This window comes from Xanthobacter flavus (assembly GCF_017875275.1).
Taxonomy (GTDB): domain Bacteria; phylum Pseudomonadota; class Alphaproteobacteria; order Rhizobiales; family Xanthobacteraceae; genus Xanthobacter; species Xanthobacter flavus_A.
In genome coordinates this window covers 1,665,428-1,775,282 of record NZ_JAGGML010000001.1, presented here as the reverse complement: position 1 = coordinate 1,775,282, position 109,855 = coordinate 1,665,428, and the positions used below count along the sequence as shown (strand labels likewise).

At 69.1% G+C, this 109,855-nt stretch carries 110 protein-coding genes and 1 riboswitch (2 of these 111 cut by a window edge); of the genes, 49 read left to right on the top strand and 61 right to left on the bottom strand.

Annotation, left to right across the window (positions count from 1 at the left end):
• A protein-coding gene (locus tag J2126_RS08625) for a branched-chain amino acid aminotransferase (protein ID WP_209485716.1) crosses the window boundary here: on the top strand, positions 1-606 show its 3' portion. The gene continues 288 nt to the left of window position 1, outside the view; only the last 606 of its 894 coding nucleotides appear in the window; the start codon falls outside the window, past its left edge; it ends in the stop codon at positions 604-606.
• Positions 607-711: 105 nt separating this feature from the next.
• A complete protein-coding gene (locus J2126_RS08620; protein WP_348634264.1) occupies positions 712-1,494 on the top strand; it encodes a phosphatase PAP2 family protein in 783 nt (260 codons plus the stop codon).
• A gap of 13 nt (positions 1,495-1,507) precedes the next feature.
• On the opposite strand, the gene J2126_RS08615 is transcribed toward J2126_RS08620, so the two are convergent.
• The 7 genes from J2126_RS08615 to lgt form a co-directional block, all read right to left on the bottom strand.
• The gene (locus tag J2126_RS08615) at positions 1,508-1,939 is read right to left on the bottom strand and encodes a hypothetical protein (protein ID WP_209485714.1); all 432 of its coding nucleotides are present in this window, start codon (positions 1,937-1,939) and stop codon (positions 1,508-1,510) included.
• 63 nt (positions 1,940-2,002) lie between these two features.
• Positions 2,003-2,956, bottom strand: coding sequence for a ribose-phosphate pyrophosphokinase (locus tag J2126_RS08610; protein ID WP_168457536.1), 954 nt, complete (start codon positions 2,954-2,956; stop codon positions 2,003-2,005).
• Positions 2,957-3,118: 162 nt separating this feature from the next.
• Positions 3,119-3,811: a hypothetical protein gene (locus J2126_RS08605; RefSeq protein WP_209485712.1), complete on the bottom strand. Its 693-nt coding sequence runs from the start codon at positions 3,809-3,811 to the stop codon at positions 3,119-3,121.
• Between the two features lie 159 nt (positions 3,812-3,970).
• On the bottom strand, positions 3,971-4,522 hold the full coding sequence (locus tag J2126_RS08600; RefSeq protein ID WP_209485710.1) for an RBBP9/YdeN family alpha/beta hydrolase: 552 nt from the start codon (positions 4,520-4,522) through the stop codon (positions 3,971-3,973).
• Positions 4,523-4,538: 16 nt separating this feature from the next.
• On the bottom strand, positions 4,539-5,306 hold the full coding sequence (gene pgeF / locus J2126_RS08595) for a peptidoglycan editing factor PgeF (RefSeq protein WP_209485708.1): 768 nt from the start codon (positions 5,304-5,306) through the stop codon (positions 4,539-4,541).
• Entirely contained in the window at positions 5,303-6,421 is a 1,119-nt protein-coding gene (locus J2126_RS08590; protein WP_348634263.1) for a class I SAM-dependent methyltransferase, read from the bottom strand. The genes pgeF and J2126_RS08590 overlap by 4 nt, the downstream gene beginning before the upstream one ends.
• Positions 6,418-7,236, bottom strand: a complete 819-nt coding sequence (lgt, locus tag J2126_RS08585; protein WP_209485706.1) for a prolipoprotein diacylglyceryl transferase — start codon at positions 7,234-7,236, stop codon at positions 6,418-6,420. The genes J2126_RS08590 and lgt overlap by 4 nt, the downstream gene beginning before the upstream one ends.
• 153 nt (positions 7,237-7,389) lie before the next feature.
• Here lgt and J2126_RS08580 point away from each other — a divergent pair, with 153 nt between their 5' ends.
• From J2126_RS08580 to J2126_RS08555, 6 genes are all read left to right on the top strand, one after another.
• The gene (locus J2126_RS08580) at positions 7,390-7,869 is read left to right on the top strand and encodes a DUF1579 domain-containing protein (protein WP_209485704.1); all 480 of its coding nucleotides are present in this window, start codon (positions 7,390-7,392) and stop codon (positions 7,867-7,869) included.
• 135 nt (positions 7,870-8,004) lie between these two features.
• Positions 8,005-8,316 (top strand): accessory factor UbiK family protein, encoded by a 312-nt coding sequence (locus J2126_RS08575; protein WP_209485702.1) that lies wholly within the window; start codon positions 8,005-8,007, stop codon positions 8,314-8,316.
• Between the two features lie 342 nt (positions 8,317-8,658).
• Entirely contained in the window at positions 8,659-9,159 is a 501-nt protein-coding gene (locus tag J2126_RS08570) for a YbjN domain-containing protein (RefSeq protein WP_209485700.1), read from the top strand.
• 179 nt (positions 9,160-9,338) lie between these two features.
• Positions 9,339-10,175, top strand: coding sequence for a pyrroline-5-carboxylate reductase (proC, locus tag J2126_RS08565; RefSeq protein WP_209485698.1), 837 nt, complete (start codon positions 9,339-9,341; stop codon positions 10,173-10,175).
• A gap of 29 nt (positions 10,176-10,204) precedes the next feature.
• The gene (locus J2126_RS08560) at positions 10,205-10,870 is read left to right on the top strand and encodes a TetR/AcrR family transcriptional regulator (RefSeq protein ID WP_245327254.1); all 666 of its coding nucleotides are present in this window, start codon (positions 10,205-10,207) and stop codon (positions 10,868-10,870) included.
• 50 nt (positions 10,871-10,920) lie between these two features.
• A complete protein-coding gene (locus J2126_RS08555) occupies positions 10,921-11,421 on the top strand; it encodes a YaiI/YqxD family protein (protein ID WP_209485696.1) in 501 nt (166 codons plus the stop codon).
• A gap of 3 nt (positions 11,422-11,424) precedes the next feature.
• Here the strand turns inward: J2126_RS08555 and cowN are convergent, their stop codons facing one another.
• Together cowN and J2126_RS08545 are read right to left on the bottom strand one after the other, a co-directional pair.
• Complete coding sequence (gene cowN / locus J2126_RS08550) at positions 11,425-11,754, bottom strand: N(2)-fixation sustaining protein CowN (RefSeq protein ID WP_209485694.1); 330 nt, start codon at positions 11,752-11,754, stop codon at positions 11,425-11,427.
• Positions 11,755-11,897: 143 nt separating this feature from the next.
• Positions 11,898-12,698: a LytTR family transcriptional regulator gene (locus tag J2126_RS08545; RefSeq protein WP_209485692.1), complete on the bottom strand. Its 801-nt coding sequence runs from the start codon at positions 12,696-12,698 to the stop codon at positions 11,898-11,900.
• Positions 12,699-12,914: 216 nt separating this feature from the next.
• Between J2126_RS08545 and J2126_RS08540 the strand changes: the two genes are divergently transcribed.
• From J2126_RS08540 to der, 3 genes are read left to right on the top strand one after another with little or no spacing between them, the layout of a single operon-like run.
• A complete protein-coding gene (locus J2126_RS08540) occupies positions 12,915-13,604 on the top strand; it encodes a tetratricopeptide repeat protein (protein ID WP_209485690.1) in 690 nt (229 codons plus the stop codon).
• A 50-nt stretch (positions 13,605-13,654) separates the two neighbouring features.
• Positions 13,655-13,915, top strand: coding sequence for a hypothetical protein (locus J2126_RS08535; protein ID WP_209485688.1), 261 nt, complete (start codon positions 13,655-13,657; stop codon positions 13,913-13,915).
• A 41-nt stretch (positions 13,916-13,956) separates the two neighbouring features.
• A complete protein-coding gene (gene der / locus J2126_RS08530) occupies positions 13,957-15,345 on the top strand; it encodes a ribosome biogenesis GTPase Der (protein WP_209485686.1) in 1,389 nt (462 codons plus the stop codon).
• Positions 15,346-15,422: 77 nt separating this feature from the next.
• Here the strand turns inward: der and J2126_RS08525 are convergent, their stop codons facing one another.
• Both J2126_RS08525 and J2126_RS08520 read right to left on the bottom strand, forming a co-directional pair.
• Complete coding sequence (locus tag J2126_RS08525; RefSeq protein WP_209485683.1) at positions 15,423-16,550, bottom strand: CmpA/NrtA family ABC transporter substrate-binding protein; 1,128 nt, start codon at positions 16,548-16,550, stop codon at positions 15,423-15,425.
• Positions 16,547-17,137, bottom strand: a complete 591-nt coding sequence (locus J2126_RS08520; protein WP_024277102.1) for an ANTAR domain-containing response regulator — start codon at positions 17,135-17,137, stop codon at positions 16,547-16,549. Before J2126_RS08520 ends, J2126_RS08525 begins: the two co-directional genes overlap by 4 nt.
• A 248-nt stretch (positions 17,138-17,385) precedes the next feature.
• On the opposite strand from J2126_RS08520, the gene J2126_RS08515 reads away from it, so the two are divergent.
• On the top strand, positions 17,386-18,300 hold the full coding sequence (locus J2126_RS08515; RefSeq protein WP_209485681.1) for a hypothetical protein: 915 nt from the start codon (positions 17,386-17,388) through the stop codon (positions 18,298-18,300).
• Between the two features lie 55 nt (positions 18,301-18,355).
• On the opposite strand, the gene rplS is transcribed toward J2126_RS08515, so the two are convergent.
• The 3 genes from rplS to rimM all read right to left on the bottom strand — a co-directional run bounded on the left by rplS (position 18,356) and on the right by rimM (position 20,196).
• Positions 18,356-18,775, bottom strand: coding sequence for a 50S ribosomal protein L19 (gene rplS, locus J2126_RS08510; RefSeq protein WP_209485679.1), 420 nt, complete (start codon positions 18,773-18,775; stop codon positions 18,356-18,358).
• A 104-nt stretch (positions 18,776-18,879) separates the two neighbouring features.
• Entirely contained in the window at positions 18,880-19,593 is a 714-nt protein-coding gene (trmD, locus tag J2126_RS08505) for a tRNA (guanosine(37)-N1)-methyltransferase TrmD (RefSeq protein ID WP_209485677.1), read from the bottom strand.
• A gap of 48 nt (positions 19,594-19,641) precedes the next feature.
• The gene (gene rimM / locus J2126_RS08500) at positions 19,642-20,196 is read right to left on the bottom strand and encodes a ribosome maturation factor RimM (RefSeq protein ID WP_209485675.1); all 555 of its coding nucleotides are present in this window, start codon (positions 20,194-20,196) and stop codon (positions 19,642-19,644) included.
• A gap of 172 nt (positions 20,197-20,368) precedes the next feature.
• Between rimM and J2126_RS08495 the strand changes: the two genes are divergently transcribed.
• Entirely contained in the window at positions 20,369-21,817 is a 1,449-nt protein-coding gene (locus J2126_RS08495; RefSeq protein WP_209485673.1) for an FAD-binding oxidoreductase, read from the top strand.
• A gap of 161 nt (positions 21,818-21,978) precedes the next feature.
• Here J2126_RS08495 and J2126_RS08490 read toward each other — a convergent pair whose 3' ends face one another.
• The 4 genes from J2126_RS08490 to J2126_RS08475 all read right to left on the bottom strand — a co-directional run bounded on the left by J2126_RS08490 (position 21,979) and on the right by J2126_RS08475 (position 27,049).
• Entirely contained in the window at positions 21,979-23,187 is a 1,209-nt protein-coding gene (locus tag J2126_RS08490) for an MFS transporter (RefSeq protein WP_209485671.1), read from the bottom strand.
• A 241-nt stretch (positions 23,188-23,428) separates the two neighbouring features.
• A complete protein-coding gene (locus tag J2126_RS08485) occupies positions 23,429-25,480 on the bottom strand; it encodes a SpoIIE family protein phosphatase (protein ID WP_209485669.1) in 2,052 nt (683 codons plus the stop codon).
• Positions 25,480-26,313, bottom strand: coding sequence for a hypothetical protein (locus J2126_RS08480; protein WP_209485667.1), 834 nt, complete (start codon positions 26,311-26,313; stop codon positions 25,480-25,482). The genes J2126_RS08485 and J2126_RS08480 overlap by 1 nt, the downstream gene beginning before the upstream one ends.
• Positions 26,303-27,049 carry a hypothetical protein gene (locus J2126_RS08475; protein ID WP_209485665.1) on the bottom strand — a complete coding sequence of 249 codons (747 nt, stop codon included), beginning with the start codon at positions 27,047-27,049 and terminating at the stop codon, positions 26,303-26,305. Before J2126_RS08475 ends, J2126_RS08480 begins: the two co-directional genes overlap by 11 nt.
• Positions 27,050-27,292: 243 nt before the next feature.
• Between J2126_RS08475 and J2126_RS08470 the strand changes: the two genes are divergently transcribed.
• From J2126_RS08470 to J2126_RS08430, 9 genes are all read left to right on the top strand, one after another.
• Positions 27,293-27,961, top strand: a complete 669-nt coding sequence (locus tag J2126_RS08470) for a hypothetical protein (RefSeq protein WP_209485663.1) — start codon at positions 27,293-27,295, stop codon at positions 27,959-27,961.
• Entirely contained in the window at positions 27,958-29,943 is a 1,986-nt protein-coding gene (locus J2126_RS08465; protein WP_209485661.1) for an MFS transporter, read from the top strand. The genes J2126_RS08470 and J2126_RS08465 overlap by 4 nt, the downstream gene beginning before the upstream one ends.
• A complete protein-coding gene (locus J2126_RS08460) occupies positions 29,943-31,016 on the top strand; it encodes an ABC transporter substrate-binding protein (protein ID WP_209485659.1) in 1,074 nt (357 codons plus the stop codon). Before J2126_RS08465 ends, J2126_RS08460 begins: the two co-directional genes overlap by 1 nt.
• On the top strand, positions 31,016-31,690 hold the full coding sequence (locus J2126_RS08455; RefSeq protein ID WP_209485657.1) for a hypothetical protein: 675 nt from the start codon (positions 31,016-31,018) through the stop codon (positions 31,688-31,690). Before J2126_RS08460 ends, J2126_RS08455 begins: the two co-directional genes overlap by 1 nt.
• Before the next feature lie 103 nt (positions 31,691-31,793).
• Positions 31,794-32,144, top strand: a complete 351-nt coding sequence (locus J2126_RS08450; protein WP_209485656.1) for an STAS domain-containing protein — start codon at positions 31,794-31,796, stop codon at positions 32,142-32,144.
• A gap of 11 nt (positions 32,145-32,155) precedes the next feature.
• Complete coding sequence (locus J2126_RS08445; protein ID WP_209485654.1) at positions 32,156-32,599, top strand: ATP-binding protein; 444 nt, start codon at positions 32,156-32,158, stop codon at positions 32,597-32,599.
• Positions 32,600-32,717: 118 nt separating this feature from the next.
• Positions 32,718-34,367 carry a Na/Pi symporter gene (locus J2126_RS08440; RefSeq protein WP_209485652.1) on the top strand — a complete coding sequence of 550 codons (1,650 nt, stop codon included), beginning with the start codon at positions 32,718-32,720 and terminating at the stop codon, positions 34,365-34,367.
• On the top strand, positions 34,351-34,653 hold the full coding sequence (locus J2126_RS08435) for an STAS domain-containing protein (protein WP_024277119.1): 303 nt from the start codon (positions 34,351-34,353) through the stop codon (positions 34,651-34,653). Before J2126_RS08440 ends, J2126_RS08435 begins: the two co-directional genes overlap by 17 nt.
• A gap of 11 nt (positions 34,654-34,664) precedes the next feature.
• Positions 34,665-34,829 carry a hypothetical protein gene (locus tag J2126_RS08430; protein WP_209485651.1) on the top strand — a complete coding sequence of 55 codons (165 nt, stop codon included), beginning with the start codon at positions 34,665-34,667 and terminating at the stop codon, positions 34,827-34,829.
• A 37-nt stretch (positions 34,830-34,866) separates the two neighbouring features.
• Here the strand turns inward: J2126_RS08430 and epmA are convergent, their stop codons facing one another.
• Positions 34,867-35,943, bottom strand: coding sequence for an EF-P lysine aminoacylase EpmA (gene epmA, locus J2126_RS08425; RefSeq protein ID WP_209485648.1), 1,077 nt, complete (start codon positions 35,941-35,943; stop codon positions 34,867-34,869).
• A gap of 188 nt (positions 35,944-36,131) precedes the next feature.
• On the opposite strand from epmA, the gene efp reads away from it, so the two are divergent.
• Together efp and J2126_RS08415 are read left to right on the top strand one after the other, a co-directional pair.
• The gene (efp, locus tag J2126_RS08420) at positions 36,132-36,701 is read left to right on the top strand and encodes an elongation factor P (RefSeq protein WP_209485646.1); all 570 of its coding nucleotides are present in this window, start codon (positions 36,132-36,134) and stop codon (positions 36,699-36,701) included.
• Positions 36,702-36,844: 143 nt separating this feature from the next.
• Complete coding sequence (locus tag J2126_RS08415) at positions 36,845-37,267, top strand: response regulator (protein WP_209485644.1); 423 nt, start codon at positions 36,845-36,847, stop codon at positions 37,265-37,267.
• Between the two features lie 30 nt (positions 37,268-37,297).
• Here J2126_RS08415 and grpE read toward each other — a convergent pair whose 3' ends face one another.
• Both grpE and hrcA read right to left on the bottom strand, forming a co-directional pair.
• Positions 37,298-37,945 (bottom strand): nucleotide exchange factor GrpE, encoded by a 648-nt coding sequence (gene grpE, locus J2126_RS08410; RefSeq protein ID WP_209485642.1) that lies wholly within the window; start codon positions 37,943-37,945, stop codon positions 37,298-37,300.
• Between the two features lie 119 nt (positions 37,946-38,064).
• Complete coding sequence (gene hrcA, locus J2126_RS08405) at positions 38,065-39,165, bottom strand: heat-inducible transcriptional repressor HrcA (protein WP_209489978.1); 1,101 nt, start codon at positions 39,163-39,165, stop codon at positions 38,065-38,067.
• A gap of 157 nt (positions 39,166-39,322) precedes the next feature.
• Here hrcA and rph point away from each other — a divergent pair, with 157 nt between their 5' ends.
• The 6 genes from rph to J2126_RS08375 all read left to right on the top strand — a co-directional run bounded on the left by rph (position 39,323) and on the right by J2126_RS08375 (position 43,718).
• On the top strand, positions 39,323-40,036 hold the full coding sequence (gene rph, locus J2126_RS08400; RefSeq protein WP_209489976.1) for a ribonuclease PH: 714 nt from the start codon (positions 39,323-39,325) through the stop codon (positions 40,034-40,036).
• The gene (gene rdgB / locus J2126_RS08395) at positions 40,036-40,668 is read left to right on the top strand and encodes an RdgB/HAM1 family non-canonical purine NTP pyrophosphatase (RefSeq protein ID WP_209485640.1); all 633 of its coding nucleotides are present in this window, start codon (positions 40,036-40,038) and stop codon (positions 40,666-40,668) included. Before rph ends, rdgB begins: the two co-directional genes overlap by 1 nt.
• 53 nt (positions 40,669-40,721) lie before the next feature.
• Entirely contained in the window at positions 40,722-41,894 is a 1,173-nt protein-coding gene (gene hemW, locus J2126_RS08390; RefSeq protein WP_209489973.1) for a radical SAM family heme chaperone HemW, read from the top strand.
• A 108-nt stretch (positions 41,895-42,002) separates the two neighbouring features.
• Positions 42,003-42,974 (top strand): signal peptide peptidase SppA, encoded by a 972-nt coding sequence (gene sppA / locus J2126_RS08385; RefSeq protein ID WP_209485638.1) that lies wholly within the window; start codon positions 42,003-42,005, stop codon positions 42,972-42,974.
• 132 nt (positions 42,975-43,106) lie between these two features.
• The gene (ihfB, locus tag J2126_RS08380; RefSeq protein ID WP_024277130.1) at positions 43,107-43,391 is read left to right on the top strand and encodes an integration host factor subunit beta; all 285 of its coding nucleotides are present in this window, start codon (positions 43,107-43,109) and stop codon (positions 43,389-43,391) included.
• Between the two features lie 6 nt (positions 43,392-43,397).
• Positions 43,398-43,718, top strand: a complete 321-nt coding sequence (locus J2126_RS08375) for a LapA family protein (RefSeq protein ID WP_209485636.1) — start codon at positions 43,398-43,400, stop codon at positions 43,716-43,718.
• A gap of 92 nt (positions 43,719-43,810) precedes the next feature.
• Here the strand turns inward: J2126_RS08375 and J2126_RS08370 are convergent, their stop codons facing one another.
• Positions 43,811-44,761, bottom strand: a complete 951-nt coding sequence (locus J2126_RS08370; protein ID WP_348634262.1) for a transporter substrate-binding domain-containing protein — start codon at positions 44,759-44,761, stop codon at positions 43,811-43,813.
• A gap of 61 nt (positions 44,762-44,822) precedes the next feature.
• On the opposite strand from J2126_RS08370, the gene J2126_RS08365 reads away from it, so the two are divergent.
• The gene (locus tag J2126_RS08365; RefSeq protein WP_209485632.1) at positions 44,823-46,799 is read left to right on the top strand and encodes a glycosyltransferase; all 1,977 of its coding nucleotides are present in this window, start codon (positions 44,823-44,825) and stop codon (positions 46,797-46,799) included.
• Here J2126_RS08365 and J2126_RS08360 read toward each other — a convergent pair.
• The 8 genes from J2126_RS08360 to gcvT all read right to left on the bottom strand — a co-directional run bounded on the left by J2126_RS08360 (position 46,744) and on the right by gcvT (position 53,173).
• Positions 46,744-47,340, bottom strand: a complete 597-nt coding sequence (locus J2126_RS08360) for an SCO family protein (RefSeq protein ID WP_209485630.1) — start codon at positions 47,338-47,340, stop codon at positions 46,744-46,746. The genes J2126_RS08365 and J2126_RS08360 overlap by 56 nt on opposite strands.
• A 33-nt stretch (positions 47,341-47,373) precedes the next feature.
• Positions 47,374-47,592 carry a hypothetical protein gene (locus tag J2126_RS08355; RefSeq protein ID WP_209490600.1) on the bottom strand — a complete coding sequence of 73 codons (219 nt, stop codon included), beginning with the start codon at positions 47,590-47,592 and terminating at the stop codon, positions 47,374-47,376.
• Positions 47,593-47,687: 95 nt separating this feature from the next.
• Positions 47,688-48,128, bottom strand: coding sequence for an NUDIX domain-containing protein (locus tag J2126_RS08350; protein WP_209485628.1), 441 nt, complete (start codon positions 48,126-48,128; stop codon positions 47,688-47,690).
• Positions 48,129-48,201: 73 nt separating this feature from the next.
• Positions 48,202-49,776 carry an aminomethyl-transferring glycine dehydrogenase subunit GcvPB gene (gene gcvPB, locus J2126_RS08345; protein WP_209485626.1) on the bottom strand — a complete coding sequence of 525 codons (1,575 nt, stop codon included), beginning with the start codon at positions 49,774-49,776 and terminating at the stop codon, positions 48,202-48,204.
• Positions 49,776-51,116, bottom strand: a complete 1,341-nt coding sequence (gene gcvPA, locus J2126_RS08340; protein WP_209485625.1) for an aminomethyl-transferring glycine dehydrogenase subunit GcvPA — start codon at positions 51,114-51,116, stop codon at positions 49,776-49,778. The genes gcvPB and gcvPA overlap by 1 nt, the downstream gene beginning before the upstream one ends.
• Positions 51,117-51,134: 18 nt before the next feature.
• Complete coding sequence (locus tag J2126_RS08335; RefSeq protein ID WP_209485623.1) at positions 51,135-51,611, bottom strand: OsmC family protein; 477 nt, start codon at positions 51,609-51,611, stop codon at positions 51,135-51,137.
• A gap of 21 nt (positions 51,612-51,632) precedes the next feature.
• Complete coding sequence (gene gcvH / locus J2126_RS08330) at positions 51,633-52,004, bottom strand: glycine cleavage system protein GcvH (protein WP_209485621.1); 372 nt, start codon at positions 52,002-52,004, stop codon at positions 51,633-51,635.
• A gap of 2 nt (positions 52,005-52,006) precedes the next feature.
• The gene (gene gcvT, locus J2126_RS08325; protein ID WP_209485619.1) at positions 52,007-53,173 is read right to left on the bottom strand and encodes a glycine cleavage system aminomethyltransferase GcvT; all 1,167 of its coding nucleotides are present in this window, start codon (positions 53,171-53,173) and stop codon (positions 52,007-52,009) included.
• A 198-nt stretch (positions 53,174-53,371) separates the two neighbouring features.
• A riboswitch (glycine riboswitch) is annotated at positions 53,372-53,474 on the bottom strand.
• Between the two features lie 157 nt (positions 53,475-53,631).
• Between gcvT and J2126_RS08320 the strand changes: the two genes are divergently transcribed.
• Positions 53,632-55,308, top strand: coding sequence for a lysine--tRNA ligase (locus J2126_RS08320; protein ID WP_209485617.1), 1,677 nt, complete (start codon positions 53,632-53,634; stop codon positions 55,306-55,308).
• Positions 55,309-55,837: 529 nt separating this feature from the next.
• On the opposite strand, the gene J2126_RS08315 is transcribed toward J2126_RS08320, so the two are convergent.
• The 4 genes from J2126_RS08315 to radA form a co-directional block, all read right to left on the bottom strand.
• On the bottom strand, positions 55,838-56,581 hold the full coding sequence (locus J2126_RS08315; protein WP_209485615.1) for an SDR family NAD(P)-dependent oxidoreductase: 744 nt from the start codon (positions 56,579-56,581) through the stop codon (positions 55,838-55,840).
• A gap of 54 nt (positions 56,582-56,635) precedes the next feature.
• Complete coding sequence (purF, locus tag J2126_RS08310; RefSeq protein ID WP_245327251.1) at positions 56,636-58,168, bottom strand: amidophosphoribosyltransferase; 1,533 nt, start codon at positions 58,166-58,168, stop codon at positions 56,636-56,638.
• Positions 58,169-58,317: 149 nt separating this feature from the next.
• A complete protein-coding gene (locus tag J2126_RS08305) occupies positions 58,318-58,893 on the bottom strand; it encodes a CvpA family protein (RefSeq protein WP_245327250.1) in 576 nt (191 codons plus the stop codon).
• A gap of 108 nt (positions 58,894-59,001) precedes the next feature.
• Positions 59,002-60,510: a DNA repair protein RadA gene (radA, locus tag J2126_RS08300; RefSeq protein ID WP_209489970.1), complete on the bottom strand. Its 1,509-nt coding sequence runs from the start codon at positions 60,508-60,510 to the stop codon at positions 59,002-59,004.
• A gap of 205 nt (positions 60,511-60,715) precedes the next feature.
• Here radA and J2126_RS08295 point away from each other — a divergent pair, with 205 nt between their 5' ends.
• Complete coding sequence (locus J2126_RS08295) at positions 60,716-61,927, top strand: aromatic ring-hydroxylating oxygenase subunit alpha (protein WP_209485613.1); 1,212 nt, start codon at positions 60,716-60,718, stop codon at positions 61,925-61,927.
• Here the strand turns inward: J2126_RS08295 and alr are convergent.
• A complete protein-coding gene (alr, locus tag J2126_RS08290; RefSeq protein WP_348634395.1) occupies positions 61,912-62,994 on the bottom strand; it encodes an alanine racemase in 1,083 nt (360 codons plus the stop codon). The two genes, J2126_RS08295 and alr, sit on opposite strands and share 16 nt — an antisense overlap.
• 74 nt (positions 62,995-63,068) lie before the next feature.
• Entirely contained in the window at positions 63,069-64,550 is a 1,482-nt protein-coding gene (locus tag J2126_RS08285; protein WP_209485611.1) for a replicative DNA helicase, read from the bottom strand.
• Between the two features lie 249 nt (positions 64,551-64,799).
• Here J2126_RS08285 and J2126_RS08280 point away from each other — a divergent pair, with 249 nt between their 5' ends.
• Positions 64,800-65,237, top strand: coding sequence for a hypothetical protein (locus tag J2126_RS08280; RefSeq protein WP_209485609.1), 438 nt, complete (start codon positions 64,800-64,802; stop codon positions 65,235-65,237).
• 30 nt (positions 65,238-65,267) lie between these two features.
• Positions 65,268-66,098, top strand: coding sequence for a hypothetical protein (locus tag J2126_RS08275; RefSeq protein WP_209485606.1), 831 nt, complete (start codon positions 65,268-65,270; stop codon positions 66,096-66,098).
• Here J2126_RS08275 and J2126_RS08270 read toward each other — a convergent pair.
• Complete coding sequence (locus tag J2126_RS08270; protein ID WP_245327249.1) at positions 66,095-67,021, bottom strand: diacylglycerol/lipid kinase family protein; 927 nt, start codon at positions 67,019-67,021, stop codon at positions 66,095-66,097. The genes J2126_RS08275 and J2126_RS08270 overlap by 4 nt on opposite strands.
• A 105-nt stretch (positions 67,022-67,126) precedes the next feature.
• On the opposite strand from J2126_RS08270, the gene J2126_RS08265 reads away from it, so the two are divergent.
• From J2126_RS08265 to J2126_RS08245, 5 genes are all read left to right on the top strand, one after another.
• Positions 67,127-67,528, top strand: a complete 402-nt coding sequence (locus J2126_RS08265; protein WP_209485602.1) for a hypothetical protein — start codon at positions 67,127-67,129, stop codon at positions 67,526-67,528.
• Between the two features lie 174 nt (positions 67,529-67,702).
• Positions 67,703-68,938: a GGDEF domain-containing protein gene (locus tag J2126_RS08260; RefSeq protein WP_209485600.1), complete on the top strand. Its 1,236-nt coding sequence runs from the start codon at positions 67,703-67,705 to the stop codon at positions 68,936-68,938.
• A 247-nt stretch (positions 68,939-69,185) separates the two neighbouring features.
• On the top strand, positions 69,186-69,722 hold the full coding sequence (locus tag J2126_RS08255; RefSeq protein WP_209485598.1) for a hypothetical protein: 537 nt from the start codon (positions 69,186-69,188) through the stop codon (positions 69,720-69,722).
• Positions 69,707-70,327, top strand: a complete 621-nt coding sequence (locus tag J2126_RS08250) for a hypothetical protein (RefSeq protein WP_209485596.1) — start codon at positions 69,707-69,709, stop codon at positions 70,325-70,327. The genes J2126_RS08255 and J2126_RS08250 overlap by 16 nt, the downstream gene beginning before the upstream one ends.
• A gap of 35 nt (positions 70,328-70,362) precedes the next feature.
• Positions 70,363-70,950: a YcgN family cysteine cluster protein gene (locus J2126_RS08245; RefSeq protein WP_209485594.1), complete on the top strand. Its 588-nt coding sequence runs from the start codon at positions 70,363-70,365 to the stop codon at positions 70,948-70,950.
• A 6-nt stretch (positions 70,951-70,956) separates the two neighbouring features.
• Here J2126_RS08245 and J2126_RS08240 read toward each other — a convergent pair whose 3' ends face one another.
• Both J2126_RS08240 and J2126_RS08235 read right to left on the bottom strand, forming a co-directional pair.
• Positions 70,957-73,833, bottom strand: coding sequence for an EAL domain-containing protein (locus J2126_RS08240; protein ID WP_245327784.1), 2,877 nt, complete (start codon positions 73,831-73,833; stop codon positions 70,957-70,959).
• 406 nt (positions 73,834-74,239) lie between these two features.
• Positions 74,240-74,809 carry a hypothetical protein gene (locus J2126_RS08235; protein WP_209485590.1) on the bottom strand — a complete coding sequence of 190 codons (570 nt, stop codon included), beginning with the start codon at positions 74,807-74,809 and terminating at the stop codon, positions 74,240-74,242.
• A gap of 281 nt (positions 74,810-75,090) precedes the next feature.
• On the opposite strand from J2126_RS08235, the gene J2126_RS08230 reads away from it, so the two are divergent.
• Positions 75,091-76,389 (top strand): NAD(P)/FAD-dependent oxidoreductase, encoded by a 1,299-nt coding sequence (locus J2126_RS08230; RefSeq protein ID WP_209489966.1) that lies wholly within the window; start codon positions 75,091-75,093, stop codon positions 76,387-76,389.
• 129 nt (positions 76,390-76,518) lie between these two features.
• Here the strand turns inward: J2126_RS08230 and J2126_RS08225 are convergent, their stop codons facing one another.
• The 4 genes from J2126_RS08225 to J2126_RS08210 all read right to left on the bottom strand — a co-directional run bounded on the left by J2126_RS08225 (position 76,519) and on the right by J2126_RS08210 (position 80,595).
• Entirely contained in the window at positions 76,519-78,141 is a 1,623-nt protein-coding gene (locus tag J2126_RS08225) for an ABC-F family ATP-binding cassette domain-containing protein (protein WP_209485588.1), read from the bottom strand.
• A 95-nt stretch (positions 78,142-78,236) separates the two neighbouring features.
• Positions 78,237-79,376 (bottom strand): NAD(P)/FAD-dependent oxidoreductase, encoded by a 1,140-nt coding sequence (locus tag J2126_RS08220; RefSeq protein WP_209485586.1) that lies wholly within the window; start codon positions 79,374-79,376, stop codon positions 78,237-78,239.
• A gap of 4 nt (positions 79,377-79,380) precedes the next feature.
• Complete coding sequence (locus tag J2126_RS08215; protein WP_209485584.1) at positions 79,381-80,004, bottom strand: YeeE/YedE thiosulfate transporter family protein; 624 nt, start codon at positions 80,002-80,004, stop codon at positions 79,381-79,383.
• A 27-nt stretch (positions 80,005-80,031) separates the two neighbouring features.
• A complete protein-coding gene (locus tag J2126_RS08210; protein WP_209485582.1) occupies positions 80,032-80,595 on the bottom strand; it encodes a YeeE/YedE thiosulfate transporter family protein in 564 nt (187 codons plus the stop codon).
• Between the two features lie 169 nt (positions 80,596-80,764).
• Here J2126_RS08210 and J2126_RS08205 point away from each other — a divergent pair, with 169 nt between their 5' ends.
• On the top strand, positions 80,765-82,063 hold the full coding sequence (locus tag J2126_RS08205) for an NAD(P)/FAD-dependent oxidoreductase (protein ID WP_209485580.1): 1,299 nt from the start codon (positions 80,765-80,767) through the stop codon (positions 82,061-82,063).
• Between the two features lie 115 nt (positions 82,064-82,178).
• Here J2126_RS08205 and cysN read toward each other — a convergent pair whose 3' ends face one another.
• From cysN to J2126_RS08150, 11 genes are all read right to left on the bottom strand, one after another.
• The gene (gene cysN, locus J2126_RS08200; protein ID WP_209485578.1) at positions 82,179-84,089 is read right to left on the bottom strand and encodes a sulfate adenylyltransferase subunit CysN; all 1,911 of its coding nucleotides are present in this window, start codon (positions 84,087-84,089) and stop codon (positions 82,179-82,181) included.
• A complete protein-coding gene (cysD, locus tag J2126_RS08195) occupies positions 84,089-84,988 on the bottom strand; it encodes a sulfate adenylyltransferase subunit CysD (RefSeq protein WP_209485576.1) in 900 nt (299 codons plus the stop codon). Before cysD ends, cysN begins: the two co-directional genes overlap by 1 nt.
• Before the next feature lie 454 nt (positions 84,989-85,442).
• Positions 85,443-86,042, bottom strand: coding sequence for a TetR/AcrR family transcriptional regulator (locus tag J2126_RS08190; protein WP_209485574.1), 600 nt, complete (start codon positions 86,040-86,042; stop codon positions 85,443-85,445).
• 120 nt (positions 86,043-86,162) lie between these two features.
• Positions 86,163-87,227 carry a polyphosphate kinase 2 gene (ppk2, locus tag J2126_RS08185; protein ID WP_432445349.1) on the bottom strand — a complete coding sequence of 355 codons (1,065 nt, stop codon included), beginning with the start codon at positions 87,225-87,227 and terminating at the stop codon, positions 86,163-86,165.
• Positions 87,228-87,619: 392 nt separating this feature from the next.
• Positions 87,620-88,858 (bottom strand): serine hydrolase domain-containing protein, encoded by a 1,239-nt coding sequence (locus J2126_RS08180; protein ID WP_209485570.1) that lies wholly within the window; start codon positions 88,856-88,858, stop codon positions 87,620-87,622.
• A 119-nt stretch (positions 88,859-88,977) separates the two neighbouring features.
• A complete protein-coding gene (gene serA, locus J2126_RS08175; RefSeq protein ID WP_209485568.1) occupies positions 88,978-90,297 on the bottom strand; it encodes a phosphoglycerate dehydrogenase in 1,320 nt (439 codons plus the stop codon).
• Positions 90,298-90,653: 356 nt separating this feature from the next.
• The gene (locus J2126_RS08170) at positions 90,654-91,157 is read right to left on the bottom strand and encodes a YqhA family protein (RefSeq protein ID WP_209485566.1); all 504 of its coding nucleotides are present in this window, start codon (positions 91,155-91,157) and stop codon (positions 90,654-90,656) included.
• Positions 91,158-91,175: 18 nt separating this feature from the next.
• Complete coding sequence (locus J2126_RS08165) at positions 91,176-92,639, bottom strand: GntP family permease (RefSeq protein WP_209485564.1); 1,464 nt, start codon at positions 92,637-92,639, stop codon at positions 91,176-91,178.
• Between the two features lie 2 nt (positions 92,640-92,641).
• On the bottom strand, positions 92,642-93,667 hold the full coding sequence (locus J2126_RS08160; protein ID WP_209485562.1) for a patatin-like phospholipase family protein: 1,026 nt from the start codon (positions 93,665-93,667) through the stop codon (positions 92,642-92,644).
• Between the two features lie 125 nt (positions 93,668-93,792).
• Positions 93,793-96,882, bottom strand: a complete 3,090-nt coding sequence (locus J2126_RS08155) for an efflux RND transporter permease subunit (protein ID WP_209485560.1) — start codon at positions 96,880-96,882, stop codon at positions 93,793-93,795.
• On the bottom strand, positions 96,879-97,973 hold the full coding sequence (locus J2126_RS08150) for an efflux RND transporter periplasmic adaptor subunit (protein WP_348634260.1): 1,095 nt from the start codon (positions 97,971-97,973) through the stop codon (positions 96,879-96,881). The genes J2126_RS08155 and J2126_RS08150 overlap by 4 nt, the downstream gene beginning before the upstream one ends.
• A gap of 192 nt (positions 97,974-98,165) precedes the next feature.
• Here J2126_RS08150 and J2126_RS08145 point away from each other — a divergent pair, with 192 nt between their 5' ends.
• Positions 98,166-98,870 (top strand): SDR family oxidoreductase, encoded by a 705-nt coding sequence (locus J2126_RS08145; protein ID WP_209485558.1) that lies wholly within the window; start codon positions 98,166-98,168, stop codon positions 98,868-98,870.
• Between the two features lie 136 nt (positions 98,871-99,006).
• The gene (locus J2126_RS08140) at positions 99,007-99,402 is read left to right on the top strand and encodes a DUF4189 domain-containing protein (RefSeq protein ID WP_169124659.1); all 396 of its coding nucleotides are present in this window, start codon (positions 99,007-99,009) and stop codon (positions 99,400-99,402) included.
• Between the two features lie 9 nt (positions 99,403-99,411).
• Here J2126_RS08140 and J2126_RS08135 read toward each other — a convergent pair whose 3' ends face one another.
• Positions 99,412-100,539: a site-2 protease family protein gene (locus J2126_RS08135; protein WP_209485557.1), complete on the bottom strand. Its 1,128-nt coding sequence runs from the start codon at positions 100,537-100,539 to the stop codon at positions 99,412-99,414.
• A gap of 117 nt (positions 100,540-100,656) precedes the next feature.
• On the opposite strand from J2126_RS08135, the gene J2126_RS08130 reads away from it, so the two are divergent.
• The 4 genes from J2126_RS08130 (at position 100,657) to J2126_RS08115 (ending at position 103,766) form a co-directional block, all read left to right on the top strand.
• On the top strand, positions 100,657-101,157 hold the full coding sequence (locus J2126_RS08130) for a MarR family winged helix-turn-helix transcriptional regulator (protein WP_209485555.1): 501 nt from the start codon (positions 100,657-100,659) through the stop codon (positions 101,155-101,157).
• Complete coding sequence (locus J2126_RS08125) at positions 101,154-102,497, top strand: multidrug effflux MFS transporter (RefSeq protein WP_209485553.1); 1,344 nt, start codon at positions 101,154-101,156, stop codon at positions 102,495-102,497. The genes J2126_RS08130 and J2126_RS08125 overlap by 4 nt, the downstream gene beginning before the upstream one ends.
• A gap of 208 nt (positions 102,498-102,705) precedes the next feature.
• Complete coding sequence (locus J2126_RS08120) at positions 102,706-103,146, top strand: hypothetical protein (protein ID WP_209485551.1); 441 nt, start codon at positions 102,706-102,708, stop codon at positions 103,144-103,146.
• A 14-nt stretch (positions 103,147-103,160) separates the two neighbouring features.
• Complete coding sequence (locus tag J2126_RS08115) at positions 103,161-103,766, top strand: OmpA family protein (protein ID WP_209485548.1); 606 nt, start codon at positions 103,161-103,163, stop codon at positions 103,764-103,766.
• Positions 103,767-103,863: 97 nt separating this feature from the next.
• On the opposite strand, the gene J2126_RS08110 is transcribed toward J2126_RS08115, so the two are convergent.
• The gene (locus tag J2126_RS08110) at positions 103,864-104,736 is read right to left on the bottom strand and encodes a hypothetical protein (RefSeq protein ID WP_209485546.1); all 873 of its coding nucleotides are present in this window, start codon (positions 104,734-104,736) and stop codon (positions 103,864-103,866) included.
• Between the two features lie 261 nt (positions 104,737-104,997).
• On the opposite strand from J2126_RS08110, the gene J2126_RS08105 reads away from it, so the two are divergent.
• Complete coding sequence (locus J2126_RS08105) at positions 104,998-105,456, top strand: hypothetical protein (RefSeq protein WP_209485545.1); 459 nt, start codon at positions 104,998-105,000, stop codon at positions 105,454-105,456.
• Between the two features lie 132 nt (positions 105,457-105,588).
• Here J2126_RS08105 and denD read toward each other — a convergent pair whose 3' ends face one another.
• The 5 genes from denD to J2126_RS08080 all read right to left on the bottom strand — a co-directional run.
• Positions 105,589-106,566 carry a D-erythronate dehydrogenase gene (gene denD, locus J2126_RS08100; RefSeq protein WP_209485543.1) on the bottom strand — a complete coding sequence of 326 codons (978 nt, stop codon included), beginning with the start codon at positions 106,564-106,566 and terminating at the stop codon, positions 105,589-105,591.
• A 19-nt stretch (positions 106,567-106,585) separates the two neighbouring features.
• Positions 106,586-107,332, bottom strand: coding sequence for an SDR family oxidoreductase (locus J2126_RS08095; protein WP_209485541.1), 747 nt, complete (start codon positions 107,330-107,332; stop codon positions 106,586-106,588).
• Between the two features lie 28 nt (positions 107,333-107,360).
• Positions 107,361-108,062, bottom strand: coding sequence for a GNAT family N-acetyltransferase (locus J2126_RS08090; protein WP_209485539.1), 702 nt, complete (start codon positions 108,060-108,062; stop codon positions 107,361-107,363).
• Complete coding sequence (locus J2126_RS08085; protein WP_209485537.1) at positions 108,062-108,892, bottom strand: isocitrate lyase/PEP mutase family protein; 831 nt, start codon at positions 108,890-108,892, stop codon at positions 108,062-108,064. Before J2126_RS08085 ends, J2126_RS08090 begins: the two co-directional genes overlap by 1 nt.
• A 97-nt stretch (positions 108,893-108,989) precedes the next feature.
• A protein-coding gene (locus J2126_RS08080; RefSeq protein ID WP_245327246.1) for an IlvD/Edd family dehydratase crosses the window boundary here: on the bottom strand, positions 108,990-109,855 show its end. The gene runs 985 nt beyond the window's last position; only the last 866 of its 1,851 coding nucleotides appear in the window; the start codon falls outside the window, past its right edge; its stop codon occupies positions 108,990-108,992.

Sequence of the window (109,855 nt, the reverse complement as noted above, 5' to 3'; positions counted from 1 at the left end):
GCCTACGTCCGTCCCGTCGCCTGGCGTGGCAGCGAGATGATGGGCGTCGCCGCCCAGAAGAACACCATCCACCTCGCCATCGGCGTGTGGGAGTGGCCGAGCTATTTCGATCCCGAGCAGCGCATCAAGGGCCTGCGCCTCGACCTGTCCGAGTGGCGTCGCCCCGACCCGGCGACGATCCCCTGCCGGGCCAAGGCTGCCGGCCTGTACATGATCTGCACCATCTCCAAGCACCGGGCCGAGCGTCGCGGCTACGCCGATGCGCTGATGCTGGACTATCGCGGCTTCGTGGCCGAGTGCACCGGCGCCAACGTGTTCTTCGTCAAGGACGGCGTGATCTACACCCCGACCCCGGACTGCTTCCTCGACGGCATCACCCGCCGCACGGTGATCGACATCGCCCGTCGCCACGGCATCGAGGTGATCGAGCGCCACATCAAGCCGGAAGAGCTGGCCGATTTCTCGGAATGCTTCATCACCGGCACGGCGGCCGAGGTGACCCCGGTCGGCGCCATCGCCGACTGGACCTTCGCCCCCTCGGGCATCACGCATCAGCTGATGGATTCTTATTCCGCCGAGGTGCGCCCAAAGCAGCAGGCGGCCTGAGCGGCCTGAGAGCTTGAATGTGACAAAGGGGCGGCGCTGGCATCGGCGCCGCCCTTTCCTTTAGGGGAGTTGACGCCCGCGCCCGCTCCGGCCAAACCTTGCCCGGTGAGCGACATAGCCCCACCCTCTTTGCTGAAGCGCGGCCTTCGGCGTCTCGAAGCCCTTCCCGTCGTCGGTCCGCTGCTCGCCTCGGTGAGCACCATGGAGCGGGCGACCCTGGTCGTGGTCGGCTTCATCGCCTTTGCCTTCTATCTGTTTCTCGTCGTCGCGGACGAGGTGACGGAAGGCCCGCCCGGCAGTCTCGACCGGGGCATCCTCATTGCGCTGCGCAATCCTGCCGATCCGTCCGATCCCCTCGGTCCGCCGTGGGTGGAGGAGATGATGCGGGACATCACCGCGATGGGCGGCACCAGCGTGCTCACTTTGCTGACGCTGGCGGTGATCTTTTTTCTCATCCTCACCCGCAAGCGCCATGCGGCGCTACTCGTCGCGGTGTCGGTTGCGGGCGGCACCCTGCTGTCGCAAGGCTTGAAATGGGGCTTCGACCGGCCGCGCCCCGACCTCGTGCCCCACGGCATGTCTGTCTATTCCCAGAGCTTTCCCTCCGGCCACGCCATGCTGGCAGCGGTGGTCTACCTGACCCTCGCCGCCCTCCTTGCCCGCACGCAGAAGCGCACGCGGGTGAAGCTGTTCCTGCTGGGCGGGGCGACCTTCGTCACCGTCATCGTCGGCATCAGCCGCATCTATCTCGGCGTGCACTGGCCCACCGACGTGGTCGGCGGCTGGGCGCTCGGGGCCGCCTGGGCCTCCACCTGCTGGCTCACGATGCTCTGGTTACAGCGCAAGGGCGAGGTTGAGGGCGAGACGAGCAGCGGCGGAGGCGCCTGACCCTCGCCAATCGTCAGTTACAGCGTACCGGTGCGACTTTGAGATAGCCGCCCGATTTTGCATTGGTGACAGGGACGGAATTGACCGGCGCCCCGATCACCATGACGCATTCGCCGCCGTTGAGAAGGCGGAAAACGGCGCTGGAGGCTGTGGGCTCGAGGCGCAGATTCACCTGATCTGCCGCCAGGAGGCGGTCGCCCGGATGCAGGTCGACATAGCCGCGCGGCCCGGTCCGCGTGAGATAGAGCCGGCCATCTTGATTGGTCACGCTGTCGTCCGTCCCCACCTCGTAATAGGCATAGACCGCTTGCTGCGTGTAGGCCGCCCAGCGGGCAAGCCCCGCCGCGACCACGCCGGGCGCGAGATACAACAAGGCGATATAGACGACCGTTGCGACGCCTATGATCTTCGCCGGCAGATCCAGAATCTTGAAAAGACGATCCATTCTGCCCCCAACGGTTCGGAGGGGCAAAATACAACTTTTGCGATCAGCTGAAAAGGATTCGCCTCAGTCGAACAGGCTGGAGACCGATTCCTCGTGCGCCGTGCGGGCGATGGCCTCGCCGATCAGGGTGGCGATGGAGACGACGCGGATATTGCGCGCCACCCGCACGGCCTCGGTCGGCAGGATGGAATCGGTGATCACCAGTTCCTTGAGCTTGGAGGCGGTAACGCGCGCCACGGCGCCGCCGGAGAGCACGCCATGGGTGATGTAGGCGGTGACTTCCTTGGCGCCGCGGGCGAGCAGTGCATCGGCGGCGTTCACCAGGGTTCCGCCCGAATCGACGATGTCGTCGACGAGGATGCAGGAGCGGCCTTCCACATTGCCGATGACGTTCATCACCTCGCTCTCGCCGGGGCGCTCGCGGCGCTTGTCGACGATGGCGAGCTGAGCGTCGATGCGCTTGGCGAGCGCGCGGGCGCGCACCACGCCGCCCACGTCCGGCGACACAACCATGACGTTGGAGGTGTCGAACCGTTCCTTGATGTCCCGCACCATCACCGGGGCGGAATAGAGGTTGTCGGTGGGGATATCGAAGAAGCCCTGGATCTGCCCGGCGTGCAGGTCCAGCGTCATCACGCGGTCGGCGCCGGCGTGGGTGATGAGGTTGGCCACCAGCTTCGCCGAGATGGGCGTGCGCGGGCCGGGTTTGCGATCCTGCCGGGCGTAGCCGAAATAGGGGAGCACCGCCGTGATGCGCTTGGCCGAGGCCCGGCGCAGCGCGTCGATGATGATCAGCAGCTCCATCAGGTGGTCGTTGGTCGGGAACGAGGTGGACTGCAGCACGAACACGTCCTGCCCGCGCACGTTCTCCTGGATCTCGACGAAAATCTCCATATCCGCGAAGCGGCGCACCACGGCCTTGGTCAGCGGCGTCGCCAGATACGCGGCGATGGCTTCCGCGAGCGCGCGGTTGGAATTGCCCGCGACGAGCTTCATGGGACCGTTCTCCGCTGACATTGGACGCTCCGCCCGGCACCGGGCCTGATCGAAGGGTCTGGAACAAGACTTGTTCCGGCTCTGATAGGCGGGCCGTCACAATGTTGTAAAGGGCCACGGCGCGGAGGAAGTCGGGGCCACGGTGCGTCCCGCGGGGCTGTTGCCGGGAAGTCGCGCCGCCGGTCAGTTCGCGGCGTAGCTGAGGGCCTGGCCCGGCGCTTGAAGCGCGGCAACCGGAACGCCGGCGGGATCGGGCCGGACGGCGGGCTCGGCCGGGGCCGGTTTCTCCTCCTGCGCGACGGGCGCGGCGGCAGCTGCCACTGCAGGGGCGGGCGCGGGCGCCGTTCCGCCGACGCCGAGGGTTTCGGCGAGGCTGGCCATGGACTTGTCGGCGATGCGGGCGAGCACCTTGTCGTCGCACGCGGCCCAGCCGTCCGAGACCTTGCCTTTCACCCGTCCGGCCGGCTCCTCGCCGGAAAGCCTGGCAACGCGGTTCTGGTTGCGGTCGTAGACATCCCAGGCATAGGCCACCGTGGCGGTGCCCTTCTGGACGTGCATGGCGAGATAGCCCTTCACCCGGTAGGCAGCGCCGCTGGACCGGGAGGCAACCGCCACCCGCCGGGTCTCGGCCTCGGAATTGAGCTGGCCCACCAGCTTCTCGAAGGTGGCCTGGGGCGGGCCATCGATGCTGTCGAAGGCGACCGCGCCGCCACCGCCCGCGCTGGCCATGCCCGAGCCATCAGTCTGGCAGGCGCCGAGGGCGAGGCACAAAGCGAGCCCGGCAAGGCGCAGCGGTGAGATGAAGCGGCGTTCGGCGCGGGAAACCTCCGCGCGTTCGGCTGCTGCGTCCGCGACCCCTGCCTCTGATACCCGCATGACGGTTCCCGGCGTTGAGCTTGTTGCCCAATGGGGTAGCGGGAAATGGCGGTCGGGTCCAGAAAAACGGTTAAGGTGCGGTTAACGGTTGCAGGAATTTGCGCGAGGCCAGGGCCGGGCGCACGGCGTGGTTGATGCCTCGTTAAACGCGCGTCCACCTCAATCCAGCGACTGGAGAAGGCCGAGCAGGCGCACCGAGCCCTCCGGCCACGGCCCATAGCCCGCCTCGGCATTGAGGTGCCCGGCGTCCCCCGCATCGACGATGGCCGCGCCCCAGTCGAGCGCGAAGCCTTCGGCCCGGCGGTAGTCGCAGTATGGGTCCGTGCGGCTCGCGATCAACACGGACGGGAAGGGAAGTGGCGCGGTCGGCACCGGGGCGAAGCCGGCGATGACGGGGGCGATATCCGCCCGATCGAGGTCGGGCGGAGCGACGAGGAAGGCCGCCCGCACCTTGCCGGCGGGCAGCAGTGGCACCGCGTGGACCAGCGTCGGCACGCCGAGGGAATGGGCGATGACCACCACCGGCTTCTCCGCCGCCGCCACCGCATCTGCGAGCCGCCGCGGCCACTCGACGGGATCGGGCCGGTCCCAGTCGGCCTGCATCACGCGCCGGGCGGCGGAGAGGCTGCGCTCCCACCGGCTCTGCCAATGGTCGGGACCGGAGCCCTGCCAGCCGGGGACGATGAGCAGAACGGCGTCGGAGGATTTCATCGGCATGTCCGAAACGTCAGGCGAGGGTGATCGCGGCCATCAGCCGGCCGTAGTCCGGTTCCTTGCGGTGGGTCGTGCGGCGATAGGAGTAGAATCGCTCCTCATCGGTATAGGTGTCGAGACCGAGGTCTTCCACTTGCCCCACGCCCGCCTGCTCCAGCCTGAGGCGGATGAAGCCCGGCAGGTCGAACAGCGAATGGTGGGCCCGGTCGGCGGGGGCGAAGAAACGGGCGAAGCCCTTGTCCTCGGCGAGGAAGCGTCCGACGAAGTCCTCGCCCACCTCGTAGCTCGGCTGGCGGATCAGCGGCCCGATGACGGCGCGGATGTCGGCGCGGCGGGCACCGAGTTCCTCCATGCGGGCGACGGTCGCGGCCACGATGCCGCCCACGGCTCCTTTCCAGCCGGAATGGGCGGCGGCCACCACCCGGGCGCCGGGATCGGCGAACAGGATCGGCCCGCAATCGGCGATGGAGACGGCAGCGGCGATGCTGGGCGTCGCGGTCACCACCGCATCGGCCTTGGGCGCCGTCTCGCGGGTCCACGGCGCGGTCGCCACCACGGCATCGGCGGAATGCACCTGCCAGCAGGCGAGGAAATGGGAGGGCGCGACGCCCAGCGTGTCCGCCATGCGCGCCCGGTTCTCCGCCACGGCGGCGGGAGCGTCATTGGAACCGGTGCCGCCGTTGAGGCTGGCATAGATGCCCTGCGAGACCCCACCCCGCCGGGTGAAGAAGGCATGGCGGATGCCGGGCAGGGCGCTGAGCAGGGGCGCCTCGATCTTCATCTCGTGAACTCCTCGGAGGGGTCGAACGCTGGCGGCGGTCCAAGCTGAGGATGGGCGAGCGCGAGCACCTTGAACAGCCGCCCCATCTCGCCATCCCCGGTTCCGGCAAGGCGGCGCGCCGCCGTGGCGATGGCGTCGGCGGCCTCCGGCGCGGCGTCGCGCATCAGCCGCTCGGCGCGGGCGGCGAGGCCGAGGCGCGCGAGGAAATCGCCCTGCTGCAGCGGTCCGAACGCCGTCAGCCCGGCTTCCCGCCCAAGCAAGGCGAGGCGGGCGAAATCCACATGGGCGGTGAGGTCGGCCGCGCCGGGATCGGCGAGGGGATCGGCGAAGCGGTGTGCCTTCAGCGCCTGCAACGTGTCGCCATGGCCGCCGGCATGGCCGTAATCGATGGCGAGCGCGATGCCTCCCTCCGCCGCGAGCCGGGCGGACAGGGCGCGGGCGGGCCCGCTCTCCATCACTTCCAGCACGGCACCGGGGGCCGGAGGCGGCAGGTGGGCGGCAAGGGCAGGGGCCGCGCGGGAAGGGGCGGGATCGAGCCCGAAGCTGAGCCGGCCGTCGGGGCCGAGCCCCACCCTGCGCTCGTGCCAGCCGGTCACGGTCCACACATATTGGTCGACCGGTAGGGCATCGAAAAACTCGTTGGCGAGCACGATGGCCGGGCCGGCTGGCACGTCCTCAATGCGGACGTGCCAGGAAACGCGATCCGAGACGCGATCCTCATGCACCGCCAAGGTCCGCGCCTGCGCCTGCCGCAGCACCGGGCTCGTCTCCACCAGATGGACGCGCGCCGCCGCGCCGAATGCCGGCACCAGCCGCGCCGCGCGCAGAGCGTCGGCCATGAGGGTGCCGCGCCCGGGTCCAAGCTCCACCACCCGAACCGGGTCGGGCATGCCCATCTGCTGCCAGGCGGCGACCGCCCACAGGCCGATCAACTCGCCGAACATCTGGCTGATCTCGGGCGCGGTGGTGAAGTCGCCCCGCGCGCCGAGCGGGTCGCGGGTAATGTAGTAGCCGTGGCGCGGGTGGCCGAGGCACAGTGCCATGTAGCGGCTGACCGGCATGGGGCCTTCGGCCGCGATCAGCAGCCGTATCTCCTCGGCGAGCGGCGTCGTCACGGCGCCGGCTTGCGCTTGAGCGCGTAGATAAGGAGCCCGAGCCCGGCCAGCACCAAGGGCACGGACAGCCACATGCCCATGGTGGTGCCGAAGGCGAGATAGCCGAGCTGCACGTCCGGCTCGCGGAAGAATTCGCCGATGATGCGGCCGATGCCGTACCCCATACCGAAGATGCCAGCGGCGACGCCGGGGCGCTTCAGCTCGCCGCGGCGCACCACGAGCAGCATGATGAGAAAGAGGATGATGCCTTCGAGCCCCGCCTCGTAGAGCTGGCTCGGATGGCGCGGAAGCGGCCCGCCATGGGGGAACACGATGGCCCAGGGCACATCCGCCGGCCGCCCCCACAATTCGCCATTGATGAAGTTGGCGAGGCGCCCGAAGAACAACCCGATGGGCGCCACCACGGCGGCGACGTCCAGCATCGAAAACACGGGGATGCGACGGGAGCGAGCGAACAGAACGAGGGCGAGGAGCGTTCCCGCGAGCCCGCCGTGGAACGACATGCCGCCCTTCCACACGGCGAAGATATCCGCCGGGTTCTGGGCGAAGTAAGCGGGATTGTAGAACAGCACATAGCCCAGCCGGCCGCCGAGGATCACGCCCAGCGTCGCCCAGAACAGAGCGTCGTCGAGGTCCTGCGGCGTCATGGGCGATGTACCGCCCCACAGCGCAGGGCGCGACACCAGCCGCCGCGCCAGCAGCCAGCCGATGACGAGACCGGCGATATAGGCGAGCGCGTACCAGCGGATGGCCAGCGGGCCGACCTGGATCAGAACCGGATCGATGGCGGGGAAGGGCAAAGCGAGTGTGGGCATCGTTTCCCCGTATAACAGCACCGGTGCCGCCGATGCGGGGTCATCTGCCGCGACCCGCCGCGGCGCGTCAAGCCGGCCCCGCCGGCCAGGTCCCAGGTGCCACAATTCCCCTTGGGTCAGATGGTATTTGAGGCGGAAACGGAGGACGACGCCATGGAAGCACAGACGGAGCGGGAACCGGTCCGGGAGGACGTGTGGCTCAGGCGACTCGCGGGTGAATGGAGCGTGGAGTCCCCGGCGCCGGACGGCGAGGGCACCATCAAGGGCCGCGAGACGGGCCGCCTGTTCGGCAATTGGGTGGTGCTGGAAGGCGCGTCCCAGATGCCCGATGCCAGCGTCCATTCGAGCCTCATGACGCTGGGCTATGATCCGGCCCGCGGCAAGGTGGTGGGAAGCTGGGTCGGCTCCATGATGAGCCATCTGTGGGTCTATGAGGGCGGGCTCGATGCGGCGGGGGACACCCTGACCCTCGCGACCCATGGCCCCGTGATGGATGGCAGCGGCGGTACCGCCGACTATGAGGACATCATCACATTCGAGGGCGAGGACACGCGCCTCCTCACCTCGCGCCAGCGCCAGCCGGACGGGACATGGCGCGATCTGTTCTGCGTGCGCTATAGCCGCGAGGGCTGACCGGCGGCGACGCGGCTGTGTGGTGTTGCGCTGCACCCTTGCGTCGCGCCCGCTCTCTCGCCATGTTCGCGAAACGGGCTCGCCCGACCGATTATTCCCGCGCACGACGCGGCTGCATGGCCTCAGGAGGCTTTCATGACCCAGACCACCGGCCGCCTTTTCGACGAGATGGCGCGTCTCGTGAACGATGCCGCTGGCGTGGCCCAGGGTGTGCGCCGCGAGGCGGAGACGGTCATGCGCGCGCAGATGGAGCGCTTCCTGCGCGACATGGACCTCGTGAAGCGCGAGGAGTTCGAGGCGGTCAAGGACATGGCGGCCGAGGCCCGCATGGAGAACGAGCGGCTCGCTGCCCGCATCGCCGTGCTGGAGGCGAACATGCGCATCCACACCCATCCGACGGCTTCCGGCCCCACCGGCCCTGAAACCGAAGTGCCGGGTCCGGCCTGAGGTATTCTGTAGCTGAATACAGGGTGGCATCCCGCCCCTGCGACAAAAGGGCACTGAGCGGATGGCATACCCACAATCTGTCGTAGCGGGGTAAACTTTACCCGCGATATACTGATTTTCGTGGCGATTCGGAGCCGGTTCGTCGTAGCGCTCGAATACGACGGGGCGCAGCCTCGCCAGGATGCTCTCTTGAAGGACACGCTCTTTCGGGACATGTCCTGACGGCGAGCCTCCGAACGGCACGCCGCATACGCATGCCCTGGCTCCTGTCTGCCCGTGGCCTGTCACACGGAGTGCCGCTTTCGACCCTCTCCGCGTTCCTCAAACCGCGAGGTCGAGGCCATGTCCCTCATCGACATCGAAGCCGATGCGCCGGCGAACCCCGTTGATCTCGTGGAGCAGCTCGCTGCCCTGCGCGACTGGTCGTTCGAGCGCTCCGACGAGGACGAGATCACCCTCTCGCTCGCCAGCCGCTGGACGGACTGCCATGTCTCGTTCCAGTGGATGGACGAGCTGGAAGCGCTTCACGTGGCCTGCGCCTTCGACTTCAAGGTGCCGGAGGCGCGCCGTCCTGAGGTGCTCAAGCTCCTCGCCCTCGTGAACGAGCAGATGTGGCTGGGCCATTTCGACATGTGGTCGCAGGAAGGGGTGATCATGTTCCGCCATGCTCTGGTGCTGGCGGGCGGCGCCACCGCCTCGGACCGGCAGTGCGAGGCCATCCTCGATGCCGCCCTCGATGCGGTCGAGCGCTACTATCCCGCCTTCCAGTTCGTGGTGTGGGCCGGCAAGACCGCCCGCGAGGCCATGGACACCGCCATGTTCGAGACGGTCGGCGAGGCCTGAGCCTCGCCATCGGGCCGGTCCCGGACGGTCCGTCGTCTTCGTGCCGATGACGAGATCCCCGATGCCGATGTGGCGCGGGGCGTGCGCCTCCTCTATGTGAGTCCTCTGCGAGAAGACCTGCGTATGCGGACCTGCGGGCGCGGGCGTGCGCGCGGGGCGGTGCGGTTCAAGAGGCGGTCATGAGCGAGAGCGTTCTGAATTCCCTGTCTGGTCCGGTGGTGCTGCTCGGTTGCGGCAAAATGGGTTCGGCCATGCTGGAAGGCTGGCTCAAGCTTGGCCTGCCGGCGGACAAGGCCGTCGTGCTCGATCCCAACCTGCCCGCCGAAGCGGCAGCAGCGTTCGCGGCCAAGGGCGTCTCGGTCAATCCCGCAAAGGACGCCATCGCCGCGCCCTCCGTCCTGCTGCTCGCCGTGAAGCCTCAGGTGGCTCCGGAGGCGCTGCCTGCGGTCGCCCCGCTGGTGAAGGCGGGCACGCTTGTCGTCTCCGTAATGGCTGGGCGGACCATCGCGTTCATGGGCGACATCTTCGGCCCGGATGCCGCGATCGTGCGCTCCATTCCCAATACTCCGGCCGCCATCGGCCGCGGCGTGAGCGTCGCCGTGGCCTCGCCGGCCGTGACGACGGCGCAGCGGGATCTGACCGCCGCGCTGCTCGGGGCCATCGGCATCGTCGAATGGATCGAGGACGAGGCGCTGATGGACGCGGCGACCGCCGTTTCCGGCTCCGGTCCCGCCTATGCCTTTCTCCTGGCTGAGGTGATGGCGCAGGCTGGCGCGGCCGCCGGCCTCCCGGCGGACCTCTCCGCCCGCATCGCCCGCGCCACTGTAGCTGGGGCGGGGGCATTGATGGATCAATCCGACCTTCCCGCCGCCACCCTTCGCCAGAACGTGACCTCGCCGGGCGGCACTACGGCGGCGGCGCTGGCCGTTCTCATGGATGAGGGCCGCGGCTTTCCGCTATTGATGGTGGAGGCGGTCGCCGCCGCCACGCGGCGCGGCAAGGAACTCGCCGGCTGAGGATCCAGGCTTTAACGAGGAGACGGGCGATGACTGCGGAGACCACGCGCGAGGCCTGCCTGCGCAGCTTCCTCGCCCTCCTGGCCGAAAAGCCGTTTCGGGCCATCTCCCTGTCCGAGGTGGCGGAGCATTGCGGCGTGCCGCTGGCGCAGATGCGCGCCTCCTTCGCCTCCACCGACGACCTCCTCGCCGCCTTTTTCCGCGCCACCGACCGGCAGGTGCTGGCCGAAGGCGGCCCGGACAGTGACGATCTGGCGGGGGAGGGGCCGCGCGAGCGCCTGTTCGAGGTGCTGATGCGGCGCCTCGATGCGCTGGAGCCCCACCGGGAGGCGGTGCGCGGCCTCACCCGCTCCGCCCGCCGCGACCCGGCGCTCGCGCTCACGCTGCTGCGTCTCTCGGAAGGCTCCCAGCGCTGGATGCTGGCGGCGGCGGGCCTCGATTGCGCCGGGCTGTCTGGCAGCGTCAGGGCCAAGGGGCTGGCGGTCCTGTTCGCCCGCGTGCTCGACACGTGGCTGAAGGACGAGGATCCCGGCCTCGCGCCCACCATGGCCGCTCTGGATCGCGAGCTGGAGCAGGGCGGCAAGCTGCTCGGGATGCTGGATGATCTCGCCTACATCGCCATGCCCTGGCGCAAGCGCCGCGCCTCGGCCCAAAGCGCTGAAGTGCCGGCGGAAGAGACGGTGCCCGCCGCCTGAGGCCCGCGCATCGGCTTGCTCCCGGGCCGCCGGCCTGCCATGGGTCCGCCATGACCGCCCCCCGCGAAGAGCCCATCGCCCTTTATATCGACGCCGATGCCTGCCCGGTGAAGGAGGAGGCCTACAAGGTCGCCTTCCGCCACGCCATCCGCGTGCTGGTCGTCGCCAACGCGCCGCTCATGGTGCCGCGCCATCCGCTGGTGGAGCGGGTGATCGTGCCCGCCGGCCCGGATGTGGCGGATGATTTCATCGCCGCCCGTGTCTCGCGCGGCGACGTGGTGGTGACCGCCGATGTGCCCCTCGCCTCCCGCTGCGTGGCTGCCGGTGCTGCCGTGATCGCGCCGGACGGGCGACCCTTCACCGCCAATTCCATCGGCATGCAACTCGCCACCCGCAATTTGATGGAAGAGCTGCGCTCGGCCGGCGCCGTCACCGGCGGGCCGAAGCCGTTCTCGCCGCGCGCCCGCTCGGAATTCCTCTCCGCCCTCGATCTCGCGATCGTGCGGTTGAAGCGCGCCGGGTTTCACGCTGTGCCTCCGGAAGCCAGATAGGCGTCAGAAGCACTCTTCTTCCAGCCGCTTCAGGTCGGTGAGAGCCGCTTCGTCGTCATGCTCCTCGAACAGCTCGACCATGTAATAGACATGGGAATGGAGCAGCAGCAGCTTGTCGCAGATGGTGGCGCTGTCCGCCTCGGCAGCGGCGAGCCGAGCCTTGAAACGGTCCCAGAAGGCATTGTCGTGGGCGGGGTCGTCGATATAGCGGGACAGGTGCTGAAGCACCGTCTTCATGTTTCCCTCGAAATCGATGCCCTGAAAGGTCAGGTAGCGGTCCGGCGTTTCGAGCGCGAAGGGCAGAGGGGGGAAGCCGGCGGCAGCTTGCGTCATCTCGGGGTCTCCAACGGCACGTGTGGCGTGTCGGACGGACCATGGGCCGGGCAGGGAGCCGGCTTCAAAGCAGAAGGCGCGATCCACGCGCGTCCTGCACCAATGGCATCAGGGCTGCACGAACGGTAGTCGGGCGCGGTGCCTCAGACGGCGAGGCGCCGGCGAATATCCTCCACCTTGCTCCGGCTCACCGGCACCCGCGTCTCGCCGGCATCGGCCATCACGAGGTGCCACCCGCCGTCCTCGCGGGCGGCGGCGCGGACGTGGCGCATGTTGACGAGATAGCGCCGGTGCACGCGCACGAACTGCACCGGATCAAGCCGGCGCTCCAGATCGGCCAGCGGCCGCGGGCAGAAGGCGGAGAAGGTGGCGGTGCGGGCCTCCGCGTAATGGCCCTGCGCCACCAGAAAGGCGACCTCGGTGACGTCGATGAGGCTGATGAGGTCTCCCTTGCCCCGCACCAGCGGCAGTTTCATGAGGGGACACAGCGCGGCCACGGCCTTGGTGCCCGCAACCGCCAGTCCGTCCACCTCCACATCCGCCCCGCCGGTGCGGCCCATCACCGGCACCTCCACCAAGGCGTGGATCATCATCACGAAACCATCGGGCGGGCCATCCGGCGTTGTTTCGAGCCGGCTGACCTTGGCGATCAGCGTGCCCATGGCGGTGGTGACCACCAGCGAGGCGGTGCCATCTTCGGACGCGCGGGCGCGCTCGATGAGGAAAGCCACCTTGTCCCGCGCCTCTCCCGGATGGAGCGAGAGGATATCCACACCCGCGAGGCGCTGGCCCGGCGGCGCCAGCAGCCGCATGGCCACGGGATTGACGGAGCGGATGCGCAGCTCCGCATCGAGCAGCACCACCCCCACCGGCGTGCGCTGAAGGCGGTATTCAAACGACTGCGGGGCGGCGAGAGCCGTCCTTTCAGGGGATGTGACGGCCATAACTCCCGATCTGGCTTCCGTGCCCGATGCCCCGTGGGGCGCCGGTATCCTACGCCGGACGGGCGCGAAGCCAAGGCTGAGCCGCCTCAAAAACGCCCGTTTGCCACGAAGAGGCCGCATGGATACTTTACGCGCCCTCATCCCGGCGCGGCGGCGTCGGCACGGCCCTGCCTCGGCGGGCCATCCCCAAGTCCTGGATCCCGAAGCTCTCAACTCATGACCGACATTTTCCACGAGATCGAGGAAGACCTCCGGCGCGATCGCCTGCGCAAGATCTGGGACCGTTTCGGCGGCGTGATCATCGCCGCCTGCGTGCTGGTGATCCTGGCCGCCGCGGGATGGAGCGGATACCAGTATTGGCGTCACCAGCAGGCGGTGAAGGCCAGCGAGGCCTATGAGAGCGCCGTCGCTTTGTTCGATGCCGGCAAGATGCAGGAGGCCGAGGCCGCCTTCGACGCCATCGCCAAGAGCGGCCCGTCCGGCTACCGGACCCTCGCCCTCTTCCGCGCGGCCGCCGCCACTACGGCGCGCGACAAGGCGGCAGGCATCGCCGCCTTCGATGCCATCGCCGCCAACAATTCCGTGCCGCCGCTCGCCCGTGACCTCGCCCTTGTGCGCGCGGCCTTGCTCGTGGTGGATACGGCGGGCCTGCCGGAAGTGAAGCAGCGCATCGGCGGCATCGCCAACGGCACCGGCCCCCTGCGCCACTCCGCGCGGGAGACGCTCGCGCTGGCTGAGCTGAAGGCCGGCGATCTCGCAGCCGCCAACAAGACCGCCACCGACATCACCAACGACAGCGAAACCCCGCCCGGCGTGCGCTCGCGGGCCGAGCTCATCCGCCGGCTCACCGCATCGGCCACCGCCCCGGCGGGCGAGGCACCCGCCGGCACCGCGCCGACCCAGTGAACCGCGAGAGGATCCGCATGACCGCGACGCGCATGAGGAGGACAAGCTTGATGATGGCACGCCCTGTCACCCGCAGCCTGCGCCTCGCGCTCGTGCTCGGTCTCGCCTTAACGGCGGCCGGCTGCGAGACGCTGGAGAATCTGAACCCGTTCGACCAGAAGAAGCCGCCGGTGCCGGGCACCCGCACCCCCGTGTTCCCGAACGGCGTGCCGGGGGTCGACTATTCGACCGGCCTCGGCCAGCCGAGCAACGCCAACGCCCCCATCGACAATCTGCCGGCCACGCCCCAGCGCGGCCAGCCGCAGCAATAATTCCTCAGACTGAAGCCGACCGCCGGCTGCGAGCCCATTTCATGACCTTTTCCCTGGCCATCGTCGGGCGCCCGAACGTCGGCAAGTCCACTTTGTTCAACCGCCTCGTGGGCAAGAAGCTTGCGCTGGTGGACGACCGTCCCGGTGTCACCCGCGACCGGCGCGAAGGGGAGGGACGCCTCGGCGACCTCACTTTTCGCATCGTCGACACCGCTGGCCTCGAGGAGGCGACCCCTGCGAGCCTGGAGGGGCGCATGCGCGCCCAGACCGAGGCGGCCATCGGCGATTGCGACGCCATCCTGTTCATGATCGACGCGCGCATCGGACTGACCCCGACCGACCGCGCATTTGCTGATCTCGTGCGCAAGGCCGGCAAGCCTGTCATCCTCGTTGCGAACAAGAGCGAGGGGCGGGGCGGCGAGGCCGGGACGCTGGAAGCCTTCGGCCTCGGCCTCGGCGATCCCGTGCCGCTCTCCGCCGAGCATGGCGAGGGCCTCTCCGAGCTCTACGACGCCATCTGCGATGCCCTGCCGGAGCAGACGCGGCTCGAAGAGGAAGACGAGGACGACGAGGACGCCGAGGACGAAGCTCCCGTCGAGGGCGAGGTCGCGCCCGAGAAGCCACGCCGGCCCATCAAGGTGGCCGTACTCGGACGGCCCAATGCCGGCAAGTCCACCCTCATCAACAAGCTGCTGGGCGAGGATCGCCTGCTGACCGGCCCGGAAGCCGGCATCACACGCGATTCGATCTCCGTGAACGTCACCTATGCCGGCATCCCGCTGGAGGTGTTCGACACCGCCGGGCTGCGCAAGCGCTCGCGCATCGACGACAAGCTGGAGAAGCTCTCCGCCGCAGATGGGCTGCGCGCCATGAAGTTCGCCGAGGTGGTGGTTATCCTCATCGACGCCACCCGCCCGTTCGAGGAACAGGACCTGCGCATCGCGGACCTGGTGGCGCGCGAGGGCCGGGCGCTGGTCATCGGCTACAACAAGGCGGACCTCGTGGCGCGCGGTGGCCTCGCCACCCGGCTGCGCGAGGAGATCGACCATCTCCTGCCGCAGGTGAAGGGTGTGCCCATCGTGCCCGTCTCGGGCCTCATGGGCCACGGGCTCGACAAGCTGGTCGCGGCCATCGTGAGCGCCCACAAGGTGTGGAACAAGCGTGTCGCCACCAACCCGCTCAACCGCTTCCTCCAGCAGGTGACGGAAAACCACCCCCCGCCGGCGGTGTCCGGGCGGCGCATCAAGCTGCGCTACATGACGCAGCCCAAGGCGCGCCCGCCTTCCTTCGTGCTGTTCTGCTCGCGCACCGATGCGGTGCCGGAGAGCTACATCCGCTATCTGGTGAACGGCATCCGCGAGACGTTCGACCTGCCCGGCGTGCCGATCCGGCTGACGCTGCGCGAGAAGGACAACCCCTACGCGGACTAAGTGGCCGCGGTCCAAAGGTGTTGAAGTCGGCTAAATTTATGGCCAGGACGTTGTTAAGCTGGCTAGATATCGTGCCCTCAGCCCCTCAGAAAGGCGGCCTGATCGAAGATCTCGCCGAACTGGGTGCCGACGCAATCCGGCTCGGGATGCATCACCGGCACCGGTCCGACCGCCGCATCGAAGATGTCCGGCCGGTAGACCCCCATGGCCTCGCGCGCGGCGTCGGGGGCGAATTCGCCCTGGCCGGCGGCGACGATCTGGGCGTACATCCAGAGCGCATGGTCGGGTGATGGCCGGTTGGCGCCGTCGCGGTTCAGGATCAGATAGTCGGGATGCGATCTCAGCGCGCCGCCCGGCGCGGTGTGCAGCCGCCCGTCCAGCGTGCGGCGCAGGATGTCGGCGGGCAGATTGAGGTGGCGCGGCTCGCCCAGCAGCTTGGCGAGGTCCTCGTGATTGGCTGGGTCCTCGCACCAGCGGGCGGCGGCATAGAGCGCACGCACGAGGCGGTGCAGCACCTCCGGCTCGGCATTGGCGAAGCGGGCATGGACGCCCAGCACCTTCTCCGGCACCCAGCCGAACAGCTCAGCCCCGAGCACCGCGATGCGCCCCACGTCCGCATCCACCGCCACCGAGTTCCAGGGCGAGCCCACCGAGAAGCCGTGGATCAGCCCGCCCCGCAGGCTTTCCGCCATGAAAGGCGGGGGCACCACCACGAGCCGCACGTCGCGGTCCGGGTCCACGCCGCCCGCCTTCAGGAAATGGCGGATCAGATAGGTGTGGGTGGAGAAGGAATAGACCGCGGCGAACACCAGCGGGTCACGCCCCTCGGCCTTCCGCTGCCGCACCACCTTGCCCAGTGCCAGCGCCGCGCCGGGCGCGGTGGAGAGATCCTCCCCCACCTCGCCCATGGCCGCGTAAACATGCTTGTCGATGGTGATGGCGCTGCCGTTGAGATTGAGCGCGAACGGCACCACCAGCGGCACCCGCACATGGCCGAGGCCGAGGGAGGAGGCGATGGCGAGCGGCCCCAGCATGTGGGCGCCATCCAGAAGCCCGATGTTCACCTTGTCACGGATGTTGGCCCACGAGACCTCCTTGTGCAGGTCGATCTCGATGCCCTCGGCCATGGCGAAGCCGCGCTCCGCCGCGGCGATCAGCACGGCGGCGTCCGTCAGGGGAATGAAGCCGATGGCGAGGCGTCTCATCGCAGAAGCTCCGCGGCGGTGATGATGGACTGGGCGATGTCGACGATGCGCTTCTTCTCGTTCATGGCGGTGCGGCGCAGGAGGTGGTAGGCGGCCTCCTCGTCGATGCCCTTCATCTTCATGAGCAGCATCTTGGCCCGGTCGATTGCTTTGCGCTCTTCGAGCTGGGTTTTTGCCTCCTCCAGCTCCGCCTTGAGGCGGGCGAAGGCGCGGAAGCGGGAGATGGTGGTCTCGAGGATCGGCTTCACCCGCTCCTTCCGAAGCCCGTCCACCACATAGGAGGCGACGCCGGCCTCGATGGCGTCCTCGATGGTCTTCGAATCGGTCTGGTCCACGAACATGGCGACCGGCCGCTTTACCTCGCGGCTCACCTGGAACATCTGCTCGATGGTGTCGCGCGAGGGATCTTCGAGGTCGATGAGGATCACATCGGGGTCGATGGCGTAAATGCGCTCCAGCAGGTTGTTGCGGCCGGTGATGCGCAGCACCGTTTCGAAGCCCGCCTCCTTGAGGCCCTCCTCCAGGATGGCGGCGCGCACGTCGCTCTCGTCGACGATCACGATCCTGAGGGTAAGGTCGTTCGCCATGGGGGTCCGGGGTGGGGCTGTCCGCTGGGGCTGGCGGACTCGGATGATACCTCACCTTCCGGAGCCGGTGCGGTCAAGTCTCCCGGCGCGCCACGCTTTGGCGTGAAGCAGGCCGGCGGCATGGACCTTCCCGCCAAGTCCTTCTAGAACGCCCGCGGCGGAGCGCGGCGCCAGGCCGGCCTGCGGCGATCCGCGCCAGTTCGTTTCTGTCCCGGCCCGGCACTCTGCCGGGTTCATCGAAGGCGTCCATGCGCGACCTTGCCGATTACGCTCCCGCCGAATGGCTCGCGCTGACCCCGCTCGCCCAGCGGCTGCGGCGCGCCCGCAATGTGGTGGTGGATCGCATCTACGCCCGCCGTCGGACGCGGGAGCAGGCCGAGGTTGTGGCGCGGATCGCCGCCGAGAGGGCGCCGGTCGTCGCCTTCACGGTGGCCTTCAACCTGCCGCAGGCGGTGGATTTCTTGGCCGATGCCATGGCGCGATTCCTGCCAGGGACGCCGCTGGTGGTCTGCGACAATTCCACGGACCCGGCGGCCCGCACGGCCATCGCGGCGCTGTGCGTGCTGCGCGGTCTCACCTATTGCCCTCTGCCGCCGACGCCCTATCGGGGCGCGCGCAACGGCTCGCGCTCCCATGGCGTGGCGCTGAACTGGATCTACGCCAACCTCATCCGCCCTGCCGCGCCGCGCGCCTTTGCGTTGCTGGACCACGATCTGATCCCGCTGGAGCCGACCGACCTCGCTGCGCGGCTCGCGGGACAGCCCTGCTACGGCATGGTGCGGCACGGCGAGGGCAACGGCGCCTGGTACCTGTGGCCGGGCTATTGCGTGTTCGATTTCGCGGCGGTGAAGGCGTTGCCGCTCGATTTCGGCACCGACACGCCGCTCACCCTCGACACCGGCGGGCAGAACTGGGGCGTGCTCTACCGTCACCTTGACCTTGCGGCGCTCCGCATGTCCAGCCGGCGGCGGGTGCATCTCGCCGATCCCGAAACCGGGGAGATGGAGCCATTCCTGCTGGCGGACGGCTGGCTGCATGTGGGGGGCGCTGGCCATCGCGGCGGTGGCGCGGGCGCTCTCGAGCGGGTGCGGCAGGCCTATGAGGCCGATCCGGTTGGGCTGATCGCGCGCCTCAGGGCAAGCCCGGAGCGGCTCAGCCCATAAAAAAGCGCCGCCGGCTGGGCCGACGGCGCGTGTCACTCAGGAAGAAGGTCGCGCCTCACTCGGCGGCGGCAGGAGCCTTGGCGCCCTTGGCCTTCTTGACCTTGCCGTCGGCCGTGCGGTCCTGACGCTCGGCGATACGGGCGGACTTGCCGCGGCGGTCGCGCAGGTAATAGAGCTTGGCGCGACGCACCTTGCCGCGACGAACCACCTTGATGGAATCGATCAGCGGCGAATAGACCGGGAACACGCGCTCCACGCCTTCGCCGTAGGAAATCTTGCGGACGGTGAAGCTCTCGTTCAGGCCACCGCCGGAACGGGCGATCACCACGCCCTCGTAGGCCTGCACGCGGGTGCGCTCGCCTTCGACCACCTTCACGTTCACAGTCACGGTATCGCCGGGCTGGAACTCGGGAATGGCCCGCTTCTCGGCGAGCTTCGTCGCCTGCTCGGCTTCGAGCGTCTGGATAATGTTCATTGTCGCCAACCTCTTGGTGCCGCTTCGGAGCATGTCGCCCCGGCGCCACGTCGTGTCGTTTTAAGTTAAGGGACGCGGCTCCATACAGGAGAAAAGGGGCGCTGTCATTCCCTTTCCGTCTTGGATCCGTCACGCGCGGGCGAAAGAAGGTCCGGTCGCCGCGCGCGCGTGACCGCCTCCGCCTCCGCCTGCCGCCAGTGGGCGATGCGGGCGTGATCGCCGGAGGTGAGCACCTCGGGGATGCCCTGTCCCTCGAACAGCTGCGGCCGCGTGTATTGCGGATACTCCAGCAGGCCGTGAGAAAAGCTCTCGTCCGTGCCGCTCTCCGCCTTGCCCATGACGCCGGGAATGAGCCGGACGCACGCGTCGAGCAGCAAAAGCGCGGCCGCTTCGCCGCCGGAGAGTACCACGTCGCCCACGCAGACCTCCTCGAGGCCGCGCGCCGCGACGATGCGCTCATCCACGCCCTCGAACCGCCCGCAGAGGATGACCGCGCCCGGCCCCGCCGCCAGTTCTCGCACGCGCGCCTGCGTCAGCGGGCGGCCGCGTGGGGTCATCAGCAGGCGGGGGCGGGGATCGTCCGCCGGGGAAACGGCGTCGATGGCGCGGGCGAGCACGTCGGCCCGCATCACCATGCCCGGCCCGCCGCCGGCCGGGGTGTCGTCCACCGAGCGATGGCGGTCGAGGGCGTGTTCGCGGATCTGCACGGCCTCCAGCCCCCACAGCCCGTTCGCCAGCGCGCGGCCGGCGAGGGCATGGCCGAGGGGACCCGGAAACATCTCCGGATAGAGGGTGAGGACGCTGGCGCGGAAGGTCATGGGGAGAAATGGGCGCGGGGCGGGGATGGTGTCAAATCCGTGGGCGCCTCAGCCCTCCTTGTCCTCACCCGCCTCGGGTTCGGGGTCGCGGCGCTCGACGAAGGCCTCGGCGATGACCACCCGGCCGCCCTTCACGTCCACCACCGGCACGGCATCGCGGGTGAAGGGCACCATCAGCGTCTTCGCCCGGATGCCGGGGAGGGCAGGGGCATATTCAAGGATGTCGCCGGCGCCGAAATCGTGCAGGGCGGTGACGGTGCCGATGCGCGCGCCGGCCTCGTCCTCCACGGCAAGGCCGATCAGGTCCGCATGATAGAAGGTATCTTCGTCCTCCGGCGGCGGCAGAGCTTCGCGGGGGACATAGAGGTCCACGTTGGTCAGCGCCTCGGCGGCTGTACGGTCGGCGACGTTGGCGAGGCGCGCGACGAAATGGTCCTTGGCCGCGCGCAGCGCCGTGATGCGGTAGCGGGTGCGCCCCGAGGCATCGGTGAGCGGGTCGTAGTCGAGGATCGCGGCCGGATCCTCGGTGAAGACGAACAGCCGCACCTCGCCCTTCACGCCATGGGGGGCGCCGATACGGGCGACGAGGACGCGGTCGGTCATCTCAACTCCGGTGCTGGGCGCCTTCAATGGGGCGCGGCGGCGGCTCTAGACCTTATGTCTGCCTTTGCCAAGCGGAAGGCCGCGCCGTCCTCCGCCGCGCGGCGCTTTCGCGCTCCCGTGCGGCCCATCGGATGCTTGCCCGGCGGCGGCGGCTGATGCACCTTGCGCCCCCATGTCGAGCCATGCCCCCCAACCCATCCTTCTCGATGCCGTCCGCCTCTCCGGGCTTCTGGACCGCATCGCCGCCCGCATTGGTGCGTCCTACGTGCGCACCGACGCTCACGACCTCGCCCCCCATCTGGTGGAGGGGCGGGGCCTCTACCAGGGAACGACCCCGGCGCTGGTCGAGCCGGCCAATACCGAGGAAGTCGCCTTCGTGGTCGCCGCCTGTGCCGAAGCCGGCGTGCCGGTGGTGCCGCAGGGCGGCAATACCGGCCTCGTGGGCGGTCAGGTGCCGTTCGGCGCGCTGCTGATTTCGCTGCGCCGGCTGAACCGCATCCGCGACCTCGATCCGGTGGACCTCACAGTCATCGCCGAGGCCGGCTGCACGCTGCACCAGGTGCAGCAGGCGGCGGAGGCGGCGGGCTGCCTGTTCCCGCTCTCCATCGGCTCGGAAGGTTCCTGCCAGATCGGCGGCAATCTCTCCACCAATGCCGGCGGGACCGCCGTGCTGCGCTATGGCAACATGCGCGAACTCGCCTTCGGCCTGGAAGTCGTGCTGCCGGACGGCCGGATCTGGAACGGTCTGTCGCGCCTGCGCAAGGATAATACGGGCTACGCGCTGAAGGACCTCTTCATCGGCGCGGAGGGCACGCTCGGCATCATCACCGCCGCTGTGCTGCGCCTGTTCCCGGCGCCCCGCGCCCGGGCGACGGCGCTGCTCGGCATTGCCGATCCCGAGACCGCGCTCTCCCTGTTCCGCCGCCTGCGCAACGCCGCCGGCGACAGCCTGACCGGCTTCGAGATCATGCCGGACTTCGGCCTGGAGATCGTGCTCAAGCACATGCCCGGCTCGGTGCGCCCGCTGGCGGAGCGGCATCCCTGGTACGTGCTCGCGGAGCTCACCTCCACCCGCCCCAACGACGACCTCTCCCAGCTCGCCCTCGACACGTTCGAGGCAGCGTTCGAGGCGGGCGAGATCGAGGATGCGGTGGTGGGCTCCTCGGAAGCCCAGTGCGACGCCCTGTGGAAGCTGCGCGAGGACATGTCCGACGCGCAGAAGTTCGAAGGCGGCTCCATCAAGCACGACGTGTCCGTGCCGGTGTCCAAGGTGCCGTACTTCATCGCCGAGGCGAACCGGCTGTGCGAGGCGCACATGCCGGGCATCCGCATCTGCGCCTTCGGCCACATGGGCGACGGCAACATCCACTACAATCTCAGCCAGCCCGAGGGCATGGACAAGGCCGCCTACCTCGCCACCTGGGAGGAGTTCAACCGCATCGTCCACGATCTCGTGGCCTCGCTGGGCGGTTCCATCTCGGCGGAGCACGGCATCGGCATCCTCAAGCGCGAGGAACTGCCCATGTACAAGGACAAGGTGGCGCTGGACGTGATGGCCGCCATCAAGCGCGCCATCGATCCGCGCGGCCTCGCCAATCCCGGCAAGGTGCTGATGGACTGAGGTAGACCAAACCGCGCGGCTTCTGGAGCCGCGCGGTTTTCGCTTGTCTTCGCTTGTCTTCGCTTGTCTTCGCTTGTCTTCGCTTGTCTTCGCTCAGGCGCCGCGCGGGCTTAAGGGGGCCTTCGCTCAAACGCCGCGCGGGGTCATGCGCGGCGGAGCCCCTAGGTTGGCCGGCGGCGCACTGCGAAGGCGGTTCCGACCGCGAGGGCCAATGCGGCGGCGGCGCCCACGAACACCATGCGCGGGTGGTGATGGTCGAGCATCAGGCCGAACATCAGCGGTCCCACCAGCGAGCCGATGTCGTAGCCCGAATAGACGATGCCGAAGACCTTGCCGGTGGCGCCCGCCGGCGCCGCGCTGCGCACCAGCACGTCGCGCGAGGGGGTGGTGAGGCCCATGCAAAAACCCACCAAGGCGATGAGACCAACCGTCACTTCAGGTGCCGCCTGAAGCCAGGCGGCGAGAAAACCGAAGGCGGCAGCGGCAGCAAGGCCGCTCATGGCGATCTGGTGGTGCTGGGTGGAGCGGTCCGCCACATGCCCGCCGATGGCGACGCCCGCCGTGTTGCCCACCTGGAACAGCGCCACCGCCAGCGTCGCCAGCGCCACCGCCGCGCCAAAGCCTTCCTGCAGAGCGACGATGGAGAAGCTCTGGATGCCCGAGAGGGCGACCGCGGTGAGGGTGAAATAGAGAAAGGCCATCAGCACCACGGGCATGGCCAGCACATCGAGGAAGGAGTGCGGTGTGCCCCCCGCCGCCGCATGGGCCGCGCGTCCAGCTGGCGCGCGCAAGGGGCCCCGGAAGACCGCGAGCAGAAGCCCGATCAGCACCACCAGCAGCCCCATGGCGATGAGCGCCGTGCGCCAGCCGAAATGCGCGCCGATGGCGCCCGACACGATCGGCGACAGGCCGAAGCCGATGCTTCCGGCAATCACATGGGCGGCGAAGGCCCGCCCGAGCCGGGGCGCCGCCACCTTGTGGCTGAGGATGGAGAGGTCGGCCGGGTGGTAGACCGAATTGCCGAGGCCCGCGAGCGCGGCGAGGGGCAGCAGCAGCACATAGCTCGGCGCGATGCCCATGGCCGCCGTCGCGGCGCCCTGGGTGAGGATGCCGGCGAGCAGCAGGCGGTCAGCGCCGAAGCGGTCCACCAGCACGCCGGCGGCCACCTGCCCGGCGCCCGAGAACAGATAGAAGACGGAGAGCAACAGCCCCAGCTCGATGAAGGAGACCTGGAGGTCGGCCCGCATCATGATGAACAGCGGGGTGAGGGCGAGCTGGAGGAAATGGCTGCAAAAGTGGGCGCTACAGACGGCGCCGATGGAGGAAACCTCGGCCGCGGGCCAGCCGGCCGCGCGTGCGTCTATGGACATGACTTGCCACTCCGTCCCCGGCGGGGCACCGGGATCAGGCCGGTCCGGCTGCGCCGTTCCGGATGCTGCGTCTCCCCCTCTTCGGCCGGCTCGATGCCGCCCCGCCCGCGCGCCCCACGCGCCGGCTCACGCTTCGGGCGAGGGTTGGCTCCCTCGATTGTCCAGGACCGTGCAGGGCACGCTTACCGTTTCCCCGCGAGGGACGCACGCTTATTCTCGCCAGCTTGGGCGCACGCGGCCGTCAGCGTGTCCGGCGGGGGCCGTGGCCGCCGAAATAGCGCAGGGTCAGGCAGGTGATATCGTCGGCCTGGGGCGCGCCGCGCTCGAAGAGATGCACCGCTGCCAGCACCCGCTCGTTCAGCTCCTCCACCGACCAGTCGGCAGCGCCGCTGCGCAGCAGCTCCTCCACGCGCTCCTCGCCGTAGGGCTGCTCGTCGATGTCGAAGGCTTCCGTCACGCCGTCCGTATAGAGGAAGAGCGCGTCGCCGGGCGCGAGGTGCAATTCGTGCTGCTGGTAGACGAAGCCTTCCAGCACGGCCACCGCCATGCCGCCGGTGGAGGGAACGGTCGTCACTTCGCCGGAGCGGGCGATGCGGTAGGGCAGATTGTGACCGGCATTCACATAGGTGACCTTCCCCGAGGAGAGGTCGACCACGCCATAGAGCACGGTGACGAACAGCATCTGCTCGTTTTCCACCGCGAGCAGGTCGTTGAGGCGGCGGATGCAGCCCGCCGGTGAGCGCTCGAACAGCGCGGTGGAGCGCAGCAGGGTGCGGGAGATGGCCATGAACAGAGCCGCCGGCACGCCCTTGCCGGAGACGTCCGCCACCACGAAGCCGAGCGTGGTGTCGTCGATCATGAAGTAATCGTAGAAGTCGCCGCCCACCTCGCGCGCGGGGGTCATCTGGCCGTGCACGGCGACGCGCGCATCCGGCGGAAATTCCTTGGGCAGGATGGCGAGCTGCACCTGCCGGGCGATCTCCAGTTCCTGCTGGAGACCGGCGAGCTTGGTCTTGGTGATGAGGGCCTCGCGCAGCTCCACCACCATGGACGAGAGGCGGGTATGCTGTTCGACGATCCGCCGCGAGAGGTCGTGGAGCACGCGGGCGACGCGCTTCAGCTCGTCGTCGTTCTCGCTCTCCTCGCCCTTTGCAAGCAGGGCCAGAACCTCCTCGCGGTCGGTCGGATCGATGGCGTCGGCCAGCGCCTGCAACTCGCCGGAGATCACCACCTCCTGCCGCCGCCGCACGCGCTCGCGCTGGCGCCGGCTCTCGGCGAGGGCCTGCACATTGCCGCGCAGCGCGACGACGGCCGCGGCGATGCGGCCGATCTCGTCATTGCCGGCATGACCCACCGTCACCGAGGTGTCGCCGCGGGAGAGAGCCTGCAGCACGTCGATGGCCGATTCCAGCGGCCGGAAGCTGTACCAGAGGAAGACATTGAGGCCGACGACGCCGAGCAGGACGAGGACGATCGCGCCTGCGACCGCGGACTGGCGAATGAGGGCGGTGGCCTGCACCGTCTGCGTCGTGTCCTCGAGGCTCACCAGCGCGCCCACGGCGCTGCCGCTCACGTCGGCGATGGGGATGGAGGTCACGTTGTAGTTGCGCCCGTCCAGCATCAGCTGCTCGGCGGTGGGCCGGCGCGGTGTGATGGACACCTTCGCCCGTTCCCACAGGCGGAAATCGCTGCTGGCGACCACCCGCCCGCGCAGGGTGATGAGGGTGGTGGCGGCGCTGATGCCGCGCGCGAAGCGGTCCATCCCGAGCGCCGCATCGCGGCCGAGCACGAGCACCGCCCGTCCGAGACCGGGCAGATCGACGGTGCGGGTGGTGATGACGATCACCTGCGAGCCGCTGATCTGGCGCAGTCCGGAGAGAATCTCGCCCTTGAGGGCACGGTCGAGGCTGCCCGCGTCCAGGATGTAGCGGGCATTGGTGGAGCTGTCGCTGAACACCACCTCGCGGTCGGCGGCCACCACCTCGAAATAGGTGGCGGGATCGTCGATATCGATGCCCACCTCGCGGATGGCCGCGGCGATGCCCGACCGATCCGAGAAGCCCAGCGCGATCCGGAACGGCGAGGAACTGTCGATGCGCTCCAGGATGCGGGCGAGATTGGCGGTCTGGAAGGCGACGATCTCCCGCCAGAGGACGGTCTGTCCCTCGATGGCCAGCTCGCCCTCGCGGGCCTGGGCGACGCGGTCGCGCAGCACCGTAGCGCCCCAGATGCCCAGCATGAGCAAGGTGAAGCCGGTGGCGACGATGAGGGTGATGCGGGTGCGCAGCAGCATCACGACCCCCGCACCTTGTCGGCGCGGCCGGGCGGCGCCAGCACCTCGCGCCGGACGCGTTCCACATCGGGTCTGAGCCCGCCGTCGAAATCCACCGCCAGCAGTTCCTCCGCATAGGCCTCGAAGACGGAGCGACGCTCGGCGACCCTGCGGTTGCCGTGCTCAAGCTCCCGGAAGGCCCGGCCCACCGCGCCGCGGGTGCCCTGGCGACGGCCGTGCGGGTGCATCGCATCGCGCTCGCCGAAATGGCCGTTCACCGCCTCGGCGAGGCCCTTGGCGAGGCGGGCGCGGGCGCCCTCCAGCGCGTTGCCCACCAGAAGGCCGGCGACCAGGGCCGCCAGAGCGGCGCAAACCGTGACCACCACCGCCGCCTTGAGGCCGATATCGGCGAAGGAGGCGGCGAGGGCGGCGGGATTGGTGGTGACTTCCACCGAGGCCACCGTGTTGTTGTCCACCACCACCGGCGCGCTCACCGAATCAGCGCCGGAATGCTCGCCGATGGCGCTGCGGATCTCGCGCCCGTCCGATCCACGCAGCACGATCTGGGTGAGGCCGGGGGTGCGCGTCAGGGTCTCGGAGAGATGCTGCTCCACGCCCGGCAGGAGCTTCAGGGGGATGCCGAAGCGGGCCGCCTTCTCGAACTGCTGGGCGAGGGTGCGGGCCACCGACGTGCCGATCACCAGCGCGTCGCGGCGGGCGCTCTCCTCGACGCGGGCGCGGTACCCGTTGATGAGCACGGCGGCGGCGATGCCGCCGAGGACGAGGGTGAGGATGAGCGCGAACAGACCCGTCATGAGGCGGGCGCGGCCGCTCTCGGCGATCTCAGGCCGCATCGTCGAGTGCTCCCAACTGGCCGAGGCCGCGATCCACCCGCGCCTCGGCCTCCCGCCAGCTCTTCACGGTAGCCTCGGCGAGGGGGGTGAGGCCGCCGTCGTCGGCGGGAGGCCCGCCCTCGCCGCGCAGCACCCGCGTCACCCGGTCGAATGGGCGGGTCAGCATGTGGACGAACGCAAATGCGGCGATGATCGCGGCGATGGAGGCGGCAAGCGAAAGAACTCCGGTGCGGATCAGGAGATCAAGGCCCAGCCGGTCGGCGCGGGCGCTGCGCGCTTCGTCCGACACGGTAACGGAGATGCCGCCCGCCACCCCGAGATCGTTCTCGAATCGCGTGCCGAATACCGTGTCGCCGCGCTCTGCCGTCGCCCACTGGTTGTCGTCGCCCAGCCGCTTCACCCAGTCCGGGCTGACCTCCTCGCCGATCACGCTGCGGTCGGTCGAATAGATGGCGCGGCCGGCGGAATTGAAGATGTCGATGGCGAGGATGGAGGGGTCGCCCGCCTTCTCGCGCTCGATGCGCGGTTGCAGCAGGGAAACCTGGTCGAGCTGCAGGCCGATGGAGAGGTTCGCCTCGGTGGAGGCGCGCAGCGTTCCGAGCAGGTTAGCGACGCGCGCACGCTCGATCTCCTCGCCCACCCGGTCGCTCGCCGAGAACGCGATCCCCGCGACCGCCACCACCGCAGCGGTCACGGACACGACGGCGACCAGGATGAGCCGGCTTACGAAAGTCATGCGGGGAACTTCGGTGGCGTGGACGGCCGGACGTTAACCGCGCGCTCGCGGCCAAACCAGACAAAAAACTCCACTGCGACCAAAAAAACCTGCATTGTCAGCTTTGTTTTCGTGGCATGAAGGTCGGGCGGTCGGGGCACGCCCCAAGGTTAAGGCGCAGATTTCCAGCGCTGGATCGGACCGTGCGCCGGGGGCGCGGCTGCCGGCGCGAGGGGCGGCGCGAAAGGTCGAGCGCGAAGGGTCATGAGGCGGACCACACTGGGGCTCATCATCGTGTTCGCGCTGATCGCGGCCGCGTGCGTCGCCTTCGGCGCCTATTTCTCCTATGTCACCCTCATCAACGCCCATCGCAGTGTCATCGAGGCCCGATGCGGCATCGCCGCGCAGCGGGTGGTGGACGTGGTGGAAAAGGCGGCCTCGCTGGGCATTGCTCTTCCTGCGCAGCAGACACTGACGGCTGTGCTGGAGCGCGAATCCCGCGTCGAGGATGCGATTCGCTCCATGGACCTGACGGACGAGCAAGGCATCGTGCTGTTCTCCAGCGAGCCCGGGCGCGTCGGCCTCGATACGGCCCGGGACCACGAGCGCGGCCTGTCACGTCCGGTGCGCAACGACATCGGCCAGAGCCTCGGCCGCGTGGTGGTGCGCTATGACAGCGCGATCCTGACCAACGGTTCGGCGGCGCTCGCGGCGGACCTCCGGCGCATCGCGCTTCCGACCCTGCTGTGGGCCGGCGCGGCAACCCTCGTCATCGGCCTGCTCCTCGCCGCGCTGCTGCAGCGGGCCGTGCGCCGGGCCGCCGAGCCGCGCCTGTGGCCGCCGGCCGCCCGCGCCGCGCTCGCCTCCGTGGAGGAAGCGCACCGGAACACGCGGTCGCCTGGCGCGGGCCTTCCGGATGGGGGCGCCGCATGATCGGCCTGCGCGGCGGCATCTCCATCGCCATCGTCATCATCCTGTGCTCGGCGCTGGCGGTGATCGGCTGGGGCTCCGAGCAGGCGGCCCAGCGCACCATCGCGCCGGAGATCGTCGCCAAAGCCAATTCCGTGGGTCGCGCCGCCGCCGACCTGGTGCAGCGCGCCGCCTCCGTGGGGGTGCCGTTCGACCGCCTGGTGGGGGTGAACCGCTATTTCGATGAGCTGCGCGCCGCCAACGTCGAGTTCACCCAGATCAGCCTCAACGCGGCCGGCGGCAAGGAACTGGCGCGGTCGGGCGACGCGCCGGCCGGCGGCGATGCCCCCCGGGTGATGGTCCCTGTTCAGGATTCCGAGGGCCGCCGCCTCGGCGACGTGATGATCGTGGTCGATCCCGGCGTCGTCTCCCAGCAGGTCGGCGCCGTGCTGGTGGACGTGGCCTTCATCGGCATCGTCGCGCTGCTTGTGGCGCTGGAGCTCGTCGCCCTGGTCGTCGGCACCCGCGGTCTCGAATCGCTGGTGGCGGTGGAGCGGCGGCTGAAGGCGCTGAAGCGCGGCGTGCTCTCCCGGCAAGATGGCGGCGGCGGCGCGGCCGGCGACCTGATCCTGCCCATCGACCGCCACGTGGAAACCCTCGCGGAGCGCCATCTCGCGTTGCGCGCCGAGGCGGAGCACCGAGGCGATGCCAAGGCGATCGCGCGGCTGGATGAAATCGAGGTCCGCACCGGGCTCGGCCGGGTCCAGGCGGCCGAGAGCGAGGCCGCCATCGCGGTGCGCCCGGCGCTGTTCCTCTTCATGCTGGCGGAGGAACTTACCCGGCCCTTCCTGCCGCGCGCGGCCCAGGCGCTGGGCGTTCCGGCCGGCTACGGTCCCGACATGGCGGCGAGCCTGCCCATCGTCGCCTTCATGGCGGTCGTCGCGCTGTGCCAGGTACCTTTCGCCTCCCTGTCCGAGCGGCTCGGCCGCCGCCCCGGCTTCATCGCGGGCGCGGCGCTGGCGGCGGCGGGCTACGTGGTCTCGGCGATCAGCCCGCATTACGACGTTTTCCTCGCCGCCCGCGTCACCACGGCGGTCGGCTATGCGCTGGTGTTCGTGTCCGCGCAGGGACATGTGGTGGACCTCTCCTCCGGCGCCGCCCGCAGTGCGGCGCTGGCCGTGTTCGTGCGCGCCATCATGGTGGCGAGCCTGTGCGGCCCGCCGATCGGCGGCGTCATCGCCGACCGGCTGGGGCCGGGCGTCGCCTTCGGCACCTCCGCCGGCCTTGCCCTCGTGGCGCTTCTCGTGGCCCGCCTGACGCTCCCCGCCGCGGCGCGTCATCGCGCAGTCGCCAACGTGGGACTGGCCGATCTCAAGGCGGCCGCCCGCGCACCGGGGCTGATGTCCCTGCTGCTCGGCTGCGCCTTCCCGGCCAAGTTCCTGTTCGCCGCCCTGTGCTTCCTGCTCGTGCCGCTGGAACTGCAGCGCGAGGGCTTTTCCTCTGCGGCCATCGGCCGTTTCCAGATGATCTATCCGGTGCTGATGGTGATCGGCGTGCCCTTCTTCGCCGCCCTCGCGGACCGCTTCAGCGCCCGCGCGGGCTTCGTGGTGGCGGGCGGGCTGGTATCGGGCATCGGCGCCATGGCGGTGCTGCTCCACCCCTCCGTGGCGCTGATCGTGGTGGCTCTGGTCGCGCTGGGGTGGGGGCAAGCCATGTCCATCGCCTCCCAGTCGGCGCTGGTAGCCGATACCGCGACCAGCATGGGCGCCGGCCGCGCGGCCGGCGTTCTCGGCCTTTTCCGGCTGGTGGAGCGCTCCGGAAACGCCGCCGGTCCGGCGAGCGCCGGCTTCCTGCTTTCGACCCTCGGCTTTGCGTCGGCTACGGGTTTTCTCGGTGCTGTGGCGGTAGCCGGGGCTATGCTATTTGCGCTATCCGGACGCAGAATCTTCGTCCATCATTCGCGGCGCGCGTCCTCCGCGGCCGCCTCGGAAGGGAGTTCCGCCTGATGGATCGCCGTTCCCTCCTCGCACTCGGCCTCGGCGCGGGTGCCGCGGGGCTGGTGGGTACCGTCCCCGGCGCCTTCGCGCAGACCAATGGCGGCAATGGCCAGCCCCGTCCCGCCGGGGCGCCTGCGCCCGTTGCCGCGGCCAATGGCGAACCGTTCCGCGTGCTGATGCTGACCTTCCGCGGCGATACCGACGTGGAGCGCGGCTTCCGGGATTATTTCGCCGCCAATGACGTCAAGGTCGAGTTCATGACCCGCGACGTGGAGCGGGACGCGAGCCGCGTGAAGCCCATCCTCGCGGAGGTGCTGCCCAGCTTCCGGCCCAACCTCATCTATACCTACGGCACGCCGCTGACGCTGGGCGTCGCCGGTCCGTATGACGCACCGCCAACCGCCGGCTTCGTGCGGGACATTCCGGTGGTCTTCGCGCTGGTCGCGGCGCCGGTGCAGGTGAAGATCGCCCCTTCTCTCGCCTCCTCGGGGCGCAATGTGACCGGCGCGGTGCATGTGGTGCCGACCGACGTGCAGATGCGCGCCATGCAGAGCTACAAGGCGTTCAGGAAGGTCGGCGTCATCTATTCGCCGAACGAGAGCAACTCCGTCGCGATCATCAACGAGATGAAGGCCTTCTCCGCCACCATCGGCGCCGAGGTGCTGACGCAGCCCCTCACCATGGTCGGCAACAAGCCGACCGGCGACGGGGTGGAGGAATTCGTGAGGAACCTGAAGGCGCAGGGCGCCGAATGGCTCTACCTGCCCGCAGATACCTTCCTCGCCACCATCTTCGATCGGGTCGGCCCGGCCGCGCTCGCCGCGGGGCTGCCCACGTTCGGGGCTACGGAGTTCTTCCTGCGCGAGGGGCTGGGGCTTGTCGGGCTGGTCAGCCGCTATTATTCCGTGGGCCAGCTCGCCGCCTCCAAGGCGGTTGAGATCCTCGTCCAGCACGTGCCGCCACGAGACATCCCCATCGAGACGCTCAAGCGCTTCGCGCTCATCATCAACATGAACGTGGCCAAGCAGCTCGGTGTCTATCCGCCCATCGCCATGCTCAATTATGCGGAAGTAATCACGTGATGAACGCCCTGCGCGAGGCCGTACCGACCTCTACGCTGACGCAGCGCATGCTCGGGCCAGACGATCTCGACGCGATCGACACCCTTCATCATCTTGCCATCGGCCCCCTGGTGCGGCCCGAAGTGGTGAAGCCGGAGAACCGGTCCTATTTCGAAAGCATCCTCGGCGGCCGCGGCCACATCATCGGGCTGTATGACGACGCGCTGCTGGTCGCCTACGGCATCCTTCAGCACGACCATTCGCCCAAGGACGGGCCGCACCGGCTGCTTGGGCTCGATCCCGCCCGTGCGGTGGGACGTCTCGCGGGCGCCTCGGTGCATCCGGCCTATCGCGGGCGCGGGCTGCAGCGGGTGCTGATCGCCGCTCGCGTCATGGCCGCGCCGTCCGACATGGTGCTGTTCTCCACCGCCGCGCCGGTGAACACGCCGAGCTGGGCGAGCCTGCTTGCCGAAGGCTTTCCCATCTATGACATCCAGCTCTTCTTCGGCGGCTATGCGCGTTATGTGATGGTGCGCGACTTCACCACCTTCGATCCGCAGGAGACGCTGCTGGTCGATCCTCTGGACACGCCGCGTCAGAAGGAGCTGTTTGCCGAGGGCTGGCACGGCTACGCCCGTTGCCGCACCGATTCCGGCGCTGCCGGCGTGCTTTACGCCCGTCCCCGGAGCGCCTGAGAGGGCACTTTCGGCCTCTGCTCCGCGTCACGAAACTGTCGTATGGTTTGCTGAATCTGTGCCCGCATCGCGCGGGCGTCCCGATCCAGAGAGAAACTGGCCCATGAAGATCGAGAGGACCCCGCTCGGCCCCGACATCATCCTCGTGCGCCTCGAGGGCCGCCTCGACATTGCCGGCGCGGCGGCGGTGGAGCCGGAATTCAAGTCGTCCTGCCAGGCCGCCCGCGTACTTGTGGTCGACCTCTCCGGCACGCCGTTCATGGCCTCCATCGGCATCCGCCTTCTGCTGGCGGGCGCCAAGGGACTGCATCGCAAGGGCGGCACCATGGGGCTGTTCGCCTGCGATCCCCAGGTGGAGAAGGTGCTTCGGGCCACCGGCGTCGACCAACTGGTCGGCATCCACGCCACGCGGGACGAGGCGCTCGCGGCGGCGGGCGTCTCCCCGGCAACCTGACGGCGGATCCCATGGCGACGCCCGCGGCCGGAACCCTTGTCTCGACCATCGATGTGGGCGCGCGCATCGACGACATCACCGAAGCCACCGGGTGGCTCGGCGCGCTGGCCGAGGAACACGGCTGGCCGGACGCGACACGCTTCGCGCTGGAGCTAAGCCTCGAGGAGGCGCTCACCAATGTCGTGTCCTATGGCTTCGTGGGCAGCGAACGGCCGCCGCACATCCGCATCGAGTGCTGGCAGCTGCCCGAAGGGCGGGTCGCTGTGCGTCTGATCGACAATGGCGTGCCCTTCGATCCCACCGGCATCGCCGAGCCGGAGGTGCCCGACAGCATCGAGGATGCCAAGATCGGCGGCCACGGGGTGCAGCTGATGCGCCATTTCCTGGAAGCCCTCGACTACAGCCGCGAGGGCGAGGAAAACCAGCTGACGCTGGTCGCCAACGCGGCCGTGTGACCCCTCACGAGAGTGTCGTAGTCCGGGAGTATGGTAGCCGGCTGGGATGAGAGAGCCGGAGCCGGGAACCTTGAGCGTGCCCGCGGCGTTCCCAGGTACCGCGGAGATTTTTCCTTCGATGCTCGTCATTGCCGAGCTGATGGCCGGTCTTGGCCTTCTTTTTGTTGGCCTCAAGGCCATGTCGACCCACCTTCAGCAGGCGACCGGCCGCAAGGTGCGCGGGCTGTTGCGCCGGGCCACGCGCTCGCCTGTCACGGGCCTTCTGTGCGGCACGCTGGCGGGAGCAGCGACCCAATCGTCCAACGCCGTTGCCGTGATCAGCGGCAATCTCGTGCGGGGCAATGCCTTCACCACGCGCGATGCCATCCCCATCGTGGCGGGCGGCAACATCGGCACTTCCGCTTTGGTGTTCGTGGCGGCGATCGATTTCCGCCTGCTGGTGCTCTATCTCGTCGGCGTCGTCGGTATCGGGTTCCATTTCCGCCTCGATCGCCGCCAGGGCATGGGCGAATGGATGGGCGTCGCCCTGGGCCTCGTCCTCGTGCTGCTGGGGCTGGATTTCATCAAGCAGGCGCCGCGGGCGCTCGACGTCGCCGCTCTGGCGCTCAATCTCGATTCAGGGGTCACGCCGCTCGTTGGGTTCATCCTGGGCCTGGTGGCGTCCACCATCAGCCAGTCCTCCTCGACGCCGACCATCCTTGTGCTCGCGCTGATGCAGACCGGACTGCTGGGGCTCGACGACGCGCTGTGCATCGTTCTGGGCGCCAATCTCGGCTCCGGTTTCGCGGCGGTCATCTCCGCCGGAGCCTTGAGGGGCACCGGCCGCCAGCTGTGCTACGTGCATGTGCTGGTGAAGATGGTGGGCTGCGCGGTCGTGGGCGGGGCCGTGCTGCTTGCGCCCCTGTTCGGCCGCGACGCGCTTGCGGCCCTCGACCAATTGGGCCGGGGCGAGGCGTCGCTTTCGCTTTCGCTCCTGTTTCTGACTCTGCAGGTGGCAGGCGCGCTACCGGTCGCCTTCGCCCGGGGCCTCACGGAGCGGATCGTCGCGGCGCTTAGCCCGCCCACGGTGGAGGATGGCGCAGCGCGGCCACGCTTCATCCACGACGAGGCGCTGGCCGACCCGATCACCGCGCTCGACCTTGCGATCAGCGAGACCCTGCGCCTGGTGAAGCTGTTGCCGACGCTGCTGCCGGACCTCGACCAGACAGAAACCGACGCTGCCGACGAACGCTTGGCCCTGTGGCGCGGTGCGGCCTCCGTGGGACTGGCGGTGGACCAGTTCGTGGCCGAGCTGATCGCGGCCGGCCTCGCCCGGGACAGCCTGGAGGTGGCGCTGCATCATCAGTCGCTGGTGGAGAACGTGCGCATCCTGCAGGACACGCTGCACGATTTCACCGAAGTGGTGGAGGGCTTCGACGAGGTGCCGCCGCTCGCTTTCGCCCTGTCCGAATCGCTGCGCGCCATCACGCTCTCCCTCGCCGACGCCACCGACGGGCCCGGGGAAGACCTCGACCTGATCATCGCGCTCGCGGGCGATCGATCGGAGATGCTCAATCGCATCCGCCGGCAGCTTGCCGCAACGGCACTCGACGCCGGCTCGGACGCGCGGCAGCTGCTGCTGGCGACCAGCCTGTTCGAGCGGGCGATCTGGCTGGTGCGCCGCAGCGCGATTGCGTTGCGTGCGCCCGAGAATGAGGATAATCGGGATCGTCCGGCCGCCTCCGGGGCGGACATCAAGCGAGTAGAGGCCGATGCACATCGAGCGTGAGCAGGTCGGAAGCGACGTGGTGCTGAAGGTGGCGGGGCGCCTCGACACGCCCAATGCCAAGCCGTTCGAGGCGAGCCTCATGGAGGTCGTCTCCATGACCGATGGGGGAATCGTCGTGAACCTTGCCGGCGTGGACTACGTGTCCTCCTCCGGCCTGCGCGCGCTTCTCGTCGCCGGCAAGGCCATGCGCGGGGCGAAGCGCAAGCTTGCGCTGTCCTCGCTCCAGCCGCAGATCCGCGAGGTGTTCGACATCTCCGGTTTCTCGACCCTGTTCGAGATCAACTGACGCCGGCGGCCGTGCCGGGCGCCAGCGGGACGCAGGGCATCCTGGGACTGCTTCGTTTTCTCGGTGACCTCACCGGCGCGGAAAGCGTGGGCGGGGCCATCGTCTCCGTGCTCTTCTTTCTTGCACTTGCGGGCGGCATCGTTCTGGTTCTGTGGCTGCTACGGTCCGATCCGTGACCGCAGGGGCGGCGGACCCCGGGGATTGTCCGGCCCCTCAGGCCGGACCGGCGACCGGCGCCCACAGCACGTCCTCGATCCGCCGCGCGCCGCTCGCCAGCAGAGCGAGCCGGTCGAAGCCGAGGGCGCAGCCGCTCGCCGGGGGCATCAGGGCCAGCGCCGCGAGGAAGTCCTCGTCGAGGGGATAGCGCTCGCCATAGAGCCGCTCCTTCTCGTCCATGTCCTTCGCGAAGCGCCGGCGCTGTTCCTCCGCGTCCGTCAGCTCGCCGAAGGCGTTGGCCAGTTCCAGCCCGCAGCAATAAAGCTCGAACCGCTCGGCAAAGCGCGGGTCCTCCGGCTTCGGCCGGGCCAGCGCTGCCTCGCTCACCGGATAGTCGGTAAGGATGGTGGGCCGGCCGACCCCCAGGTGCGGCTCGATCTTCTCCACGAGGACGCGCGCGAACACGTCGGCCCAGGTGTCGTCGGGCGCGGTTCGGATGCCGGCCTCGGACGCGGCACGGGCGAAGTGGGCGGCATCGGGCGCTTCGCCCGCGGCGGGCAAAAGGGCTTCAAGATCCATCGAAGCATGGCGATCAAAGGCCGCGACCAGGGTCAGGCGCTCCGGCGCGGCGAACGGATCACAGGACTTGCCGCGATACTGGAAGGCCGCAACTCCGCCCGCCTGCGCGGCGCCGGCGAGGAGCGACGTGCAATCCGCCATCATCGCCGTATAGGGCACGCCAGTGCGATACCACTCCAGCATGGTGAATTCGGGATGGTGCGCCATGCCCCGCTCGCGATTGCGGAACACACGGGCGAACTCGAAGATCCTCGGCTCGCCGGCGGCGAGCAGCTTCTTGGCGGCGAACTCGGGCGAGGTGCGCAGGTAGAGCCGGCGCGTCGTTCCGTCCGGGCCGACGAGGTCGGTGCCAAAGGCGTGGAGGTGGGTCTCGTTGCCGGGTGAGACCTGCAGCACGGGTGTCTCCACCTCGACGAAGCCGTCCTCGGCGAAGAAGGCCCGCACGGCGGAGGCGACGCGGGCGCGCGCGAGGAGGAAGGGGCGGCGGTCGGCGTGGATGTCGGGCCGCCACCAGGCGGGCGAGGGCGGAGGGGGCGAGGCGCTGGGTACCGTCATGCTGCTTGGATCCTCGCTGCCGCTGGCGGCACGCGCCCCGTCGCCGGCCCTGGGGCCGGAAAGGCGGGTGAAGACTGGCGTTGCGCGCCATTATCGCTATGGTGCGCGCCGAACCAGCCAGACGGTGCCGCCGTCCCCCATTTTCCAATCGGCGCGGGTGCCGCGCATCAGGTCAAGGAAGAGCCGACGTGGTCAAGGTTATTGCCAGCACCCTGCGCAAGGGCAACGTGGTCGACATCGACGACAAGCTGTATGTGGTGCTCACCGCCGAGAACATTCATCCCGGCAAGGGCACGCCGGTGACGCAGCTCGACATGCGCCGCATCTCCGACGGCGTGAAGATCTCCGAGCGCTACCGCACCACCGAGCAGGTGGAGCGCGCCTTCGTGGAAGACCGCCCGCATACCTTCCTCTACGAGGATTCCGACGGCTACACCTTCATGAACCCGGAAACCTACGATCAGGTGACGGTGACGAAGGACGTGATGGGCGATTCCGCGGTTTATCTGCAGGAAGGCATGGAGTGCATGCTCTCCACCCATAATGGCGTGCCGATCGCCATCGAGCTTCCGGCCCGCGTGGTGCTGGAGATCGTGGACACCGAGCCGACCGTGAAGGGCCAGACGGCCTCTTCGTCCTACAAGCCCGCCATGCTTTCCAACGGTGTGCGCACCATGGTGCCGCCGCACATCGCGTCCGGAACTCGCGTCGTCGTCATGACCGCCGACGCTTCCTACGTCGAACGCGCGAAGGACTGAGCCTCGCGCCCGCCATTCGACCGGAAGGGGCCCCGCCTCCCTTTCGGCAAGCTTCAACGCGAGCGTTGGGAACTTTTCCGCCGGCCGTTTGTTGAGCCCGAACATGGCCCTGTTGGGACATGCAGTCAGCAGGGCGTTGAAGAATGATCTTGTCGGGAAGGCGGGTACTTGTCGTCGAGGACGAGTATCTCGTGGCACTGGGGCTCGAAGACAATCTGCGGTCGCTGGGCTACAACGTGGTCGGGCCGATTGCGAGCCTTTCCGCCGCCGTTGCGGCCGCGACGTCCGAGCGGATCGACGCCGCCATTCTCGACGTGAACCTCGCCGGAGAGCCGGTCTATCCGGCTGCGGCTATTCTCGCCGAACGCGGCATCCCCTTCATTTTCTGCTCGGGCTACACGGGCAGCGTGCGCATGCCGGCGGAATTCGCCGATGCGCCGCGCGTGGCCAAGCCCTACACCAGCCGCGTGATTGCGGACGCGCTCGCCGACCTCATCGGGGCGGGCGGCGGTCCCGGCGGCGGGCAGCGCGAGAGGCGGAACGTGTCCGCCTCCAACGACATGTGATCTGAAGCTCTCTAAAATCCGGCGAGGGCCTCAGGCCGCGCCTGTGGCCTTCGTGGACTCGGCCTTCGGTCCGCCGCGTGCAACACCGACCATGGCAGGACGCAGCACCCGCTCCCCGATGACGTAGCCGGCCTGCACCACCTGCACCACGGTACCGGTCGGAACGCTAGGGTCGGGCACCTCGAACATGGCCTGATGCAGGTTGGGGTCGAACTTCTCCCCCTTGGGCTCGATCTTGCGGATGCCGTGCTTCTCCAGCGCCTTCACGAGGCCGCGTTCGGTCAGCTCCAGCCCATCCAGCAGCGCCTTGAAATTGCCTTCGGCGGTCGCCTTGGCCTCCGCCTCCACCGAACCAAGGGCACGGGCGAGGTCGTCCGCCACGTTCAGCACGTCGCGGGCAAAGGAGGCGATGCCGTAGGTCTTGGCGTCCTGGATTTCCTTGTCGGCGCGGCGGCGCACGTTCTCCGCCTCGGCGAAGGCGCGCAGGAACTTGTCCTTGAGGCTCGCGATCTCCGCTTCCAGGCGCGCCTTGTCGCCCGCCGGATCGCCCAGGGCGGCATCCGCCATGGCACCCGCTTCCGCCTCGGCGGTCGCCTCATTCACCTGTGCAGTCCCCCGCGCGGCGCCGTTTTCGCTTGCGTCGCCGCCGGTCTCGGGCGTGCGCTTCTGCTCGCTCATCCGGTCACTTCCCCTGCCTTGAGATTTGCCCCGGTCACGTCACCGCCGGGCAAAGGCCAATTGTCCCGGCGCATATCGGGGCGATGGGGGGAAAAATCAAGTCGTAGTGATCCTTGTCCCTAAGCCGCGTCGGCCCCCGGCGCGCCCAATACGCGGCTGACGAGGCGGGCGGTGAAGTCCACCATGGGGACGATGCGGCCGTAATTGAGCCGCGTTGGGCCGATCACGCCCAGAACGCCCACCACCCGGCCCTGCCCGTCGCGATAGGGGGCGACGATGGTGGAGGAGCCGGAGAGGGAGAACAGCCGGTTCTCCGAGCCGATGAAGATGCGCAGCGCCTGCGCCTCCTCCGCCCGGCCGAGCAGCTCTGAGACTTCGCGCTTGGTCTCGAGGTCGTCGAACAGCAGGCGGATGCGCTCCAGATCCTCCAGCGCGCGCAGGTCTTCCAACAGTTTCGCCTGCCCGCGCACGATGAGGGTGCGTCCGCCCGGCTCGTCGCCCGACCAGGAGGCGAGCCCGGCCTCCACCACGCGGGCGGTGAGGGCGTCGAGGTCGCGGTTCAGCTCGGACAGGAGGCTGTCCATCTCCTGCCGGGCGTCGGAAAGGGTGCGGCCGCGAATGCGGGCATTCAGGAAATTGGTGGCCTCGGTGAGGGCGGAGACGGGCAGGCCCGGCGGCAGCGCCAGCGCCCGGTTCTCCACCTGACCATCCTCGGAAACGAGGATCACGAGGGCGCGCCCCGGCTCCAGCGGCACGAACTCCACATGCTTCAGGCGCGGATCGGTCTTCGTGGCGGTCACGACGCCAGCGCCACGGGCGAGGCCGGAGAGCAATCCGGACGCTTCCTGCAGCACGCCTTCCACCGTGGTGGTGCGGGCGGCCGCCAGCACCTGCGATTCGATATTGGCCCGGTCGCGCTCGTTGACGTCGCCCACCTCCATCAGCGCATCCACGAAGAAGCGCAGGCCGCGTTCAGTCGGCAGGCGCCCGGCGCTGGTGTGGGGGGCATAGATGAGCCCGGCCGCTTCCAGGTCCGCCATCACGTTGCGGACCGAGGCGGGCGAGAGCGTCATGGGAATGAGGCGGGCGATGTTGCGCGAGCCCACCGGCTCGCCGGTGGCGAGGTAACTCTCGACGATCTGGCGGAAAATCTCGCGCGAACGCTGGTCGATCTGCGCGAGGCCGCCGGTGGAGAGGGGCAGGAACGGATCGAGCGCCACGGGTTCAGCCTTCGGAGCCAAGGATTTCTCTGGCTCTAATGTGTCCCTCGCCGGGGTCGGGTTCAAGCGCCGCGCATGGGCTGTGGCGGCCCTTGCTTTCCTCCCGGCGCGCGGCGCTCTAAAAGGAGCGCCCATGACGCACAAAGAGGTATCCATCATGCGCCCCAGCAAGCGCGCCCCGGACGAGATGCGCGCGGTGTCCTTTGAACGGGGCGTGATGCGCCACGCGGAAGGCTCCTGCCTCGTGAAGTTCGGCGACACCCACGTCCTCGTCTCCGCGACGCTGGAAGAGCGCCTGCCACCGTGGCTCAAGGGCCAGGGGCGCGGCTGGGTGACGGCGGAATATTCCATGCTGCCCCGCGCCACCCACGACCGCACCCGGCGCGAATCCACCACCGGCAAGCAGTCCGGCCGCACCCAGGAGATCCAGCGCCTGATCGGGCGTTCGCTCCGTTCGGTGACGGACCTCGTGGCGATGGGCGAGAAGCAGATCACCATCGATTGCGACGTGCTCCAGGCCGATGGCGGTACCCGCACCGCCTCCATCACCGGCGCCTGGATCGCGCTTCACGACTGCCTGAGCTGGATGAAATCCCGCTCCATGATCAAGGAAATGCCGCTCAAGCAGCATGTGGCGGCGGTCTCCTGCGGCATCTATGAGGGCACGCCCGTGCTCGACCTCGACTATGCCGAGGATTCGGTGGCCGAAACCGATGCCAATTTCGTCATGACCGGCACCGGCGGCATCGTGGAGATCCAGGGCACGGCGGAAAAGACGCCGTTCACCCAGGAGGAACTGCTCTCGCTGCTCTCGCTGGCCCGTTCCGGCGTAGATCAGCTGGTGTCCCTCCAGAAGCTGGCGATCGGGTGATGGCGCGCCAGCTCACCGGCCGGCTGGTGGTGGCCACCCACAATCCCGGCAAGCTCATCGAGATGAAGATGCTGCTGGAGCCCCACGGGGTGGAGGCGGTCTCCGCCGGCGAGCTCGGCCTGCCCGAGCCGGAGGAGACCGAAACCACCTTCGAGGGCAACGCCCGCCTCAAGGCGGTCGCGGCGGCCAATGCGGCGCAGCTTCCGGCCTTCGCGGACGACAGTGGCCTCGTCATCGACGCGCTCGGCGGCGCGCCGGGCATCCATACCGCCCGCTGGGCCGGTCCGGAGCGCGATTTCGAGATGGCGATGGAGAAGGTGGAGGCCGAACTGCAGAAGGTCGGCGCCACCGAGCCGGCGCAGCGCCACGCCCGCTTCGTTTCCGCGCTGTGCATCGCCTGGCCGGACGGGCATCTGGAGGAGTTCGAGGGCACCGTGGACGGCACCCTCGTGTGGCCACCGCGCGGAGCCAAGGGCTTCGGCTATGATCCCATGTTCCTCCCCGAGGGCCATGTGAAGACCTTCGCCGAGATGACGGCGGACGAGAAGCACGGCATGCCCCCCAAGGGCTTCGGCCTCTCCCACCGCGCGCGCGCCTTCCTGAAGCTCTCGCAGGCGTGCCTGAAGGGGTGAGCGCGATCTTGGATCAGGCCCCCTCCGTGCCCGCCCCTGCGCACCCTCTCCCCATCGCGGGGCAGGGGCGCGTCGGCATTGAGGACACGGCGGGCGGCTTCGGCGTCTATATCCATTGGCCCTTCTGTAAGGCCAAGTGTCCCTATTGCGACTTCAACAGCCATGTCCGCCTCGTGCCGCCGGACGAGGCCCGCTACATCGCGGCCTTCCGCCGTGAGATCGCCCATATGCGGGCTTTGTCGGGGCCGCGAAGGGCAGAGACGGTCTTCTTCGGCGGTGGCACGCCCTCGCTCATGGCGCCGTCGACGGTCGCCGCCATTCTGGAGGCGATCGACGACGCTTGGCCGCTCACCGCCGATGCGGAGGTGACGCTGGAGGCGAACCCGACCTCCGTGGAGGCCGAGCGGTTCCAGGGCTACCGGGCGGCGGGCGTCAATCGCGTCTCGCTCGGCGTTCAGGCGCTGGACGACGCAGACCTTCAGGGCCTCGGGCGGATGCATTCGGTGGCGGAGGCGCTGGCCGCCGTGGCCATCGCCCGCCGCGCCTTCGATCGCGTGTCCTTTGACCTCATCTACGCCCGACCGCGCCAGACGCCCGAAGCCTGGTCGGCGGAACTGCGGCGCGCGCTCGCCGAAGGCTGCGAGCACCTGTCCCTCTACCAGCTCACCATCGAGCCCGGCACGCCGTTCGAGCGGTTGTACGGCGCGGGCAAGCTCATTCTGCCCGACGATGATCTCTCCCGCGCGCTGTGGGATGTGACGCAGGAGGTGACGGCGCAAGCCGGCCTGCCGGCCTATGAGGTCTCGAACCACGCCCGGCCCGGCGCCGAGGCACGGCACAATCTCGTGTACTGGCGTTACGGCACCTATGCCGGCATCGGCGCCGGGGCCCATGGCCGGCTGCAGGTGGGCGGCACCCGCCGGGCCACCTTCACCGAGCGCGCGCCCGAAGCGTGGCTGGCGCGCGTGGAGGCGGACGGGCACGGCATCGTCTCCGACGAGACGCTGACGCCGGCCGAGCAGGCCGACGAGATGCTGCTCATGGGGCTCCGCCTCCGGGAAGGCGTCAATCTCGCGCGGCACGCCCGCCTGGGCGGACGGATCGACCGGGGTCGTCTCGCGATGCTGGAAGCCGAGAGATTGGTGGCCCGCGAGGGGGATCGGCTGCGCGTCACCCCCGCCGGCTTCCCGGTGCTCAACGCCGTCATCGCCGCGCTGGCGGGCTAGGCGTCGCCGGCTCGTATCCGCGCTGAACGCGCGGGAGCGCTTGCCAACGCCGCGCGGCCTGCTTAAGTCCGCGTGGGGCTTGAGACCGCCTGCCGAGGAACGCGCACCATGTCGCTGGATGCCGACCAGATCGTCGAACGCCGTCGCCTCCGGCGGAAGGTCACATTCTGGCGTGTGCTCGGGGTGCTCGGCGTGATCGCCGCCGTGGCGGTGGGCGTGTCCGCCCTGGTCGGCCGGGACATTCCCACCTCGTCTCCCCACGTGGCCCGGATCATGATCGGCGGCATCATCCGCAACGATCGCGAGCGGGTTGAACTGCTGGAAGAGATCGGCCGCTCCCGTGCCAGCGCCGTCATCCTCTCCATCGACAGCCCCGGCGGCACGGTGACCGGCTCCGAGCAATTGTTCGATGCGCTCCGTCGCCTTGCCGAGAAGAAGCCGGTGGTGGCCGTCGTGGAAGGCGTCGCTGCCTCAGGCGCCTATATAGCGGCGCTGGGTGCCGACCACATCGTGGCCCGCCGCAATGCGCTGGTGGGCTCCGTTGGCGTCCTCTACCAGTTTCCCAACTTCACCGAGTTGCTGAAGACCGTGGGCGTGACCATGGAGGACATCAAGTCCTCCCCGCTCAAGGCCTCCCCCAATCCGTATACGCCGGTGACGCCGGAGGCGCGCGCCGCCGTGGATTCGCTGGTGAAGGACAGCTACGCTTGGTTCAAGGATCTCGTGGGCGACCGCCGCAAGCTCTCGGATGCCAAGCTCGCCAACGTCTCGGACGGGCGCGTCTTCACCGGTCATCAGGGGCTCGAACTCCAGCTGGTGGACGAACTCGGCGACGAGCGCACCGCCCGCGCCTGGCTCGCCCGCGAGAAGGGCGTGAGCGAGGCTCTCAAGGTCCGCACCTGGCGCACCAAGGAGGTCGGTGACGAGTTCGGCTGGTTGCTCGGCGCGGCGCGCGGCGTCGTCAGCGCGCTAGGCTTCCCGCAGGCGGCGGCGCTGCTGACCGATGCGGCGAAAGGCGCGCTGGAGCGCAGTCAGCTTGACGGTCTGTTGGCCCTCTGGCACCCTCGCACCCAGGGTTAGGATAGCTTTCACAAGCGCTTGGCGGCCATCCGACAACACCGATAACACCGCCGGACCACCCGGCCGTCCACCGTCCCTCTCGCGGTGCAACGGCGCGCTGGCGGCGGACGATTTCGAGGAACTGGGGCCACAATGATCAAGTCCGAGCTCGTCCAAAAGATCGCCGAGGCCAACCCGCACCTCTACCAGAGGGACGTGGAGAACATCGTCAACGCCATCCTGGAGCAGATCGCCTCCGCGCTGGAGCGGGGCGATCGCGTGGAGTTGCGCGGCTTCGGCGCCTTCTCGGTGAAGAAGCGCGACGCCCGCGTCGGCCGCAACCCGCGCACCGGCAAGCAGGTGGACGTGAGCGAGAAGACCGTCCCCTATTTCAAGACCGGCAAGGAGATGCGCGAGCGTCTCAACACCGGAAAGTAGGCGCCCGTGAGCCGCTTCCTCTCCATCCTCGTCGGCCTGCCCCTCGCGATCCTCGCGGTGGCGCTGGCGGTTGCGAACCGCAAGCCGGTCACGCTGTCCCTCGATCCGTTCGCGCCGGACCATCCGGCCGTGTCGGTGACGCTGCCGCTGTTCGCGATCATCTTCGCTGCGGTGATCGTCGGCGTCATCGCGGGCGGGATCGTGACCTGGGCGCGCCAGGGCCGCTACCGCAAGGAAGCACGTGCGGCGCGCCGGGATCAGAGGCGGGCCGAGGCCGCGCGGCCGGCTACGTCCTCCCAGCTGGGTCTGCCGGCTCCCCGGAACTGAGGGGCGCGCCCCGTTTCCTTCGCGTTTCCGGAGCCGTCCCGTGCAAGCGGGGCGGCTCTTTCGTTTGCGAGCCCGGCGGCTGCAGCCGCGCCTCAGTAGAAGCCGACCGGGAACCAGCGCAGGTAGAGATCGGTATACACGCCCTTCTCCCAGATACGCTGGAGGGCGAAGTCCATCGCGTGGCGCAAGGTGTCGTTGCCCTCCTTCACGGCGACTGAGAAGCCGTCGCCGAAGAAGCGGCTCTCGGTGAAGGGGCCGCCGACAAAACGGCAGCAATTCCCGCTGTCGGTGCCGTTCAGCCAGAGCGCGAGGGTGATGCCGTCACCGAACAGAAGGTCCACCTGCCCCGCCTTCACCGCCTCCTGCGCCGCCTTGAGATCCGGATAAGGTCGGATGGCGGCCTCGTTGAAGAAGGAGCGCAGATAAGCCTCGTGCGCCGTGCGGCTGACCACGGCCACCTTCTTGGAGGCCACCTCCTCGGGCGTCGCCTTCGCCAGCGTCTCCTGCCGGCGGCCGACAAACCGCGCGGGCGTGCCGAGGTAGCGTTCCGAGAAATCCAGCGTTGCCCGCGCCGCGGGCGTCGCGACAAGGCCGGCGATGGCGGCCTCTGCGCGGCCCTGGTCCACCACGTCGGCCACGTCGGCGAAAGATGCCGTCTGGAAGCTGCACGTCACGCTGAGCTCGGCGCAGATCGCCCGCGCCAGATCGATGTTGAAGCCGGAGAGGGCGCCCGTGGAGTTGATGAAATTGAACGGCGGATAATCATCCGTGGTCACGAACCGCAGTTCCTTCGGGAGCTTTGCGGCGTCGGGGCGCTCCAGCCGCCGCTCCACGTTCCAGAAGTTGGGTACCACCACCGGCGTGACGGCGATGGTGTCCGCGCGCTCGACCAGTGGCGGGGGCGAGCCCGGTGCAGGCCGCCCCTGTGCCGCCGGCGGCTGCTGAGCCGTCGCACCGCCCGCCGCCACCAGAGCCACGCATAGCACGACAGCGCTGAGGCCCGACCGCCGGACAAGGAGGCGGCTGAAAGCACGGCTGCTCACGAAAGAGGCTGGTGGGAGCATCGGGGAAAAGCTTACCCTAGGGTTGCATGAGGGTCGGGGCATGGTGGGGGATGCCGGTGCCGCCCGCAAGGGGCGGAGCCATGTAAGCGAGGATGGGCACCGGCACCAGCGCGGCGGCACGCAGGGGGCGGCCGCTCCGCCCGCTGTCTCGGTGGCGCCCGAGCTTTTGTGTTACCTCGGTCATGTCGATATGGCGGCGCTTCTCGCCGCAGACGCGCGTGCCCGGCTGGTGGGTGTCGGCATCGACGAAGTGCTCGTCGCCTCGGGCGCGCTGGACGACCAAACCGCAACAAAGATCCTCGCTCGCGATCTTGGCCTGCCTTTGGCCACGCCCGGCCTGCGCGACCTGCCGGACGATCCGGCCGTCGCGGAAGCCGTGCTGCGCACAGGCACGTTGGTGATCCCAAATGAGGGCGGGCGCCCGCGCTTCGTCATGGCGGCGCGCGGCCGCATCGTGCGGCGCCTGCGCCGGGCGCTGCGGCGAGATGCGGATCTGGCGGCGCGGGTGGGATTGATCGCGCCTTCGGAGCTGGCCCGGCGCATCGGCGACGCCTGTGGCCCGCGTCTCGCCCTTGCCGCGGCCGGGCGGCTTCTGCGCGCCGATCCGCTCAAGTCGGCGGCGACGCTGCGCCCAGGCCGTATCGTCGGGCTTGGCGCCGCAGCCGTGGGCCTGCCGCTCGCGCTGCTGCTGGCGCTGGCGCCGGGGGCGGGCATCCTCGCGGTGCAGGCGGTTCTCTCGCTCGTCTTCCTCGCCTGGATCGCCCTGCGCCTCGCCGGCTGCCTCTATGTGCCGCCGGAGGAGCCCGCGCCACGGCTCGATGACCGGGCGCTGCCGGTCTATTCGCTGCTGGTGCCGCTCTATCGGGAGGCGGCGAGCGTTCCCCGGCTGGTGGCGGCGCTGCAGGCGCTCGACTATCCGCCGGAGAAGCTCGAAATCAAGCTGGTGGTGGAGGCCGACGATCAGGCCACCCGGGCCGCCATCGCAGCTCTCGCGTTGCCGTCGCACATGGCGGAAGTGGCCGTGGCGCCGGTGGGGCCACGGACCAAGCCCAAGGCGCTGGAAGCGGCGCTGCCCTTCGTTCGCGGCAGCTTCGTCGCCGTCTATGACGCGGAGGACCTTCCGGAGCCGGATCAACTGCGCCGCGCCGTCGCGGCCTTTGGCGCGGGCGGGCCGAAGGTGGGATGCGTGCAGGCGCGGCTGTGCATCGACAATGGCGGGGACAGCTGGATCTCGGCCCAGTTCGCTGCCGAATATGCCGGCCAGTTCGATGTCCTGCTGCCGGTGCTGAGCGCCCTTGGCCTGCCCATTCCACTCGGCGGCACCTCCAACCACTTCCGCCGCCGCGTGCTGGATCAGGTGGGGGGATGGGACCCCTACAACGTCACCGAGGATGCCGACCTCGGCATCCGCCTCGCCCGCGCCGGATGGCAGACCCGCGTCATCTCCTCAAGCACTTACGAGGAGGCGCCGGTGACCCGGCGCGCCTGGCTCGGCCAGCGCACCCGCTGGCTGAAGGGCTGGGCGCAGACCCTTCTGGTCCATGGGCGCCGGCCCGGGGCGCTGGTGCGGGATATTGGCCCCGGCGGGACGCTCGCGCTGGCCCTGCTCACCGCAGGGCCTTATGCGGCGGCGCTGGCGCATCCGCTCTGCCTCGGCCTGTTCGTCGCCGACATCGTGCGGGGCGTCGCCGGGCTGCCGTGCACCACCATCATGGAAGTGGCCACCAGCGCGCTTACCTACACAACTCTCGTCGCCGGCTATGGCGGGGCGGCCGTGACCATGGTGGTGGGGCTCGGCCGGCGCGGCATGCGGCCGGGCTGGCGCACCATCGCGGGCACGCCGATCTACTGGCTGCTGCTGTCGGTGGCGGCCTGGCGGGCGGTGATCGAGCTGGTCCGGCGGCCGTACCACTGGCAGAAGACGGAGCACGGCGTCGCCCGGCGGGGCGCCGGCGGCGGGCTCAGAAGTAGCGCTTCAGCTCCGCCGCAGCCTCGGCCGGAGGCCGCTTGGAGTTGAACGGCGCGACGAAAGTCCCAGTCTTGTCCATGAGATAGACCACGGCGGTGTGATCCATGGTGTAGTCGCCATCCTTGAGCGGGACCTTGCGGGAATAGACGCGGTATTCCTTCTTGATCTGCTCCGTCGCCTCCGGGGTTCCGGACAGGCCGAGGATCTGCGGCGAGAAGCTGGACACGTAGGACTTGAGCACCGCCGGCGTGTCGCGCTCGGGGTCCACGGACACGAAGAAGGCCTGCGCCTTGCTCGCATCCGGACCCAGCGCGGCGAAGATCTCCGACATCTCGAACAGCGCCGTCGGGCACACGTCCGGGCAATGGGTGAAGCCGAAAAAGATGAGTGTTGGCTTGCCCTTGAGGGCGGCTTCCGTGACCGTCCGGCCGTTCTGGTCGGTCAGGCTGAACGGCCCGCCGACCGCCGCCTGTCCCGTCACTTTCTGCTGTGGGGGCGCGGGCATGAGCAGGGTGACGGCGGTGACGAGGATGAGGGCGCCCGCGGCGAAGGCCGAGAAAAGGGCAATGATCTTCGTGCGTTGCGACATGATTTCAAGGCCTTGGGGGCGATCGGAAATGTCTCACAGGCAGGCGGAGAAGCCGGCGCTCAGGAGATCGAAGAACACGTCGGCGCCAAAGCGGGCCCACAGGGCCAGCCCGCCGGCGCAGAGCGCGGCGAGGGCCGCCGCAAGGCCCAGGGCACCCGCCAGCCCGATGCCCCGCCCGGCCGCGCCCGGTCCATCGGCACGCGTCGCAAGCCGTTGCTGGACCTCGGTTTTCTGGGACAGGGTGACAGACATGGCGCGCCGGCTGGAGGGGAGCTGCAAGCCGCAGGATAGCGCGGGCAGCGGTATTTATCCAATCCGCCCCGGTCAATCGCCCGTGACAGGGCGCCTCACCAGCGGTCGGAGGGCGGCGCGCCCTGCCATTCGGCGATGCGGCGCAGGGTGGCGGGGGTGGTTCCTTCGGGCAGGGCGTCGGGCGGGAAGAAGTCGGCGGCGACGATTTCGAGGGTCTTCTCCGGCCTTGGGCCGATGACGAGGCGGGTGGCGCGGTAGAGCGCCACATGGTCTCGCCCGCCGACCAAGGGATTGAAATAAAAGCCGGAAAGCGTCAGCGGCCCCGCCGCCTCCACGTTGGCCTCCTCGCGCAGTTCCCGCCGCGCGGCCTCCTCCGCCGTCTCGCCCAGATCCACGCCGCCGCCGGGGAAATGCCAGCCGGAGACATAGGTGTGGCGGACCAGAAGAAGCCGGCCGGCCTCGTCGGTGGCCAGTATCCGGACACCTAAGGTCATGCCGTGGCGGACCCGGCGCAGGAGGGAGAGGGCGGACAACATGGGCCGAGCATAGCCCCTCCTGACAGGGGGGAAAGGGTGGTTCACACCCCCCTGTCAGGTGCGTTCACACCACCTATTCGGCGGCGTTCGGGAGCGGTTCGGGCCGAACCCACCGCAATACCGGCGCGCGGGCGGCGCGGGTCTCGTCCAGACGGCGGCGGGGAGCGTAATGGGGGGCGCCGAGGAAGCGCTCCTTGTCCCCCGCCTTGGCGGCCATGGCGAGGTCGCGCAGGGCGCCGAGGAAGAGGTCGAGGGAGGCCTTCGATTCGCTCTCCGTCGGCTCGATCAGCATCGCCCCGTGGACCACCAGCGGGAAGTAGACCGTCATGGGGTGGTAGCCCTCGTCGATCAGCGCCTTCGCCACGTCGAGGGTGGAGAGGCCGGTACCCGCCAGCCAGGTGTCGTCGAACAGGGCCTCGTGCATGGCCGGGCGCTCGGCGAAGGGGGCGCTCATCACGTCCATCAGGCAGGCGCGGACGTAATTGGCGGAGAGGACGGCGTCCTCGGAGGCCTGCCGCATCCCGTCCGCTCCATGGGAGAGCATCCACGACAGTGCCCGGACGAACATGCCCATCTGGCCGTGGAAGGCGCTCATGCGGCCGAGGGCCTGTTCGGCGCCGGCCGCGCCTTCGTCCTCCACCAGCACCAGCCCGTCCGCGGTGGCGACCAGCGCCGGCACCGGGGCGAAGGGGGCGAGGGCCTGAGAGAGCACCACCGGCCCGGCGCCGGGACCGCCGCCGCCATGGGGGGTGGAGAAGGTCTTGTGGAGGTTGATGTGCATGGCATCGACCCCGAGGTCGGCGATGCGCACCTTGCCGAGGATGGCGTTGAAATTGGCGCCGTCCGAATAGAAATAGGCGCCGGCCTCATGCACCGCCTCGGCGATCGCCACCACGTCCCGCTCGAACAGGCCGCAGGTGTTGGGATTGGTGAGCATGAGGGCGGCCACCTCCGGCCCCAGTGCGGCCTTCACCGCCGCCGGGTCCACCGTGCCATCGGCGCGGGCGGGGATGGAGCGCACCTCGTAGCCAATGAGGGCGGCGGTGGCGGGGTTGGTGCCGTGGGCGCTCTCCGGCACCAGCACCACATGGCGATCGCCATTGCCCTGCGCCTCGTGGGCGGCCTTGATGGCCATCATCCCGCAGAGTTCGCCATGCGCCCCGGCCTTGGGGGTGAGGGCCACCGCCTTCATGCCGGTCAGCTCCAGCAGATAGCGCGACAGCTCCGCCATCAGCTCCAGCGCGCCGGGCACGGTGGACAGGGGCTGGAGCGGGTGGATGTCGGCAAAGCCGGGCAGCCGCGCCATCTTCTCGTTGAGGCGCGGGTTGTGCTTCATGGTGCAGGAGCCGAGCGGGAACAGCCCGCTGTCGATGCCATAATTCATGCGCGAGAGGCGCACGTAATGGCGCATGGCCTCGGGCTCGGAGAGGCCCGGCAGCTCCAGCGGCGCGGTGCGCACGTGGCTGCCGAGGCGGTCCTTGAAGGGGGCGGGCTCGGCAATGTCCACGCCCGTCACCTCGGTGCGGCCGATCTCGAAGATCAGGCCTTCCTCAAGGTCCAGGCCCCGGTTGCCGGTGAAGGTGACGGGGCCCGCGCTGACGCCCCCGACGATGTGCGGCGTCGTCGCGCCACGGCCTTCGCGGTTCATCACAGCACCTCCTTGAGGGCCGCGGCATAGGCGGCGCGGTCGTCCTCGGTGGTCGTCTCGGTGGCGGCGACGAGGATGAGGTCGTCGAGGCCGGATTTCGGGGCGAGGCGGGAATAGGGAACGCCGCCGAGGATGCCCTTCGCGGCCAGCTTCTCCACCACGTCCGAAGCCTTGCCCGGCACGCACAGGGTGAATTCGTTGAAGAAGGTGTCGTTGAGCACGCTCGCTCCCGGCACGGCGGCGAGCCGGTCCGCGAGGTCGCAGGCGGCCGCGTGGTTGGCCCGCGCCAGCCGTATGAGCCCGGTCTGGCCGAGCAGGCTCATATGGATGGTGAAGGCCAGCGCGCACAGGCCCGAATTGGTGCAGATGTTGGAGGTCGCCTTCTCCCGGCGGATGTGCTGCTCGCGGGTGGAGAGGGTGAGCACGAAGCCGCGCCGGCCTTCCGCATCCACCGTCTCGCCGGCAAGGCGGCCGGGCATCTGCCGCACGAACTTCTGCCGCGTGGCGAACAGGCCCACATAGGGGCCGCCGAAATTCAGCGCGTTGCCGATGGACTGGCCTTCGCCCGCCACGATGTCGGCGCCCTGCGCCCCCGGCGGCTCGATGAGGCCGAGGCTGACCGCCTCTGTGAACACGGCGATCAGCAGCGCGCCGGCCTTGTGGGCCGCCTCGGCGATGGGCTTCAGATCCACGATGTTGCCGAACACGTCCGGCGACTGCACCACCACGCAGGAGCAGCCGGCATCGATGGCGGCGATGATGTCCTCCCCGCCCGTGGGCACGGGCGCCAGCGCCACCACCTCGTCGGCGGCATAGCGCGAGACGGTCTCGATGGTCGCGCGATAGTGCGGGTGGAGATTGCCGGCGAGCAGCGCCTTGCGGCGGCGGGTGACGCGATGGGCCATCAGCACCGCCTCGGCGGCGGCGGTGGAGCCGTCATACATGGAGGCGTTGGCCACCTCCATGCCGGTCAGCTCGGCCACCTGCGTCTGGAACTCGAAGAGATATTGCAGGGTGCCCTGCGCGATCTCCGGCTGGTACGGCGTGTAGGAGGTGAGGAATTCCGAACGCTGGATCAGATGGTCCACGCTCGCCGGCACATGGTGGCGATAGGCGCCGGCACCGACGAAGAAGGGCACCGCGCCCGCCGGCACGTTCTTCGCGGCGAGGCGGGAGAGCGCGCGCTCCACCTCCAGCTCGCTCTTGTGGAGCGGCAGGCGCGGCAGCTCATGCTCGCGTTGGGCGGCGGGAATGTCGGCGAACAGGTTGTCCACCGAGGGCACGCCGATGCGCGCCAGCATCTCGGCGCGGTCATCGGGGGTGAGGGGAAGATAGCGCATGATGCCGCTGATCCCGTTTCAGGCGATGGTGAAGCTCGGGGTGATGACCACCTCCGAGCGCAGGGAATTGGCCACGAAGCATTCGTCGTGGGCCTTATCGTGCAATGCCGCCACGTCTTCGGCCGTCGGCGTCTTCTCGCCTGAGAAGACGATGGCGGGGTTGAGCGCGATGCGGGAAATCCAGGTCTTGCCCCGCTCGGTCTTGCCGAAAGCGGCCATGACCTTGTCCTCATAGACGTCGATGCAGAAGCCGCCCCGGCGGGCGAAATCCAGCACGAACAGCATGTGGCAGGCGGAGAGGGAGGCGGCGAGCGCCTCCTCCGGGTCCACCGCATCGGCCTTCGACAAGGGCAGGCGGACCACCGCGGGGGAGGATGAGCCGGGCACGGTCAGCCCGTCGAACATCCATTGATGCGCGCGGGGATAGCGGCCGTCCGTGAAGACGGCGTCGCCGCGTTCCCAGCGGACGGTGGCAATGGGGGTGTCGTCGCTCATGGTGTCCGCCTCCCGGTCCGCTCACAGGGTATCCAGATAGTCCTTGTAGGCGTGCTCGTTCATCAGCTCGTCGAACTCGGCGGGGTTGGAGAGCTTCAGCTTCAGGAACCAGCCCTTGCCCTCCGCATCCTCGTTGACGAGGCCGGGCGCGCCTTCCAGCTCGCTGTTGACCTCCACCACCTCGCCGGAGATGGGGGCATAGACCTCGCTCGCGGCCTTCACGCTCTCGACGACGGCGGCTTCCTTGCCCTTTTCCACGGCCTTGCCGATCTCGGGCAGTTCCACGAACACCACGTCGCCGAGCTGGCCCTGGGCGTAGTCGGAGATGCCGACCACCGCCACGTCGCCGTCGATGCGGACATATTCGTGGTCCTTGGTGTAGCGCACACTCATGGTCAGCCCCCGGTTTTCTGCTTGCGCGCGTAGCGCGTGGGTACGAAGGGAAGGGTGGTGACAACGGCCGGCAGGGCCTTGCCGCGCACCAATATGTCGAGGCTTGTGCCGGGCGCGGCGAGCGCGGGGGGCACGTAGCCCATGGCGATGGGCGTCTGCAGCGTCGGGGCGAAGCCGCCCGAGGTGACGCGGCCGACGATCTCACCGCCTGAGGCGATCTCCGCCCCCTCGCGGGCCGGCGCGCGGCCTTCGAGCTTCAGCCCGACGCGCACGCGGGCGGGGCCTTCCGCCAGCTCGTGCTGCACGCGCGCGGCGCCGGGAAAGCCGCCCTCAACGCGCCGGCGCTTCTGGATGGACCAGTTGAGCGCCGCCTCGATGGGCGAGGTGGAAAGGTCGATGTCGTGGCCATAGAGGCAGAGCCCGGCCTCGAGCCGCAGGCTGTCGCGGGCGCCGAGGCCGATGGCCTTCACCTCCGGCTCGGCCAGCAGCGCGGCCCAGAGCGCGGGCGCGTCCTCCGCCGCCACGGAGATCTCGTAGCCGTCCTCGCCGGTATAGCCGGAGCGGGAGACCTCCACCGGCACGCCGTCGAAGGCGAGGGGGAGGGCGGTCATGAAGTCGAGGTCCGCCGCCTCCGGGCAGTGACGGGCCATCACCGCCGCGGCCTCCGGCCCCTGAAGCGCGAGGAGTGCCCGTTCGGGGCGCTGCACCAGCTTTACCGTGGCGGGCAGGTTGGCTTCGATGTGCGCGAAGTCGGCGCCCTTGCAGGCGGCATTGACCACGAGGATCAGGGTGCCGTCGGCGGACGGGTCCGCCGGGCGGGTGGCCATGAAGTCGTCGCGGATGCCGCCGTCATCGGCTGTCAGCTGGGAATAGCGCTGCCTGCCGGGGGCGAGGTTCACGAAATCCGCCGGGGCGAGGGCTTCCAGCGCCCGGGCGGTGGTCTCGTGGTCCGGCCCGACGAGCAGCGCCTGGCCCATGTGGGACACGTCGAACAGGCCGGCGTTCGTGCGGGTCCAATTGTGCTCCGCGAGGATGCCCTCGGGATACTGGACCGGCATGAGATAGCCCGCGAACGGCACCATGCGGGCGCCGAGCGCCACATGGGCGGCGGCGAGCGGGGTTTCGAGCAAGGGCTCGGATTCGGAATGCGAATCGGGGGACGAGGCCAAAGGGGGACTCCCGGACGAACGGCGCCAATGTCCGGACCTGCCGAACCCCGTTCCCGGTGGTCCTGCGCGGCCCGCGCGGCGCCCCCTCTGTCTGCCGACCTGAGAGATTTCACCGCGCCTCGTGGAAGGGCACGGCTTACTCCTTCGGTGAGCCCGTCCCCGGCCCTGAAGGCGCGGAGGGGCTGCTTTCCAGAGTTTCGTCCCCCTGCGGCCCTTGGTGCCTGAGCGGTTCCGGGGCGGTTGCGCCTTCGGCGCCGGCACACCTCCCCATGAGGCAGCCGGTCTCTCCCGCAGGGATCGTCCGATGTTGCGGAAGCGCCACCCTTTCGCCGGGGCAGCGCGAACGCAGGTGCAGCATAGGCGTTTGCGGCCCGGCGTCAACGCGCGGCGCGGACCAGCCTCGCGTTGACGCCGCGACGCGCGATTTCTAAGTTCGCGCTCCTTTTCCGGAGCCTGTCATGTCCTCGTCCGAAGCCTCGCCTGCCGCCGCCGACCCCGCTCAGCTTGCCGCCGAGCTGAAGACGGTCGCGGAAACGGCCACCGCCTGGCCGTTCGAGGAGGCGCGCAAGCTGGTGGAGCGGCTCAAGCGCCGCCCCAAGGATGAGGTGCTGTTCGAGACCGGCTACGGCCCCTCGGGCCTGCCGCACATCGGCACCTTCGGCGAGGTGGCGCGCACCACCATGGTGCGCCACGCCTTCCGCATCCTCACGCAAGACAAGGTGAAGACACGCCTCCTGTGCTTCTCCGACGACATGGACGGGATGCGCAAGATCCCCGAGAACGTCCCGGACCCGGCGGCGCTGCGCCCCTATCTCCAGATGCCGCTCACCAAGGTTCCGAACCCGTTCGGCGGCGACTATCCGAGCTTCGGCGCGCACAACAACGCCATGCTCCGGCGTTTCCTCGACACCTTCGGCTTCGATTACGAATTCGCCAGCGCCACCGACTATTACCTCTCCGGCAAGCTCGACGCCGTGCTGCTGAAGGCGGCGGAGAAGTACGACGAGATCATGGCCGTCATGCTGCCCACCCTCGGCGAGGAGCGGCAGGCGACCTATTCGCCCTTCCTGCCCATCTCCCCCACCTCGGGCCGCGTGCTCTACGTGCCCTTGAAGAACGTGGACGCCAAGGCCGGCACCATCACCTTCGACGACGAGGACGGCACGGAGACCACGCTCCCCGTTACCGGCGGCAGGGTGAAGCTGCAGTGGAAGCCGGATTTCGGCGCCCGCTGGGCGGCGCTCGATGTCGATTTCGAGATGTTCGGCAAGGATCACCAGACCAACGCGCCGATCTATGACAGGATCTGCCAGATCCTCGGCGGCACCGCGCCGGAGCATTTCGTCTATGAGCTGTTCCTGGACGAGAAGGGCCAGAAGATCTCCAAGTCCAAGGGCAACGGTCTCACCATCGACGAGTGGCTGACCTATGCGAGCCCGGAGAGCCTCGCGCTCTACATGTTCCAGTCGCCGCGCTCGGCGAAGAAGCTGCACTTCGACGTGATCCCGAAGGCGGTGGACGAGTATTTCAACTTCCTCGCCCGCTATTTCCAGCAGGACTGGAAGCTGCGCTTCGGCAACCCGGTCTATCACATCCATGCCGGCAACCCGCCGGACGTGGACATGCCGGTGTCGTTCACCATGCTCCTCAACCTCGCCTCGGCCTCCAACACCGAGGACGAAAGCGTGCTGTGGGGCTTCCTCAAGCGCCATGTGCCCGGCGTGTCGGACCAGACGCACCCCAAGCTGCATGAGCTGGTGGGGTATGCCGTTCGCTATTTCCATGACTTCGTGAAGCCCAACAAGGTCTTCCGCACGCCGGACGCGGTCGAGCGCGAGGCGCTGGAAACCCTCGACGCGGCGCTGGCCGCGCTTCCGGCCGGCGCGAGCGCGGACGACATCCAGACCGTGCTCTACGACGTCGCCCGCCCCATCCCGCGCTATCAGGACCTCAAGGCCAAGGGCGCCACGCCCGAGCGGCCGGGCGTCTCGGTGGAGTGGTTCAACACGCTCTATCAGGTGCTCCTCGGCCTGGAGCGCGGCCCCCGCTTCGGCTCCTTCGTCGCCATCTATGGGGTGGCCGAGACGCGCGAGCTGATCCGCAAGGCGCTGGCCGGAGAGCTGGCGGCGGCGTGAGGAGACCAAGAGCCGTCATCGCCCGGTTTATCCGGGCGATCCACCGTTGGGTGGGGCTGGGTCTTGAGGCAGAGCGCTGGCGGATGGGTGGATCCCCCGGATAAACCGGGGGATGACGGGCAAGTTGGCGCGAGGGTGGTCTGCTCTCTCTCCCGCGAGGGGGCTCGTCCCCTCACCGCCGTCGCCCTCCGGCTTGACCGGAGGGCCCATGGCCCGTCCGGGCGCCGCGCTTCAATGTTATGCAAGTGCTTCCGCGCCCTGCGCTTTCGGCGCGATGGGTGCTCCGGTCAAGCCGGAGCACGACGGCATTTCTCGGCCGGCATCGCTTGCGCCACAGTCATGGCCGGGGCTTGTCCCCTCACCGCCGTCGCCCTCCGGCTTGACCGGAGGGCCCATGGCCCGTCCGGGCGCCGCGCTTCAATGTTATGCAAGTGCTTCCGCACCCTGCGCTTTCGGCGCGATGGGCGCTTCGGTCAAGCCGGAGCACGACGGCAGGGTGGGACGACGAAAGCCGCCCCTCCAAGCCCACCTACGCCGGCATCTGGAAGCTGAGCAGCTTCTTCTGCGGGAAGTCGTAGAGCTTGCCGGTTTCCATGAAGGTGGGCAGGCACAAGGGCAGGATGGCCTCGGCCGCGTCTTCCGGGGCGGGGAGGGTGGACGGGTCTTCGCCGGGGAAGGCCTTGGCGCGCATCAGGGTGCGGATGGGGCCGGGGTTGAAGAGGTTGACCTTGAGGTTGCCCGATACGCTTTCGTCCGCCCAGGTGCGGGCCATCACCTCGAGCCCCGCCTTGGTGATGGCGTAGGGCCCCCAATAGGCCCGCGCCTTGCTTGCCGCGCCGGAGGTGACCACCACCGCGCGCCCGGCGGGAGACAGCTTCAGCAGCGGATCGAAGGAGCGCACGCAGCGCCAGTTGGCGGTGAGGTTCACCGCCACCGTATCGTCCCAGTCCTTCGGGAAGACGTGGCCGAGGGGGGAGAGCGGGCCGAGCACGCCGGCATTGGCCACATAGATGTCGAGCCGGCCATAGCGCTCGTAGAGCGCGCCGCCGAGCCGGTCGATGCCGTCGGAATCCTTGAGGTTCAGCGGCACGAGGGTGGCGCTGCCGCCGACGGCGCGGATGGCGTCGTCCACCTCCTGCAGCCCGCCTTCCGAGCGGCCCACGCACACCACATGCGCGCCGGCTTTCGCCAGCGCCACCGCGGTGGCGGCGCCGATGCCGCGCGTGGCGCCGGTGACGAGAGCGATCTTTTCGGCAAGCGGCCGGTCGGTCATGCGGGGTCCTGTGGTCGGGAGGGGCGCCCTCCCGGCCCGGGAAGGCGTTGGAGCTCAGCTCGCTTCGGCGAGCAGCGAGAGCTGCTGCTGGCCCACCGCGCCGGCGCGGTCGGTGAGGGGGGTGGGATAATCGCCGGTGAAGCAGTGGTCGGTGAACTGCGGCCGCACCGGGTCGCGCCCCTCGAAGCCCATGGCCCGGTAGACACCATCCACCGAGAGGAAGGCCAGCGAATCCGCGCCGATATAGCGGCGCATGCCTTCCAGGTCATGGGTGGCGGCGAGCAGCTTGTCCCTGTCCGGCGTGTCGATGCCGTAATAGTCCGGGTGGGTGATGGGCGGGGAGGCGATGCGGAAATGCACCTCCTTGGCGCCGGCATCGCGCATCATCTGCACGATCTTCACCGAGGTGGTGCCGCGCACGAGGCTGTCGTCCACGAGGACGATGCTCTTGCCCTCCACCACCGAGCGGTTGGCGGAATGCTTCATGCGCACGCCCTGGTCGCGGATGGACTGGGTGGGCTGGATGAAGGTGCGGCCGACGTAATGGTTGCGGATGATGCCCAGCTCGTAGGGGATGCCCGAGGTCTGGGAGAAGCCGATGGCCGCCGGCACGCCGGAATCCGGCACCGGAACGATCACGTCCGCATTGGCCGGGCTTTCGGTGGCCAGCACGCGGCCCATGTTCTTGCGCACCTGATAGACGGAGCGCCCGCCCACCACGGAATCCGGCCGGGCGAAATAGATGTATTCGAAGATGCAGGGGCGCGGCGCCATCTCCGGGAACGGCTTGAAGGACTGCACGCCCTCCTCGTCGATCACGATGACCTCGCCGTTCTCGATGTCGCGCATGTAGCGCGCGCCGATGATGTCGAGGGCGCAGGTCTCGGAGGCGAGGATGGGCGAGCCCTCCAGCGAGCCCAGCACCAGCGGACGGATGCCGAGGGGGTCGCGGGCGCCGATGAGCTTCTTGTTGGTGAGCGCCACCAGCGAATAGGCGCCTTCCAGGGTGCGGATGGCATCGATGAAGCGGTCCACGAAGCGGGGCTTCCGGGAGCGCGCCACGAGGTGGAGGATCACCTCGGTGTCGGTGGTGGACTGGGTGATGGCGCCTTCGCGCACCAATTGGCGGCGCAGGGTGAGGCCGTTGGTGAGGTTGCCATTGTGGCCCACGGCGAAGCCGCCGGCATCCAGCTCGGCGAAGAGCGGCTGCACGTTGCGCAGCAGGGTCTCGCCGGTGGTGGAGTAGCGCACATGGCCTACCGCGCTGTCGCCCGGCAGGCGGGCGATGACGGCGGCGTCGGAGAAGGCGTCGCCCACGAGGCCGAGGCGGCGCTCGGAATGGAAGCGGCGGCCGTCATAGGAGACGATGCCGGCGGCTTCCTGTCCGCGATGCTGGAGGGCGTGGAGGCCGATGGCGGTGATGGCCGCCGCCTCGGGGTGATTGTAGATGCCGAAGACGCCGCATTCCTCGCGGAGGCGATCGCCGTTCAGGTCGAGATCGAGGTTGCCGGGGCGGCCATGGCCGTCCGCGATCGAAGCGCCGTCTTCGCCGGCCGCTGAGATCGGCCCGTCACATCCCAAGTCCATCATGCACCCTCCGCAGGGCCGGTCAGGCGGCACCGTGCGAGCTTGTGCCGGGAAGGTTGGACCGGGAGCACCCATAGCGCGGAAGGCGATGCGCCCCCGCGTGACTGCCCCGGCCGACCGGCCGGCCTGTTGCTGCCCCCAAAAAGAACCTACCGCTGTCCCCCCGTCGGGGCGGCCGGGGCGGCAGGCGTGTCGCCCTCCTCAGCGGCGGGCGGCTTCTTCAACTTGCTCAAGATGGTGTTTTCAGGGTCATCCGGCAACTGCGCCTTCAGCCACTCCCCCGCTTTCGTGATGGCGGGGAGCGATTTGGCGTTGGCGACCCACGGGGGCTGCTTCTCCGGCGGCACCAGCCAGTTGAAGAACAGGAGCGCGATCACCATCAGCAGCAGGCCGCGGGCGAGGCCGAAGGCGAAGCCGAGCGTGCGGTCGAGGGCGCCGATTCGGCTGTCGAGCACCAGGTCCGAGATGCGCGCGGTGATGATGGAGGCAATCAGCAGCGTACCGAGGAACAGCAACGCCACCGTCACGGCAAGAGCAGCCGAATCCTGCGAGATGTACTGCTTCACCACAGGCAGTGCCGACTTGTAGAAATACACCGTGACACCGGCCGCGACGACCCACGAGAGGATGGAGAAGACCTCCCGGAGGAAGCCCCGGACCATCGCCAGGATGCCGGAAATCAGCATCACAGAGAGAACGATAATGTCGAGCAAGGTTATGGGCATCGGCGCATCGATCCGTGATAGGCGCACCGCCAAGCGCGCATGCGCGCGACATGCCCCTCCCCCGGAGGCCCGGCCGCGGGGGTGATATAGCTTGCGCGCCCGCCCGCGTCACCTTTCCTCGTCGTCGCCCCATTCCGCATGTTCCACGGCCCTTTGTGGGGGATTGCGGTCATGGCTGCCCCGCGCCTCGCGCATGGCAGAGTCGCGCGTCTCGCGCGGGGCAGGTTGGTGCGGGGCTGGCCGGCGGGGGGCGCTGGCCGCGATGCCCGCCACCAGCTCCGCCAGAGACGACACCGGCCGCACCGACACCGGCGGGTCGAGCCCGTCGAGGCCGCCGGAGGGGATGATGGCGCTGGCGAAGCCCAGCTTCGCCGCCTCCTTCAGCCGCGCCTGCGCCTGCGAGACGGGGCGCACCGCGCCGGTCAGGCTCGCCTCGCCGAAATGCACCGCATCCGCCGGCAAAGGCGCACCGGTCAGCGAGGAGACGAGGGCCGCGGCGACGGCAAGGTCCGCCGCCGGCTCGCCGATCTTCAGCCCGCCCGCCACGTTGAGATAGACATCGTGCCCGCCGAGCCGCACGCCGCAGCGGGCGTCCAGCACCGCCAGCACCATGGAGAGGCGGTTGGGGTCCCAGCCCACCACCGCCCGGCGCGGCGTGCCGAGGGAGGAGGGGGCGACCAGCGCCTGGATCTCCACCAGCACCGGGCGCGTGCCCTCCATGCCGGCGAACACGGCGGTGCCCGGCGCGCCGGCGTCGCGGTTGGAGAGGAACAGCTCGGAGGGGTTGGCCACCTCGGAGAGGCCGCGCCCCGTCATCTCGAACACGCCGATCTCGTCGGTGGGTCCGAAGCGGTTCTTCTGGGCGCGCAGGATGCGGAACTGGTGGCCGCCGTCGCCCTCGAAGGAGAACACTGCGTCCACCATGTGCTCCACGACGCGCGGGCCGGCGATCTGCCCGTCCTTGGTGACATGGCCGACGAGGATGACGCAGGCGCCGGTCTGCTTGGCGTAGCGCACGAGAAGCTGGGCCGAGGTGCGCACCTGCGTCACCGTTCCCGGCGCGCTCTCCACGCTGTCCGACCACATGGTCTGGATGGAATCGATCACGACCATGTGAACGGGTGGACCGCCCGACAGCGTGGCGATGATGTTCTCCGCATTGGTCTCGGCGGCGAGGCCGACCTCGGCCTTTTCCAGTCCGAGCCGCTGGGCGCGCAGGCGCACCTGGTCCACCGCCTCCTCGCCGGAGACGTAGACGACGCGCAGCCCGCGCTGGGCCAGCGCGGCCGAGGCCTGCACCAGCAGGGTGGACTTGCCGATGCCGGGATCGCCGCCGATGAGCAGGATGGAGCCGGGCACGAAGCCGCCTCCGGCCACCCGGTCGAGTTCGCCGATGCCGGAGACGAGGCGCGGGGCGGGCTTGGCCGTGCCTTCCAGCTTTTCCAGCACCACCGCGCGGCCCTTCCGGCCGGAGCGCTGGGCGGCCGGGACGCTGGCGGCCACCGCCACTTCCTCGGAAATGGTGTTCCAGCCGCCGCACCCCTCGCACTTGCCCTGCCAGCGCGCATAGACCGCGCCGCAGGACTGGCAGATGAAGGACGTGTCGCGCCGGGCCATGAGCATCAACCCTCGGCGCGGGCGGGCCGGCCGGGTCTTGAGAAGCCCGAATCTCGGGCGATGTTCTCTATATACCCCATCGGCCCCGCGCACGCCGGGGAAGGTGCGCGGTTGCGCCCTTTCTGCGGAGCATCCCCAAGTGGCAGGATCAGGGCACCTCTGCTAATCAGCGTTCAGCCCTTTTTGCGCATTCAGGGAATTGCCCGTGTTCCGAGACCATCCGGCTCCCATGCCTGCTGCGCCGAACCCACCCGCCCCCGGCCCGGGCGAGGTGGCCGCATGGGCGCGCGCGGCGTCCGATCCGGCGGCCTTCGCCGCGGAGCAGCAGGCGCTGGGGCGGGTGTGGACCTTCCTGTGCCTCGATGCCGAGGTGGCGGAGGATGGCCAGTGGTTCCGCACCGATCTCGGCGGGCGCTCGGTCTTCATCCAGCGCTTCGGCGACCGGCTGCGCGGCTTCGAGAATGTCTGCGCCCACCGCTTCCATCCCATCCGCCGCGAACGCAGCGGCAAGGGCGCGGTGGTCTGCGCCTTCCATCACTGGCGCTACAACGCCGAGGGTCAGGCGCTGGGCATTCCTGTCTGCGACGAGGCCTATGGCTGCCTGCCCAAGCAGCTCGGCGCGCGGCTGAAGCCCATCGAGGTGGAGGCGTTCGCCGGGCTCGTGTTCGGGCGCTTCCCCCATCCCGGCGGCGAGAGCCTCGCTGATTTCCTGGGCGATGCCGCGCCCATCCTCGCCGCGCTCTGCCCGCCGGGGAAGGCGTTCACGCGCTTCTGCGCCGAGGTGCCGGCCAACTGGAAGTTCCTCACCCACGTGACGCTGGACGATTACCATATCGTCGCCGTCCACCCCTCCACCTTCGGCGCCAACGGCTATCTGAAGGCGAAGGATGTCACCTATGCCCGCTTCGGCCGGCACAGCGCCTATACCACCGAGCCCGGCGACGACCCGGTGGCCGGCGTGCTCGCCGATTGCCGGGCCGGCACCTACCGGGCCCGCGACTATTTCATCATGAACCTGTTCCCCACCTTCGGGGCGTCCCAGTTCCACACCATCACTCTGCTCGGCCGCGCCTATTATTCGGTGATGGTGCTGCGCTATGCGCCGCTGGCCCATGACCGCTCGCGGCTGGAGGCCTGGCTCATCGACGGCCCCATCGCGCCGCCGCGGCCGGGGCTTCTGGGCGTCTTCGACCGGTTCGCGCAGAAGGTCGTCGCCCGCATCGTGCCCTTCTATGCCCGCCGGGTCCTGGCCGAGGACAATGCGGTATGCGAGGGCCAGCAGGAGGTCGCCCGCCAGATCACCGAGGACCAGCGCCTGAGCCCCGCCTTCGAGACGCGCATCGGCTGGTTCGAGGAGACCTATGCGACGGAACTCGCCGCCGCGCGCCAGCCCCTCGCGCCTCAGCCGCCGATGTAGCGGCGGGCGTAGCGGGCGCCGAGGGAGGTCAGCACCTCGTAGCCGATGGTGCCGGAGCGGGCGGCGAGGTCGTCCACGCTGATGCCGTCGCCGAGGAATACCGCCACGTCGCCCCGCTGCACGGAGCCTTCCGGCAGGTCGGTGATGTCGAGGGTGGCGAGGTCCATGGAGACGCGCCCCACGAGGTGGCAGCGCCGGCCGGCAACGATGGCCTCCACGCCCTTGGCGAGGTCGGAAGACCCGGCGGCGCGGAACAGGCCGTCCGCATAGCCGATGGAGACGGTGGCGATGCGGCTCGGCCGCTTCAGCCGCTCGGCGGCGCCATAGCCGACCGTTTCGCCGGCCGCGACGCGCGACACCTGGATGATCTTGGCTTCCAGCCGCACCACGGGCCGCAGCGGCGGCACGCCGGTGATGGCGACGCCGCCATAGAGAAAGATGCCCGGCCGCACCAGCTCGAAGCGGAAATCCCGCCCCAGCAGGGTGCCGGCGGAATTGGCCAGCGAGCCCGGCACGCCCCGGAAGCGGCGGATCACGTCCGCGAACACCGCGCGCTGGCGGCCGGTGAGCGGGTGGCCGGGCGTGTCGGCGCAGGCAAGGTGGCTCATGACGAGGCTCGGCGTGAAGCCGAGCATCCTGCGCGTGCCGGCGAGCTGAACCGCCTCGTCCACCGACAGGCCAAGCCGGTTCATGCCGGTATCCACATGAATGGCGGTGGGCAGGTCCGCGCCCTGATCGCGGCAGAAGTCGCTCCACTCGGTGATTTCGGGCACAGAGCCCAGCACCGGGCGCAGGTTCGCCGCGGCATGGTCCGGGGCGGTCTGCGGCAGCAGGCCGTTGAGCACGTAGATCACCGCCTCGGGCAGGAGCGCGCGCAGCTCCAGCGCTTCCTTGAAATGGGCGACGAAGAAGGTGCGGGCGCCGGCCTGCCACAGGGCCGGGGCGACGCGGGCGATGCCGAGGCCGTAGGCGTTCGCCTTCACCACCGCCGCGCATTCGGCCGGGGCGGCGAGCGCCGCGAGGGTGCGCCAATTGTCGGCGACGGCCGAAAGATCGACGGTGAGGATGGCACCGGCCTCGCGCTCCTCGCGCGCCTGGCGTTCTTCGTCCTCCCGGCTTTCGGCCGCCTGCGGTGCGCCGGTCAGTGGCGCTCCGGCAGGTGGTCCTCCCGCGCCAGGTTGGAGAAGCGGGTGAACTGGGGCTCGAAATGCACCTTCACCGTCCCGGTCGGGCCGTGGCGCTGCTTTCCGATGATGATTTCGGCCGTGTTCTCGGCCGCCTTCATCTCGATCTCCCACTTGAACCACTCCTCTGTGCCGGGCTTCGGCTCCTTGTTCTTAAGATAATACTCCTCGCGGTAAACGAACATGACCACGTCGGCGTCCTGCTCGATGGAGCCGGATTCACGCAGGTCCGAAAGCTGCGGCCGCTTGTCGTCGCGGGATTCCACCTGACGCGAGAGCTGGGACAAGGCCATCACCGGCACCTGCAGCTCCTTCGCCAGCGCCTTGAGGCCCGTGGTGATCTCGGTGATCTCCTGAACGCGGTTCTGGGACGAGGACTTGGACGAGCCGGAGAGCAGCTGGAGATAGTCGATGACCATGAAGTCCAGCCCGCGCTGGCGCTTCAGCCGCCGCGCCCGCGCCACCAGCTGGGCGATGGAGATGCCGCCGGTGTCGTCGATATAGAGCGGGATGGTCTGCATGGTCTGGGCGGCGGCTGCGAGCTTGGAGAACTCGCTCTCCGAGATGTCGCCGCGCCGGATCTTGTAGGAGGCGATCTCCGCCTGCTCGGCAAGGATACGGGTGGCGAGCTGCTCGGCCGACATTTCCAGCGAGAAGAAGCCCACCACGCCGCCGGAGACGGTTTCCGTCGAGCCGTCCGGCCGGGTCTCGCCGCGATAGGCGGCGGCGATGTTGAAGGCGATGTTGGTGGCGAGCGAGGTCTTGCCCATGGCCGGTCGGCCGGCGAGAATCACAAGGTCCGAGGGCTGGAGGCCGCCCATCTGGTGGTCGAGGTCGTCGAGGGCGGTGGCGATGCCGGAGAGATGGCCGTCGCGCTGGAAGGCCTTGGAGGCCATGTCCACCGATTCGCGCAGCGCCTCGCCGAAGCGCTGGAAGCCGCCGTCGTAGCGGCCCGTCTCGGCGATCTCGTAGAGGCGCTTCTCGGCTTCCTCGATCTGGTCCTGCGGGGTCGCGTCCACCGGGGCGTCATAGGCCTCGTTGACGATCTCCTCGCCGATGCGGATCAGGTCGCGCCGCACCGAGAGGTCGTAGATGGTGCGGCCGTAATCCTCGGAATTGATGACGGTGGTCGCCTCCGCCGCCAGCCGCGCGAGATATTGCGGGCCGGTGAGGCCGGCCACATCGAGGTCGGCGGGCAGGAAGGTCTTGATGGTCACCGGCGTCGCGAGCTTGCCGGCACGGATCAGCGCCGACGCCAGCTCGAAGACGCGGGCGTGGATGGGCTCGTAGAAATGGCGCGGCTCGAGGAAGTCGGAGACGCGGTAGAACGCCTCGTTGTTGACGAGGATGGCGCCCAGCAGCGCCTGCTCCGCCTCCACATTGTGCGGCGCCTGCCGATAGGTGGGTTCGAGGTCGCCCTTGTCCGACAGATCGAGCATGAAGCCGGCAATCCCCTGGTTGGGGAGGTGGTGTAGCAAGTTCCGCAGCGTCGGGACCAGCCCAATTCTGCGGCGGCACGGACCCACGCCGCCCAAGCACTTATCCACAGGCGGGAAAGCGGGGATTTCGGGAATTGTGCGTCCCGCTGCCCGTCGGCCACTGCGGGTCGGCGACGCATGGTCTTGCGCTTTGCCAGCGGACGTAAGGTACGCTACAGGCTTGCCGCGGCGGCACCGAGGGGAGAAGTGATGCGTTCTGACCGATCCGGAGCGTCACGGGGTTCCGTGCTCACCGCGCTGGCATTCCTTGTCCTTGCGCAGTCGTCGATCGCGTCGGGCGCCCTCGCCCAGGGCGACCCGCTCGCCCCGCCGTCCGATCTCGGCGCCGGCGGGCTGCCCGTTCCCATCGACGGCACCGCCATCTACGGCCAGAACCAGGCGCCGCCGGCAGGCTACATGGCGGTTCCCGTGCCGCCCTCCACCTGCGCCGGCGTGCGGCAGGTGGTGACCTCGCAGGGCTTCATCCTCGTTCCCACCGGCGGCGGCAATGCGCAGCGCTATGTGCGCGACCAGCGCTTCTGCCAGGACGACCAGACCACCAAGCCGGCCTGGATGCCGACCTCCGACAATCCCCGCTGCTTCGTCGGCTACACCTGCGGCGAGAGCAACAACGACGGCGGCAACTGACGCCGACTGATCCCGAAAGCGCCGCCGCCCATGCGTGTCACCCCCGACAGCGTGCTCTTCATCACGATCGACTCCTGCCGCTACGACACGTTCGTCGCGGCGAACGCCCCGGCCATGAAGCAGGTCTCCGCCCTCTACAAGGCGCAGGCCCCGGCGCATTTCACCTATGCCTCCCACGCCGCCATGTTCGCGGGCTTCACCCCCGGCGTGGCGGAACTGGCGGTGCCGTTCCTCAACCCGAAGTTCGCGCGCCTCTTCCGGCTCGACCGGGCGGGGGCGGCGGGGCATGCACGGCCGGGCTTCTCGGTGAGCGGCGCCGATATCGTGGATGGCTTTCGCAATGCCCGCTACGCCACCATCGGCGCGGCGGCCATGGGCTGGTTCGATCCCAAGACGCCGGTGTCGAAGAAGCTCACCGGCAGCTTCGAGCAGTTCCTCTTCACCGGCGACAAGGGCATCGCCACGCAGCTCGCCTTCATCGAGAAGCAGGCGGCGCGGGAGACCCGGCGCGATTTGTTCGTGTTCCTGAACGTGGGCGAGACCCACGTGCCCTATCATTTCGAGGGCGCGCCCTGGCCGCGCACGGACAATCCCTGCCTGCCGTTCCAGAGCGTGGACCGCGCCGCCGATTGCCGCGAGCGCCAGCGGCTGTGCTGCGAATATGTGGACCGCAAGCTCGCACCCCTGCTGGAGCGCTTTGCCGGCGCCACCATCGTGCTGTGCGGCGACCATGGGGATTGCTGGGGCGAGGATGGCCTGTGGGAACACGGCATCGCCCACCCGATGACGCTCACCGTCCCCCTTCTCATCCGCTATCGCGGCCGTCCGGTGGAGGAACTGCCGGCGGCGTCACCCCTCTAGGTCACGTTGTCCCGCGCCTGCGCTTCCCGCTCGTGGGCCTGCCATTGCAGGGCCGAGGGCGGGACGAGAAGGCTCAGCGCGGCGGGGGCGACGGCGTAGCGCAGCGGCAGGCTTTCGCGCGTCACCTCGCCGTCGGTCGCGACCCAGGCGCGGCGGCGGCGGGCATGGATGGTGACGCGCCGCGCCGAGAAGGCATGGATGCCCGGCGCGCCGCGCCATGCGTCCACCAGCACCTCGGCACCTGTGCGCAGCTTCGCGAGCGTGCCGCGATCCTCCGCCACCAGCACCTCCAGCTGGCCCCCGTCGAGCCGCGAGCGGTGCCAGCCCGAGGCGTCGAAGGCGTTCACCGTGACGAGGGCGGCATAGGCGTCGATGGGCTCGCGGGCGCCGGCCACCTCCACCTCCAGCGACAGTCTCCCGGATCGAAATATCGCCCGGCCCAGCGCCATGAACCAGCCGAAGGCGCGCCCGCGATCGCGCATCTGCTCGCGGGCCATGGCCATCTGGCTGAAGAAGCCCACCCCGGACACGCTGTGGAACGCCCGCCCGTTGAGGGTGCCGAGATCGACCCGCATGGGCTTGGCATCATGCAGCGCCTCGAGCGCCCCCATCAGGTCGCGCGGCAGGCCGATGTCGTAGGCGAGCAGGTTCATGGTGCCGAGCGGCAGCACGCCGAGGGTCACGTCCGTGTTGGCGAGCACGGAGGCGGCGTAGGAGACGGTGCCGTCGCCCGCCCCCACCACCACCGTGTCGTAGCCGTCGCGTGCCGCCGAATCGATGGCCGCCGCCATGGCGTTGCCCTCGGCCACCACCACGTCCACGTCGAGGTCGGGCCGGGTTAGGGCGTCGTCCACGATACCGCGCACCTTGTCGGGGCCCATGTCGTGGACGGTCCCCGCTTTGGCATTGAGTACGACCCGCATTCGCCGCATCGTGCATCCTCCAGACCGGCACAAGCGTTGGCGCAGCCGGGTGGTTCCCTTCCGTCCCGCCACTTTCGTGCCGCGGGTGCCGATCCGAGGTGCATCATGTCCACCGCCCCGACCGGAGCAAAGGGCTCCTACATCTTCCGGCTGCGGGCCGGGCTGCTGGTGCTCGCGGTCTCGGTGCTGCTGTGCTGGGTGGGCGGACATTTCGTGGCCCGCCAGTTCGGCCTCGGCCTCGGCTGGGCCATCCTCATCGCGCTCGCCATCTGGGTGGGCGTGGGCATGCTCATCGCCCGGCTGGACACCCGGATCTATTATGCGGTGGCGCTCGCGGTGACGCTGCTGCTCGCCTACCTCGTCTATGATTTCACCCGCTCGGCGCTGGACTGGTCGAATGGCGTCGCCCTCACGCTGGCGGTGCTGGCGAGCGCGCTGCTGGCCTTCACCTTCCACGATTTCCGCCGGCTGAAGCACGAACTGCGCCTGTGGGCCTATCGTCGCTGAGGCAACTTCCTGTTGCATTGCAGCAGGTTGACTTGGCGCCACGCAAGGGCTCAGGCTTGACTTTTTCCGGACTGAACCGTTCAAGTAGGTGCCGGGCGACAGATGCGACCTAGGGTGGCGGGCGGCTGTGCCGCCTCCGGATGACCCTAGGGTGCGGGCGACTGTGGGCGAAGCATGTCGGAGGGACGCCTTTACATCTTTGCCGGACCCATCATCTCGCTGCTGATCGCCCTCGTGTTCCTGCTGGTCTGGCTGCACGATCGCGAGCGCCGCTGCGGGCTCTATTTCGCGTCCGCCTTCTGCGCCTACGCGCTCGCCGCGCTGATGCAGATCACCGGCCTCCCCCGTGGCGCGGGTCCGAACGCCGTGGTCTCGGCCATCGTCTACACCTTCGCCGTGCTGACGCTGGTGGAGGGCGTGCTGGTGCGGTTCGGCCGCGCCGGATCGGGACGGCTGCTGCTCGTCATCGCCTGCGGCGTCGTCGCACTGGTGTTCTATTTCTTCTATGTCGACCGCGATGTCGTCGCCCGCATCTATGCGCAGAATTTCGGCTACGGCCTGATGTTCGTGATCGCGGCGCTGCAGATCTTCGCCATCCAGCGGCGGCGCCCCATCGACCGCCTGCTGTCCTGGGTCTTCCTCGTTTTCGGCCTGCACTTCTTCGTGCGCACCGTGCTGACCATGCACATCTCCGGCGATCTGTTCGAGATCGACCGCCTGCGCGAGAGCGGCGCCGACCCATCGGATCTCGCCGCCTTGTTCCGGGCGACGCCGTTCTGGCAGGTGCTGAACTTCAGCCTGCTCATCAGCGGCTTCCTGCTGGCCCTGGCCCTGCTCGCCTCCATCGCGGCGGACGCCATCGACGAGATCCGCCGCGAGGGGCGCATCGATCCCTTGACCGGGCTCGGCACCCACCGCGCCTTCATGGAGCGGGCGGCGGAGATCCTCGCCGATCCCGGCGCCCAGCCGGTGACGCTCGTCGCCTTCGACATGGACCGGTTCAAGGAGATCAACGACGGCTTCGGCCACGGCTCCGGCGACCGGCTGCTCTCCGTCATCGGCGGCCTGATCCTGCAGGAGACCTCGCCCCGCGACGCGACCGCGCGCATGGGCGGGGAGGAGTTCGCCATGCTCCTCGCGCGGACCAACCGGGTCGGCGCCTCGCGGGTCGCCGAGCGGCTGCGCGCGGAGCTGGAGTTCGCCCGCCTCACTGTGCTGCCGCCCCATGCGGTGGTCACCGCCAGCTTCGGCGTGGTCGAACAGCGGGAGGGGGAAGACCTCGACCGGCTGTTGGCGCGCGCCGACGCGCTGGTCGCCATGGCCAAGCAGGAGGGGCGCGGCGCGCTCGCCACTGACGCCCCCTCTGCCGGCGACGCGCCCGAGGTGGACGACCTGAGCCGCACCGCTTGATCTGGATCAACGTGCCGGCCCGGAACGCTGCCTAGCCTTTCCCCTGACCAACACGGGGGAAACCATGCCTGCACAGACCGCCATCTGGCTCGCCGCCATCGTCACCGCCTTCGGCGGCTTCGCCTTTGCCCTCGCCTGGGCCGATCACTACACCGCCGGCAAGCGCTGAGCCCGGCTCCGCTCGCGTTGCGGGTGGGTCGGCGGGTGTTTTAAGCTCCCTTCCGGCAACTGCGCCGGGAGCCTCGCCATGTCCGGATTTTCGACGGGATATTCTCCCGCGTCCCCTCGACGGGGGGCGGGCGTCGTGGCCTGCGGGCTCGCCACGATCGCGCTCGCCGCGCTCGGGTTCGCCGCGCTCGGGCTCGTCGTGGCGGCCCCGGCCCACGCCACGGGCACGCTCGATTGCAGCATCGACGATGCCGCCGTCTCCTTCGCGGCGCAGACGGCGTTTTCCCACGGCATGGGCGGCAGCTTCAACAATTTCCGCGCCGTGCTGGAGGTGAAGCCGGCCGGCAAGGGCGCGCCACCGTTCGAAAAACTGGAGCTGGATGGCGAGGCGCTGGTCCATCACTGGTTCCACGGCAGCGAGGTGCGCTTGCACCTCTATCACGAGCTGCCCGACCCCAAGGCCGGCTCGGCCGAGCTGGTGATCGAGACCAAGGGCAAAGGCAAGGAAGCGGAGAGCTTCGCCGGCCGCTATGTCCTCACCCTCACCGCCATAGATGCGGCCGGGACGGAAAAAACCCGCACGCTGAAGGGACGGGCCACATGCTCCGCCGGCTGATGATGGGCCTCGTCCTCGCGGGCGCGATGGTCTCGCCACTCGCGGCCGCCGGCCCGGAGACGCTGCCGCCCTTCGCCTGCGTCGGCCCGTTCGCGCCCGATACGGACGAGGCGGCGCTGATCCGCCAGTTCGGCCGCGCCAACGTGGTGTTCCGCACCGTGCCAGCCGCCGAGGGCGAGATGGTGAAAGCCACCGTGCTGTTTCCGCAGGACCGGTCGCGCCGGGTCGAGATCATCTGGCTGGATGAGAAGAAGCGGCGGCGGCCAGGCGATGTGCTGGTCTACGATCCCGGCCCGTGGCGCACGCCCGAGGGCATAGGCATCGGCGCGACCCTCGCCGAGGTGGAGCGGGCGAACGGCAAGCCCTTCACCCTCTCCGGCTTCGGCTGGGACTATGGCGGCTCGGTGCTGGACTTTGAAGGCGGCCGTCTCGCCCCGAATAAGCTCGCCAATGGCAACGGCTGCCGCCTGCTGCTCCGGTTCTCGCCGCCCGGCGCCTATGAGGGCGACGTGGACGGCGACCGGGAGTTCCGCTCCGACGACGCGGCCATGCGGGCGGCAAAGCCCGTCGTCTACCAGATGGTGCTGTCTTACGGCGGCGAATGAGCGACTTCACGCCCGCCCTGTGCTAAAGGGGCGGCATGTCGCCCCCCGCCCCATCCCGTCCCGACCGGCCCGCCGACGCGGCGACCGCGCCGTTCTGGCGGACGAAGACCCTCGCCACCATGACGGTCGAGGAATGGGAGAGCCTGTGCGACGGCTGCGGCCGCTGCTGCCTCGTGAAGCTCGAGGACGAGGACACGGGCGCCGTCGCCTACACCGACGTGGCGTGCCGCCTGTTCGACGCCGGCTCCTGCCGCTGCGCCGATTATCCCAACCGCTCTCAGATCGTGGAAGATTGCGTGCGGCTCACCCCCGAGGCGGTGGAGAGCATCGGCTGGCTGCCGCCCACCTGCGCCTACCGGCTGGTGCGCGAGGGCAAGGATCTGCCGTTCTGGCATCCCCTGGTGTCGGGCACGCCGGACACCGTGGTCAGCGCCGGCATTTCGGTGAAGGGCCGGGTGGCGGGGCTGGAAAGCGAGTTCGGGCTGTTCGAGCTGGTGGACCACATCGTCAACTGGCCGGCCCGCTGGCCGCGCGGCGCCAAAGGGCGCCAGCAGGGGAGCGAGGCCCCCGCGAGGCGCGCCCGCGCGCGGGTCAAGCCGCGACTGTCCGAAACGGGCGCCTGAACGGGCCTATTCCGCCGCCGCGCCGGTCTTCTTCTTGCGGGCGTCCGCCGGTGCGGGCTCGATGAGGCTGCGGCATTCCTCGGCGGTGAGCGGCTCGCCGAACACCACGCCCTGCCCATATTCGCAGCCGAAGCGGGTCATCTCGGCGGCTTCCGTTTCCTTCTCCAGCCCCTCGGCCATCACGTCCATGCCGAGGTCGTGGGCAAGGTCGATCATGGCGCCGACGATCACCGGCCGGGCGGCGCGGGACGGGCCCTTGGCCACCGAGCGCACGAAGCGCGGGTCGATCTTCACGCTGTCGAAGGGGAAGCGCTGGAGATAGGCGAGGGAGGAATAGCCGGTGCCGAAATCGTCGAGGCACAGGCCCGCGCCCAGCTCGCGCATGCGGCCCAGCACCACGGCGGCATATTCCGGGTTTTCCATCACCAGGCTCTCGGTGACTTCCAGCTTCAGCGAGCCGGGCGCCACCGTGTTGCGGGCCAGCACGGATTTGAGATCCTGGATCAGATCGTGCCGCAGCAGCTGCCGCGACGAGACGTTCACGTGCATGAACAGCGGCGGGTCCACCCGCAGCAGGCGCTGCCACTGGCCGAGCTGGCGCGCCGCGCGGTCGAGCACGAACAGGCCGAGGTCGAGGATGAGCCCTGTCTCCTCGGCCAGCAGGATGAATTCGGAGGCGGCGAGCTCGCCGAGGCGCGGGTGGTTCCAGCGCATATAGGCCTCGAAGCCGCCGATGGCCCGGTCGCCGAGGCGGACGATGGGCTGGTAGCGGACCGAGATCTGGTCCTTCTCCAGCGCCTCGCGCAGCTCCTGTTCCAGCACCACGCGGTCGATCTTCTGCTGGCGCATGGCCGGGCGGAACACCTCGATGCGGTCGCCGCCGATGCGCTTGGCATAATACATGGCGAGCTCGGCGTCTTTCAGCACCTCGTCGCGCTTCACCTGGTCCGGGCCGGACAGGACGAGGCCGATGGAGGCGGTGACGAACACCTCCCGGTCGGCGAAGGCGATGGGCGCGCGCAGCGAGCGGCGCAGGGTGTCGGCGAAGGTGGTGATGCGCTCGGCGTCGCGCTCGGACATCAGGATGATGCCGAACTGGTCGCCGGAGATGCGGGCCAGCGTGTCCTGCGGCTTCAAGAGGCGCGTCATGCGGCGGGCGACGGTGAGGAGGATCGAGTCCGCCACCGCCATGCCCACCTGCACGTTGAGCAGCTTGAAGCGGTCGAGGTCGATCACCATCACCGTCGGCTTCACCTTGTCGTCGAGCCGGGCGGTGACGAGGGCCTGGTGCAGGCGGTCGAGGAACAGCTCGCGGTTGGGCAGGCCGGTGAGGTTGTCGCGCACCGCGTCGTGCAGCAGGCGCTCGGCGGCGATGCGCTCGCCGGTCACGTCGGTGAGGGTGCCGATGCAGCGCACTACCTCGCCGTCCGCGCCCACCACCGGGCGCGCCTTCAGGTTGAAGGTGAGATAGTGGCCGTCGATGGCGCGCAGTCGGAAATCCTGGTCGATGCGGCCGCGGCGTTGGTCGATGATGCCGTCGAGCGTGGCGCGGAAGCGGTCGCGGTCGGCGGGGTGCAGCACCTCCAGCCAGCCGGCGGCCTCGGTCTCCAGCGAATGGCGCTTCAGGCCCAGCGCCTCCTCGGCCTCGGGGGAGGTGTAGATGCGGTCGGTGTCCACGTCCCAGTCCCACACGATGAGGCCGGAGCCGGCCAGCGCCAGCGCGCGGCGCTCCAGCTCCGAGGTCGAGCCCTGGATGCCGCCGATGCCGGCGAAGGCGTGCTGCATCACCGTGAAGCCGATGAGCATGACGATGAGCACGAGGCCGCCCGAGAGCGCCGGGGCGGCGAGATCGTTGGTGACGAAGCCGGCCACCGTCAGGCCCGCCATCATCACCCACACCACCAGCAGCGACCAGGTGGGGATGATGAGCACCGCGCGGTCGAAGCCGTGCTGCGACAGCCAGATCACCACGCCGAAGCCGGCCACCGCCACCGCCAGCAGCGAGAGGCGGGCGATGCCCGCCGCCACCGGCGCATCCAGCAGCGCCACCACCACGAGGGCGGCGAGGAACACCAGCCAGCCGGCGGCGACGTGGACGTAGCGCACGTGCCAGCGGTTGAGGTTGAGGTAGGCGAACAGGAACACGAGCAGCGTCGCGGTCAGGATCGCCTCGCCCGCCGCCCGCCAGAACTGCTCGGCGATGGGGGAGAGGCCGAACACCTTCGACCAGAAGGCGAAGTCGAGGCCGATATAGCCAAGCACGGCCCAGGCCAGCGCGGCGGCCGCCGGGAACATCACCGAGCCCTTCACCACGAACAGGATCGTCAGGAACAGCGCGAGCAGGCCGGCGATGCCGATGACGATGCCGTGGTAGAGGGTGAAGGCGTTCACCCGGTCCTTGTAGGCGTCGGGCTCCCACAGCTGCAGCTGGGGCAGGCCCGCCGAGCCGAGTTCCACCACGAAGGTGACGGTGGAACCGGGATCGAGCGTGATGAGGAAGACATCCGCGTCCGGCGCCGACTGCCGCTCCGGCTTGAAGCCCTGGCTGGGCGTGAGCGAGATGATGCGGCGGTTGCCGAGGTCCGGCCAGAACAGGCCGGAGCCGGACATGCGGTAATGCGGCGCGACGATGAGGCGGTCCACCTGCTCGTCGGTGTTGTTGGTGAGGGCGAAGGCGATCCAGTCGCCATGGCTGCGCCCGTCGGAGGTCGGCACCTCGATGCGGCGCACGACGCCCTCGGCATCGGGCGCGGTGGAGATCTGGAAGCGGCCGTCATCGGTGGTCTGGCGCTCGACGGCCGGCAGCAGGTCCACCACCTTGGCATCGAGCCGGAGCGCGATCGCTTCCATCGCCTGGGCGCTGCCGGTGAGCGCGCAGAGCATGAGGAGGAGCGCCACGGGCAGAGCGAGGACGCCGGCGAGAAACGACCGCAAATTCAGGTCTCCGCATCCGGCATCGAACCGGACCGATCAGCCTTGGAACATGCCCGAAGCCGGATGCGCCGCGCAGGGGTGGCGCGCGACACGGCGACGGACGCTGGTTTCACCTTGGGGCCATCAGGATGGGAAAACGCCACCACGCATCACGAACATAACTTAAGGTCAACCGCGCCGGCTCGTTGCGAAGAGGCCGCGCTGCGGTCCACACCCTGAATCATCTATCCAAGCGTTGCGGCCGGAGCAAGGCGCACGCGCGCCCTGGCATCGTTCCAGACGGGCCGAAAGGGGCTCCCGGAACGACAATGCGCGCCCTTTGGGGGGCGCGCATCGAAGATCGGGAGATTTTCGCTCAGAAGAAGCGGCGGGCGGCGTCGCGGTCCTCGGCGAGGGGCGCGGGCTCGCGCGAGAGGCGGGCGGCCTCCTCGCGGCGCACGTATTCGGAGAACGGGTCGAGGGCGGCTTCCACCGCTTCCTCGGCCTGGGCCGAAACCACTTCCAGCGGCTGCTGCTGCACGGGGCGGGCGACGGGAGCCACGGGCGCGGCCTCCACCGGCACGGCGCGGTCGGAATCGGTGGTGCGGCTCGCCTTGGCGTCGAGCCACGGCAGCGGATAGGGCGAGGCGATGAAGGCCACGCCGTCTTCCTGCTCCCAGGCGATCATGTGCACGGCCTCTTCGGCCGGCATGCCGGGGAGCGAGAACATCTGCGGGATTTCCCGCGCGGAACCGCTCCAGCCGATGGTGTGGGCCAGCTGGAAGGCTTCGTCGAGGAAGGCGGTGACCGCCGCGAGGCGGTCGGCGCGGAGCGACTGGGTGAAGTCCACATCCAGAAGACGGCGCAGATACGCCTCCACGCTGTCGCCGGCCGCCCACTGGGAGCCGGAGGCGAACTGGTAAACATAGACGCGCGGATTAGCCATCACGCAGCTCCGAATAATCTCTACTGGGCGCCCCTCATATCAAAGGAGCCCAGGAAACACAAAAGTGCGTCCAAAGAGCATGCGCCCTGCCGGTTGAGCGGCAACTAGGCCGGCGCTCGATTCTCCTTGCGGGAGGAGGTACGCACTGGCGGCGGAGGTCCGTTCCATCTGAGCGGATCGCGGACCATCGTGCGGCCCGTATGGTTAATTCTTCGTTTCCGTGCGGCGGACGCAAGGTCATTCCCGCCGTCCGGCGATGTTGTAGAAAAGAGGCCATGCAGATGCCTCCCCCTCCCGGCACCGATCCCAGAAGCCACGGCCTGTGGGCCATGACCGCCCCGCCCGCGCCCGAGACCGCGCCGCTGAGTGGCGAGGCGCGCGCCGATATCGCCGTGGTGGGCGCCGGCTATACCGGGCTTTCCGCCGCGCTGCGGCTGGCCGAGGCGGGCGCAAGGGTGGTGGTGCTGGAGGCCGCCGGCATCGGCTCCGGCGGGGCGGGGCGCAATGTGGGGCTGGTGAACGCCGGGCTCTGGGTGATGCCCGACGACATCGTGGCCACCCTCGGCGCCGAGAAGGGGGAGGGGCTGCTCGCGCTCCTCGGCGGGGCGCCGGCGGAGGTGTTCGCCCTCGTCGCCCGCCACGCCATCGCCTGCGAGGCGACGCCCAACGGCACGCTCCATTGCGCCGTCGGCCGGGCCGGGCAGGCCGAGATCGAAGCCCGCGCCGCCCAGTGGCAGGCGCGCGGTGCGCCGGTGCGCCTCCTGGATGCGGACGCGGCCCGCGTCGCGATCGGCGGTGGCACCTATCGCGGTGCCCTGCTGGACGAACGGGCCGGCACCATCCAGCCCCTTGCCTATGCCCGGGGACTTGCCCGCGCGGCGATGGCGGCCGGGGCGGTCCTCCATACGGCGAGCCCCGTGCGGGCGGCGGAGGAGACGGCCGGCGGCTGGCGGCTGCGCACCGATGGCGGCACGCTCGCGGCGGACCGGATCATCGTCGCCAGCGACGCCTACAGCTTCGGGCCGTGGGAGCGCCTCGCCCGCGAGCAGGTGCCGCTGCCCTATTTCAATTTCGCCACCCCGCCGGTGCCCGAGCGCCTGCGCACGCGCATCCTGCCCGGCCGGCAGGGCATCTGGGACACGCGGCAGGTGCTCACATCGCTCCGCTATGACGCGGCCGGGCGGCTGGTGTTCGGCAGCATCGGCGCGCTCGGCGCTCTGGCGGGGGTGCATGAGGCCTTTTCCCGGCGCGCGCTGGCGCGGCTCTTTCCGGAGCTGCCGCCGGCGCCGTTCGAGGCCGCCTGGTACGGCACCATCGGCATGACGGACGATGCCTTGCCGCGCTTCCGGCGGCTGGCGCGAAATGTGGTGTCCATCAGTGGATACAACGGCCGGGGCATCGGTCCGGGCACGGTGTTCGGCCGGCTGATGGCGGATGTGGTGCTGGGGCGGTCGCGCGCGGAGGACGTGCCGCTGCCGGAGCGGGAGGTTGCCGTCCCCCGGTGGCGGGCCGCGCAGGCGGCCTTCTATGCGGCGGGATCGGCCGCCGCGCATGTGGTGGGGGAACGGGGAATGGGGTGAGGCGCCGTTCCCTTCTCCCCTTGCGGGAGAAGGTGGATCGCGGCGGAGCCGCGAGACGGATGAGGGGTGTGGTGCCTTTTGGTCGGCCGTGGCGAGGCGGTCAGGACCGACCCCTCACCCCCAGCCCCCTCAGTTCCGCAGGCCGGGCGCTTCCTGGCCGGTGCGGGCGACGTATTCGGTGTAGCCGCCGTTGTATTGGTGGATGCCGTCCTGCGTCAGCTCCAGCACGCGGTTGGAGAGGGCGGCGAGGAAGTGCCGGTCGTGGGAGACGAACAGCATGGTCCCCTCGTAATCGGCCAGCGCCGCCACCAGCATCTCCTTGGTGGTGATGTCGAGATGGTTGGTGGGCTCGTCCAGCACCAGGAAGTTGGGCGGGTCGAACAGCATCTTGGCCATCACGAGCCGCGCCTTCTCGCCGCCCGACAGCACCCGGCAGCGCTTTTCCGCGTCGTCGCCGGAGAAGCCGAAGCAGCCGGCCAGCGTGCGCAGGGCGCCCTGTCCGGCCTGGGGGAAGGCGTCCTCCAGCGTCTCGAACACGGTGCGCTCGCCCTCCAGGAGATCCATGGCGTGCTGGGCGAAATAGCCCATCTTCACGCTGGCGCCGACGTTGACCGTGCCGTCGTCCGGCTCTGTGGAACCGGCGATGAGCTTGAGCAAGGTGGACTTTCCGGCGCCGTTGACGCCCATCACGCACCAGCGCTCGCGGCGGCGGATGTGGAAGTCCAGCCCCTCATAGATGACCTTGCTGCCATAGCGCTTGTGGACGCCCTTGAGGCTCGCCACGTCCTCGCCGGAGCGGGGCGCGGGGGCGAATTCGAAGGCCACCGCCTCGCGCCGGCGGGGCGGCTCCACCCGGTCGATCTTGTCCAGCTTCTTCACCCGGCTCTGGACCTGCGCGGCATGGGAGGCGCGGGCCTTGAAGCGCTCGATGAAGGCGATCTCCTTGGCCAGCATGGCCTGCTGGCGCTCGTATTGCGCCTGCTGCTGCTTCTCGTTCATCGCCCGCTGGCCGGCGTAGAACTCATAGTCGCCGGAATAGGAGTTGAGGCTGCCGGTGTCGATCTCGACGATCTTGTTGACGATGCGGTTCATGAAGGCGCGGTCGTGCGACGTCATCATCAGCGCGCCGTCGAAGCCCTTCAGGAAGCTTTCCAGCCAGATGAGGCTCTCGATGTCGAGATGGTTGGAGGGCTCGTCGAGCAGCATCACGTCGGGGCGCATGAGCAGGATGCGGGCCAGCGCCACGCGCATCTTCCAGCCGCCGGAGAGCTTGCCCACGTCGCCGTCCATCATCTCCTGGGAGAAGCCGAGGCCGGCGAGAACCTCCGCCGCGCGGCCCTCCAGCGCGTAGCCGCCCAGTTCCTCGAAGCGGGCCTGCACCTCGCCGTAGCGCTCGACGAGCGCATCCATCTCGTCCATGCGGTCGGGATCGCCCAGCGCCGCCTCGATCTCCTTCAGCTCCGCCGCGACGGTGCTCACCGGCCCGGCGCCGTCCATCACCTCGGCGAGGGCGGAGCGGCCCGCCATCTCGCCCACGTCCTGGCTGAAATAGCCGATGGTGATGCCGCGATCGGCCGAGACCTGCCCCTCGTCCGGCGTCTCCTGCCCGGTCATCATGCGGAACAGCGTGGTCTTGCCGGCGCCGTTGGGGCCGACGAGACCCACCTTCTCCCCCTTCAGCAGCGCGGCGGACGCCTCGATGAAGACGAGCTGCCGGCCGTTCTGCTTGCTGATGTTGTCGAGGCGGATCATGGGACAGGGGCACCCGGGGAATTGGAGGTCGTGCGCGTGGCGCGCTTTCCCGGGGGCTTAATCCATCCTGTTGCGGTGCGAAAGGGGCGCCTCGCTCAGGCGGCGCGATAGGCGCGCAGATAGTGCGCCTCGAACATCCGCTTCACATGGTGCAGCGGGCCGAGCCGGGGCAAGGCGAAGTTGCGCCGTGCGTCGCGGAACACCAGCATGCCCGCGTCCAGCGTATCGACGATGCAGACGAGTTCGGGCCGGAAGGTCTCCCGCTCCGGCCGGCCGGCGAGGACGGCGGCGATGTTGCGAGCGGCGGCGCGGGCCTGGAGATCGGCCTGGTGGGCCTGCTTCGGCATCCAGTCCGGACCGGGGAAGGAGCCCGCGTCGCCGGCCACATACACATCGTCGAGACCATGGACGGCGCAGGTGGCGTCGGCGGCGATGAAGCCGCCGGGCGAGAGCGGCAGGCAGCTTTCCGCCAGCCATGCCGGCCCGGTGAGGCCGGGCATGAACAGGATGAGGTCGGCGGGGATCTCGCCGCCTTCCGTCACCACCTTGTCGGGGGCGAAGCTGAGCGGCTTGTGGCCGAGATGGGTCCTGATGCCGCGCCGCTCCATCTCCTTCAGCAGCCCGCCCACCGCCTTGGCGCCGAGCCGCTGACCGGGCTGGGTGGAGGCGTTGAAGAAGACAAGATCCACCGCCTCCCGCCGGCCCTGCCGGCGCAGCAGCGTGTCGAGGCCGAACAGGAACTCGAACATGGGGCCGCCGCGCACCGCGGACGGTTCCTGCGGGTTGGCGCCGAACCCCACCGCGATGGTGCCGCGTTCGAGGGCGGCGATGCGCTGGCGCAGGGCGTCCGCGACGGCGATGCCCTCGCACGGGATGAACGCGTGCTCGATGCCCGGCAGCTTGCGGATGTAGCGCCCGCCGGTGGCGATGAGCAGCATGTCGTTCTCGATGACGCCGCCGCTGGTGTGGACGCGCCGTCCGCCGTCCGTCACCTGCTCCACCGTCGCGGCCACGTGCCGCACGTTGTGGCGGGCGAAGAAGCCCGCGAGGGGGATGGTGAGGTCCTCCGCCCGCCGCAGCCCGGCCGGCACCCAGATGAGGCTCGGCAGATAGGTGAGCATGGGCGCGGGCGACACCACCGTGATGTCGGCGCCGACGCGCTTGCGGCGCAGCTCGCGCACCGCGGTCAGCGCCGCAAAGCCCGAACCCAGGATGACGATGCGCGGGACGGTCATGGCATCACTCCGCCGGTTCGAGATGGGCGCGGGCGGCCTTTGCGGGCGCTGCGGGTCCGAAATCGCCGTCCACGTCCGCGCCGAGATCGGCGCGCCACGGCCGCCACACCTCCAGCCCCACGAGAATCACCACCAGCACCACGGCCAGCCCGACCGCGAGCACCGGATAGGAGAGGCCGGTGAGGTCCATGAAGGTGATCTTGCCCGGCCCGGAGGCCATCAGGACCGGCTTCAGCACCGGCTCGGCATAGCCGAAGGCGGTGGCGCCGGCGATGCCGCCGAGGAGCGTGAACAAAGCGTCGCGATAGCCGACGCCCACCTGGGCGAGGACGGTGCCCGGGCAGGCGCCGGCCAGCGCGATGCCGGCACCGAGCATCAGCCCGCCCACCACATCGGCGGCATAGAAGGTGGCCTTGGGCGCGAGCTTCACCAGGCCGAAGCCATGGAGCGCGGCGATCACCACCGCGCCGGTGGCGACGGCGGTGAGGAAGACCTTGAGCATGATGAAATTGCGGAGCTGCATCTGCCCCACGATCATGCCCGGCTCGAACACGCGGGCCTTTTCGAGAGCGACGCCGAACACCGTGCCCATGAGCAGGCCGATGACGATGGATTGGACGAGAGACATGGCGGTTCTCCTTGCCGGGGTTCGGCGTCAGATGCGGCGCAGCAGGAGGAGGGCGGTGGCGATGCCGCCGGCGAACATGGCGGCGACGGCGACCGTCGAGGAGACGGCGAGCTGCGCCATGCCGGAAAGGCCATGGCCGGAGGTGCAGCCATCGGCGATGCGGGCGCCGAACAGCATCACGAAGCCGGCGCCGAACGCCACCGCATAGCGCACGCCGGGGTTCGATGTGCCGAGCGCCCGCGACCAGATGGGGGAGATGGGCTTGCGACGGGCGCCGGAGATGCGCATGGACAGAAAGGCGCCGATGGCGACGCCGACGACCAGCGCCACCTGCCACCAGTTCTTGCCGGTGGCGGCGATGTGCTTCGCCACATAGTCGATCTGCGCCACACCCGGATCGATCCACGACGCCACGATGCCGCCGATGGTGACGTAGGACGAGGAGGCGCCGAGCGCCGTCTCGATGAGCAGGAAGGCCGGCACCTGCAGAAGGCCGATGAGAATGCCGGCCACGTAGGGCGACCACGCCTTGGCCTTCAGGGAACAGGCGAAGCCTGAACCGGACCCGGCGCGCTGCGCGATTTCGCTCATGGGTTTCCTCCGTAACGGGGCGCCGCGTCCCGCGCGGCCAAATCCCTTGACATTCAAAAAAATGAAATTCTAATTCTTGAATGTCAAGAGGCGCGACGGGCGGTCAACAGATCCCGAGCGCGCCCCGCGTCCATCGGCAGCACCGGCGGGCGCACAATGGGAGGTAGCAATGTCGCGGATCGTCATCCTGGGCGCCGGGCTCGGCGGCGTCATCATGGCCTATGAGATGAAGGAGAAGGTGGGGTCGAAGCATGAGGTGGTGGTGGTCAACAAGGGCTCCACCTATACCTTCGTGCCCTCCAATCCGTGGGTCGCCGTGGGCTGGCGCAAGCCCGAGGAGATCACGGTGGACCTCACCAAGGTCTTCCAGTCCCGCGGCATCCGCCTCATGCCCATGGGCGCGAAGCGGCTCGATCCCAAGAACAACCGCATCGAGCTGAATGATGGCGACACGCTCGAATACGACTACCTCGTCATCGCCACCGGCCCCGACCTCGCCTTCGACGAGGTGGAGGGGCTCGGCCCCGCTGGCCATACCCATTCCGTCTGCCTCACCGACCATGCCGCCCACGCGCGCACCGCCTTCGATGCGCTGGTGCGTTCACCCGGGCCGATCGTGGTCGGCGCGGCGGCTGGGGCCTCCTGCTACGGGCCGGCCTACGAATTCGCCTTCATCCTCGATGCCGCCTTGCGCAAGGCCAAGGTCCGCGACCAGGTGCCCATGACCTTCGTGACGCCCGAGCCCTATGTCGGCCATCTCGGCCTCGACGGCGTGGGCGACACCAAGGGCCTGCTGGAAAGCGCGCTGCGCGAGAAGCACATCAAATGGATCACCAACGCCCGCGTGGCCCGCGTGGAGGCCGGCCGGATGAGCGTGGAGGAGGTGAACGAGGACGCAAGCCCGAAGGCCACCCACGATTTGCCCTTCGCCTTCTCCATGATTCTGCCCGCCTTCCGTGGCGTGCCGGCGGTGTCCGGCCACGAGGGCCTGTCCAATCCCCGCGGCTTCGTCATCGTGGACCGGCACCAGCAGAACCCGGCCTACCCCAACATCTTCGCCATCGGCGTGTGCGTCGCCATCCCGCCCATGGGCAAGACGCCGCTGCCGGTGGGCGTGCCCAAGACCGGCTTCATGATCGAATCCATGGTCACGGCCACCGCCGCCAACATCGCCGCGCTGCTCGCCGGGGAAAAGCCGCGGGCGGTGGCGACGTGGAACGCGGTGTGCCTCGCCGATTTCGGCGACGGCGGCATCGCCTTCATCGCCCAGCCGCAGATCCCGCCGCGCAACGTCAACTGGTCGTCGCAAGGCGCCTGGGTGCATACCGCGAAGGTCGGCTTCGAGCGCTACTTCCTGCACAAGGTGCGGCAGGGCGTGAGCGAGACCTTCTATGAGAATGCCGCCCTGAGCCTGCTCGGCATCAAGAAGCTCAAGGAAGTGCGGATGGAGGAGGCGGGGCCGGTGTGAGCCTAAGGCCCATGAGATCACTCATGGGCCTTAGGCCAAGCCCGCGCGGCGCTTGAGCGCCAACCACCCGGCACCGTTCAAGGAACGGGGCCGAGGGAGTGACCCCGCCCCCGCCTTACGGCACCAGCATCCGCACGATGGCCTCGGCGGCGGCCTCCGGGTCCATGGCGGTGGTGTCCACGCGCAGCTCGGGGGCGGCGGGGGCCTCGTAGGGGCTGTCGATGCCGGTGAAGTTCTTGAGCTGGCCGGCGCGGGCCTTCTTGTAGAGGCCCTTCACGTCGCGCCGCTCGGCCTCGGCCAGCGGCGTGTCGATGAAGACCTCGAAGAACTCGCCCGGCTGCATCATGCCGCGCACCATGTCGCGCTCGGCGCGGAACGGGCTGATGAAGGCGGTGATGACGATGAGGCCGGCATCCGTCATCAGCTTCGCCACCTCGCCCACGCGGCGGATGTTCTCCACCCGGTCGGCGGCGGTGAAGCCGAGATCCTTGTTGAGGCCGTGGCGCACGTTGTCGCCGTCGAGCAGGAAAGTGTGCCGGTTCATCCGGGCGAGCTTCTTCTCCACCAGATTGGCGATGGTGGACTTGCCCGCGCCGGAAAGGCCCGTGAGCCAGACCACGGCCGGCTTCTGGTTCTTCAGCGCCGCATGGTGCTCGCGGGAGATGTCGGTGGCCTGCCAGTGGACGTTGTCCGACCGTCTGAGCGCGAAGTGGATCATGCCCGCGCCGACGGTGGCGTTGGTCATCTTGTCGATGAGGATGAAGCCGCCCAGCTCGCGGTTCTCGGCATAGGGCTCGAACGGGATGCGCCGGTCGGTGGCGATGTTGCAGGCGCCGATGGCGTTCAGCTCCAGCGTCTTCGCCGCCAGGTGGTCCATGTTGTTGACGTTCACCTGGTACTTGGGCTCGGTGATGGTGGCGGACACCGTCTGGGTGCCGAGCTTCAGCCAGTAGGGGCGGCCCGGCAGCATGGGCTGCTCGTCCATCCACACGATCACCGCCTCGAACTGGTCCGCCGCCTGCACGGGGGCCTCCGCCGCCGCGATCACGTCGCCGCGCGAGCAGTCGATCTCGTCGGCGAGGCACAAGGTGACGGACTGGCCGGCCACGGCCTCCCTGAGGTCGCCGTCCAGCGTGACGATGCGCGAGACCGTGCTGGTCTTGCCGGAGGGCAGAACGCGGATGGCATCGCCCGGCTTCACCGTGCCGGAGGAGATGAGGCCGGCGAAGCCGCGGAAGTCGAGGTTCGGCCGGTTCACCCACTGCACGGCCATGCGGAATGGCTTTGCCGCGTCATGGGCGGCGTCGATCTCCACGCTCTCCAGATGCTCCATCAGCGTCGGGCCGGCATGCCACGGCGTGTTGGGGGAGAGGGTGGTGATGTTGTCGCCCTTGAAGCCGGAGATGGGCAAGGCGACGAAATCGGTGATGCCGATGGAGGCGGCGAAGGCCCGATAGTCGGCGACGATCTTCTCGAAGACTTCGCGGTTGTAGCCCACGAGGTCCATCTTGTTCACGGCCAGCACGATGTTGCGGATGCCGATGAGGTGGGCGAGGTAGGAGTGGCGCCGCGTCTGGGTCAGCACGCCCTTGCGCGCGTCCACGAGGATCACCGCGAGGTCGGCGGTGGAGGCGCCGGTCACCATGTTGCGGGTGTACTGCTCGTGGCCGGGGGTGTCGGCGACGATGAATTTCCGCTTCTCGGTGGCGAAGAAGCGATAGGCCACATCGATGGTGATGCCCTGCTCGCGCTCGGCGGCGAGGCCGTCCACCAGCAGCGCGAAATCCAGCTCCTGCCCCTGGGTGCCGACCTTCTTCGAATCGGCCTCCAGCGCGGCGAGCTGATCCTCGAAGATCATCTTGGAATCGTAGAGCAGCCGCCCGATGAGGGTGGACTTGCCGTCGTCCACGCTGCCGCAGGTGATGAAGCGCAGCATGGTCTTGTGCTGGTGCACGTCGAGATACTTGTCGATGTCCTCGGCGATGAGGGCGTCGGTCTTGTAGACGGGATCGAGGGGCGCGCTCATCAGAAATACCCCTCCTGCTTCTTCTTCTCCATGCCGGCGCCGCCGGCGTCCTTGTCGATGGCGCGGCCCTGGCGCTCGGAGGTGGTGGTGAGCAGCATTTCCTGGATCACCTGGGGCAGGGTGTCGGCCGTGCTCTCCACCGCGCCGGTGAGCGGGTAGCAGCCGAGCGTGCGGAAGCGCACCGAGCGCATCTGCGGCTGTTCGCCGGGGCGCAGGGGGAAGCGGTCGTCATCCACCATCAGGATCAGGCCGTCGCGCTCCACGGTGGGGCGCGGGGCGGCGAAATAGAGCGGCACGATGCGGATACCTTCGAGGTGGATGTATTGCCAGATGTCCAGCTCGGTCCAGTTGGAGATGGGGAAGACGCGCATGCTCTCCCCCTTGTTCTTGCGGGCATTGTAGAGGTGCCAGAGTTCCGGCCGCTGGTTCTTCGGGTCCCAGCGGTGGTTCTGCGAGCGGAAGGAGAAGACACGCTCCTTGGCGCGGCTCTTCTCCTCGTCGCGGCGGGCGCCACCGAAGGCCGCGTCGAAGCCCCATTTGTCCAGCGCCTGCTTCAGGCCCTCCGTCTTCCACATGTCGGTATGGAGGGGGCCGTGGTCGAAGGGGTTGATGGCCTTTTCCAGCGCGTCCGGGTTCTGGTGGACGAGAAGGTCCATGCCGGCCTCGCGCGCGGCCCGGTCGCGCAGCTCGTACATGGCGCGGAACTTCCAGGTGGTGTCCACGTGGAGCAGCGGGAAGGGAGGCGGGGAGGGAAAGAAGGCCTTCTTGGCGAGATGCAGCATCACCGCCGAATCCTTGCCCACCGAATAGAGCATCACCGGGCGCTCGGCCTCGGCGACGACCTCGCGCATGATGTGGATGCTCTCCGCCTCGAGGCGCTGGAGATGGGTCAGGCTCATCTGTTCTTCGCTCTTCGGTCCCAACACGACGCACAGGGCGGCACCGCGCACCGCCCTATTCCGCATCTGTGAGATGTGGATATCTTATTTCTACTCCACATTCCGACAAAAGGCGAGCCGCCCGCGCGGGCGCAGAACGGCGCGCGCGGAGGCGACGCGCCGCAGCCGGCCGGGCCGGCATCTGCGGGGCATTATCAGTGTGTGATGGGGGAAGGGGAACTGCGGACGGTTTAAGGGGGCGGAAATTCCGTCCGCAGTTCCATTCCCGTCGGTCTCGTTGCGGCGAGACCGACGGAGTAGCGGACAGTCGGCCTGAAGTCCGACTGCGCTATGGGATCACATTATCCGACTGTGCCGTGAAAAACAAACTGACCAGACGGTTTGTTGAAGAATGATTCCTCTCATAAGATGACGTTGACATGCCGCCCGTTCGCACGGGCCCGGATGCGGTCGCTCAGCGGGAGGGAAGCTGCCGGGACTTGCGCCCATCTCCGGGAGCATTCAGCCAGCGGCTTTCGTCGAGCAGGTGCTCGAACATCCGCTCGCGGGCGTCTGCGCTGAGCGGGCAGAGCCCCAGAATGGTGGAAAGGGCGAGTCCCTGAGCCGAATAGAGGCGGCTGAGGGCCTGCTCCGGGTCCGCCGCCTGCTCGCGGATGAGCGCGAGGGACTGCTGCTCGCGCTCCTGCAGCGGGTTGAGGAAGGTCGGATCCTCGGCGACCGCGGCGAGGATGGCGGAGGTGATGGAATTGGCTCCCTTCATCACCTCGCGATAGGCGGCGATCTGCGCGGCCAGGGCCGGCTCGGCATAGTCCGCCCCATGCGCCTCCCGGAACGCCTGGGCGAAGCTGTCGTAATGGTCCGCCTGCTGCTCCAGCAGCGCCGCGAGCACGGCCCGCTTGGTGGGAAACTGGTGCAGCAGCCCGCCCTTGCTGACGCCGCTCTCCCGGGCGATGGCATCGAGGGTGAGGCGGCCGGCGCCGTCGCGGGCGATGATGGCGAGCGCCGCCGCGATGACGGCGGACTTCGTGCGCTCCGAACGCGTGGCGTTATCCATGCCTCAGGCTGCCGCCCCTGTCGTGGCGCGAAAATACATCGCCACAACAGGACATACCGTCGATGCCGCCGGCGAGACAAGTCATTCCGACACCACCGCAAACAGGCCGTGGCCCGTTGTCTATCGCCCGCCCATCACATATTCCCCGCGCTCGTGCACGGTGTTGGCGCGTCCCACCAGCAGGGTCTCCAGCGGGCCGATGCGCTTCTGGTCCTTGTCCTTGTAGGGCAGGGAATGCAGCACATAGCGCATGGCATTGATGCGGGCGCGCTTCTTGTCGTCGGACTTGATGACCGTCCAGGGCGAGTCCGCCGTGTCGGTGTGGAAGAACATGGCTTCCTTGGCGCGGGTGTAGTCGTCCCACTTGTCCAGCGAGGCGAGATCGACGGGCGAGAGCTTCCACTGCTTCAGCGGATGCACCTTGCGTTCCTTGAAGCGGCGGCGCTGCTCGTCGCGGCTCACCGAGAACCAGAACTTGATGAGGTGGATGCCGCTGCGCACGAGGTTGCGCTCGAACTCCGGCGCCTGCCGCAGGAACTCGCGATATTCGTCATCCGAGCAGAAGCCCATCACCCGCTCGACGCCGGCCCGGTTGTACCAGCTGCGGTCGAACATCACGATCTCGCCGGTGGTGGGCAGGTGCTCCACATAGCGCTGGAAATACCACTGGCCGCGCTCCACCTCGCTCGGCTTTTCCAGCGCCACCACCCGCGCGCCACGGGGATTGAGGTGCTCCATGAAGCGCTTGATGGCGCCGCCCTTGCCGGCCGCGTCGCGCCCCTCGAACAGGATGATGACCCGCTGGCGGCTTTCCTTCACCCACGACTGAAGCTTCAGAAGCTCGGTCTGGAGGATGAATTTCTGCTGCTCGTAGTCGCGCCGCAGCATCTTGTATTTGAAGGGATAGCCGCCGGTGCGCCAGTCGTCGGACAGCTCGTCGCTTGTCACGCGCGGCTGGCCGGCCGGGGTGCCCGCGGGTTTGGGCAGGCCGAGCGATTTGCGCAGCCGCACGGCGTCGTCCGGCGCGGCGCCCGCGAGAATGGCGGCGATGCCGGCCTTCACCTCGTCCACGCCCGCCGCCGCGGCAGGCTGGGGCTCTTCGAGGGAGGCGGAGAGGGCGGCGACGGCGGACAGCTCCGCCTCCTGTGCCGCCAGCTGGCGCTCCTCGGCCAGCGAGCGCTCCATCTCGGCGGGAATGGCGTCGGCGCCGGTCACGGGCGAGAGGTCGTCAATGCTGGCCATGCTGGGCTCCTTGGGCGCTGGAGGCGCGCGCCATCCGCGGCTGAAAAACCGCGTCAAAACATGAGCCTTAGCCGGCTGAAGAGCGTTGATTGAGATCAAGGAGCGGGGGAGGTAGGGGGCGGCTTACGGTTGGGTCTCCCCTCTCCCCTCGAAGTCGGCCTTTGGCGACTTCGACCTTCACGAACCGAACTCGACAACAGCCGAGTTCGGGCGGGAGTGGGGCCGGGGGTGAGGGGCCAACGTCCCGACGGCACCGGGGCTTTCACCCCTCATCCGTCACGCGGCTTTGCCGCGCGCCACCTTCTCCCGCAAGGGGAGAAGGCGAACCCATCCCCTCACTTCGGGGCGAACTGCCCGTAGAGGTGCTTCACCACTTCGGTGGCGGCGTCCTCGGCGGTCTGGCCGGGATAATTGGCCACCACCTCCACCGAGAGGTCGCTCGCCGGCTCCACCAGGATCTTGGCGAAGTTCATGCTGTTGGACCCGTTGTGGGTGAGCACAGGCGTCTTCGTCCAGTCGAGCTTCACCACGCCCCAGCCGAAGGCATAGTCGCCGGCGGAGGGGGTGCCGGGGGGCGGGTTCTTGAAGGGCGGGGTGGTGACGTGGGGCTTGTGGATGACGGCCAGCGTCTCCGGCGAGACGATCTTCGGGCCGCGCTTGCCCTGGCCGGCGTTCCAATCGCCCCAGCGGGCGAAGTCCAGCACCGACATGTGGCCGATGCCGGCCGGGCCGATCACGGGCGGAATGTCCGCCGAGGGGCCCCAGGCCATGGCCGTGGGGGTGCCCTTGTCGTCCAGCATGTGGCCGATGGCGGCGTCATACTTGCCGAAGGTCGCCTGCGGGCCGAAGCCGGCGCTCTTCAGGCCGAGCGGCGCATAGATGCGCTCCTCCACCAGGCGCTCCCACGGCTTGCCGGAGACCTCCTCCAGCATGGCGCCGGCGAAGGTGTAGCCGAGGTTGGAATACTGGAACGGCGAGCCGGTCCTGGGCACCTCCGGCGCGTGCGTCTTCCACCGCTCCAGCGCGTCGATGCGCAGGGCCGTGGGCGTTTTCTCGAAGCCCACCGCATTGAAATAGATGGCGATGGTGTCCGCATTGTCGGAGGGGATGCCGCTGGTGTGGGACAGGAGCTGCTCCAGCGTCACCGCCGCGAGCTTCGGGTTCATGTCCTTCACCTTGCCGCCCAGCACCTCGCCGAGGGTGCTCGACCACTTGATCCTGCCTTCCTCCACCAGCGTCCCCGCGACGGTGGCGGTGAAGGCCTTGGTGTCGGAGCCGAGGTGGAAGCGGTCTTCCACCGTCACGGGGATATCGATGCCGATGGCCCGCTTGCCCGCCGCGCCCGAGGCGACGATCTCGCCCGATCGGGTCACGGCTGCGGCCAGCGCCGGCAATCCGTATTTGGCGCGCACGCCTTCAAGATAGCTGTCGAGGTTTTCCGCCGCCCGGACAGGTGCGGCGCAGGCGAGCGCGGCGGCGAAAGCGAGCGCGGCGGGGAAAGCGAGCGCCGGAAGCCCCAGCGCGAGCCGGCCCAACGGGTGAGAGAAGACCGATCCCGACCGCCCGATACCCATGCCCGTTTCCCCCGTGGTGCCCCGCCGTCGAAGCGGCCAAGCGTTGCCGTATCAACGCAGGCGGAGCCCCCCTTTGGCAAGGGGGCCATTGGGCGGAGCGGAAAGGTGGGGGCGGTCGATCAGGCCTTGTATTCGTAGAGCAGGCGGGCGCGGATGGTGCCTTCGAGCGCCCGGATGTCGGCGAGGATGGCCTGGCTGTCCACCGCCGAGGCGTCCGCGTCGAGCACCACATAGCCGATGTCGGCATTGGTCTCGTAATATTGGGCGGCGATGTTGACCGCGTGGCGGGCCAGCACCTCGTTGAGGCGGCCGAGCATGCCCGGCAAGTTGCGCTGCACCTGGATGAAACGGGTGCCGGTGGGGCGCGCCGGCAGCTGCACCTGCGGGAAGTTCACCGCGCCCATGGTGGAGCCGGTGTCCGAATAATCGAGCAGCTTGCGCGCCACCTCGGCGCCGATGCGCTCCTGCGCCTCCTCGGTGGAGCCGCCGATGTGCGGGGTGAGGATGACGTTGGGCAGGCCCTGCAGCGGGGAGACGAACTTCTGGCCGTTGGCGCTGGGCTCCACGGGGAACACGTCCACCGCCGCGCCGCGCAGGCGACCTTCCTTCAGCGCGTCGGCGAGGGCGTCGAGGTCCACCACCGTGCCGCGGCTGTTGTTGATGAGATAGGCGCCCTTCTTCATGGCGGCGATCTCGGCGCGGCCGATCATGCCGTGGGTGGCCGGGGTCTCGGGCACGTGCAGGCTCACCACGTCGCTCTGGGAGAGCACGTCGGCCATGGTCGCCACCGGCTCGGTGTTGCCGTGGCGGAGCTTGTCGGTGTGATCGTAATAGATCACCCGCATGCCCATCGCCTCGGCGAGGTTGGAGAGCTGCGAGCCGATGTTGCCGTAGCCGATGATGCCGAGCGTCTTGCCGCGCACCTCGTGGCTGTCGGTGGCCGACTTGTCCCACAGCCCTTCGTGGGCGGCGGCGGAGCGGTTGGGGATGCGGCGCAGCAGCATCACGATCTCGCCGATCACCAGCTCCGCCACGCTGCGGGTGTTGGAGAAGGGCGCGTTGAACACCGGGATGCCGGCGATGCGGGTGGCGTCGATGTCCACCTGGTTGGTGCCGACGCTGAAGCAGCCGATGGCGATGAGCCGGTCGGCCGCCTCCAGCACGTCGGCGGTGATCTGGGTGCGCGAGCGGATGCCGAGCAGGTAGACGCCCTTCAGCGCCTCCTTCAGCGCCTCCCCGTCCAGCGCCTTGGGCAGGCGGGTGAGGTTGGTGTAGCCGGCGGCGAGCATCATCTCGACGGCGCTGTCGTTGACGCCTTCGAGGAGCAGCACCTTGATCTTGTCGCGGGACAGGGAAAGCTGGGGGGCGTTTTGGGTCACGGGGCGCGACGTCCTTCGGCGATCAGCAGGCGAACCCGCGCGGACTGAGCTGCCGCACATGAGGCTCGGCTTGAAATGGCGGTTGCCGGGCGGCGGTCGCGGCCCGGCGGCGGCGCGAAAGTAGCGATTTTGCCGCCCCAGTCCAGAGATCGCGCGCCTTTGCCGCGGCTGGGGCTTGACGATGGGGAAGTGGCGGGGCGGCTTGGCCAGCCTCGCAGGACCGTCATCGCCCGGCTCGTCGGCAGCCGGCGGCAGCCGACTTCCGTTCGCAAAGACGGAACCCGGCAGCAGCCGGGTTCCGGGCGAACCACGGAACGGCAAGGCCGGCTCTCCCCGCTCCAAAACCGCACGGGCGACGGGGTGGATGCCCCGGATGAACCGGGGCATGACGGCGGTGAGGGAAGAGGATCGCCCCCTCAATCCTCGCGCGAGGAGGGGTGGAAGCGGTCGGTCACCGCCAGCACGCCATAGGCGGCGACGAAGATGATGTTGGCGACCACCAGCCACTTCACCTGCGTCTCGCTCACGTCCGTCTCCAGCCGCATCAGCGCCTTGAGGAGCGTGATGCCGGTGATGGCCATGAGCGAGGCGAACAGCTTCAGCTTCAGTCCCGAGAAGGAGATGCGCGTCATCCAGACCGGCGAGGAGGGGGTATCGGCGCGGTCGATCTTCTCGACGAAGTTCTCGTAGCCCGAGGAGATCACCACCACCAGCAGCCCGCCCACCAGGGCAAGGTCGATGAGGGTGAGGATGCCCATGATGACGTGCGTCTCGTTCATGCTCGGCAGGGCGATGGCGAAGCGCACGAGTTCCAGAATGAAGGCGACGACGAGCAAGGCGAGCGCCACCGAGAGCCCCGCGAACAGCGGCACCATGGCCCAGCGGCTCAGCGTCACCAGCCGTACGATCGCCTTGCGCATCGCTTCGTCCCCTCCCGCTCAGAAGCTGCCGGCGAGCGTGCCGAGCCCGATCACCACGGCCAGCGCGATGAGGGCGCCCACCACGGCGGCCATCACGATGTCGAGGTAGCCTTCCTTGTGGGTCACGCCGCACACGGAGAGCAGCGTCACCACCGCGCCGTTGTGGGGCAGGCTGTCCAGCGTGCCGGAGCCGATGACGGCGACACGGTGCATGAGGGACGGGTCCATGCCGATCTGCGCGGCGATCTTCATGTAGGTCGGCCCCAGCGCGTCGAGGGCGATGGTGAGGCCGCCGGAGGCCGAGCCGGTCAGTGCCGCGAGGATGTTGGTGGCCACCGCCAGCGACACCAGCGGCCCGCCACCGATGCCGAGCACCCAGTCCCGCACGTCCGCGAAGGCGGGCAGCGCCGCGACGATGGCGCCGAAGCCCACGAGGCTCGCCACCGAGAGGATGGGCAGCACCGAGGCGTTGGCGCCCGCCGTCATGGTGGCGCGCAGCTCCGGCACGGTGGTGAAGTTGATGATGATGCAGGTGACGATGGCCGCCGCCAGCGCCACGATCACCGACCACACGCCGCCCACCGCCGACAGCGTGACGCCGCCCCACTGCGGATCGGCGAGGAAGCTCACATCCATGCGCGGCAGCACCACGAAGGACATGAGGAGGTTGACGACGATCACCACCACGATGGGCAGCGCCGCCAGGAGGATGGGCGGGGCGCGGGGGGATTCGTCGCTGGAATGGATCTCGGACGGGTCGAACGGGCCGGCCGTGGAGGCCCGCTCGCGCACGATGGGGTCGTCCGCCGCGAGGTCCGCGCTTTCGTCCGGCGCCGCGATGAGCGAGCCGAAGCCCTCGCCGGCGGCGCGGGCGGCATTCTCCCGCCGCTTCAGCCACCACATGCCGAAGCCCAGCATGATGAGCGAGGCGATGATGCCGAGCCCCGGCGCCGCGAACGGCGTGGTGCCGAAGAAGGGCATGGGGATGGCGTTCTGGATGGAGGGGGTGCCGGGCATGGCCGACATGGTGAAGGTGGAGGTGCCGAGCGCGATGGCCGCCGGCATCAGCCGCCGCGGCACGCCGGCCGCGCGGAACAAAGCGACGCCCATGGGGGCCAGCACGAAGAAGGCGACGAACAGCGACACACCGCCATAGGTGACGATGGCGCCTGCCAGCACCACCGCGAGAATGGCGCGGCTGGGGCCGAGCTTTTCCGTCATGTAGTTGGCGATGGAGGTGACCGAGCCGGAATCCTCCATCAGCTTGCCGAACACCGCGCCGAGCAGGAAAAGCGGGAAGAATTGCGCGACGAAATCCGCCGCGTTGCGCATGAAGGTCTGTGTCCAGCTCGCCAGCAGCGGCTCGCCCGAGAAGGCGGCCGCGATCAGCCCCGCGATGGGCGCGAGGATGAGGATGGAGGAGCCGCGGAAGGCGAGGAAGATGAGGACGGCGAGGCCGACCAGAATGCCGATGAGACCCATGCTCAAAGCTCCGCCATCAGCTGGTCGAAATTGACCGTGGAGGCCTTGCCGATGTCGTGCCCGTGCTCGGCGAGGAACACATCGGCGGCCTTGCGGCCCTCGTCCCTCAGCCAGGTGAGGAAGTCCCATTCCGCATTGAGCTTGGAAGAGAAGCCCAGCTCGTTCATGATGGGGTTGCGCACCACATGCACGCGCATGCGCGCCCAGTTGCAGGCTTCCGTATCGCCGGACAGCTCGTTCACGTGGCGCTGGAGCAGCGCCATCATGTACAGCTCCTTGATCGCCACCGAATTGAACGACACCTCGTTGAGGCGGTTGAGGATCTCGCCCGGCGTCTTGGGCGTGCCGGGCCGCTCCAGCGGGTTGATGGGCACGAGGATGGTGTCGTCCGACTTCAGCTCACTCACCAGCGGCGCCAGCGTCGGGTTGCCGGAATAGCCGCCGTCCCAATAGGCCTCGCCGTCGATCTCCACCGCCTGGAACAGCGTGGGCAGGCAGGCCGAGGCCATCAGCACGTCGGGGGTGATCTCGGCATTGCGGAACACGCGCGGGCGGCCGGTGCGCACGTTGGTGGCGGTGATGAACACCTTGATGGGGGAGGTGCGCAGGCGGTCGAAGTCGATCTGCTTTTCGAGGATCGGCGCCAGCGCGTTCCCGCCCAGGGGATTGTACTGGTAGGGCGAGAACATCCGCGTCATGAAATCCATCATCAGGAAGCCCGGCGCGGTGTCCATGGACCAGCGGCCGAGCATCTTGTCGAAGGGCGAGCGCTTGAACGGGCTGAAGCGCGCGGCTTCCGAGACGTGGGACCAGTAGCTCTCAAGGGCGAGCCTGGCGCCCTCGCGGCCGCCGGCGGCGAAGCCGTCCGCCAGCACGGCGGCGTTCATGGCGCCGGCCGAGGTGCCGGAGACGCCCTCGATCTCGAGCCAGCGCTCGTCGAGCAGCCGGTCGAGCACACCCCATGTGAAGGCCCCGTGGGAGCCGCCGCCCTGCAAGGCGAGATCGACGAGTACCGGTTCCCGTTCCATCTTGGACCTCATTCACTCGCAGGCCGCTCAGGGGCGGGCCTGTCGCCGTTTGGCGTGGCGGGCGTTTCCTCGGGTCGTTCTTGTGTTGTTGGCGGCGGCGGGAAGGCCCGCCGTCCGCGCGCCGGTCACGCCGGCTGCGTCTTGACCGGCTGCGCGACGCGCTCCGGCCCGGTATCGGGGCCGAACCACGCCACATAGAGCGCCGGCAGGAAAATGAGGGTGAGCAGCGTCCCCACCATGAGCCCGCCCATGATGGCGAAGGCCATGGGCCCCCAGAACACGGTGGGGGCGATGGGGATCATGCCCAGCACGGTGGAGACCGCCGTGAGCATGATGGGCCGGAAGCGCAGGGAGGAGGCGGAGACCACCGCATCCCACACGGTCTTTCCCGCTGCGCGGTCCGCCTCGATCTGGCCGATGAGGATGACCGCGTTCTTGGTGATCATGCCGATGAGCGCCAGAACGCCGAGGATGGCGACGAAGCCCAGCGGCCGGCCGGAGGCGAGCAGCGCCGCCACCACGCCGATGAGGCCGAGCGGCGCCACCGACAGCACGATGACGAGCCGCTGGAAGCTCTTCAATTCGAACATCAGCACGGTGAACATGAGGAACAGCATCACCGGCACCACCGCCACCACCGAGGCGAGCGAGGTCGCGCTCTCCTCCACCGTGCCGCCCGGCGTGATGGCGTAACCGGCGGGCAGGGTGCGGCGCAGGGCCTCGATCTTCGGCGCGAGCTTCTCCACAACGCTCTCGGGCAGCACGCCGCGCGTCACGTCAGACTGGACGGTCAGCGTCGGCACCCGGTCGCGCCGCCAGATGGCGGGATAGTCCTGCCCGTACTCGAAGGTGGCGATCTGCGAGAGGGGCACGGTGCGCCCGTTGGGCAGCGGCACTTGCAGCGTTGCGAGGGAGGCAAGCGAGACGCGCTCCTCGTCGGTGGCGCGGGCCACCACGTTGACGAGATAGATGTCGTCGCGCACCTGCGTCACCGGCTGGCCGGAGAGCACGGTGTTGAGCACGCCCGCGAGCTGAGCGGTGGAGAGGCCGAGGAGGCGCGCCTCGTCCTGGTCCACGCGGATGGACACCTGCCGGGCAGGCTCGATCCAGTTGTAATTGACCGTCTCCACCTCGGGGTTCTCGGCCATCACCTTGGCGAGGTCGAAGGCGATGGCGCGCACCTTCTCGATCTCCGGGCCGGAGACGCGATACTGCACCGGCCATCCCACGGGCGGCCCCAGCTCCAGCGGCGAGATGCGCGCCACAAGCTGCGGGAAGTCGGTGGCGAGCACCTTCTCCAGCTTCACGCGCAGCCGCTCACGTGCCGCCACGTCCTTGGCCACGATCACGCTCTGGGCGAAGAAGTCGTTGGGCAATTGCACGTCGAGGGGCAGATAGAAGCGGATGGCGCCACGGCCCACGTAGGTGGACCAGCGGGCCACGTCCGGATCATCGGCCAGCACCTTGTCGAACGCCTCGGCCACGCTCTGCGAGGCGTAGATGGAGGCGTTCTGCGGCGAGGCGAGGTCCACCAGCAGCTCGGGCCGGTCGGAGGAGGGGAAGAACTGGCGCGGGATCAGCGGCAGCGCCAGCACGGAGAGCACGAACAGGCCGGCGGTGACGGCGAGCGTCACCCAGCGCAGGCGCAGGCACAGGATGAGGAACGACCGGTACATCCCCATCACGCCCTTCGGCGGGGCGTCGGGATCGGGGATCTTGTCCTTCGCCGGCGCGCGCAGGATGAGCACCTGGAGCAGCGGCGCGAACAGCACCGCCACGATCCACGAGACGAGGAGCGCGATGCCCACCACCGCGAACAAGGTGAAGGTATATTCGCCCGCCGAGGAGGCCGCGAAGCCCACCGGCACGAAGCCCGCCACCGTCACCAGCGTGCCCGCCAGCATGGCTGCCGCATAGGCCTTGAAGGCGTAGGAGGCGGCGGTGGGCGGGTCGTCGCCGGCCGCGAGGCGGGTGAGCGTCGCGTCGGTGGTGGTCATGGCGTCGTCCACCATCAGCGCCAGCGCGATGATGAGGGCACCGAGCGAGATGCGCTGCATGTCGATATGCGCGAGCTGCATCAGCGCGAAGACGATGGCCAGCGTGAGCGGGATGGCGAGCGCCACGATGGCGCCGGCCCTCACCCCGAGCGCGATGAACGACACCACGAGGATGATGCCCACCGCCTGCCACAGGCTCTCCATGAATTCGGAGATGGCGCTCTTCACCGTCACCGCCTGATCGGCCACCAGCGTCGCGTCGATGCCCACGGGCATGTTGGCGAGGATGCGCGTCATGGCGCGGTCGATGTTGGCGCCCATGGCGAGGATGTCGCCGCCGTCGCGCATGGCGATGGCGAGGCCGATGGCGTCCTTGCCGTTCACCCGGAACATGGGCTGCGGCGGATCGGCGAAGCCGCGCCGGATGGTGGCGATGTCGGCGAGGCGGATGAGCCGACCGTTCACCACGAAATTCACATTGGCGATGTCCGCTTCCGAGGCGAAGGCGCCGGAGACGCGGACGGAGATGTTCTCCTTGCCCGTCTGAATCTCGCCCGAGGGGCGCACGATGTTCTGCGCCGCCAGCGCCGAGAGCACCGCCTGCCGGTCGATGCCGAGGCTCGCCAGCTCGGCCATGGAGAATTCGATGAAGATGCGCTCGTCCTGCGCGCCGAGGATCTCGATCTTCGACACGTCCGGCACGTGCAGCAGCTCGGAGCGGGCTTCCTCCACATAGTCGCGCAGCTCGCGATGGGAGAAGCCGTCCGCCGTGAAGCCGTAGATGATGCCGAAGGTGTCGCCGAACTCGTCGTTGAAGAACGGCCCCACGATGCCCTGCGGCAGGGTGTGGCGGATGTCGGCGATGCTTTTCCTGACGTGATACCAGATGTCCGGCACCTCGGCGGCGGTGGCGGAGCCCTTCAGGTTCACGAACACGGTGGTGACGCCGGGCTTGGTGTAGCTCTCCAGGAAGTTGAGCTGCGGCACCTCCTGGAGCTTGCGCTCCAGCCGCTCCGTCACCTGCCGGAAAGTCTCCTCCAAGGTGGCGCCGGGCCAGTTGGCCTGCACAACCATGGTCTTGATGACGAAGGTCGGGTCTTCCGCCCGGCCGAGGTTGCGGAAGGCCATCACGCCGGCCACCACGGAGATGGCCATGAGGTAGATGATGACGGAGCGGTGTTTCAGCGCCCAGGCTGAAAGGTTGAAGCCGCCGCTCACAGGCTGGCTCCCGCGGGCGCCGCGAGCAGGCGCACCTTCTGGCCCGGATGCAGCGCCTGGACGCCGGCCGTCACCACGATCTCGGAGGGCTTCAGCCCCTCGCCGACGCTGACGGACGCCGGGCCGAAGCGCAGCACCTCGATGGTGCGCAGCGCCACGGTCTGGCTCTTGGGATCGACCACCCACACGGCGGGCTTGTCGTTGAGGCGGGTGAGGGCGCTCGCCGGGATTTCCACCACCGGCCCGCGATCCACGATCACCCGGCCCACCACCGTGGTGCCGAGGCGCAGCCCCTCGGGCGGATTGGTGAGGCCCACGCGCACCCGGAAGGTGCGGGTCACCGGATCGGCCTGCGGCGCCACCTCGCGCACCCGGCCGGTGGCGGAGATGGCGGGGTCGGTGGCGAGCGCCACCGTCACCTCGGGGTCGCCGGGCAGGCCGGAGAGCATGGCGGCGGGCACATCGAACACCGCGTCGCGGCCATCCTGGCGCGCCACCTCGATCACCGGCTGGCCGGCCTGCACCACCTCGCCCGGCTCGGCCCGGCGCTGGGTGACGACGCCGGCGCTGTCGGCCTTCAATTCCGTGAAGCCGAGGCGGTCCTCGGCCATCTGCAGGCGCGCTTCCGCGTCGTCCACCTGCGCGCGGGCGTTCAGGAACGCCTGCTCGGCCTGCTCATACTGGGCGCGCGGGGTGAAGCCGCGGGCGAGGAGCTGGCGCTGGCGCTCATACTGGTTGCGGGTCTGGGTGAGGTTGGCGTTTGCCGCGCCGAGGGCCGCCTGCGCCGAGCGCACGGCATTCTGCTCGTCCTGCGGATCGAGACGGGCGAGCACCTGGCCGGGGGCGACGCGGTCGCCCACGTTCACCAGGCGGTCGATGATGCGGCCGGAGATGCGGAATCCGTAGGTGGCCTCGTTCTGCGCCTCCACCACGCCGGTGAGGCTCACGGCGTCGCTCGCCGCGCGGTTGGTGGCAACCACCGTGCGCACCGGCCGAGGCTCCTGCGCCTGCGGCTTCTGCGCCTCGCCGCAGGCGGCAAGGAAGAAGCACGCGCCGAGCACGCCCAGCAGCATGTGCTTACCTTTGACCACGCCAGCATCCTGCCCGCGATATACCCGATGGTCGCGCACGAGCAGCTCCTCTTCGCAGTGCAACTAGCGTGGCTATAGAGGACATCTGCGCATTAGACCAGCAAGTTAACTCAAAGCGCCTTCCTATACGTGCCCGTTTCTGCCATTCCCGTGATCGACCGGCGCGTTATGCGCCAAAAGGAGAAGATCGACATGGCAGAGGTCAAGGTCGCCGTCGTCACCGCGGGCGGGTCGGGCATGGGGGCGGCGTGCGCGCGGCGCCTTGCGGCGGATGGTTATGCGGTCGCCATCCTGTCCTCGTCCGGCAAGGGCGAGGCGCTGGCCGCGGAACTGGGCGGCCTCGGCGTCACCGGCTCCAACCAGAAGGCGGAGGACATCGCCGCGTTCGTGGATCAGGTGATGGCACGCTACGGTCGCATCGACGTGCTGGTGAACAGCGCCGGCCACGGCCCGCGCGACACCATCACCGCCATCACCGACGAGCAGTGGCATCAGGGCCTCGACATCTATCTCATGAATGTGATCCGCTCGGTGCGGCTCGTCACCCCCGTCATGGTGGCGCAGAAGGGCGGGGCGATCGTGAACATCTCCACCGCCTGGGCGTTCGAGCCGGCGGCCATGTTCCCCACCTCCGCCGTGTTCCGCGCGGGGCTCGCCGCCTACACCAAGATCTTCGCCGACACCTATGCCGCCGACAACGTGCGCATGAACAACGTGCTGCCCGGCTGGATCGACAGCCTGCCGCAGACCGACGAGCGCCGCGCCGGCGTGCCCATGGGCCGCTACGGCACCAGCGCCGAGATCGCCGCCACGGTGGCCTTCCTCGCCTCCGAAGGCGCCGGCTACATCACCGGCCAGAATTTGAAGGTGGACGGTGGGCTGATGCGCTCGGTGTGAGCGGGGCGCATTTGGCTTGGGGTAGGGGTGAGCGATGGGGCCGGCCTTCGAAGCCGGGCCTCTCACGCGCCTTGCGCGTCCCCATGGCGATATCTTGTGGCAAAGGTTAAGTTGGTTGACCGCAGGAGTGTTTCCCGTGAAGAATGTGGTCTACCTTCTCAGTCTGTCATTATTGACTTGCGCCCTGCCTTTGGGAGCAGCGCCCGCACATGCCGAATTCGCCATCGCCTGGGGTCAGAGAGACAGCCAGTTTTGGCATGGATGGGCAAAAAACAAAAAAACAGCAGCGGAGGCGAAAAAGATCGCCATGGACCTGTGCCAGAAGGGCGGCACGCGTGAATGCCGGCTGATCGTCACCGGCAACAAGCAGTGTGTCGCCCTTGCCGTTCCCGACAAGGGCAAGGCTGTCGGCTACTGGTCCAAGAAGTTCCTTCGGGGCGATGCGGAAACAGCGGCCGCAAACAGTTGCGAAGCCAAGGGCGTGACGTGTACCATTCGAATTGCATTCTGCGATGACTACGTGAAGCCGTGATATTCTGAATCAGATACTTGTGCCCTTTGTCCTCTCGGCCCGCGCGTCCCGTGCCACATGCACCATCATCAGCTCGCCGACATTCTCCGGCGTGAGCAGGCCCACGAGCCGGCCGCCGGGGGCGTCGAGCACGCCGACGGCGGGGACCTGGGCACTGGTGATGAGCTTGAGCGCCGCGTCCAACATTGAGCGGGCCTCCACGGTCGGGATGTCGTGCTGCATCACCTCGATGACGGGGGTGGTCGGCCCCTGCTCCTTGAGCGCCCGGATCATGGCGTCGCGGGTGAGCACGCCGCGCAGGTGGCCGGCGCCGTCCACCACCGGGAATTCCTTCTGGGTGGAGCGGATGAGCGCCTCGGCCGCATCGTCCACGGTGGATTGCGGCCCCAGCGTCTCGAAATGGGTGATCATGGCGTCGGCCACGATATGCCCGCGCGAAGCCTCCCTCAGCTGCACCTGCCCGGCCTCGCCGGAGGCGGCGAGGAAGACGAAGACGCCGATGATCATCAGCATCGGATTGGTGAAGATGCCGATGAGCCCGAGGCCGATGGCGAGGCCCTGGCCGATGGAGGCGGCGAGCGCGGTGGCGCGGGCAAAACCCATCCTCATGGCGAGGAGCGCGCGCAACACCCGCCCGCCGTCCATGGGGAAGGCGGGGATGAGATTGAACAGCACGAGGAAGATGTTGGCGCCCGCGAGCTTGACCAGCATGGACGTGCCGGGATCCTCGACCTTCGCCAGATCCTCCGCCTTCAGGTCGCCGCCCGTGAGGGTGAGGCTCAGCACCACCAGCAGAACGAGGGCGATCACCACGTTCACCGCCGGCCCGGCGATGGCCACCACCAGTTCCTGCGACGGCTTCTCGGGAATGCGTTCCAGATTGGCGATGCCGCCGAACGGCCAGAGCGTGATGTCCGGCGTCTTCACCCCGTAATGGCGGGCGGCGAAGACGTGCCCCAGCTCGTGCAGCAGCACGCAGAAGAACAGCAGCGCGACGAACAGCACCCCCTCCCACGCCGCCTGCGCGCCGCCGGAGCGGTAATAGGCCGCCCAGATCCACACCAGGAACAGCAGGAAGGTGACGTGGATACGGATGGCGGTCTCGCCGAGGCGGCCGATGGTCACGGACCAAGGCATCGCGGGTCTCCCTGAGGGATGTCGCTTCACACATAGCGCGTCGCGGCGGGGGCGCAATGACATGCATCAGGCGGCTTTGGTCTTGTTAGTAAGGAAGGCTTATTATATATTGGCCTTATGAGATCGCCCCCCTCTCACGCCACGCCGCCGCTCGGCTTCCTGCTCGTGGATTCCGCGCGGCTCTACCGCGCCCGCATCGACCGCGCCTTCGATGGCGCTGGCCTCGGCCTCACCATCGGCGAGGCGCGGGCGCTGGCCCACATCAACATCAACCCGGGCCTGCGCCAGTCGGCGCTCGCCGAGAAGATGAGCGTGGAGCCCATGACGCTGGTGGGCTTCCTCGATCGCCTTGAAGGGCTGGGGCTTGTGGTGCGCGAGACCGACCCCACCGACCGGCGCGCCAAGATCGTCGCGCTCACGGATGCCGCCCGGCCCTATCTGGATGGCATCGAGCAGGCGGCGGCGCGGGCCCGCGAGGAGGCGACGCGCGGCTTCTCCGATGAGGAGCGCGCGCAGCTGCGCGATTTCCTCGATCGCATCCGTGGCAACCTCGCCCGCGACTGCGCGGGCCGCGAGGCCGCCCCGCGCGAGGCCCGCATCAGGGAGGCCCGCAAATGACGGCGCCTCATCCCGCGGAGGCCGCGACATCGCCCAAGCCGCTCATGACCGAGCGCGAGGTGTCGATCATCGGCGGCATGATGGTCATGCTCGGCCCGGTCAGCCTCTCCCTCTACACGCCGGCCCTGCCGACGCTGGTGGAGGTGTTCGGCACGTCCATCGCCACGGTGAAGCTCACCCTCACCGTCTTCTTCTTCGGCTTCGCCGTCTCGCAGCTCATCTGCGGCCCGCTGTCGGACGCCTACGGCCGGCGGCCGGTGGCGCTCGGCTTCTTCGGCATCTATCTGTCCGGCGCGGTGGTGGCCATGCTGGCGCCGACCATCGGCTGGCTGGTGGCCGGGCGCATCCTGCAGGGCATCGGCGCGGCGGCGGGCATCGCCCTGTCCCGCGCGCTGGTGCGCGACCAATATACCGGGCAGGCCTCGGCGCGGGTGATGAACCTCATCGGCACCATCCTTGCCATCGGCCCGGCCATCTCGCCCACCATCGGCGGCTTGCTGCTCGGCGCCTTCGGCTGGCATTCGGTGTTCGTCGCCATGACCGGCTTCGGCCTCGCCCTCATGACGCTGCTGCTGTTGCGCGTGCCGGAAACCAACCGCGCGCCGGACGCGCGCCTCGCCGCGCCGCGCGCGGTCGCGGCCAGCTATCGCCGCCTGCTCACCGACCGTGGCTTCATGCGCGCCGCCCTCACCGCCGGCTGCGCGCTGGGCGGCATCTACACGCTGGCGGCGGCGCTGCCCTTCGTGCTGATCGACCGGGTGGGGCTCTCGCCCACCCAGTTCGGCCTCGCCATGATGATGCAGACCGGCGCCTTCATGGCGGGCACGCTCATTGCCCGGCCGCTGCTCAACCGCTTCAAGGCGCAGCAGCTGATCCTGCCCGGCCTCCTGCTGGTGCTCACCGGCGCCATCGCCATGGCGGTGGGCCCGCATGTGGTGGCGCTTTCGACCCTGAGCGTGATGCTGCCCATTTCCTTCTGGGCCTGCGGCTGCGCGCTGCTGCTGCCCGGCTGCACCACCAGCGCTTTGGCCGGCTTCGGCTCCATCGCCGGCTCCGCCTCCGCGCTCACCGGATTCGTGCAGATCGGCAGCGGCTTCCTCGGCACCTCCGTCTCGGCGCTGCTGCCCTCGCCGCTGGTGGCCATGACGATCCTCGTGCCCGCGATGGCGGTGGCGGCGCTCACCGTCCACCTCGCGCTCGCGCCGCGCCGGGTTCCGGAGCCCGCGCCGGCGGAGGAGGCGCCCGAGGCGCCGGATCTGGAGCTCGCCGCCGATCCCCTTGGCCTTGTGGGCGCGGCCGGCGACGAAATCGAGGCCGGCACCTACCGCCACGCATCCTGAGCACGCCACGGCCGCGCTCCCGCCGGTTGACCGAACGGGAGGCGCAGTGGTCAATTCCCCTCACGCTCGCGATTCCGGGCTAGAGCACGCGCCGATCTGATTGCACTGCAATCAGATCGGATAACGCGTTCTCTATCATCAAGTTAGAGGGCGATTCACCGATCAAATTGATTCAATTTGATCGGGTCGCGCTCTATGGGGGAAATCTATGAAACTTCGAGGACTGGCCCTCGCGGCGCTGATCGCGCTGGGGGCGGGAACGGTCGGCCACAGCGCGGGCGCGCAGGCGCAGACCGTGAGCTACGCCCAGGCCGCCGGCCTTCTGGCGCAGCATTGCGGCGAGGACATCATGAAGCTTTGCCGGGGCCAGAACCTCGGCAACGGCGCCATCCACAACTGCCTCGCGCAGAACGCGAGCAAGCTCTCGCCGGCCTGCGCCGCCAACCACGAAGGCATCCGCGCGATGACCGAGGCCCGCGCCGCGGCGCAGCGCGAGGCCTACAAGGTGTGCGATCGCGACCGCGCGCAATATTGCCCCGGCCTCGTGCCTGGCGACGGCAACATCGTCTCCTGCCTGCTCGAAGCCTCCAAGGTGGTGAGCCAGGCCTGCACGGGTGCCCTCATCAACGCCGGCTACAATCAGCAGTGAAGGGGGAGGGACAGATGAAATTCCAGATGCGTTCCGCCCTGCTGCTGTCCGCCGCGCTGATGGCGCCGGTGCTCCTCGCCGCGCCCGTCTCGGCCCAGGTGGTCACCTCCGATGCCCAGATCGTCCAGGGCCTCCAGGCCAGCGTTGCCAACGTGCCGAACGTCTCGGCCGAGGCGCTGCGCGGCCTTGCCGTCGCGCACATGAAGTACACCGGCCCGCCGGAGAGCCGCCCGCCGCTGGCCATCCAGCTCGACCAGCTGGCGCAGATCAACGTGGAGATCGAGTTCGATCTCAATTCCGCGATGATCAAGCCCTCGTCCTACCGCACGCTCGGCTCCGTCGCCGATGCCATGCACAACCCCATCCTGCTCGGCTACAAGTTCCTCGTGGTGGGCAATACCGACACCACCGGCACCCGCGAGATCAATCTCAAGCTCAGCCAGGAGCGGGCCGACGCGGTAATGCAGGCGCTCGCCACCACCTTCCGGGTGGATCCACGCCGGCTCCAGGCCGTCGGCCTCGGCGAGGAAAACCTGCAGGACGTGAAGAACCCGCATGCCGCCATCAACAGGCGGGTCCAGATCTTCAATCTCGGGAGCACGGGCGTCCTCACCCCCTGATCCCCCGGCGCTGAACGCGAGAACGCCGCCGCCGGGCATCCCCGACGGCGGCGTTCCTGTTTTTCGGGCCCCGTGATGGGGCGATCTCAGGCCGATCTCACGCCTTCTTGGCGCGGGCCGGCTTGGCGGCGGCCTTCGGCGCGGCCTTGGCCGGGGCCTTCGGGGCCGGAGCGGGCGCGGTCTTCACCGCCGCCACCTTGGCGCGGGCCGCCTTCGGGGCGGGGGTCTTCGGAGCGGAAGTCTTGGCAGCGGGAGTCTTGGGAGCGGGGGTCTTGGGAGCAGCAGTCTTGGCAGCGGGAGCGGCCTTCGGGGCCTTGGGCGCAGCAGCCTTCGGAGCAGCAGCCTTCGGAGCGGTGGCCTTGGGCGCCTTCGGGGCGGCGGGCTTGGAAGCCTTGGCAGGCGCCTTGGCTTCGGCGGCCTTGGTCTCGACAGCCTTGGTCTCGACGGCCTTGGTCTCGGGCGCGGACTTCACTTCCGCCTTGGGCGCCGCAGCCTTCGGGGCGGCAGCCTTCTTGGTCGCCTTGGGTGCAGCCTTCGGAGCCGCCTCGGGCGCAGATGCCTTGGGCGCGGTGGCCTTGGGCGCGGTGGCCTTGGGCGCGGTGGCCTTGGCCTTCGTCGCCTTCGCGGGCGCTTCGGCCCCAGCCTTCGGCGCGGCTTCCTTCGCCGCCGGAGCCTTGGCGGCCGCCTTCGGGGCAGTGGTCTTTGCAGCAGCCTTGGGCGCCACAGCCTTGGGCGCCGCCTTCGGAGCGGCCGCCTTCACGGGAGCAGCCTTCTTGGCGGGGGCCACCTTCGCCGGCGCCGTCTTGGCGGGGGCGGTCTTGGCGGGGGCCTTGGGCTTGTCGGGGGACTGGGTCAGAGCCGAAGCCGCGAGGGATTTGATCTCCGCGTGGGTGAGGCTGCCCGGATCGCGAAGGGCCTTCGCGGCGAGGGTGCTCACTTCGTCACTGGTGACTTCCGGCTTCTTGGCCATGACTCTTCTCCGAATTCTACGCGCCGGCGCGAATTCATTGTCGAATCACGACGATCGCCAGCATGTGATCCATCCCCCGGAAAATTTTCGGAATGGTTAACGCCAGTCTTATCAGGACGTTCCCATTGGCTCGCGTCCGGCCTCCAGAGGGCCCCGCGCCGCTGTCACACCCTCGTCCCACCCTCCGTCTAGGGTGCCGAATCAAAAGCGGGCGCGGGGGCGCGTCGCTCGCTGATTCCTGTTATAAATGAAGGGGTTCGCATGCCCGGCCGTCCGACCGTGCTCTTCCTGTGCCCCGACAACGGGGCGCTCAGCCTGATGGCGGAAGCGGTGGCGCTCCATCGCCATCCCGATCTGCGCCCGTTCAGCGCCGCCGCCGCGACGCCGGGCCAGGTCGACCCCGCCCTCGTCGCCGCGCTGGAGGCCGAGGACATCCCCGCCGACGGACTTTCAGCCAAGCCGGCGGGGGTCTTCCTGCTCTCGGGCGCGCCGCGCCTCGACGTGGTGGTGGCGCTGGGCGAGGCGAGCCGCAGGGCCGTCCGCCGCCAGCCTTTCCTCGGCCTGCTCCGGCTGGAGACCTGGGGGCTCGCCGAAGTCGTGCGCAGCCTGCCCGCGCCTGCCCGCCGCTTGGCCTATCGCCGCCTCCTGCCGGAAATCGGCGCCGCCATCGCGCGGCTGGAGGAGCGCATCGCGCTCCGCCTGTCAGGGGTCGCGGCGTAGAGGTTGACGTTGCTTCCGCTCCGGCGCCGCGCGGGGGTTTTGCGTTGCTTTCGCTCCGGCGCCGCGCGGGCTTTTCGCGTTGCTTCCGCTCAGGCGCCGCGCGGGCTTTGAGAGGCCCGCGCAACGCTGACCTCAGTCGGCGATCTTGCCGCCCAGCTCGTCCTCGATGTGGATGCGGATGATCTCCTCGAAGGAGTTTTCCGCCTTGAAGCCCAGCGCGGTCGCGCGGGCGGCGTCGAACTTGCGGGGCCAGCCGGAGACGATGGTCTCGATCACCGGGTCCGGCACCTTCCTGATGCGCGCCACCGTCTTGTCGCCGGCCACCTTGCGCAGCGCCTCGATCTGCTCGCCCACCGTTACGGCGAGGCCCGGCATGGTGAGGTTGCGGCGGGTGCCCACGCTGGCGCCGTCGAGGGTCGCGGCGTGGATGAGGAAGCCCACCGCCGAGCGCGGCGAGGCGTGCCAGTGCATGACATCCTCCGACACGGGCAGGATCGCCTCCTGCCCGGCCAGAGGCTCGCGGATGATGCCGGAGAAGAAGCCGGAGGCCGCCTTGTTGGGCAGGCCGGGCCGCACGCAGATGGTGGGCAGGCGGATGCCGATGCCATCGAAGAAGCCGCGCCGCGTGTAGTCCGCCAGCAGCAGCTCGCCCATGGCCTTCTGCGTGCCGTAGGAGGTCAGCGGCGTGTGGAAATACTCGTCCGGGATCGCCTCCGGGAAGGGCGCGCCGAACACCGCGATGGACGAGGTGAAGACGAGCCGGGGCGTATAGCCCTCGATCAGCCGCACCGCGTCGAACAGATGGCGCGTGCCGTCCAGGTTGATGCGGTAGCCCTTCTCGAAATCCGCCTCCGCTTCGCCGGAGACGATGGCCGCGAGGTGCAGGATCACGTCGGGGCGCTCCGCCACCAGCGCCGCCGCCTCGCCGGGCACGGAGAGGTCGGAGACGCGGGTGTCGATGGGAAAGGGCGCCTCGGGCGGCTTCGGCGTCACCACATCGTGGGCGGTGATGCGGGTGATGGGTTTGCCGCCGAGGCGGCCGTCGCGGGCGAGGCGCTCGATGAGCTTGCGGCCGACCATGCCGGCGCCGCCGATGACCAGAATGTGCATGTCGTTCGTCTCCCGGTGCTCAGAGCGCCCAGCCGCCGTCGATGATGTGGATCTGGCCCGTGGTGAAGGCGCTCTCGTCGGACGCGAGATAGAGGGCGAGCGCGGCGATCTCCTCCGGCGTGCCGAGGCGACCCATGGGCTGGCGGCCGACGAAATCGGCGCGCACCTGCTCCAGCGAGCGGCCGGTCTGGGCCGAGACGGCGGCGATGCGCTCGTCCAGCGAGGGCGACTGGATGGTGCCGGGGCAGATGGCGTTGGCGCGCACGCCCTTCAGGATGAAATCCGCCGCCACCGCCTTGGTGAGGCCGATCACCGCCGCCTTGGTGGTGCCGTAGGCATAGCGGTTCGGCACGCCGCGGATGGAGGAGGCGGCCGAGGCGATGTTGACGATGGAGCCCGCGCCCGTCTCCAGCATTCCGGGCAGGAAGGCCGAGATGGTGCGATGCATGGATTTTACATTGAGGTCGAAGGAGAAGTCCCAGTCCTTCTCCGACGTTTCGAAGATGGTGCCCTGATGGACGTAGCCGGCGGCGTTCACCAGCACGTTGATGGGCCCGATCTCCTTGGCCAGCGCCGTCACGGCATCGGTGGAGAGCACGTCCAGCGACCGCGTCTCGCCGCCTTCGAGGCCGGCGAGCTTGCCGGCGTCGAGATCGGTGGCGATGACGCGCGCGCCCTCGCGCACGAAGGTTTCCGCGATGGCGCGGCCGATGCCCTGTCCCGCCGCCGTCACCAGCGCGGTCTTGCCCTGAAGTCGTCCACCCATGACGTTCCTCTTGTGTTGTCGCGCGCGGTCACAGGCCGGCGCGAATGTCCTCCAGCCGCCGGAGCTGGCGGCCGTTTTCATCGACATTCTCCGGCGCCAGCCACGCCTCGAAGGCCGCCCTGGCGCGCGGCCATTCGCTATCGAGCAGAGAGAACCAGGCGGTGTCCCGGTTGCGACCCTTGACGATCATGTGCTGGCGGAAAAGCCCCTCGAAGGTGAAGCCGAGCCGCGCCGCCGCCTGCCGGGAGCGGGCGTTCAGCGCGTTGCACTTCCATTCGTAGCGGCGATAGCCGAGGTCCTCGAAGGCGTGGCGGGCCATGAGATACATGGCTTCCGTAGCGCCCCGCGTGCGCTGGAGCGCCGGGGTGTAGAGGATGTTGCCCACCTCGATCACCTTTTGCGCCGGCTCGATGCGCATGTAGGTGGCATGGCCAACCGCTCGGCCGGTGTCCGCTTCCTCGATGGCGAAGAGCAGCGGGTCCGCCTTCTTCGCGGCCTCGCCATAGAAGGCGGCGAAGGCGGCTTCATCCGGGAAGGGGGCAGGGGAGAGGTAGGCCCAGAGCGCCTCCTTCTCCGGCCCGTGCGACAATGCGAAAAGCGTGGCGGCGTGGCGCTCCGCGTCGAACGGCACGAGGCGGACGTGGCGGCCCTCCAGCGTCGTCGGCTCGGGCCGGCGGGCGGGGGCGGTGTCCACGGGCGCGCCGAGGGGGGTGGACGGATCGCCGGACATCACTTGTCACCCCCCGCGCCGAAGAATCGGTTGATCTCGGCGAAGGGCACGGCGCCCGCGAACGTCTGGAATGTGCCCGCGTCGCGGATCTCCTCCACCGAGGCGATGAAGGCGCCCCAGGCGACGCGGCTCAAGGTGCTGCCCACGCTGATGCGGCGCACGCCGAGCCCCGCGAGGTCGGCGACACCGAGCCCCGTCGAACCCGGCATCAGCACGTTCACCGGCAGCGGCGCCACCGCCTCCACCACGGCGGAGATGTCCTCCCGCGTGCGAATGCCCGGTGCATAGAGGCAATCCGCCCCCGCCGCCGCATAGGCCTTCAGGCGGGTGATGACCTCGGCAAGGTCGGTCCGGCCCACCAGGAAGCATTCGGCACGGGCGGTGAGGATCACGTCCGCGCCTGAGGCGTCGATGGCCGTGCGCGCCGCGCGCACCCGGGCGACCGCCTCATCCAGATCATAGAGCGGATGCGCCGCATCCCCCGTCGCATCCTCTATGGAGAGGCCGGAGACGCCGGTTCCGACGCACAGGGTGACGCTCTCGGCGACCCCGGCCGGATCGGGCGCATAGCCCGCCTCGAAATCCGCATTCATCGGCAGGGAGGTGGCGGCGACGAGATCGGCGATGTGGGCCAGCATCTCGTCCCGCCCCACGGCGCCATCCGGGCGGCCGGTGGAGAAGGCGTAGCCGGCGCTGGTGGTGGCGAGCGCCTTGAAGCCGGCGGCTTCCAGATAGCGCGTGGTGCCCACGTCCCACGGGTTCGGCAGCACGAAGCAGCCGCTCTCGTGGAGCGTGCGGAAGGCGCGGCGCTTGTCTGTGGGCGAGGTCATGAGAGCAATCCCGTGCACCGCCGGGGCGTGGCGGCGGGGGGAGATTAGGGCCGGGGCGGGCGGACGGGAAAGGTCCGTCCACCCGTCCGCATCGCGATCAGTGGTTGTCGCGCGGCACGCCCATGGTCTGGGCGATGTGCTGGTATTTCACGGCCGGCTTCAGCACCATGCCCTCGTCGAACTGGGCCACCATGGAGCGCTGGATTTCCTGCCAGGGGGTCTGGCTCTCCGGCGCCTTGTAGCCGCCGTGACCCTGCAGGTCGGCGCGGCGCTGGGCCAGCTCCTCCGGCGAGATCAGGATGTCGGCGGTGCAGGTGTTGAGGTCGATGCGCACCCGGTCGCCGGTTTTCAGCAGCGCGAGGCCGCCGCCCGCCGCCGCTTCCGGCGAGGCGTTGAGGATGGAGGGCGAGCCCGAGGTGCCGGACTGGCGGCCGTCGCCGATGCAGGGCAAAGCATGGATGCCCTTCTTCAGGAGGGCGGCCGGCGGCTGCATGTTCACCACCTCCGCGCCGCCGGGATAGCCGAGCGGGCCGGTGCCGCGAATGAACAGCAGGGTGTATTCGTCGATGCCCAGCGAGGCATCGTCGATGCGGTGGTGGTAGTCCTCCGGCCCGTCGAACACCACGGCGCGGCCCTCGAAGGCTTCCGGATCGTTCGGGTTGGAGAGGAAGCGGGCGCGGAACTCCTCGGAGATCACCGAGGTCTTCATCACCGCATTGTCGAACAGATTGCCGTGCAGCACGATGAAGCCGGCATCCTCCTTCAGCGGCGCGTCATAGGCCTTGATGACCTCGCGGTCCCAGGAGAGCTTGCCCTTGCAGTTCTCGCCCATGGTGCGCCCGTTCACGGTGAGCGCGCCCTCGTGGATCTTGCCCTTCTCGATCAGCTCCGCCACCACCGCCGGAACGCCGCCGGCGCGGTGGAATTCCTCGCCGAGATATTCGCCGGCGGGCTGGAGGTTTA

What these genes read in the sequence shown, in the direction of transcription:
- J2126_RS08190 (WP_209485574.1), bottom strand. Translation starts at nt 86,042, where the DNA reads ATGGATAACGCCACGCGTTCGGAGCGCACGAAGTCCGCCGTCATCGCG.
- J2126_RS08460 (WP_209485659.1), top strand. Translation starts at nt 29,943, where the DNA reads ATGGATCGCCGTTCCCTCCTCGCACTCGGCCTCGGCGCGGGTGCCGCG.
- ppk2 (WP_432445349.1), bottom strand. Translation starts at nt 87,227, where the DNA reads ATGGAGCGCTCGCTGGCCGAGGAGCGCCAGCTGGCGGCACAGGAGGCG.
- gcvH (WP_209485621.1), bottom strand. Translation starts at nt 52,004, where the DNA reads ATGAGTGTGCGCTACACCAAGGACCACGAATATGTCCGCATCGACGGC.
- J2126_RS08180 (WP_209485570.1), bottom strand. Translation starts at nt 88,858, where the DNA reads ATGGGTATCGGGCGGTCGGGATCGGTCTTCTCTCACCCGTTGGGCCGG.
- J2126_RS08525 (WP_209485683.1), bottom strand. Translation starts at nt 16,550, where the DNA reads ATGAGACGCCTCGCCATCGGCTTCATTCCCCTGACGGACGCCGCCGTG.
- J2126_RS08215 (WP_209485584.1), bottom strand. Translation starts at nt 80,004, where the DNA reads ATGTCTCTCGTCCAATCCATCGTCATCGGCCTGCTCATGGGCACGGTG.
- J2126_RS08615 (WP_209485714.1), bottom strand. Translation starts at nt 1,939, where the DNA reads ATGGATCGTCTTTTCAAGATTCTGGATCTGCCGGCGAAGATCATAGGC.
- J2126_RS08480 (WP_209485667.1), bottom strand. Translation starts at nt 26,313, where the DNA reads ATGCGGCCTGAGATCGCCGAGAGCGGCCGCGCCCGCCTCATGACGGGT.
- J2126_RS08160 (WP_209485562.1), bottom strand. Translation starts at nt 93,667, where the DNA reads ATGGAACGGGAACCGGTACTCGTCGATCTCGCCTTGCAGGGCGGCGGC.
- rplS (WP_209485679.1), bottom strand. Translation starts at nt 18,775, where the DNA reads ATGAACATTATCCAGACGCTCGAAGCCGAGCAGGCGACGAAGCTCGCC.
- J2126_RS08115 (WP_209485548.1), top strand. Translation starts at nt 103,161, where the DNA reads ATGAAATTCCAGATGCGTTCCGCCCTGCTGCTGTCCGCCGCGCTGATG.
- J2126_RS08285 (WP_209485611.1), bottom strand. Translation starts at nt 64,550, where the DNA reads ATGCTCGATCTGTCGGACAAGGGCGACCTCGAACCCACCTATCGGCAG.
- J2126_RS08255 (WP_209485598.1), top strand. Translation starts at nt 69,186, where the DNA reads ATGTCCGGATTTTCGACGGGATATTCTCCCGCGTCCCCTCGACGGGGG.
- gcvPB (WP_209485626.1), bottom strand. Translation starts at nt 49,776, where the DNA reads ATGAACCGCGAAGGCCGTGGCGCGACGACGCCGCACATCGTCGGGGGC.
- J2126_RS08135 (WP_209485557.1), bottom strand. Translation starts at nt 100,539, where the DNA reads ATGCCTTGGTCCGTGACCATCGGCCGCCTCGGCGAGACCGCCATCCGT.
- radA (WP_209489970.1), bottom strand. Translation starts at nt 60,510, where the DNA reads ATGGCCCGGCGCGACACGTCCTTCATCTGCCAGTCCTGCGGCGCGGTC.
- J2126_RS08435 (WP_024277119.1), top strand. Translation starts at nt 34,351, where the DNA reads ATGCACATCGAGCGTGAGCAGGTCGGAAGCGACGTGGTGCTGAAGGTG.
- J2126_RS08335 (WP_209485623.1), bottom strand. Translation starts at nt 51,611, where the DNA reads ATGAGCGACGACACCCCCATTGCCACCGTCCGCTGGGAACGCGGCGAC.
- cysN (WP_209485578.1), bottom strand. Translation starts at nt 84,089, where the DNA reads ATGAGCGCGCCCCTCGATCCCGTCTACAAGACCGACGCCCTCATCGCC.
- J2126_RS08350 (WP_209485628.1), bottom strand. Translation starts at nt 48,128, where the DNA reads ATGTTGTCCGCCCTCTCCCTCCTGCGCCGGGTCCGCCACGGCATGACC.
- J2126_RS08110 (WP_209485546.1), bottom strand. Translation starts at nt 104,736, where the DNA reads ATGGCCAAGAAGCCGGAAGTCACCAGTGACGAAGTGAGCACCCTCGCC.
- J2126_RS08320 (WP_209485617.1), top strand. Translation starts at nt 53,632, where the DNA reads ATGTCCTCGTCCGAAGCCTCGCCTGCCGCCGCCGACCCCGCTCAGCTT.
- proC (WP_209485698.1), top strand. Translation starts at nt 9,339, where the DNA reads ATGAGCGAGAGCGTTCTGAATTCCCTGTCTGGTCCGGTGGTGCTGCTC.
- J2126_RS08085 (WP_209485537.1), bottom strand. Translation starts at nt 108,892, where the DNA reads ATGACCTCGCCCACAGACAAGCGCCGCGCCTTCCGCACGCTCCACGAG.
- J2126_RS08250 (WP_209485596.1), top strand. Translation starts at nt 69,707, where the DNA reads ATGCTCCGCCGGCTGATGATGGGCCTCGTCCTCGCGGGCGCGATGGTC.
- J2126_RS08495 (WP_209485673.1), top strand. Translation starts at nt 20,369, where the DNA reads ATGTCGAGCCATGCCCCCCAACCCATCCTTCTCGATGCCGTCCGCCTC.
- J2126_RS08600 (WP_209485710.1), bottom strand. Translation starts at nt 4,522, where the DNA reads ATGAAATCCTCCGACGCCGTTCTGCTCATCGTCCCCGGCTGGCAGGGC.
- J2126_RS08225 (WP_209485588.1), bottom strand. Translation starts at nt 78,141, where the DNA reads ATGATCCGCCTCGACAACATCAGCAAGCAGAACGGCCGGCAGCTCGTC.
- J2126_RS08315 (WP_209485615.1), bottom strand. Translation starts at nt 56,581, where the DNA reads ATGACCGACCGGCCGCTTGCCGAAAAGATCGCTCTCGTCACCGGCGCC.
- J2126_RS08130 (WP_209485555.1), top strand. Translation starts at nt 100,657, where the DNA reads ATGAGATCGCCCCCCTCTCACGCCACGCCGCCGCTCGGCTTCCTGCTC.
- J2126_RS08475 (WP_209485665.1), bottom strand. Translation starts at nt 27,049, where the DNA reads ATGACTTTCGTAAGCCGGCTCATCCTGGTCGCCGTCGTGTCCGTGACC.
- J2126_RS08230 (WP_209489966.1), top strand. Translation starts at nt 75,091, where the DNA reads ATGCCTCCCCCTCCCGGCACCGATCCCAGAAGCCACGGCCTGTGGGCC.
- rph (WP_209489976.1), top strand. Translation starts at nt 39,323, where the DNA reads ATGCGCCCCAGCAAGCGCGCCCCGGACGAGATGCGCGCGGTGTCCTTT.
- J2126_RS08365 (WP_209485632.1), top strand. Translation starts at nt 44,823, where the DNA reads ATGGTGGGGGATGCCGGTGCCGCCCGCAAGGGGCGGAGCCATGTAAGC.
- J2126_RS08275 (WP_209485606.1), top strand. Translation starts at nt 65,268, where the DNA reads ATGCGTGTCACCCCCGACAGCGTGCTCTTCATCACGATCGACTCCTGC.
- J2126_RS08125 (WP_209485553.1), top strand. Translation starts at nt 101,154, where the DNA reads ATGACGGCGCCTCATCCCGCGGAGGCCGCGACATCGCCCAAGCCGCTC.
- J2126_RS08545 (WP_209485692.1), bottom strand. Translation starts at nt 12,698, where the DNA reads ATGGCCGTCACATCCCCTGAAAGGACGGCTCTCGCCGCCCCGCAGTCG.
- J2126_RS08355 (WP_209490600.1), bottom strand. Translation starts at nt 47,592, where the DNA reads ATGTCTGTCACCCTGTCCCAGAAAACCGAGGTCCAGCAACGGCTTGCG.
- rimM (WP_209485675.1), bottom strand. Translation starts at nt 20,196, where the DNA reads ATGACCGACCGCGTCCTCGTCGCCCGTATCGGCGCCCCCCATGGCGTG.
- J2126_RS08450 (WP_209485656.1), top strand. Translation starts at nt 31,794, where the DNA reads ATGAAGATCGAGAGGACCCCGCTCGGCCCCGACATCATCCTCGTGCGC.
- J2126_RS08575 (WP_209485702.1), top strand. Translation starts at nt 8,005, where the DNA reads ATGACCCAGACCACCGGCCGCCTTTTCGACGAGATGGCGCGTCTCGTG.
- J2126_RS08235 (WP_209485590.1), bottom strand. Translation starts at nt 74,809, where the DNA reads ATGGCTAATCCGCGCGTCTATGTTTACCAGTTCGCCTCCGGCTCCCAG.
- J2126_RS08205 (WP_209485580.1), top strand. Translation starts at nt 80,765, where the DNA reads ATGTCGCGGATCGTCATCCTGGGCGCCGGGCTCGGCGGCGTCATCATG.
- gcvPA (WP_209485625.1), bottom strand. Translation starts at nt 51,116, where the DNA reads ATGCGCTATCTTCCCCTCACCCCCGATGACCGCGCCGAGATGCTGGCG.
- J2126_RS08610 (WP_168457536.1), bottom strand. Translation starts at nt 2,956, where the DNA reads ATGTCAGCGGAGAACGGTCCCATGAAGCTCGTCGCGGGCAATTCCAAC.
- denD (WP_209485543.1), bottom strand. Translation starts at nt 106,566, where the DNA reads ATGCACATTCTGGTCATCGGCGGCGCCGGCATGGTCGGCCGCAAGCTC.
- sppA (WP_209485638.1), top strand. Translation starts at nt 42,003, where the DNA reads ATGTCGCTGGATGCCGACCAGATCGTCGAACGCCGTCGCCTCCGGCGG.
- J2126_RS08465 (WP_209485661.1), top strand. Translation starts at nt 27,958, where the DNA reads ATGATCGGCCTGCGCGGCGGCATCTCCATCGCCATCGTCATCATCCTG.
- J2126_RS08455 (WP_209485657.1), top strand. Translation starts at nt 31,016, where the DNA reads ATGAACGCCCTGCGCGAGGCCGTACCGACCTCTACGCTGACGCAGCGC.
- J2126_RS08245 (WP_209485594.1), top strand. Translation starts at nt 70,363, where the DNA reads ATGTCGCCCCCCGCCCCATCCCGTCCCGACCGGCCCGCCGACGCGGCG.
- J2126_RS08415 (WP_209485644.1), top strand. Translation starts at nt 36,845, where the DNA reads ATGATCTTGTCGGGAAGGCGGGTACTTGTCGTCGAGGACGAGTATCTC.
- J2126_RS08470 (WP_209485663.1), top strand. Translation starts at nt 27,293, where the DNA reads ATGAGGCGGACCACACTGGGGCTCATCATCGTGTTCGCGCTGATCGCG.
- J2126_RS08145 (WP_209485558.1), top strand. Translation starts at nt 98,166, where the DNA reads ATGGCAGAGGTCAAGGTCGCCGTCGTCACCGCGGGCGGGTCGGGCATG.
- J2126_RS08440 (WP_209485652.1), top strand. Translation starts at nt 32,718, where the DNA reads ATGCTCGTCATTGCCGAGCTGATGGCCGGTCTTGGCCTTCTTTTTGTT.
- cysD (WP_209485576.1), bottom strand. Translation starts at nt 84,988, where the DNA reads ATGAGCCTGACCCATCTCCAGCGCCTCGAGGCGGAGAGCATCCACATC.
- J2126_RS08280 (WP_209485609.1), top strand. Translation starts at nt 64,800, where the DNA reads ATGCGTTCTGACCGATCCGGAGCGTCACGGGGTTCCGTGCTCACCGCG.
- J2126_RS08305 (WP_245327250.1), bottom strand. Translation starts at nt 58,893, where the DNA reads ATGCCCATAACCTTGCTCGACATTATCGTTCTCTCTGTGATGCTGATT.
- J2126_RS08210 (WP_209485582.1), bottom strand. Translation starts at nt 80,595, where the DNA reads ATGAGCGAAATCGCGCAGCGCGCCGGGTCCGGTTCAGGCTTCGCCTGT.
- J2126_RS08240 (WP_245327784.1), bottom strand. Translation starts at nt 73,833, where the DNA reads ATGCTCTGCGCGCTCACCGGCAGCGCCCAGGCGATGGAAGCGATCGCG.
- J2126_RS08580 (WP_209485704.1), top strand. Translation starts at nt 7,390, where the DNA reads ATGGAAGCACAGACGGAGCGGGAACCGGTCCGGGAGGACGTGTGGCTC.
- J2126_RS08485 (WP_209485669.1), bottom strand. Translation starts at nt 25,480, where the DNA reads ATGCTGCTGCGCACCCGCATCACCCTCATCGTCGCCACCGGCTTCACC.
- J2126_RS08170 (WP_209485566.1), bottom strand. Translation starts at nt 91,157, where the DNA reads ATGCGCAAGGCGATCGTACGGCTGGTGACGCTGAGCCGCTGGGCCATG.
- J2126_RS08165 (WP_209485564.1), bottom strand. Translation starts at nt 92,639, where the DNA reads ATGGGTCTCATCGGCATTCTGGTCGGCCTCGCCGTCCTCATCTTCCTC.
- J2126_RS08270 (WP_245327249.1), bottom strand. Translation starts at nt 67,021, where the DNA reads ATGCGGGTCGTACTCAATGCCAAAGCGGGGACCGTCCACGACATGGGC.
- J2126_RS08265 (WP_209485602.1), top strand. Translation starts at nt 67,127, where the DNA reads ATGTCCACCGCCCCGACCGGAGCAAAGGGCTCCTACATCTTCCGGCTG.
- grpE (WP_209485642.1), bottom strand. Translation starts at nt 37,945, where the DNA reads ATGAGCGAGCAGAAGCGCACGCCCGAGACCGGCGGCGACGCAAGCGAA.
- J2126_RS08560 (WP_245327254.1), top strand. Translation starts at nt 10,205, where the DNA reads ATGACTGCGGAGACCACGCGCGAGGCCTGCCTGCGCAGCTTCCTCGCC.
- epmA (WP_209485648.1), bottom strand. Translation starts at nt 35,943, where the DNA reads ATGACGGTACCCAGCGCCTCGCCCCCTCCGCCCTCGCCCGCCTGGTGG.
- ihfB (WP_024277130.1), top strand. Translation starts at nt 43,107, where the DNA reads ATGATCAAGTCCGAGCTCGTCCAAAAGATCGCCGAGGCCAACCCGCAC.
- J2126_RS08445 (WP_209485654.1), top strand. Translation starts at nt 32,156, where the DNA reads ATGGCGACGCCCGCGGCCGGAACCCTTGTCTCGACCATCGATGTGGGC.
- serA (WP_209485568.1), bottom strand. Translation starts at nt 90,297, where the DNA reads ATGTGCGGCAGCTCAGTCCGCGCGGGTTCGCCTGCTGATCGCCGAAGG.
- J2126_RS08535 (WP_209485688.1), top strand. Translation starts at nt 13,655, where the DNA reads ATGATGGCACGCCCTGTCACCCGCAGCCTGCGCCTCGCGCTCGTGCTC.
- J2126_RS08570 (WP_209485700.1), top strand. Translation starts at nt 8,659, where the DNA reads ATGTCCCTCATCGACATCGAAGCCGATGCGCCGGCGAACCCCGTTGAT.
- J2126_RS08260 (WP_209485600.1), top strand. Translation starts at nt 67,703, where the DNA reads ATGTCGGAGGGACGCCTTTACATCTTTGCCGGACCCATCATCTCGCTG.
- J2126_RS08360 (WP_209485630.1), bottom strand. Translation starts at nt 47,340, where the DNA reads ATGTCGCAACGCACGAAGATCATTGCCCTTTTCTCGGCCTTCGCCGCG.
- J2126_RS08555 (WP_209485696.1), top strand. Translation starts at nt 10,921, where the DNA reads ATGACCGCCCCCCGCGAAGAGCCCATCGCCCTTTATATCGACGCCGAT.
- J2126_RS08090 (WP_209485539.1), bottom strand. Translation starts at nt 108,062, where the DNA reads ATGTCCGGCGATCCGTCCACCCCCCTCGGCGCGCCCGTGGACACCGCC.
- purF (WP_245327251.1), bottom strand. Translation starts at nt 58,168, where the DNA reads ATGGACTTGGGATGTGACGGGCCGATCTCAGCGGCCGGCGAAGACGGC.
- trmD (WP_209485677.1), bottom strand. Translation starts at nt 19,593, where the DNA reads ATGACCTTCCGCGCCAGCGTCCTCACCCTCTATCCGGAGATGTTTCCG.
- J2126_RS08520 (WP_024277102.1), bottom strand. Translation starts at nt 17,137, where the DNA reads ATGGCGAACGACCTTACCCTCAGGATCGTGATCGTCGACGAGAGCGAC.
- rdgB (WP_209485640.1), top strand. Translation starts at nt 40,036, where the DNA reads ATGGCGCGCCAGCTCACCGGCCGGCTGGTGGTGGCCACCCACAATCCC.
- J2126_RS08540 (WP_209485690.1), top strand. Translation starts at nt 12,915, where the DNA reads ATGACCGACATTTTCCACGAGATCGAGGAAGACCTCCGGCGCGATCGC.
- J2126_RS08120 (WP_209485551.1), top strand. Translation starts at nt 102,706, where the DNA reads ATGAAACTTCGAGGACTGGCCCTCGCGGCGCTGATCGCGCTGGGGGCG.
- J2126_RS08490 (WP_209485671.1), bottom strand. Translation starts at nt 23,187, where the DNA reads ATGTCCATAGACGCACGCGCGGCCGGCTGGCCCGCGGCCGAGGTTTCC.
- J2126_RS08605 (WP_209485712.1), bottom strand. Translation starts at nt 3,811, where the DNA reads ATGCGGGTATCAGAGGCAGGGGTCGCGGACGCAGCAGCCGAACGCGCG.
- J2126_RS08095 (WP_209485541.1), bottom strand. Translation starts at nt 107,332, where the DNA reads ATGGGTGGACGACTTCAGGGCAAGACCGCGCTGGTGACGGCGGCGGGA.
- J2126_RS08515 (WP_209485681.1), top strand. Translation starts at nt 17,386, where the DNA reads ATGCGCGACCTTGCCGATTACGCTCCCGCCGAATGGCTCGCGCTGACC.
- J2126_RS08220 (WP_209485586.1), bottom strand. Translation starts at nt 79,376, where the DNA reads ATGACCGTCCCGCGCATCGTCATCCTGGGTTCGGGCTTTGCGGCGCTG.
- pgeF (WP_209485708.1), bottom strand. Translation starts at nt 5,306, where the DNA reads ATGAAGATCGAGGCGCCCCTGCTCAGCGCCCTGCCCGGCATCCGCCAT.
- J2126_RS08105 (WP_209485545.1), top strand. Translation starts at nt 104,998, where the DNA reads ATGCCCGGCCGTCCGACCGTGCTCTTCCTGTGCCCCGACAACGGGGCG.
- lgt (WP_209485706.1), bottom strand. Translation starts at nt 7,236, where the DNA reads ATGCCCACACTCGCTTTGCCCTTCCCCGCCATCGATCCGGTTCTGATC.
- cowN (WP_209485694.1), bottom strand. Translation starts at nt 11,754, where the DNA reads ATGACGCAAGCTGCCGCCGGCTTCCCCCCTCTGCCCTTCGCGCTCGAA.
- der (WP_209485686.1), top strand. Translation starts at nt 13,957, where the DNA reads ATGACCTTTTCCCTGGCCATCGTCGGGCGCCCGAACGTCGGCAAGTCC.